The organism is Pseudomonas sp. UBA2684, assembly GCA_002354655.1.
Classification (GTDB): Bacteria; Pseudomonadota; Gammaproteobacteria; order Pseudomonadales; family Pseudomonadaceae; genus Aquipseudomonas.
Map to the genome: position 1 here is coordinate 57,672 of DELY01000050.1, position 101,146 is coordinate 158,817.

Genomic DNA, 101,146 nt, shown 5'->3' on the forward strand with positions numbered 1-101,146 from the left:
TACCCCGGCCTTGTGGGCCAGGGGTGGTCGCCGGCTCAGCGACGACCGAGCAAGAATGAGAGAACACACCCGGCCCCTTGTGAGGGCGCGGGCCAAGCCCGCCTCAGAGAGGGCGTACGCCACCTACGGCAATACCGGGCTGATGCACGCGGATGCCGTTGCGCAGCGGCTCGCCCAGGGCTTCCAGGCTGACTTCGAAGGTGTCGCCGGGTTGCGCCTTGACGCCATCGGCGAACGACAAGGTGGCCGTGCCGAAGAAGTGCACATGCACATCGCCCGGACGCAGGAACTGGCGATACTTGAAGTGGTGGTACTCGAGGTTCTCCAAGGTGTGGCACATGTTGTCCTCACCGGAGAGAAACTCCTTCTCCCACAGCACCTGGTCGCCACGGCGAATACGGCTGATACCGGACAAATCACGCGGCAGCTCGCCGATCAGCATTTCCGGGCCGAAGGAGCAGAAACGCAGCTTGGAATGCGCCAGGTACAGGTAGTTCTTGCGCTCGGTGACGTGGTCGGAAAATTCGTTGCCCAGGGCGAAACCGACGCGGTGCGGCTGACCGTCATCGGCAATCACATACAGGCCCGTGAGTTCCGGTTCCTCGCCGAAATCCTCGGCGAAATCCGGCACCGGGAAATCGTCGCCCGGACGCACCACGATGCTGCCGTCACCCTTGTAGAACCACTCGGGCTGGGCACCCTCGGTGCCCGCAGCCGGACGCCCACCGGCCATGCCCCACTGGAACATCTGCATGGTGTCGGTGAGTTTGCCTTCGGCCTGCTGCGTCTCGACTTGCTGGTGCATTTTGTCGCGGGTTGCGGCGCTACCCAGGTGGGTCAGGCCGGTGCCGCTGACCAGGCAATGGGCCGGGTCGGTGTGGTCCAGCGGCGCCAGCACGCGGCGCTGTTCGAGCAGCTCGGCGTAGAGTGGGCCGCTCTCGACGCCCAGCGCTTCGATCTCGGCGATCAGGCCACGGCCGTTACGAATGGCCTGCAGGGCCAGTTCACGGGTGCTGTTGACCGCCTTGATAACGCTGATGTGCTCGCCGCTGACCACCCCGACCCGACGTTGGCCTTGCTCACTTTCGAATTGAATCAGCCGCATTGCGGAGCTCCTTGTTATTGTTGACCGCGTTGGCGGCTCTCACTGGCTGGGCACTTTAAAAACTGCCAGGGGTGCTGCCTAATGAAAGCTTCTGATTAGGTGATAACTTTTTGTCATCCCCCATGATCCCGTCACTGACCTACATCGCCTCGCGCCTGCGCATTCGCCAGTTGCAGCTGCTGATCGCCCTCGACGAGCACGGCACGCTGCACCGCGCGGCCGAACGCGTGTCGATCAGCCAACCCGGCGCCACCAAGGCCTTGCACGAAATCGAAGCGACTTTCGGCATGCCGTTGTTCAGCCGCACTAGCCAGGGGCTACAGGCCAACGACCTGGGCCGCTGCGTGATCCGCTATGCGCGCCTGATCCACAGCGACCTGGCGCACCTGCGCGAAGAGATGCTCGGCATTCTGCAAGGCCATGGCGGACACCTGGCGGTGGGCACCATCGCCGGCGCCGTGCCGCTGGTGCTGCGCGCACTCACCGACCTGCGGCAAATCCAGGCGGATATCTCGGTACAGATCGTTGAAGACATCAGCCCGCGCCTGCTCAAGCTGCTGGACGAAGGCCGCCTCGACCTGGCCATCGCCCGCACCAGTGGCAGCCAGCATCCGGATGTCTATGCCTGCCTGAGCCTGCATCCGGAGCGCCTGGCGTTGGTGGCCAGCCCGCAGCATCCACAGCAGCAGAACCTGGCGCTAAACCTGACGGACCTCAGCCAATACAGCTGGGTGGTGTACCCCACCGGCACGCCGATGCGCGCGGTACTGGAGCGCGAGTTCAGCGAGGCGGGATTGGAGTTTCCACGCTACCCGCTGGAAACCTCCTCGACCTTCACCATGCTCAGCCTGTTGCAGGAAGACCCCAACCTGGTGGCGGTGATGCCCAACTCGATCGCCAGCTCCAGCGAAGGTTTCGGCCTGCTGCGCCGCTTGCCGCTGGAGTTGCTGTCACGCAACGAGCCCTACGCAATCGTCCATCGCCGCAATGCCAGCCTTTCACCGCTGGCGCAACTGCTGCTGGAGCACCTGCGCAGCCAGCAGGAGCAAGAGGCGCGGCTAAGCGACTAGAGCCGGCGCGCTTACGCCAAGCGGCGCGCCGCCAGGTTCTCGATAAACGCCAGCAGGCCGAACTGCCAGGGCGCCAGCGCGTCGCTGTGCTGCACGCGGTTGTGCAGGCTGCCGAGTTGGCGGCTGTGAATGCTGACGTGGTCGCCGAGCTTGTGGGTAAAGCCGTTACCCGGCTGGTCGCGGTCTTCGGTGGGGGCGAACAGCGTCCCCAGGTAGAGCAGGAAGCCATCGGGGTACTGGTGGTTGGCGTTCAGCGTCTGGCCGACCAGGTCCAGCGGATCGCGGCTGATCTGGTTCATGCTGCTGCGCCCCGTGAGCACAAAACCGTCCTCCCCCTCGACCCGCAGATCCACCTCGCAGTGGCGTACATCGTCGATGCCGAAGCTGTCGTCGAACAGCCGGATGAACGGCCCGATGGCGCACGAGCCGTTGTTGTCCTTGGCCTTGCTCAGCAGCAGCGCGCTGCGGCCCTCGAAGTCGCGCAGATTGACATCGTTACCCAGCGTGGCGCCCAGCACCCGGCCGCGGCTGTTGACCACCAGAACCACCTCCGGCTCCGGGTTGTTCCAGGCCGACTTGGGGTGAATACCGATGTCCATGCCGCTGCCCATGGCCGCCAGCACAGGCGCCTTGGTGAACACCTCGGCATCCGGGCCGATGCCCACTTCAAGGTATTGCGACCACAGCCCTTTCTCCTGCAACAGGGCTTTCAGGCGCGCCGCGTTTTCCGAACCGGGAACGATACTGCGCAGGTTGTCGCCGATCAGCTCACGCACCTGGCCACGGATGTCCTCGGCGCGCTGCGGATCACCGCCGGCACGCTCCTCGATCACCCGCTCGACCATGCTCGATGCGAAGGTCACGCCCGCCGCCTTGATCACTTGCAGGTCAGCGGGTGCCAACAGGCTCGGGCGGGTGGCATCGCGCTGACTGCCGCTGTTGGCGAGCAGCTCGGCCACGCTACAGACCCACTGCACACGGCTATCGTGCAAGCGCGTGGGAAGATCATCCAGTTCGCACAGGCCGGCCAACGTGGGCGCCACGGCGCTGAGGTCGAAAACCCCGTCCTTATGCAGCAGCACCGGCACAGGCCCTGAGACTGCGCCAGGCAGCCAGATGCGACCGATCAGGGTGCCGGTCAGGCCATCTTCCGGCAGCGTATTGTCAGGGGTCAAAATTACGGGACGGGCCATAGCAACGCTCTTTTATTGTCGTGGGGAGGCAGCCGAGCGACACAGATCAATGGAGGCTACGGCCGATGCTGTGCGACCATAGCCAAGCACTTGCGCCGCCGACCAATGACGAATCGTCAAGGCCTGATGCACGTTGGTTATCGCCACGAACTCCCTGGTAGGTCCATGACAGTTAATCTGAGCAAGCTCCCCGCCCTGCACAACTGGCTGCGCTTGCGCCATCTACAGCTGATCGAAACCCTGGCCGACACCGCCAACATGCACGCCACCGCGCAGCAGATGGGGCTCAGCCAACCAGCCGTGAGCAAGATGCTGCGCGAGATCGAACAGTTGCTCGACTTCCCGCTGTTCGAGCGCCAGCCCCGCGAATTGGTCGCCACCGAGCTCGGCCAAGTGGTGATCGCCTTCGCCCGGCGCACACTGAATGATTGCCGGCATTTCTCCCAGGAATTGCAAACGCTTCGCCAAGGCGGGTACGGCCATCTGCGTATCGGCGCCATCTTTGCCGCAACCGCGCAGGTGGTGCCCGCCACCCTGTTGCAGCTGAAACAGCAACGCCCGCTGCTGACCCTCGAACTGCTCGAACACACCAGCGACCACCTGCTGCAGATGCTCCTGCACAAGCAGCTGGATCTGGTCATCGGGCGCTTTATAGAGCCGCATCAGCCGGAGAATTTCAGCTACGAGGAGTTGGCCAGCGAGCCCTTCCTGCTATGCGCCGACGCGGGCCATCCCCTGGCCCTGGAGGCCACGCCCAGCGCCAGCGACCTGGAGCAATGGCCCTGGGTGGTCTATCCGTCCCACACGCCGTTGCGGCGGATGATCGAACAGGCCTTTACCGATGCCGGCATTCGCTTCCCTGGCAACCGGGTGGAAACCGCCTCGGTGCAATCGACACTGCACCTGCTGCATCACAACCAATCCCTGGCGCTGCTCCCCGAATCCATCGCCCTGCAACAGGTCGCCCTCGGTCAGTTGGTCGTGCTGCAACCACCGCTGCAAACCCCATCGCTCGGCTACGGCCTGATCCGCCGCCGCAACGAGCCATTGTCGGCGAATGCCGAGCAGTTCTGCGCGGCATTGCAGCAGGTCCTGGGCCGCCGCGAATAACTGTTCGTTATGGCTTGATTACAAAGCCTCATTAGACAGCCACGCTTGTCAGACAATAGCGTGCAACCCATGCCCGGCTCTCCAGTACGGGCTATCGCGACCGCGCACCACGGTGCGTCGACGCGATCACTGACAATAATTTCAACAGGTGACTGTCATGCTTTCGTACCAGGCTGTGCGCGCCTCGCGCCGTACCTTGAAATCCCTTCTGCTCTGCGCACTCTTTGTCTCGCCCATGGCCATGGCGGCCTACCCGGAAAAACCCATTCAACTGATCGTGCCCTGGGCCGCGGGTGGCGGTAGCGACGCCGCTGCACGGGGGATTGCCGCAGCACTGGAAAGCGAACTCGGCGTCACCATCAACGTGGTCAACCGTGCCGGCGGCAACGGTGTCGTCGGCCATAGCGTGATGGCCGCGGCCAAGCCGGATGGCTACACGCTGGGCTTCATCACCGGCGAGTTGAACATGATGCACTGGCAGGGTCTGACCAAGCTGACCTACAAGGATTACACGCCGATCGGCATGACCAACTATGACTACCCGGGCGTGCAGGTAGCGGCGGATTCGCCGTACAACAGCGTCAGCGAATTGCTCGACGCCATCCGCAACGAGCCCAAGGGCACCATCATGGCCTCCGGCACCGGGCTCGGCGGCATCTGGCATGTGGCCTTCTCGGGTCTGCTGCTGGAGCAGGGTATCGCACCGGAGAAGATCACCTTCGTCCCAAGCCAGGGTGCAGCACCGGCGATGGTCGAACTGGCTGCCGGCAGTATCCAACTGGTGCCGACCTCGGTGCCCGAGGCTCGCTCGATGATCGAAGCCGGCAAGGCCAAGGGCCTGGCCATTCTCTCGCCGGAGCGCAACCCGGCCTTCCCGACCATTCCGACGCTCAAGGAAAGCATCGGCAGCGACTACTCACTGGGCGAGTGGCGCGGTGTGGCCGGGCCCAAGGGCCTGCCACCGGAAATCGTCAACACGCTCGAAGCCGCGCTGGAAAAAGCCTACAACTCGGAGCAATACCAGAGTTACATGCGCAAGCTCGGCTTCGGGGTGGAGTGGCATGACGCCGCGGGTTTCGCTGCCTTCCTCGAAGCGAACAACACTTACATGGGCGATATCATCGAAAAGATCGGCATGAAGAAGTAACCCGCCGAACCGTCGCGACGCCCTCAGGGGCGTCGTCTGTCTTTGCCCCGCTGTAAGAGAACACCGCTATGAAAGACCTCGTATTCGGCATGACCTTCGTCGCGTTAGGTATCGCCGTCATCATCCTGGCGCAAGATTTCCCAGCAGTACCGGGTATGCAGTATGGCGCCGACCTGTTCCCCACCCTGATTGCCATCGGCATGATCGGCGCGGGCAGCGTCCTCAGCTTCACCGCACTGGGCCAGATACGTCAAAGCAGCGTTGCCATCCGCCTGCCGAGCGGCTTCTTGCGCAGCACTCTGGGCGTGGCGCTGCCGTGCCTGATGGTGGTCGTCTACATCCTGTTCAACGAAACCCTCGGCGCGGCCTTGACGATGCTGTTGATCATGCTGGTGCTGCTGGTCCAGCAAGGCGTTCGCATACTGCCCGCCGTGGCCATCAGCGTGGCCGCTACCGCCGTGATCAGCCTGTCCTTCGGCCACCTGCTCAAGGTTCCCCTTCCAGTCGGACCGCTGGGTTTCTGAGGAGTCACGTATGAACGAATTACTTGATGGAATGCTCCTCGTCTTCAACCTCCAGACGTTGCTGGTGATCCTCATCGCGGCAGTTTTCGGCGTCTTCGTCGGCGCCATCCCCGGCCTTTCGGCGACCATGGCGGTGGCCCTGCTGGTGCCGATCACCTTTGCCATGGAACCCACGGCCGCGATTGCCGCAATCATCACCACCGCCGCCATGGCGATCTTCGCCGGCGACATTCCCGCCACCTACCTGAACATTCCCGGCACACCCGCCTCGGCGGCCTATGTCGCCGACTCTGCCGCCCTGGGCAGGCTAGGCCGCGCCCGCGAATGCCTGGGCGTCAACGTGACCTGCTCGATGATCGGTGGCCTGGCCGGCACGCTGGTGCTGGTGATGGTCGCCCCCTCACTGGCCGAATTCGCCCTCAACTTCAGCTCGTACGAATACTTCTGGCTGGCGCTGCTCGGCCTGGGCAGCGCGGTATTCATTTCCCCGGGCTCGGCCGTCAAGGGCTTCCTCTCGCTGATGGTCGGCCTGCTGCTGGCCACCGTGGGCCTGGACCTGGTCACCGGCGCGCCGCGCTTCACCTTCGATGTGCCGGACCTGATGGGGGGCATTAACTTCATTCCGGTGATGATCGGCTTCTTCGCCATGTACGAGGTGATGAAGCTCTACGGCCAGCACAAGCTCACCGGCGGCCGCACCACACAGACCATCGCCCCGCAGCACGGCAGCGTGTTTGGCCAGGTGCCCACGCACCTCAAGCGCTACTGGAAAAACGTCATTCGCGGCAGCACCCTGGGCGCCTTTATCGGTGCCCTGCCCGGTGCCGGCGCGGACATCGCGGCCTGGATCTCGTATGCGGTCAGCAAGAAGCGTTCGAAAACCCCCGAAGCGTATGGCACCGGCCATATCGAGGGGCTGGTCGATGCCAGCTCGGCGAACAACTCCGCGGTCGCGGGCGCCTGGGTGCCGGCACTGGTGTTCGGCATCCCCGGCGACTCGATCACCGCGATCGTGATTGGCGTGCTGTACATGAAAGGCATGAACCCCGGCCCGACCATCTTCATGGACAACAGCGCCATGGCTTACGGCCTGTTCACCGCCTTCTTCGTCGCCAACCTGATCCTCCTGCCGATCGGTTACCTGGCGATTCGCAGCGCGCATGTCTTCGCCGTCACGCCGACCCGCGTGCTGATGCCGATCATCCTGTGCTTCTGCATCGTCGGTGCCTTCGCCATCAATAACAGCCTGACCGACGTGTGGATCATGCTGGCCTGTGGCGTCGCCGCCTACCTGATCGCCACCGCCGACTTCCCCATCGCCCCGGCGATTCTCGGCCTGGTGCTGGGCAATATCCTGGAAAGCAACTTCATGACTTCGATGATCAAGGCCAACGGCAACCTGCTGGCCTTTATCGAGCGCCCAATCAGCGCCTGCCTGGGCCTACTCGTCCTGCTGATCGCCCTGTTCCCGCTGATCGCCAAGCTCTGGCGCGCGCGCTATCCCGCCGCCCTGCCCCCGACCAAGGAAGCCATTGAATGAGCCGTATCGCCCCGCAGCAACTCGAAAACTTCATCGAACAGCTGTTCCTCGACACCGACGTCAGCCCGGAAGTGGCCAGCGTGGTCAGCCGGGTGCTAGTAGAAGGCGACCTGCTCGGCCATCACACCCACGGGGTAAAACTGGCCCAGGGTTACCTGAAAGACCTGCGCAATGGCCACGCCAAAGGCAACGCCGAGAGCCTGCGCATCGTCAAGCAGAGCCCGGCGGCGGTGCTCTACGACGCCGACTACCTGCTCGGCCCCTACTGCGTGGAGCGGGCGCTGGATTTCACCGCCCAGGCCGCGCGCACCTTCGGCATCGGCGTGGCCAGCATCCGCCGCTCGCACCACATCGCCTGCCTGGCCGCCTACCTGCAGCGTTACACCGACCAGGGTCTGATGCCCCTGGTGCTGACCTCGGACCCGGCCGTCGCCTCGGTGGCGCCGCATGGCGGGCTGGACCCGGTGTACACCCCCAACCCGCTGGGGATCGGCATCCCCACCGGCGCCAAGCCGATTCTCATCGACGTCAGTATGTCGACCATCACCAACGGCCTGGTCAACAAGACCCACCAGGCCGGTGGCCAGCTGGAGCACCCGGCCCTGATCGGCCAGGATGGCCAACCGACCCGTGACACCGCCGCCTATTTCACCAGCCCGCCAGGCAGCATCCTGCCCCTGGGCAGCCTGGAGTTCGGCCACAAGGGCTTCGCCCTGGGCACCATGGTGGAAGCGCTGACCGCCGGTCTGGGCGGCTTTGGCCGCAAGGATGGCGTCAAGCAATGGGGCGCGGCGGTCACGGTACTGACCTTCGACCCCGAGTTCTTCGGCGGTACCGAACCGTTCAAGGCGGAGATGGATCACTTCGTCGACGCCTGCCTGGCCAGCCGCCCGCGCCTGCCGCAAAGCCCGGTACGCATGCCCGGCCACGCCGGCATCGGCCGCCGGCAGAAGGCCTTCGAACAAGGGCTGGAACTGCCCGCAGACGTCCTCGCCGCACTGCGTGGGGCCGCGACCGAAGCAGGTTGTGCGTACCCGTTCTAAGGGGCTGCCCCGCTCCCCCGGTCATTAATAGCGGCCAAGCATGCCCACCCTACCTCGCCTCGTACGAAGGCTTGTCCACCGGATGCGGTCTAAGCGCGCTCAACTCGCGGCCAAGGCCCCTCCTACCCAGCCAGCACGCAGGCGCCGGACTACGGGTAGTCCATAAAAAAGGGGCGGTTAAACCGCCCCTTCTTTTTTAGCCTGGATTTACCGCCGTATGGCTTCAGCCAGCGCACGCCAGTGCGGCGCGTGAATCAAGTCTGGGGTCAGTTCCTCGAGGCTGGCGCAACCGAGTAGCCCAAGCGTACGGTCCAGTTCGCTGCGCAGGATCTCGATGGCATGCGCTGCGCCCGGCCCCTTGCCTGCCGCCAGGCCATAGAGCCCGGCGCGCCCAATCAGTACACCGCTGGCGCCCAGCAACAGCGCCTTGGCGATATCGCTGCCACGGCGGAAGCCGCCATCGAGAAACACCGCCATCCGCCCCTGACTGAGGCGCACCACCTCCGGCAGGGTTTCCAGCGCCGACACCGCGCCGTCGAGCTGACGCCCGCCATGGTTGGACAGCACCACGCCATCGACGCCGTACTGCAGCGCCAGCCGCGCATCGTCCGGGTGGATCATGCCCTTGACGATCAGCTTGCCCTGCCAGATATCGCGCAACCAGGCGATGTCGTCCCAACTCAGGGTCGGATCAAGCTCGGCGGCCAGGGCGCTGGCCGCGCCCTTGACCGAATCCTTGCCGGGCGGCAATAGATCGCCCAGGTTCTTGAAGCGCGGCACGCCGTCAGGCACCAGCACATCCCAGATCCAGTCGGGATGGCGGAGCACATCCAGGCGATTGCGCAGGTCGAGGTGCAGCGGTTTCGCGTAGTTGCGTTTGTCCCACTCGCGGTTCCCGAAAATGGCGCTATCGGTGGTCACCACAATGGCTTCGAGATTCAAGCGCTTGACCCGTTCGACCAGCTTGGCCACGTGGTCGCGGGTGCGATACAGGTAGATTTGCATCCAGGCGCGGACGCCCTCGACCGCGGCAATATCCTCGATCGACGTGGTCGAGGCATTGCTCAACACAAAGGGGATACCGGCCTTGGCCGCCGCTCGCGCCAGGTGCAGATCGCCATCGCGCGTCAGCAGACCGTTGAAGCCGGTCGGGCCGATCATAAACGGCAACTCGGCGGTTTGGCCAAAGAAGCGGCGTTGCAGATCGCGCCCACCGACGTCCCGCAGCGTTCGCGGTTGCAACGTCACGCTCTCGAAAATCGAACGGTTGCGCTGCAAGGTGAACTCGTCATCGGCGCCCCCCTCGACGTACTCGAAAGAGAAGTTGGGCAGACGGCGCCGAGCCATTTCGCGCAGCTCGGCAATATTCTGTGCCCGACGAAAATCTCGCCCAGGATACAAGCGTCGTTGCATGTGCTAACCCCTAATACAAATGCCGGGGGCGCCTCGATGCTGCGACGCCCCGCTCGATCAACCCGGCCAGGCGACAACGTCCTGGCACTGCTCGCCCAGACCGCTGATGCTCAGGCGCATGCGGTCGCCCGGCTTGAGGAACTGCGGCGGCTGCATGCCCGCGCCGACGCCCGGTGGCGTCCCGGTGCAGATCACATCGCCGGGGTTGAGGGTCATGAACTGGCTGATGTAGCTGACGATTTCATCGATGGCGAAGATCATGGTGTGGGTGTTGCCCCGCTGGCGTAGCTCACCGTTCACGCTCAGGCGCAGGTCGAGGTCACGCAGGTCGGCAATCTCATCGGCCGTCACCAGCCAGGGGCCGATGGGCGCGAAGGTATCGCAGCCCTTGCCCTTGTCCCACGAGCCGCCTCGCTCGTGCTGGAAGGCGCGCTCGGAGACATCGTTGACGATGCAGTAACCGGCAACATGCTCCAGGGCTTTCTCGCGCTCGACATACTGCGCCTTGCGGCCGATAACGATGCCCAGCTCCACCTCCCAGTCGGTCTTTTGCGCGCCGCGCGGGATGATCACCCGATCGTTCGGCCCGCAGATCGCGCTGGTCGCCTTCATGAACAGCACCGGTTCGCTGGGCACCGGCAGGTTCGATTCCTTGGCGTGGTCGGCATAGTTCAGGCCGACACACACCAGCTTGCCGATGCTGGCGATGGGCGCCGCAATACGCACGCCCGCCTCGACCGTCGGCAGGCTGTCGAGATCCAGCGCGCGCAACTCCGCGAGCACCTGTGGATCGAGCGTGCGCGGGCTGATGTCCAGCACATGCGCAGACAGGTCGCGCAGGCTGCCGTCGGCAGCCACGATCGCCGGTTTTTCCTGGCCGGGCGGGCCATAACGCAACAGCTTCATGCCTTGTTCTCCGCGCTGGCGCGCACGCGCACGCCATTGATTTCCCCCAATACATCAAACAGACGCGGCACGTACTTGTCGCCGTGGCCGAGGGCCTTGGCCAACATGAAGGTCTGGTACACCGCATCGGCGACCATGGCGGTGGCGGGGGTCGATTTGGTCAGCTCGGTGTAATAGCGCATGTCCTTTTCGCAGTTGGCCAAGGCGAACTGCTGACCGGAGTCATCGCCGCTCAACACGTAGGGAATGATCCGTTCGAAGGTGCGGCTGTAGCCGCCACTCATGCTGCAAATTTCCGCGAAGGCGGCCAGGTCGATGTGGTTCTTCGCCGCCGTGCAGAAGGCCTCGGCGAGGATCGTCGCGTTGCCCTGGGAAATAAAGTTGTGGATCACCTTGGCCTTGTGCCCCGAACCCAGCGGCCCCAGGTGATGGATGGTCTCGGCGAAGCACGCCAGCACCGGGCGCACCTGGTCCAGCACCTCGGCATCGCCCCCCGCCAGGACGTTGAGACGCCCCAGCACGGCATCTTTGGGGGTGCGGTTGACCGGCGCATCGAGGTAATGACCACCGCGTTCGCGCACTTGCGCGGCCAGCTCGGCGGTACGGTTGGGATCGCCTGTGCTGCAATCGACCACGATCTGCCCCGGACGCAAGCCGGCCAACACACCCTGCTCGCCGGCCAGCGCCTTGCTCACCTCGGCCGTGCCCGGCAGGCACAGCAGCACCACGTCCATGGCGCGGGTCAGCGCTGCGGCGCTGGCAAACTCCCGAGCCCCCTTGCCGACCAGGTCGTCAACCGGCTGGCGATTACGGTGCGCCATCACACCGAGGGCAAAGCCCTTCTTCTGGATATTGGCGGCCATGGCATGGCCCATCAGCCCGAGGCCGATAAACCCAACATTGATAGCTGTCATTGCGATACCCACGTTGCGTGCAGATCCAAGATGCCGGCGCGGGCGCGCCGGCCATGTGGCTCAGGGGTTATTGCGTAGAGCGGACCTTGGCGATTTCGGCGTTCATGGCTGCCATCAGGTCAGGACCGTATTCGGCAATCAGCTTCTCGCTGGCCGGACGAACCACCTCACGCATGCGCTCGATTTCGGCCGGGGCCACTTCGTTGATGTGCATGCCCTGCTTGGCCAGCACATCACGCGAACTCACCGCCATTTCGCGGGAAACCTTGCGCTCGTAGGCTTGCGCTTCGAGGGACGCGGCACGCACCAACTGACGCTCGCTCTCGTTGAACTTGTCCCAGGTGCGCTTGCTGAAGATCGCCACCAGCGGGTCGTAGAAGTGGCCGGTCAGCGACAGGTATTTCTGCACTTCGTAGAACTTTGAGGTTTCGATGGCCGCCAGCGGGTTCTCCTGGCCATCAACCGTGTGGGTTTCCAGCGCGGTATAGAGCTCGGTGAACGACAGCGGCACCACGTTGGCGCCCAGGGCCTTGAAGGTTTCGATGGCCGTCGGGATCTGCTGCAGACGCAGTTTCAGGCCCTTGATGTCTTCCAGGTTGTTCACCGGGCGCTTGCTGTTGGTGACGTGGCGGAAGCCATGGTCCCAATACCCGAGGCCGACAATGCCGTGCGGCTCCAGGGTGCTCAGCAGGTTTTGTCCGGCGGGGCCATCGAGCACCGCATCGACCTCTTCCGCGTTCTGGAACAGGAACGGCAAGCCGTACAGACCAAAGCCTTTCTCGATACCGGTCAGCAGGCCTGGGGTAACCAGGGTCATGTCCACAGTGCCGCCCTGCACCGACGAAATCACCTGGGCATCGCCACCCAGCGTGCCGCTGGCGAAGACCATGACCTTCATCTTGCCGGCGCTTTTCTCTTTGATGATTTCCGCGAACTTCTGTGCCCCCAGGCCATGCGGGTGATCCTTGGCCTGCACAAACGCGACTTTGAGGGTGTGCCGGTTGATTTCGTCCGCATGAGCGGCAGCAGACACCAACAGCGCGGAAGAGCAGAGCAGTGCAGTCAGTGCTTTAGGAATGAATTTCATGGCTACGTCCTCTTGTTTTTATTACTGCCGTTGTTGGCATGAAAGTGGGCATGCGCCCGTTCACATCCGCTACGCCCGGTAGCCGATGTGGGGTATCCGTTTAGAAAAACCATTGCGCCGGAACCAGCAGCAGCTGTGGGAAGGCCAACAGCAGGCCAATCACCAGCAACTCCGCCAGCAGGAACGGCAACACGCCGCGGGCAGTGGCCAGGAAGTCGATCTTCGACACCCCGGCGACGACGTTGAGCACCAGCCCAACGGGTGGGGTAATCAGGCCGATGGCGCAGGTCATGACAAAGATCACGCCGAAGTAGATCGGGTCGATACCCGCCTCGACCGCCACCGGCATCATCACCGGCGCCAGGATCAGAATGATCGGCGACATATCCATCGCCATGCCGATGACTACGATGATCGCCACGATCAGCAGCATCAGCAGGCGCGGGCTGTCCATCAACGGCTCCAGCACCCCGACTACCGAACTCGGCAGGTCGGCCACGGTGATCATCCAGGCCGCCACCATCGCCGAGGCCACCAGGAACATCACCATCGCCGTGGTCATGACCGAGGACAGCAGCACCTGGTACATGCTCTTCCAGGTCAGTTCCCGGTAGATCACCAGCGAGACGAACAGCGCATACACCGCAGCGACCACGCCCGCTTCGGTCGGCGTGAAGACCCCGGCGCGCAGGCCAACCAGAATGATCACCGGCAGCAGCAGCGCCCAGACCCCTTCATAGAAGGCCTTGAGTATTTCCTTGAGTGGCGCACGCGGCCGGGTGATCAGGGTTTCGCGGTTGGACACGAGGTACCAGGCGACGCACAGCGAGAGGCCCATCATCAGCCCCGGCGCGATCCCGGCCAGGAACAGCTTGGTAATCGAGACATTGGCCGCCACCCCGAACAGGATCAAACCAATCGACGGCGGCAGCACCGGCGCGATGATCCCGGATGCGGCCACCAGACCCGCCGCGGTCGCCCGGTCATGCCCGACCTTAACCATCATCGGCACCAGCAAGGCCGCCAGGGCAGCAGCGTCGGCGGCGGCCGAACCGGAGAGGCTGGCCAGCACGCAGGCCGCGAGGATGGTCACATACCCCAGACCACCCTTGATATGCCCGACCAACGCGACCGCCATAGTGACGATGCGCTTGGAAAGGCCGCCCGCGTTCATCAACTCGCCGGCCAGCATGAAGAACGGCACAGCCATCAGCGGAAAGCTGTCCGCCCCATTGACCAGACCCTGGGCGACGATCTGCGCATCGAACAGATCGAGGTGATACATCATGGCCAGCGCACAGAGAATCAGTGCGTAGGAAATCGGCACGCCGATCGCCATGGCACCCAGCAGGGAGAATACGAATATCGCGATGATGATCATCACACCACTCCGGTTTTTATTATGTGGAGAGCGCCGCCAGCTGTCGGCGGCATGCCAGCGGGCGTACTACGGATGCGCATCGGCCAAGATGTCCGGGCGATGGATATCGCCGCCACGGGCCAGCCGCACGATTTCGTAAAGATGAATGGCGCAGGCCGACACCCCGAAGAACACCCCGGAGCCATAGAACAGGCCCATCGACCAGCCGGCGACCGGTGACGGTACGGTCCAGTTGATCTGCATCTGCTGCCAGCTGCCCCAGAAGAACAGGCCCGAGCAGAGCAGCATCAGCAACTGCGACGCGATCAGGCAGCCGCGCTCGCCCCAACCCGGCAATGCGCGCAGTGCCAGGTCCACGCTCATGTGACCGCGCTCGCGCAGCAGCACCACCGCGCCAATGAAGGTCAGCCAGACAAAGGCCCAACGGGAAATTTCTTCGGAAATCAGAATGCTCTCGTTGAACGCGTAGCGCAGAACCACGTTGCCGAACACCAACACCACCATGGTGACCAGGCAGATGATCGCCAGCACCTTGAGCAGGGTGAAATAGCCTTCGATGAGCTTAAGCATGGCAACCACCCGTCAGATCAGGGCAGTTCGCCACTCGGCAGACAGGCGCCGCAAACGGGGCAGATTGCCGCTGCACGCCGACGCTGGGAGAACAGAAACGATGGGCAGCTAGAACCATCTGTAGAGCCTCACATTGTTGTTTTTGTATGCCGCTTGGCGGCTATGTGGCAGCGACCATAACACCCAAAAATATTGCATGCAATGTTCATTTTTGTCAGTATCGATGCCACTCAACAAAACAACAACGAGAAAAAGCCCATGCAACTCATCACGCAGAATCAGTCCGTGGTCATCCTCAGCGACATCGACTCAGTCGCCGTTGCACGCAAGTCGCTGGCACAGGGAGTGCGCGTTGAAAGCCTTGGTCTAGACGCTGCGGAAGAAATTCCCAGTGGCCACAAAATCGCTCGACGGGCCATCACCAAAGGCCAGCAGGTGCTCAAGTACGGCCAGGTCATCGGCATCGCCACCCAGGACATCGCGGCCGGCGCGCATGTCCACACCCACAACGTGGCCATGCCCGACAGTCACACCAGCAAAGAGCTGCCAGCGGTCATCGAGCGCACCGCTGTGCTGCCGCCTGAGCAGCGCCGCCGCTTCATGGGCTACCGGCGCCCGGACGGGCGCGTGGGCACGCGGAACTATATCGGCATCCTCTCCACGGTGAACTGCTCGGCCACCGTTTCCCGTGCGGTAGCCGCACACTTCAATGGCTCGGAATTGCTCAAGCAGTACAACATCGACGGCGTGGTCGCGCTGACCCATGGCAGCGGCTGCGCTATCAACACCGATTCGGAAGGTTTCAAGTTTCTCGAACGCAGCATCTGGGGCTATGCCTGCAACCCCAACATCGCCGGTGCGCTGATCATCGGCCTGGGTTGCGAGACCAACCAGATTTCCTCGCTGATGAAGCGCTACAACCTCAGTGAAGGGCCGAACTTCCGCGTGTTCAACATCCAGAATGCCGGCGGCACTCGGGCCAGCATCGCCAAGGCCATCGACCAGGTGACCGACATGCTGGCGGCCATCGGGCGCCTGGAGCGCACCTCGGAGAGCGTGGAACACATCATGGTCGGCATGCAGTGCGGCGGCTCCGACGGTTACTCGGGGATCACCGCCAACCCGGCGCTCGGCTACGCCGCCGACCTGCTGGTGCGCCACGGAGGCACGGCGATTCTCAGCGAAACCCCGGAAATCTACGGCGCCGAACACTTGCTGATCGCCCGCGCCACCAGCCACGACATCGCGCAAAAACTGCTTGATCGCCTGACCTGGTGGGAAAACTACACCCGCATCAACGGCGCAGAGTTGAACAACAACCCCTCCCCCGGCAACAAGGCCGGCGGCCTCACCACCATCCTGGAAAAGTCCCTCGGCGCCGCCGCCAAAGGCGGCTCCACCTCGCTCAACGGCGTGTACGAATGGGGCGAACCCATCACCGAGCACGGCTTCGTGTTCATGGACAGCCCCGGCTATGACCCGGTGTCGGTGACCGGCCAGGTGGCCTCCGGCGCCAACATGATCTGCTTTACCACCGGACGCGGCTCGGTATCCGGCTTCAAGCCGGCGCCCTGCATCAAACTGGCGACCAACACCGACATGTACCGCCGCCTGGAAGAGGACATGGACATCAACTGCGGCGGCATCGTCGACGGTGAGCTGAGTGTTGCCGAGGCCGGCGAAAAGATCTTCGACATCCTGCTCGAAATCGCCTCGGGGACGCCGTCCAAGAGCGAGCAGTACAACTACGGGGACAACGAATTTGTTCCATGGCAGGTAGGCGCGGTCACCTAACCACGCAGTAGCAGACCGTTGAAAAACTACTGCGCTCGGCTATGCAGCGTTGAAATCAGTCTCAAAATGCTCATGTACAACTCGTACACTGCGCTTTTTCGCCTGATTTCGCCTTGCCTAGCCTTCGCTCGCTACATTTTTCAACGGCCTGCTAGCAGCTGTTTACGCTCGCATACCACCGAGCGTAAACAGCGGCTCAGGCAAGCCGCTCCAGATACGGCACCGCGGCGATGCGGTTGTGCTCGCGGAAATACGCCAGGCGCTGCTGAACCTTGCGCTCGGCGATGATCAGGTGCTCTTCCATACTGCGGGCCGCCAGGTCGGCACGGCCCGCCTGCAGGTTCTCGAAGATGTACAGGTGCTCGCGGAAGAAGGGTTCTTCGTCGGGGAAGTAGCTCTTGTCGAGCAGGATGTGTTTGCCCGACAAGAGCAACGCGTGAGTGCGCCGCAATATCTGCAACATCTGCCGGTTGGGGCAGTGGCCCAGCGTCTCGATGTGCAGGTCGCTCTCCAGCTCATCGAACTGGCGGCTGTCCATGTTCGGGTAGATGCTGATCGCGTGATGGAGCCGCTCGATATAACCGTCGAGCTGCTTCGGCTTGAGAAACTCCGCCGCGCGCATCAGCACGTATGGTTCCAGGCGGCGGCGCACCTCATACAGCTCACCCAGGCGCTCTTCATCCCACTGCGTCAACTGCCAGCGCGAGCGTTCATCGCGCTCCACCAGCCCCATCAGCGACAGGCGTGTCAGCACCTGACTGGAGACCGTGCGGCTGATCGAGTAATGCCGCGACAGCTCCAGCTCGTTGATATGGTAAGTGCCGAACAGCGACTGATGCAGCAGGTCGCGCTCAATCCGGTCGTAGACCGCCTTCCAGCTTTCGGTTTTCCGGGGGGTTTGCCCCTTGCCTTCGCTCAGCTTGAAATCACTGGGTTCCAGCTTGCGCTTGAGCACCTCGCCCGGCGCGGCCCCGACCAGATAACCGCGCCCGTCAAAGGTGCAGATCAGGCCTTTCTCATGCAGGTTGACGAGCGCCTGGCGCACCGGCGAGCGGCTCACCCCAAATAGCTCAGCCAGCGGCCCTTCGAGCAGCAAGGTGCCTTGCTTCAGCCTGCCCTTGTTGATGCTCGAGGCGATGAGGTCATACAGCTGATCGTTGAGGTGCTTTTTCATTCGTTATTGTTTTCACTGTCATTGGCTTGAGCGGGTCACCTGCACAACTGTAACAAGCCTGAACCACCCACTCATAAACTCGCGCAGCCGGGCAAATCGCTGTTCAACCAGCGGGTACGGGCGGGCCGGGCCTTGTCACTTTGCGTGCAATGTACTTTATTGCTTCCCCCCAGCAACCTCCATCACTTTTTGGCACGGGCCACACGATACCCCAAGCAGCCGCGCCAGAAGCGGTTGATGCTGCTGGACCACGGCATAAAGCATATCGCCCTAAACGCAAACACCCCGCGAACGCTGAGCGCTCGCAGGGTGTGGAAGCCAGGCAGTTGGCCCTTAGAGCAGGCCCAGCGCCTGCGCCGTGCGGTCCACCGCGCGTTTGGTTTTCTCGATCAGCTCATCGAGTTCGCCACGGCTGGCGACCAGCGCCGGGGCCATGATCATGCGGCCCTGGGTCGAGCGGATGATCACCCCTTCCTCGAAACCGTAGGTGCGGCACTGCCAGGTGATCTCGCCTTCGTTGTCGAAGCGTTTGCGGCTGGTTTTGTCCTCGGCGAACTGCAACGCGGCGACCATCCCGGCGCCCTGGATGTCTCCCACCAGCGGGTGCTCGGCGAATACCTGGCGCAGGCATTGCTGCCAGTACGGACCGGTGTCGTTCTTCACCTGGGTGACCACCCCTTCGTCGCGCAGCGCCTTGATATTGGCCAGCGCCACCGCAGCGGCAACCGGGTGGCCGGAGTAGGTCAGGCCGTGGGCGAACACCCCGCCCTGCTCCACCAGCACCTCGGCGATGCGCTTGGACAGCACCAGGCCGCCCATAGGGATGTAACCGGAGGTCAGGCCCTTGGCGATCGACAGGGTATCGGGCTGGAAGCCGAAGTGCTGGTGGGCGAACCACTCGCCGGTGCGACCGAAGCCACCGATCACTTCATCGGCGCACAGCAGCACGTCGTACTGGCGGCAGATGCGCTGGATTTCCGGCCAGTAGCTTTCCGGCGGGAAGATCATCCCGCCGGCGCCCTGGAACGGCTCGGCGATAAAGCCGGCGACGTTCTCGGCGCCCAGTTCGAGGATTTTCTCCTCCAGTTGCAGGGCGCAGCGGCGACCGAATTCGGCCGGGGTCAGTTCGCCGCCGTGGGCGTACCAGTAGGGCTCATCGATGTGCGCAATGTCCGGCAGCATGCCGCCCATCTCGTGCATGAACTTCATGCCGCCCAGCGCGGTGCTGGCCAGGGTCGAGCCGTGGTAGCCGTTCCAGCGGCCGATCATGATCTTCTTCTGCGGCTGGCCGAGAATCTGCCAGTAACGGCGTACCGTGCGGATCAGCACCTCGTTGGCTTCCGAGCCGGAGTTGGTGTAGATCGCGTGGCTGTAGTGGCCGGGCAACAGGCTGAACAGCAGCTCGGACAACTCCACCACCGCCGGGTGGGTGGTGTGGAAGAACATGTTGTAGTACGGCAACTGTTCCAGCTGCCGCGTGGCGGCGGCGGTCAGGTCCTGGCGGCCATAGCCCAGGTTGGTGCACCACAGGCCGGACATGCCATCCAGGTAACGGTTGCCGTCGTTATCCCAGAGGTACAGCCCCTGGCCTTTGACCATCACCCGTGGGCCTTCGGCGTTCAGCGCCTTCTGGTCGAGGAAGGCATGGATGTGGTGGGCGGCATCCAAGGCTTGGTAGTCACGGGTTTCACGCTTGGCCTTGATTTGGGCATTCATTACGACTCTCCTCTCGCCCTTTACGGGCATCGACGCTACGACCGCGAACGGTCTTCAGACTTGATCCGGGTTCAACGCGCGCTCGATCGGCTCCGGCGTGAACAGGGGTTTGCGCATCACCAACTTGATCCACAGCACGGCGATCAGCGAGACCAGCCCCAGCACCACACCGGCGCTGGTAAAAATCTGCACGGTCAGTTCCGGCGACGGCGAGGCATGCCACACGGCATACAACATTCCGCCGATACCGAACAGCTGCGGCAGCGGGTAAAACGGCGTGCGGTAGGGCCGCGCCAGGTGCGGGTAGCGCTTGCGCAGAACGATCACATCGACGTGGGTGATGATGTAGGCCAGCAGCCAGGCCAGCGCGGCGGCGATCAGCATCAGATTGATCGAATCCTGGCCCATCAGCACGATCGGCAAGCCGGTGATCGCGGCGACGAACAGCACCGCGACCCAGGGCGAGCCGGTGCGCGCGCTCAGGCGCTTGAAGCAGGGAAACGCCTGACCGCGTTGCGCCATGCCGCGCAGCATCCGCGGGATCGCCGCCAGCGAGGTATTGAGCGTGCTGCACGTGGCCGTCACGGCGGCAGTGACCAGCAGCAACTGCCCGGTTTCGCCGAATACCGCGGTGGCGAACAAGTAATGCGGTAGGCCGTTACTGGCCAGCTCCGCTTGCGGCACCACCAGCAAGGCGCCCAGGCAATACAGGGCGATGGTGCCGAAGATCACACTCAGGCCGATGATCATCGAGCGCGGAATATCGCGTTCCGGTTTGCGCGATTCCTCCACCAGCGGGCAGACGAACTCGGCGCCGACAAAGCCCCAGATGGCCAACGCGGTCAGCGCCAGCACCCCCATGCCCAGCGGGTTCCAGCCCTCTTGCGCGAGGCTGGCCAGCGGCACGGCGCTGTCGCTGGCCACGGCGTTCAGACCGATCAACAGCAGCACCACCACCATCACCACCGCCAGCAGCGATTGCAGGCGGGCGAAGATGTCGATGTTGCACAGGTTGAGCACGGTAAACAGGCCGAGCACGCCGAAGGCCACGGTCATCGACGGCAAGGCGTGTGGGTAGACCTTCTCGATGATCATGTCGAGCAACAACAGCTCGGCCGAGAGGGCGAACATCGCCACCACGATATAGCCGGAGAAGGTTGCCAGGATCGCCGGAAACTGGCCGATGGCGACTTCCGTGTAGCTGCTCAAACTGCCGGCGCGGGGAATCATCAGCGACAGTTCGGCGAAGGAAAAGGCGTAACTGAGCGCCAACAGGTATGCCAGGCCCAACGGCACGATAAAGCCCAGCCCGGCGATGCCCGCGCCTTGCAGCATCAACACCATCACGCCTTGCGAAACCACCAGGCCGATGGCCACGGCCAGCAGGGAACCGAGGCCGAGTACTTTGCGCAACCGGCCTGACCGGGCCTCGGTCGTTGCGGTTTGCAGCGGTACGCTTGCACCTTGAGTCATTGTCTTGCCCTCTATTGTTGTTGTGGGGAACACACTCACTAGCGCAACTGAAACCAGGTGGTTTTCAGTTGGGTGTACTTGTCCAGGGAATGCAGCGACAGGTCGCGGCCAAAGCCCGACTGCTTGCCGCCGCCGAACGGCACGCTCACGTCGAGGGCGTCCACCGTATTCACCGACACGGTGCCGGCATTCAGCCGGCGGGCCACGCGATGGGCACGGTTGAGGTCGTCGCTCCACAGCGACGCAGCCAGGCCGTAGATGCTGTCGTTAGCCAGATGCACGGCTTCGTCCTCGTTGTCGAAGGCGCCGATCGCCAGCACCGGGCCGAATACTTCCTCGCGGGCCAGGCGCATGTCGGCGCGCACCCCGGTGAACAGGGTGGGCTGCACGAAGTTGCTTGAGCCGTTGAAGCTCAGCCGCTCGCCGCCGCTGACCAGCTGGGCGCCGTCGCGCTGCGCGCCGGCAATGAAATCCATCACGCTGGCGGTCTGCCGGGCGTCGACCAGGGCACCGGCACGGCTGGCCGGATCGAGCGGATCGCCCGGCTGCCACTGCTGCGCCTTGGCGATCAGACGCTCGACGAACTCGTCGTGAATCGAGCGCTGCACCAGCAGGCGCGAGTTGGCCGAGCAGACTTCGCCCTGGTTGAAGAAAATCGCGAAGGCGGATTTTTCCGCCGCCAGGTCGAGGTCCTGGCAGTCGTCGAACACCAGGCTAGGGCTCTTGCCGCCGCACTCCAGCCAGACCTGCTTGAGGTTGGATTGCGCCGAATACTGCATGAAGTATTTGCCCACCTGGGTCGAGCCGGTGAACACCAGGCAGTCGACATCCGGGTGCAGGCCGAGGGCCTTGCCGGCGCTTTCGCCGAGGCCCGGCAGCACGTTCAGCACGCCTTCCGGCAGACCAGCCTCCAGCGCAAGCTCGGCCAGGCGCAACGCCGAGAACGGCGACTGCTCGGCTGGCTTGAGCACCACGCTGTTGCCTGCGGCCAGCGCCGGGGCGAGTTTCCAGGCGGCCATGTCCAGCGGGAAATTCCACGGCACCACCGCGGCGATGACCCCGAGCGGCACCCGGGTGATGGTAGCCAGGGCGTTCTGCGCGGTGGGCGCGACCTGGTCGTAAAGCTTGTCCAGGCTCTCGGCGTACCAGCTGAACACATGGGCGGCGCCGGGCACGTCGATGTTGTAGGCATCCATCACCGGCTTGCCCATGTTCAGCGAATCGAGCAGCGCCAGCTCTTCGCGGTGTTGCAGCATCAGCTCGGCCAGGCGCAGCAATATCTTCTTGCGCTCGCCCGGCGCCATGCGCGCCCACGGCCCATGCTCGAAGGCGCGACGGGCGCTGCGCACCGCCAGCTCGACTTCGGCCGCGCCGCAGGCGGCGACCGAGGCCAACAGCTGGTTGGTCGCCGGGTTGATCGCGTCGAAGGTCATGCCGGATTCGGCGGCGATTTGCCGGCCGCCGATCAGCGCCTTGTCAATGAACCCTTGGCGGGCAGCCCGCTGCTGCCAGTAGCTGAGATCGAACACCTTGCCTACCCTCACCGACCGCCGCAGCGGTCTGCCTGTTATTGGAGTGAGGGAGATGGTGCGACATCGTTTCGCCGAGGAAAATTAGTAAATATATGCTCGTAACCCATGAAAAAACTGGGCAGCCACTGCACGCTTGCTGGGGTATGTTGAGCCTCGAAGTACGGCGTAGGGCCGCAGCCGCGTAGCGAACAGCGCGCAGGCGCCCTTACATGACCAACGGCTGTTCAGGCCCCAACGGAGGTACTCCATGGCCGCTTACACCTTGCGCCAACTCAAGTATTTCGTGACCACCGTGGAAGCCGGCAGCGTGGCCGAGGCATCGCGCAAGCTGTACATCGCGCAGCCGTCGATCTCCACCGCGATCAAGGGCCTGGAAGAAAGCTTCGGCGTGCAACTGTTCATCCGCCACCACGCCCAGGGCGTGTCGCTCACGCCCAGCGGCGCACGCTTCTACCGCAAGGCGCAGGAGTTGCTGCGCATGGCCCACGAATTCGAGCAGAACGCCCTGGCCGATAACGACATCGTCGCCGGGCAGATCGATATCGGCTGCTTCGAAACGGTGGCGCCGCTGTACCTGCCGCAACTGATCGCCGGCTTCCGCGAGCAGTATCCGGGGGTGGATATCCGCATCCGCGACGGCGACCAGCAGGAGCTGGTGCAGGGCCTCACCGCCGGCACCTTCGACCTGGCCTTTCTCTACGATCACGACCTCGACAACACCATCGCCACCGAACCGCTGATGCCGCCGCAAAAACCCTACGCGCTACTGCCCGACGGCCACCGCTTCGCCGCCCAGGCCCAGGTATCGCTGCGCGACCTGTGCCTGGAGCCGATGATCCTGCTCGACGTGCTGCCCAGCCGTACCTATTTCGTCAGCGTCTTCAGCGAACTGGGCCTGAGCCCGCATATCGTCTTCAGCTCGCCGTCCATCGAGATGGTGCGCGGCATGGTCGGCCAAGGTTTCGGCTTTTCTCTGCTGGTCACCCGCCCGCACTCGGAATGCACCTACGACGGCAAAAAGGTGGTGATGGTGGAGATTGCCGAAGCAGTGGCCACCTCGGGCCTGGTCTCGGCGCGGCTGAAGCGCGCGCAACTGACCAAGCCGGCGCAGCTGTTCGTCGACTACTGCAAGGTGCAACTGGCGGCCAAGGCAACGGCCACCACGCCTTGAGCGCACTCAGTGGGTTTGCAGCACCCGGGCGAACAGCTCGGCGTGACCGCTGACATCGAGCTTGTGATAGAGATTGCGCCGGTGCACCTTCACCGTTTCCGGCGAAATGCCCATGCGCTGGGCAATCGCCTTGCTGGAGAAGCCCTGCAGGATCAACCGCGCGGTTTCACTTTCGCGCTCGGACAGGCGTGCACCCAAGCCCGCCAGCATCGCCGTAAAGTCGCCGGCCGCCGGCTGGCTGGTGGGCACGTCGAGCGCACTCAGTTGCAGATGGCGACGCATCGCCGCCAGCACCCAGTCGCGCACGCAGAGCAAGCGGCCGAACTCTGCGTGGCTGAAGGACGCCTGTCGGCCTAGGGACAGGCCCAATACCGCGCCCTCATGGTTGATCAGGAACTGCAACTCGCCACTGCCGACCGCCGAGCGGAAATAACTCAGGTAGTACTCGCTCTGCTGAAACTGATCGGGCGCCACCGCTTCCAGGCTGTGCAGGCCATCGGCGATGCCGGCGCAAGCGGCCTGGTAGAACGGATCGAGCAGGTACATGCCGGCGCAGTAGTCGGCCAGGTCCTCGCTCTCGCCAACGGCGGCGCGGAACTCGAAATCGGCCAGCAGGCGGGGCACCCGCCCCGGCTGCATCAGCGCCACCAGGGCATTGTCCAGCGGCACCAGCAGGCGCAGGGTGTCCACCAGGCCGCGCCAGAAACCGTCCTGGCCCAGGCTGCCGAATACCCGCGCCAGGCCTTGGTGCATCGGCAACTCTTTGAGCAAGGCGTCCACTCTCTACCCCTTTCGTGTAACCCATGGTGGGAATTGGTCTGCCCCGAGCACGGCACTAGCCTGAGGCCTCCTGAATCAACGGGCCTGTAGCAGGCCAGGAGTGCCGCATCATGCGTCGTCACCGCTCGTATCTCAACATCGGCCTGGGCGCCTGCCTTGCGGTCTGCTTGTCTGCCGCAGTCGCCGCAGTCGCCGCCAGCGATGGCCCCAGCGTGCATGTGTACAACTGGTACGACTATATCGGCCCCACCACCCTGGCCGACTTCAAGCGCGCCACCGGGGTCAAGCTGGTGTATGACACCTTCGATAGCGCCGAGGTGCTGGAGGGCAAACTGCTGACCGGCGGTAGCGGCTACGACGTGGTGGTGGCCAGCAATTACAGCCTGCCGACGCTGATCAAGGCCGGCGTACTGCAACCGCTGGACCTCGCGCAGTTGTCCGGCAGCAAGCACCTCGACCCGACCTTGCTGGAGAAGCTGGCCAGCAACGATCCGGGCAACCGCTACGCCGTGCCCTACCTGTGGGGCACCAACGGCATCGGCTACAACCCGGACAAAGTGCGCGCCGCGCTGGGCGCAGAGGCGCCGCTGGACTCCTGGGATCTGCTGCTGGACAAAGCCAACCTGGCCAAGCTCAGCCAGTGCGGTGTCGCGGTACTCGACTCGCCGGCGGAAGTGCTGCCGATTGTCCTGCACTACCTCGGTCTGCCGCCCAACAGCAGCAACCCCGAGGACTACGCCAAGGCCCAGGCGCTGCTGCTCGAACTGCGTCCGTACATCACCTACTTCAACTCCTCGAAGTTCATCACCGACCTGGCCAACGGTGATATCTGCATCGCCCTCGGCTGGTCGGGCGCCATGCTGGAGGCCCAGCTCAACGCCAAACAGGCCGGCAACGGGGTAACCGTCGAGTACAGCCTGCCGCGCGAGGGCGCCCCGGTCTGGTTCGACACCCTGGTACTGCTCAAGGATGCCCCGCACCCGGTCGAGGGCCTGAGCTTTATCGACTACCTGTTGCAGCCCCAGGTCATCGCCCCGATCACCGAACACCTCAACTACCCCAACGGCAACCGCGATGCCACGCCGCTGATCGCCGCCGAGACGCGCAACAACCCCAGCGTCTACCCACCAGCCGAGGCCATGGACACGTTGTATGCCTTGCAGCCGCTGCCGAAAAACATCGAGCGAATCCGCACCCGCGTCTGGAGCAAAGTGAAGAGCGGTCAGTAAGCCAGCCGAACTTTGCCTGAACACTCCCTAACCATGAGAACGACCATGAAACTGCGTGCCCGCGACCTGCATATCCAATTCGGCCAACTGCAACCCGGCCCCCTCAACGCCATCACCGACGTACCCGGTGTGCGCGTCGGCCACAGCGATGTCCGGGGGCGCACACCGGGCGGCCGCGACATCCATACCGGCGTCACCCTGATCGAACCGCGCGCCGGTTCCACCACCGAGCAGCCGTGCTTCGCCGGCGTGCACATCCTCAACGGCAACGGCGACGCCAGCGGCCTGGAATGGATTCGCGAGGCCGGCCTGCTGACCAGCCCGATCGCCTTCACCAATACCCACAGCGTGGGCACCGTGCGCGATGCGCTGATTGCCCTGGACCGCCAGGATCAGCCCGCCGACGGCCGCCTGTACTGGAACATGCCGGTGGTGCTGGAAACCTTCGACGGCCTGCTCAACGACATCAACGGCTTTCACGTGCGCGCCGAGCATGTCGCCGAAGCCCTGGACCGCGCCGTCGGCGGGCCGGTGGCCGAGGGCGCGGTCGGTGGCGGCAGCGGCATGATCTGCCACGAGTACAAGGGCGGCATCGGCACCGCTTCGCGGCGCCTGAGCGCGGCGCAGGGCGGCTGGACCGTGGGCGCCATCGTCCAGGCCAACCACGGCACGCGCCGCGAATTGCGCGTGGATGGCTACCCGGTGGGCCGCTATATGGAGAAGGCCACGTCGCCGTTCCTGCGCGCCGACCTGCCGCATCCGGGGATGGGCTCGATCGTGGTCTGCCTGGCCACCGACGCGCCGTTGCTGCCGCACCAGTGCACCCGCCTGGCCCAGCGCGCCAGCATCGGTATCGCCCGCACCGGCGGCGGCAACGAGGATTGCAGCGGCGACATCTTCGTCGCCTTCTCCACCGGCAATCCGCAGCTGCAAGCCACCACCTACGAACGCAAGGGCGCCTTCACCTGCGACGGCCTGCGCATGGTCAACAACGACCATATCGGCGACCTGTTCCTCGCCGCCTCGGAGGCCGTGGAAGAAGCCATCATCAATGCGCTGCTGGCGGCCAACACCGTCGAGGGCAATGGCCATCGGGTGCAGGCACTGGACCGCGACACCCTGCTGGACGCGCTGCGCCAAGCGGGCTGGCCAGGGGCTCAATAAAGGCCGGGGTTGAGTGGGTTAGGTGACGCACACACTCCGCAGCGCCTTTGCCCGCGTGCCTCTGCGCCACTAACCCACCCTACAAAAGCTGCGTATAACCCGCAAAAAAGCCCGCCCTGCGCATCTGCCGCGCAGGGCGGGCAAAGGGTGACTCAGTTATCCAGTTGCAGCCAGTCGGCCAGACGCGCCAGCAGGGCGTCGCAGCCGGCCAGTTGCTCGCAACTGACAAATTCGTCCGGCTTGTGGCCCTGCTCCATGCTGCCGGGGCCGCAGACCACCGTGGCAATGCCGGCCTGGTCGAACAGGCCGCCTTCGGTGCCGAACGCCACCGTGCCGAAATCCGTTGAACCACTGAGCAAGGCCAGCAGTTGCGCGGCCTCGCTGTCCACCGCGGTGGCCAGGCCGGGGTAGGCGCTGAGCGGCTGCCAGCGAATCACCGTGTCGGCCTGCACCACCTGCATCCGTGGCAGCAGCTCATGCTCGGCATAACGCGCCAGCTCGTCGGCCACCTGCTGAGCATCGAACCCCGGCAAGGCGCGCACCTCGAAATCGAACTCGCACTCGGCCGGCACGATATTCAGCGCCCGGCCGCCCTTGATGGTGCCGGTCTGCACCGTCGAATACGGCGGATCGAAACGCGCGTCGCGATGCACGGGCGCGGCCAGGCGCTGACCGATCTCGCCGAGTTTGCCGATCAGCTGCGCGGCGTATTCGATGGCATTCACCCCAGACGGCGCGTAGGCCGAATGGCAGGCCGCGCCCTGCACCTGGCAGCGCATGGCCAGCTTGCCCTTGTGCCCGAGCACCGGTTTGAGCTCGGTGGGCTCGCCGATCAGGCACAGCCGCGGCCGGTGCGGGCGCCGCGCCAACTCGGCGAGCATCGGCCGCACACCGAGGCAGCCGACTTCTTCGTCATAGGAAAACGCCAGGTGCAGCGGCAAGCGCAGCGGGCTTTCAAGAAAACGCGGCACGGCGGCCAAGACGCAGGCGATAAAGCCCTTCATGTCGGCGGTGCCACGGCCATAGAGCTTGCCGTCGCGCTCGGTCAGGGCGAACGGTTCGACCGTCCAGGCCTGGCCATCCACCGGCACCACATCGCTATGCCCGGACAGCAGAATGCCACCGCGATCTCGCGGGCCGATACTGGCGAACAGGTTGGCCTTGGTCCGTTCGGCGTTGTAGAACAGCTCGCACTCCACCCCCAGCCCCGCCAGGTAGGCGCGGATAAAGGCGATCAGCGCCAGATTGGAATCACGGCTGACGGTGGGAAAGGCCACCAGTTCGGCCAGCAGATCGCGGCTGGTGAGCATGCTTGGGGCTCCTTGGGGATGGGCAATAGCAGGCCGTTGAAAAATGTAGGCGAGGCCGCCGAGACAAGGCAAAAACAGGCGAGGAAGCGGACTGGGCTCGCACTCGAGTTTACGAGCTGTAAATGAGCATTCCGACTGGGCTCGCATCCGAGCCTGTTTTTAACGCCGTATCGGCAACGCAGGTAGTTTTTCAACGGCCTGATAGGGGTCAGCGAAGCAATGGGCGGCGTGGCCTGCGGCCTCACTCGTCGCCGGGCACGCCGTAACTGGGCGCGGCGGTCGGGTCGAGGGCGCGGGTCAGGTAATCCTGCATCTGCGGGCGGTAGGCCTGCCACAGACCCTCGAGCTGGCCGATGGGGTTGTCCTCGGCCCAATCCACGCGCAGGTCGATGATCGGCCAGACCAGCTCGCCGACCACCTTGAGCGCCGCCGAATGCACCGGCCCGGCCTCGCCACCGGCGGCCATGGCCGCGTGCATGGCCGCCAGCAAACGCTCGGCCAGGCAGCCTTCGGCACTTTCGAACGCCGTGACCATGGCCTCGATCACCGCCCGAGCGGTCAGCAGGTTGCCGGCGGCGACGCACTGCTCGCCGGCCAGCGCGTGGTTCACGCCCAGCGCTTCGCTGCCGCTGAACAGCGCAGTCCGGCCGTGGCTATCGAGCACCGTGACCTGGCGATACTGGCTCCAGCCATTACTGCTCAGCGCGCGGTCCAGGGCCGCCGCCGGCAGCTCGCCGGCATCGAGCAGGTCGAGGATCTGCGGGCCGAGCGCCGGCAGGGTGATGTTCTGCGTGGCCACCGCACCGACCCCGGCGCGCAGCCACGGGCAACGCGCGCCAACAGCGATACTCGACGAGCTGATGGCGATGCCCAACTGCCCGGTTTCGGCGCAGCGGCCAACGATGGAAAAGGTCATGCGTACTCCTTGGGATCGGTAGGGTGGATCGGGGCGCGTAGCTGACGTTTCACCCATCCACCATGGGCCATTCGGTGGACGGAAAAAGCGCCGTCCACCCTACGGGTCTGGCTGCAGACGCGCGCTCTTAGGCGTTACGTGGTTGCCAGTCGTCCGGTATCACCGCGATCACGTCGATCTCCATCAACCACTGCGGCTGACCGAGGGCGCTGACCACCAGGCCGGTGGAAATCGGGAACACACCTTTGAGCCACTTGCCGACTTCCTGGTAGACCGGCTCGCGGTAGCGCGGGTCGATCAGGTAGGTGGTGGTCTTGACGATGTGCGACAGGTCGCTGCCGGCTTCTTCGAGCAGTTGCTTGACGTTCTTCATGGCCTGCTCGGCCTGCGCGCGCGGGTCGCCGAGGCCGACCAGACGGCCCTCGAAATCGCTGCCGACCTGGCCACGCACGTACACCGTATTGCCGGCGCGTACCGCCTGGCAGAGGTCGTTGTCGAGCGACTGGTTGGGGTAGGTTTCCTTGGTGTTGAACATGCGGATACGGGTATGAGTAGGCATCGACGGGCTTCCTGTAAACGGAGTGGTTGAGGAGGCCCCGCAGGGCCTCGGTCAGCGAGCTGGGTATGGGGCTCAGTCAGCGGTCTGCCGCGCGGCGCTATCGCGATAGGCCAGGTAGGTGCGCTGCGTGGCGATATGCCCGGCGACGTGTTTGGCGTCGTGCCACACACCCCAGATGAAACTTGAACCTCGACGCGACAGCCACGGCAGGCCGAGGAAGTAGATGCCCGGCTCGCTGGACACGCCGCGCTGATGCTGCGGCTTGCCCTTGGCGTCGAAGGCGTCCACCTGCAACCAGCTGAAATCCACGGCATAGCCGGTGGCCCAGATAATCGTGCCGATACCCGCCTTGGCCAGATCCAGTTCGAGCAGAGGCTTGCTCACGCACTCCGGCTCCGGGTAAGTGGCGCGGGCTTCCGGCTCCTCCGGCAGGTCGAGGGCATTGCGGGCGATATAGGCATCCGCCGCATCCAGCAGCGCCAGGTAGTTCTCATCGCCGCGCGCCAGGTTCTCGGCCAGGTCCTGCTGGAAGGTCACCACGCCGTTGTCGAAGGCTTTGGTCAAACCCACCAGGGTCATGCCCTGATGGGCCAGGCCACGAAAATCCACGGTATGGCCACCACGGGCACCGCTGACGGCGATGGTCACGTGCTCCTTGCCTGGCTGGGCGGCTTCCGCATCCCACTCGCCAAGCACGCCCAACCACCAGCAGAAATCACGGGTGCGGTAAGCGCGTGGCGGACGATCATGCGGCCCGACCGAGAGGTAGACCTGGCGCCCGGCACGTTGCAACTCATCGGCGATCTGCACCCCCGACGAGCCAGCGCCCACCACCAGCACCGCACCCTCGGGCAGCTGCTGCGGGTTGTAGTACTGCGCGGAATGGAGCTGCGTGAGCCGGTCATCCTGGGGCGCGATCGGCGGGATCACCGGACGCTGGAACGGCCCGGTGGCGCAGACCACGCGGTTGGCCTCGATCACGCCCGCGGAGGTTTCAATGGTGAAGCCCGGTCGGCCGCTATTGCGCACCACCTTCTTCACCTCCACGCCAGTGCGGATCGGCGCCTCGAACTTCTGCGCATAGGCTTCGAAATAGGCCGCCACCCGCTCTTTGGGGGCAAAGGCGTCGGCGTCGAGATCGTCGAATTCCAGGCCCGGGAAGCGGTCGTGCCAGGCCGGGCCATTGGCCACCAGCGAGTCCCAGCGCCCAGTGCGCCAGGCTTCGGCGATGCGGTTGCGCTCCAGCACCAGATGCGGCACGCCGAGCTTGCTCAGGTGCTCGCTGATGGCCACACCGGCTTGGCCGGCACCGACCACCAGCGTATCGATTTCGATCTTTTCAACTGTCACGCCTGTGGGTTGCTGAAAGGCGGTTTGATTCAGGTCGGTCATGGCTTGCCTCCTCTGACTCCGAACATGGTTGTGCTACTGCTGCGGCTATCTGTGGGTGTTGGCCGCATTCTGTTCGGAGCCAGGGATTCGCGAAATTATGATTTTTGTAGTCGCTGGCAAGGTAAAAGCGTGCCCCCACGCGCGCCACGTCGCAGGGCCCGGTGGACAAGGCTGCGCCATGTTCACCCTACGGACCTATCGCGTGCAGGCAGCAGCATTTAGGCGCCGGGCGCTGGCGGGCTAGGCCTTGGCCGCGCGCTCGGTGGGCGCTCTGGGCACGTTGCCGGAACAACTCGCGGTCAAGGCCGTTTGCACAAGCGTGTGCCGCTAATTGGCAGAGCGCCTTTTTGCGGATCGCCGCCCGGTGGATCGCCGCCCGGTGGATCGCCACCCGGCGGATCGCCGCCCGACGGATCGCCGCCCGATGAATTCACCGCTAACGCCCTAAGTTGAGGCGAAGTTGTCTTTTTGGTCAGAAAAAGTGCATGACGCGGCGTCGGGACATGACCCGATTAGGCGGCAATAAATCGGTTAAAAGTCCCTATTTCCCGGTATAAAGCCAGCCCGCTACGTCACCAATCACGACTTGGCTTCGTTTTTGCTCTAGCCCCAGCAGCCTGACCAACTAGACAGGTTTAAAACGATAATTCTGCACACCAGGAGCACCATCCCGATGAACCGTACCCTTTCTTCCTTGATCCTGGCCGGCGGGCTTCTGGCGGGCGGCCAGGCCGTTGCCGGCGAGCTGATGCACTGGCAGAACAACAGCCTGACCTACCTGTATGGCCAGGACTTCAAGATCGACCCGGAAATCCAGCAAACCGTGACCTTCGAGCACGCCAGCGGCTGGAACATCGGCGACCTGTTCTTCTTCGTCGACACCATCAAGTACAACACCGACGCCACCAATGGCGCCGGTGACGGCCACACCTTCTACGGCGAATTCTCTCCGCGCCTGAGCTTCGGCAAGCTGTTCGGCAGCAAACTGGAAATCGGCCCGATCAAAGACGTGCTGCTGGCCATGACCTACGAGTTTGGCGAAGACGACGTCGAGTCGTACCTGATCGGCCCAGGCTTCGACCTGGCGATCCCCGGCTTCGACTATTTCTCGCTGAACTTCTACAACCGCCAGACCGACGGCAAGCGCGACGGCGACAACGTCTGGCAGATCACCCCGGTGTGGAGCTACACCATCCCGGTGGGCAAATCCGACATCGTTATCGACGGGTTCATGGACTGGGTGGTCGACAACGACGACAGCTACCACGCCAACCTGCACTTCAACCCGCAGATCAAATACGACCTCGGCAAAGCCCTGAGCTGGGGCGACAAGCAGCTCTACGTCGGCATCGAATACGACTACTGGAGCGACAAGTACGGCATCGACGACGACAGCTTCCTGGGTGACGAAATCCTCGGCGGCACCGATCAGAACACCGCCAGCCTGCTGGTGAAAGCGCACTTCTGATACCCCCAGCGCCTCGGTCCAGTTGCATCCTCGGCCGAGGCGCTTGCTACCCAAGACCCGCCTTTGTGCAACTTTCCGCCAATCCCCGCCACACCCGCGCTGTGTTTAGATAGCCCGACCTGACTGCCCAGCCAGACCTCGCACAAGGATGGCCGATGACCACCCGCACCCTGCTGCTGACCGCCCTGGCCATGCTCGCCTTCGCCGGTAACTCGCTGCTCTGCCGCCTGGCCCTGAAACACACCGAAATCGACGCCGCCAGCTTTACCAGCCTGCGCATCCTCTCCGGCGCGCTGACCTTGTGGCTGCTGTTGCGCCTGCGTCCCGGCCACGCTGCGCTTGCCGGCAGTTGGGCCGGCGCACTGGCGCTGTTCGCCTACGCGGCGGCCTTCTCCTTCGCCTATATCAGCCTGGATGCCGGCGCCGGAGCCCTGCTGCTGTTCGGCGCGGTGCAGATCAGCATGCTGCTGTGGGGCTTCTATAAGGGCGAGCGCCTTAGCCCGCTGACCGGCGCCGGCCTGCTGTTGGCCTTCGGCGGCTTGCTGCTGTTGCTGCTGCCCGGGGCCAACGCGCCGGCCTTGGGTGGGGCGCTGTTAATGCTGCTGGCCGGTGCGGCCTGGGGCGCCTACTCGCTACTCGGCCGCGGGGTGGCCGACCCGCTGGCGGCCACCGCCGGCAACTTCCTGCGCGCGATTCCGCTGGCGCTGATCGTCAGCGCACTGTTGCTCAGTCGCGTCAGTTGGGATCTGCCGGGGTTGCTCTACGCCCTGCTCTCCGGCGCGCTCACCTCGGGCATCGGCTACGCCATCTGGTACACCGCCCTGCGCGGCTTGAAAGCCTTCCAGGCCGCCACCGTGCAACTCAGCGTGCCGATCATCACCGCCCTGGCCGGCAGCCTGCTGCTCGGCGAAGCCCTGAGCCTGCGCCTGCTGATCAGCAGCGCGGCGGTGCTCGGCGGCATCGCCCTGGTACTCGGCGCCAAGCAACGCGGCTAGCCGCGCGGGCGAACGGGCGAACGGGCGAACGGGCGAACGGAGCAATACCCGCAGCAATGCTGTCTGCTAGTGTGCCCTCTCGACAATCGGAAGCCCCGCTCATGTCCAGCCATCCACGCCGTCCCGCTGCCCCCATGCTGCGCGCCCTGTTCGCCGGCCTGCTGCTTGCCAGTCTGGCCGCGTGCAGCACCTTGGGCGCGCGCGATCCGTTGCATATCGACCTGGTCGGCCTCGACCCGCTGCCCGGCGAAGGCCTGGAAGTGCGCTTCGCGGTGAAACTGCGGGTGCAGAACCCCAACGAAAACGCCATCACCTACAACGGCATTGCCCTGCAACTGGAGATCAACGATCAGCCGCTGGCCAGCGGCGTCAGCGACCAGAGCGGCCAGGTGCCGCGTTTCGGCGAGGCGGTGATCAGCGTGCCGATGAGCATTTCCGCCTACTCCGCACTGCGCCAGGCCTGGGGCGCATCCGGCTATAAAGCCGGGCAAGACCTGCCTTACACCCTGCGCGGCAAACTCGCCGGCGGCCTGTTCGGCACCACGCGCTTTACCGACGCGGGCACGCTGAACTGGCCCGAACCGACCACCGCGTATTGAGTCCCCACCGCCGCTCGCCATAGGCCCTCACGGCCGCCACCTTGCGTCCGAAAAACCTGCCGGATGTACGCGCGCATGCGACTTCCCGCCTGCGTGGCGGTCGATATGTTTACCCGGCATCTGCCGGTGATCTGAAGGAGGCCCAATCATGCATGGCCGGATTCCTTTACTCGCCGTGCTCGTGGCCAGCTTGACGCTGGCAGGACAGGCCGCGGCGCATGGCTCGCACCGCGAAGCCGCCATCGCGGGGGTTGTAGTCGGGGCCTTGATCGGCGGCGTCATCGCCAGCAACAGTCGCTACCCGGTGTATGTCGAGATTGGCTTACCGCCGCCTGTCGTGTACTACGAACCCTACCCGATCTACTACCATCCCTACCCGGTGTACCAACGACACCCGTACTACCAGTACCAACCTCGCCACCACAAGCATCACCGCCACCACCGCGGCTATTACGCAGCCCCACGCTGGTAGCCCTGAAACACAAAAGCCCCGATAGCAGACCGGGGCTTTGCGTGGGCAAGATTGCCGCGCTTACTGGCTCAGCGATACCTGGCTGGCCTCGATGTTCACTGCACTCAAGCGCTTGAGCAGGGCTGCGATATTTTCCTTGGCCGACCCCTCGTTGGCCAAACGCAGGCGTTTGAGAATCACCCACGCAACAGCGACCAGCCCGCGCACACGCCAAAAGCCGGTAAAACCCTATACAATTTGCGGCCTTTAACCTGCCTGAACCAGAGAGCCCGCCGTGAGCACCCTGCCGCCCTGCCCTAACTGCCACTCCGAATACACCTACGAAGACGGCGCCCAGCTGGTCTGCCCGGAGTGCGCCCACGAATGGTCCGCCACCGACAATGCCGAAGCCACTGGCGAAGGCGACAAGGTCATCAAGGATTCAGTCGGTAACGTCCTGCAGGACGGCGACACCATCACCGTGATCAAAGACCTCAAGGTCAAAGGTTCGTCGCTGGTGGTCAAGGTCGGCACCAAGGTCAAAGGCATCCGCCTGGTCGACGGCGACCATGACATCGACTGCAAGATCGACGGCATCGGCGCGATGAAGCTGAAATCCGAGTTCGTGCGCAAGGTCTGATCGCCCGCTGCGCTTGCGCACAGCGATACCCCACACGGCTCACGGGCTGGCGACCAACCGCGCGATGATCCCATGCAAGTCAGGGTGCTCCGGCACCCGCAGGCCGAACTCCTCCCGCAGCACCCTGAGCAGCTCCTCGACACTCTGCAACTGCACGCGCTCGCTGCCTTGATCCAGACGGTGGATGGCGAAACTGGCGTTGTTCAAGGTCTTGCGCATCCGTGGTCCGCTACGCGCCACCATCAGTTGGCCGAGGAAAGGCGAGTCCGGGTGAGTCGACACGTACCAGTTGCCGACCGTGTAATCGATATCCGCCGTCGGTTGCAGATCGAACACATACATCGCCCGCCAACTCTCGGCCACCTGCGCGCGCAAGGTATAGCGGCCCTCGACCTGAGTAAGCCGGTAAGCCTCGTGCGGAGTGGCCTGCGGCGCTTCGCTGTCGAGCAGCAACGGCGCGGTCGGCACCATGCCGCCAAAACCGACATCGGCGATATAGCGCGTGCCGTCGATGGTCACCAGCAGCAACAGGTGAGTGCGCGCGGTCAACGCATCCTCCGGCCCACCCATCACCACCCGCCCGATCAGCCCGCGCGCCTCGAAACCGAGGGTGTGCAGCAGCAACAGAAACAACCGATTGAGCTCAAAGCAATACCCCCCGCGCCCCTGCCTAAACAGCTTGTCCTGCACGGCAGACGGGTCGATGGGCACCGGCGCGCGCAGCAGGGTCGACAAGGTCTCGAAGGGAAACTCGGCGGTGTGCCGCCACTGCAACTCGCGCAGGGTTTCCAGAGTCGGCGGCGGCGCCGAGCGGTAGCCCAGCCGCGTGAGGTAAGTCTCCAGTTCCAGCTGGTACAGCTCGTCCATCGGGGGTGCTCCTTGCCACAGATAGATTGCCTTTCGCTCATCCGGTGCTAACCGCTAACCGCCGCACAAGACGCCCTCTTAGCCAAGCAGCTAATGCCGCAAACACAAGCGCCGCCACCGGGTTGCAACACGGACCACATTGCCTACAGTTGCTAGGCTTGAACGTTAGCCCAGCGGCACACCAGAGGCGCGCGGCAACGGGCATCACGGAGTGTGAATATCAGGGGAAGGAGCGCGCATGCCGACCGTCAAGATACTGATGTGGAATACCCAGCACCTCAACAACCAGAACGTACGCAAGCCGATGAGCGAAGCGTATGAGGAAAAACTGGATGCCTTGACCGGCACCCTGATGATGCTGAAGCCGGAGATTCTTGCACTGTTCGAGGTCGGCACCACCGGCAACCCGAACTTGAAACTGGTGGACGACCTGAAGGGCACCTACGAACTGAAAGCCTCGCTCAGCCAGGAAGGCGGCTTGCGCAAGAGCACGACCCTGGGCTCCATGGTGTTTGTCAGGAACGACGTGGCGGATCAATATTCCGAAAAATTCGAACTTCCGCTCGGCGACCAGGCGATCCGCGCCACCCTGCTGTTGAGCGACAACCAGGACAACCTCTTCGCCTTCTGCCACGCCAACGCCTCCTACAAAGCCGCCGCGCAGGTACGCGACGACATTCAACTGCTCGGCACTCTGCAAGAGCAAGACGGCAAAATTAAACGCCTGGTGTTCTTCGGCGGCGATTTGAATACCGAGGCCAGCAACGCCGCAAAGTCAATCACCCTCAACCCCAGCAAGGAACAAATGCTGCGCTGCACACCGGGCAAAGCCGGGTTCACCCACATCTCCGTGCGCACCTCACTCTCCCTGGCGAAAAAGCTCTACGCCGAGGAGAAAAAGAACGCCTACGGCGGCGTGCAACTGAGCGAAAGCGACTACGTGAATTACTGCATGGGCAGCGATGTTGCGTTTGGCGATATCGCCGTGCCCTCCTTGCTGGACTACGCCTACATCAACGAAAACTGCGAATGGGACTCCGTGTGCCACGCCGCGGTCTCGGTCAAAACACTGTCCGACGAAGTGGACACATTCAAGTCCGTCCACCACTTCAAACCGAACGAGGTGTACAACACCGTCGAAAGGATTTACCTGGGCAAAGTCCTGCGCAGCGACCACTTCCCGGTCGCCTATCGCGTGACCTACCCCTGACGCACAAAACAACCACAAACGCCTTATTGGCATAGCGGCCAGCACACCACGCAGCCGTAGGATGGGTTGAGCGCAGCGATGCCCATCACAGCTCGACAAGCAACTTGTCATATCCGGGGTTCGCCCTTACGGCGATTCACTTGGCTAGCTCGCAGGGCGCAACCACCAGCACGAACAACGCCTAAGCGGCGCGCGCACCCAAGACCAAAAGCCAATGCGCAAACTATGGCGCATAGCCACCTATTCGCAGTAATGTCGAGCCAACCTCATTCAAGGAAGAAGCATGGCCGCCAAATCCAGCCCACCTCGGCAGCAGAAGCACCTTGCCGTGCTAATCGACGCCGACAACGCCTCAGCCGCAATCGTTGAAGGCCTGTTCGAGGAAATCGCCAAATACGGCGTCGCCAGCGTCAAACGCATCTACGGTGACTGGACCGGCCCGCAACTGGGCGGCTGGAAGAAGGTGCTGCTGGAACACTCGATTCAACCCATGCAGCAGTTCGCCTACACCACCGGCAAAAACGCCACCGACAGCTCACTGATCATCGACGCCATGGACCTGCTCTATACCCGGCGCTTTGATGGCTTCTGCCTGGTCTCCAGCGACAGCGACTTCACCCGCCTGGCCGCCCGCCTACGTGAAGAAGGGCTGGAAGTCATCGGCTTTGGCGAACAGAAAACACCCAAGCCGTTCGTCTCCGCCTGCGACAAATTTATCTACACCGAACTGCTGCGCAACGACGCCGAACCTGCCGAACCAGAAAGTCCTGGCAACGGTGCGTCAGCCGCAACGCCGGCACCCGCCATCACAACAGAAAGCAAACCCGCCACGCCGCCCGCACCGGCCAAGGTCAAACCGCAGAAAGTGCCGGTGGACTTTATTGCCAAGGTGATCGATGACAATTCGGACGAGGATGGCTGGTGCCACTTAGGTGCTCTCGGCATGAACATCAGCAAATTGCGCTCGGACTTCGACTCGCGCCTTTATGGCCATAAGAAGCTTAGCGATTTGATCAAAGCCCTTGGTAGCCGCTTTGAAATGCAGGAACGCGGGGTAACCGCTACTGGCGGAAAATCGTTATATGCAAGAAATCGTAAACTAGCCAAGTAGCGAATAAAGAACTGAATTCAGGGCGCGTTTAGGACAAATCAAATTACGGATCTATAAATTCCCTCCAGAAGAAATAATACTGCATCCATTACCAATTGAGGTTAACTGCAGACATGGAAAAAATTAAAATTGCAGAATTCTCCTACGACATCCATAACGCCCTTGGCGACTATGAATCACCAGAATTTGATCATCTAAAATTACTAGGCATGGCAGCAACTCTTTCAATACACATAAGAGGCCTAGGCGAAATAGAATATGAGGTCCTAAAAATGGCCTCGTACTACTATTTCAAAATACCATCACTTGCATTAAAACAAGTCATACAAATACTAAGCGAACTTGAATTTATCGACGTAATAGGATCAAAAATAAATATAAAATCCATAATCCCAAAAATACCGCATTTCAAAAGCATCTACCAACTGATAGGTGACTACACCGAACCAGGCGATCTAAACGAAACAGAACTCGCCATGCTTGCAATACTAAATGAAATCTCCAGCAAACCAGAAAACAAGCAACGACTAATAAATTCCGTATCAACCGACAAACAAATTTTTGATACTTGCTTTAGATATGGAGAGTCAAGCGGGCTTCTTCGTACCCACAGCGCCCGAGGTAAAGAAATAATACTTAGCCCCTATTATTTTGCCGACAACCTCGACGGCCTTGCTGACCTTACAGCAAAATCAGGCTCAACTAAAATAAAAAACGTGCTGGACAAAGTAAAGTCCAATCAAGGCTGGCCACTTTCTTTAGTCATGCAACAATCAGAAATTGGAGGTCAAAAGCTTGACAGCATTGAGCTTTCTCTAATTCACACAATGGCATCAGAAGGGATATTAAAGCCCCCATCCATAAGCTTTGGAACCACAAAGACAGAACAGTTTATTTTCACTCCTAACCCTGGCTCAACTCGACTAAACGCATCAAACCGAGAAGTTTACGAAAGAGCAATGGCACTAATCTCTTGCGTTCGGAAGGGTCAACTCATGCCTGATGAATACAAAATAAACTGGCCACTGGCACTTTTACGCAGCCTAAGAGACAAAGGATATTTAAAAAGCAATTCAGAAGCACCGGAACAGTATAAAAATCTTGTTTTCATGAAAGTAGCAAACCTGATACCGACAGGTGGAAAGCGCTATCAGCTGAAACTAATAAATTCAGAGGAAAACATTCAAGCCATTAACATTGCGATAAAGCTTTTAGAAGGAGGTAGCCTTGCAAACCTCGAGGTTAACAAAGAGGCAAGGTTATCGTTCTCAAAAGATGAGACATATATACAATCAATAATTTCCTCATCCGAAATGAGAAAACGAAAACAAATACAAATTGCAGAAGAAGCAAAGCATGAAATGGATCAACTACTTCTAAATCTGGACATTTAAGGTAAGCCATGGCCATCTCAGATAAAGACACATTTCAAAAACAAAAAGCCATACGATATTGCTTATCTAACAACATACTTCCATTTCTTGAAGTAATAATAAGTAACCTACGCGAAGTAACCGAAATCAACACCGTAATTACCGACATCGACGTAATGGGGGTTGAAATATCCCGGAGAGGGAAACCCAGAAGAATATTATTTGACTGCAAAACAGTTAACAAAATGAGTGCCGTTAACCGGGCATTTTGGGCATCCGGAGTAATGAGCTACACCGGATGCGATGAATCATATGTAATACTTACAAAGAAGGCATCTGAAGCACACAGATTAAGCGCAAAATCCCTTAATGTTCACCTATTCACTGAGAGCGATTTCGATGCATATGCCGAGTCCGCAAATATCGGGTATTTAGACCAGCTTTCCTATTCCTCTAAGATATGTAACTGGCACAAATATTTAGAAATTTTCGAAAAAAACCCAAAACTCAAAACAGCGGGCGACTTTTTAAATAGCAGAATACCTATAGAGCAAGACCACTGTAAATCCCTAAGAGAGTTACTTGGGATAGCCCGCACTATTAAAGGAGAGCTTGATCCAGACAAAGATATACACATGTCTGTATACCTGACCCTTGTCATGTCGTTAATGCTAGTTTTTGCCCCTATCTCCTCCGAGCTTTCTGACATTTATGACCCTGACATGAGTATCGAAAACTATGAAAAGCTACTCAGGTTCTACATATGGGGAGGCAGAGAGAGCTACATACAACGCCGCGACCTTAAGAATGCAGCGCTTGAGTTTACGGGGCAAAAAAAAGCAGAGCTTGAACTTCCCGGCTGGGCGAAATTTATTGAATTATCTAGAAATCTGCTAAACGCTCCTGCAGAGATAAGCTCGACCTTGATACCTTGTCGAGAACTCGCAATGAGGTTCCTCTCCGATAATGATGTTGAAATCGACAAACATTTACGAGCTCGACTAAAAACCTCAAATAGAACAAAGCAATTTATGACAGCAGCCTCGGACTATCTCGTATCTGCAACAGGGCTTCCAAAGGACCTCCACACTCGTCTAACAACGGCTATTTCTGAACTCACGTAACATCCAGAGTGCCTACGAGAGAATTCAATAAGGCCCGTCATTCGACGGGCCTTTTTTTTCAATCACCAACGCAGTGTTTAGACCAACGCCGCCTCACTGCGGCACTCAAGCTTCTTCACCTGATATTCCCGCGCCGCCTGATGAAACGCCCCCAGCAGTGCGTCGTACTGCGGATTCTCCCAATAGCGATACTCAGGATGCCACTGCACCCCAACGGCAAATGCCTTGGCGCCCATCACACTGACCGCCTCGATCTGCCCGTCCTCGGCCACGGCTTCAACCTGTAAGCCCTCGCCCAATCGATCAATCCCCTGACCGTGCAACGAGTTGACCTTGATCTGCCGCTCGCCGAACAACGAATGCAGCACGCCGCCATCGGTCAGGGCTACATTGTGCATCGGGCCGTAGGCCACGTCGTCCGGTACGTCCTTCACCTCGCGGTGGTAGAGGCGGCCGGCCACTGCATGCACTTCACGGTGCAGGGTGCCGCCGAACAGCACATTGAGTTTCTGCACACCCAAGGAAGGGAATGCCACGTTCCAGGCAGGCACGCACCAAGCGCAGCACGCTCACGTCGCGGGGTTTTGTGGAGGATAGCTATCGCTGCGCTCAAGCCACCTTGCGATGCTGCTTTTGTAGGAGCGAGGGGGACGCCTAGTCCTTGCCCGCGAACATCGGCTGGCGCCTTGATCACGGATCGCGGCCAAAGCCGCTTACAGAACCAATATTCCTGCGGGTGATGGATTTATCCTGTGGCTGCGCTGATGCCATGCGTCAGGCTCGGCTACGCAATTGGAGCCATATTCAGGCCAATGTGAAAGCTCGCGGCTAAAGCCCCTCCCACGGTGCGGGAGCATGCATCAAAAAAAGGGGGCTGATCCTGCGATCAGCCCCTTTGGGTGTTACGACAGATTGTTGAAAAACGTAGCCGAGGCAGCCGAGCCTGTTTCTAACACCCTTTTCTTTTATTAGAAGGGGGCAACGTAGGTAGTTTTACAACGGCCTGTTAGCCATTACTCGGGAAAGCGAACTGCGCCGCCTCGTGGCTGGCGCGCTGCGGCCAGCGTTGGGTGATGGCCTTCTTGCGGGTGTAGAAGCGCACACCGTCGGGGCCGTAGGCGTGCAGGTCGCCGAACAGCGAACGCTTCCAGCCGCCGAAGCTGTGGTAGGCCACTGGCACCGGCAGCGGTACGTTGACGCCGACCATGCCGACTTCGATCTCGTCGCAGAACAGCCGCGCCGCTTCACCGTCGCGGGTGAAGATGCAGGTGCCGTTGCCGTATTCGTGGTCGTTGATCAGCTGCATGGCTTGTTCCAGGCTGCCGACGCGGACGATGCACAGCACGGGGCCGAAGATTTCGTCGGTGTAGATGGTCATCTCCGGGGTCACCTTGTCGAACAGGGTGCCGCCGACGAAGAAGCCGTTTTCGTTGCCCGCCACCACCAGGTCGCGACCGTCGACCACCAGGCGTGCGCCCTGGGCCACACCGGCGTCGATATAACCTTTGACCTTGTCACGCGCAGCAGCAGTAACCAGCGGGCCCATGTCCAGGCCGCAGGAGGTGCCGGCACCGATTTTCAGGGCTTTGATCTGCGGCACGATCTTCTCGACCAGGGCATCGGCGATCTGGTCGCCTACACACACGGCCACGGAGATGGCCATGCAGCGCTCGCCGCAGGAGCCGTAGGCCGCGCCCATCAGTGCGCTGACGGCGTTGTCTAGGTCAGCATCAGGCATCAGCACGGCGTGGTTTTTCGCGCCGCCCAGGGCCTGGACGCGCTTACCGCGCTTGGTGCCTTCGCTGTAGATGTATTCGGCGATTGGCGTGGAGCCGACAAAGCTCAGGGCTTTGACTTCCGGCGCTTCGATCAGCGCATCCACCGCTTCCTTGTCGCCGTGCACCACGTTGAGTACGCCTTTCGGCAGACCGGCCTCGATCAGCAGTTGGGCGATATACAGGGTGGAGCTTGGGTCGCGCTCGGACGGCTTCAAGATAAAGCAGTTACCGCAGACGATGGCCAGCGGGTACATCCATAGCGGCACCATGGCCGGGAAGTTGAACGGGGTGATGCCGGCCACGACGCCGATTGGCTGCATGTCGCTCCAGGCGTCGATATTCGGGCCGACGTTGCGGCTGTACTCGCCCTTGAGGATTTCCGGGGCGGCGCAGGCGAACTCGACGTTCTCGATGCCGCGCTTGAGTTCACCGGCGGCGTCTTCCAGGGTCTTGCCATGCTCTTCGCTGATCAGCTTGGAGATGGTCGCTTCGTGCTGCTCAAGCAGCTGCTTGAAGCGGAACATCACCTGGGCGCGCTTGGCCGGCGGGGTGTTGCGCCAAGCCGGGAAGGCGGCCTTGGCCGAGTCGATGGCCAGTTGCATGGTGGCGCGGTCGGCCAGGGCAACTTTCTTGGTCGCTGCGCCGGTGGACGGGTTGAACACGTCAGCGCTGCGGCCGGTGCCGGCGGTCAGTTCGCCGTGGATCAGGTGGTTAACGAGGGTCATGGCAATTCCTTAATAACGGATCTGGTTTTGTAGGAGCCAGCTTGCTGGCGATCAGGCTTTAAAAGCATCGCCAGCAAGCTGGCTCCTACAGGGAATAGTGTTTGGCTTAATCCAGGCGGTTGAGTACGTCGCCCACGGCGTTGAACACGCGGTCGAGGTCTTCCATCTTGGCGTTGAAGGTTGGGCCGAATTGCAGGGTATCGCCGCCGAAGCGCACATAGAAGCCAGCTTTCCATAGGGCGATGCCGGCTTCGAACGGACGGATCACCGGGTCGCCGTCGCGCGGGGCCAGTTGGATCGCGCCGGCCAGGCCGCAGTTGCGGATGTCGACGATGTGCTTGCTGCCTTTCAGGCCATGCAGCGCCGCGCCAAACGTTGGCGCCAGGTCGGCGGCTTGCTGCACCAGGTTGTCGCGCTTGAGCAGCTCCAGGGTCGCCAGGCCAGCGGCGCAGGCCACCGGGTGCCCGGAGTAGGTGTAACCATGGGTGAACTCGACCATGTGCTCGGGCGACGGCTGGTTCATAAAGGTCTGGTAGATCTCTTTGCTGGCGATCACCGCGCCCAGCGGCACGGCGCCGTTGGTGATCTGTTTGGCGGTGTTGACGATGTCCGGAGTGACGCCAAAGTACTCGGCGCCGCTCCATTTGCCCATGCGACCAAATGCGGTGATCACTTCGTCGAAGATCAGCAGGATGTTGTGCTGCGTGCAGATTTCGCGCAGCCGTTGCAGGTAGCCGACTGGCGGCACGATCACGCCGGCCGAGCCGGACATCGGCTCGACGATCACCGCAGCGATGTTCGAGGCGTCGTGCAGTTCGATGAGTTTCAGCAGCTCGTTGGCCAGTTCGACGCCGCCGGTCGCGGCCATGCCCTGGGTGTAGGCCATGCCCGCTTGCAGGGTGTGCGGCAGGTGATCGACATCCATCAGGCTGCCGTACATTTTGCGGTTGCCGCCGATGCCGCCGAGGCTGGTGCCGGCGATGTTGACGCCGTGGTAACCGCGGGCGCGGCCGATCAGTTTGCTTTTGCTCGCCTGGCCTTTCAGGCGCCAGTAGGCGCGGGCCATTTTCACCGCGGTGTCGGCGCACTCGGAGCCGGAACCGGTGAAGAACACGTGGTTGAGTTCGCCCGGCATCAGGTCGGCGATCTGCTCGGCCAGCTTGAACGACAGCGGGTGGCCGTACTGGAAGCCGGGGGCGTAGTCGAGGGTGCCGAGCTGCTTGGCCACCGCGTCCTGGATTTCCTTGCGCGAGTGGCCGGCGCCGCAGGTCCACAAGCCGGACAGGCTGTCATAGACCTTGCGGCCCTGATCGTCGGTCAGCCAGCTGCCGGAGGCCTCGACGATAAAGCGCGGGTCACGCTGAAAATTGCGGTTGGCGGAAAACGGCATCCAGTGCGCATCCAGCTTGAGCTGGCTGGCCAGGGACGGGGTGGTGGTTTGCGGCATGTTCATCGGCGGCCTCGCGTATGGGCAACTTCATCGGTGTAGGTACCGTGGGAGGGGCTTCAGCCGCGACAGCTGTCGATCATCGCGGCTAAAGCGGATCGCCGCCCGCCCCTCCCACAGAGAAAGCGCATCTGTTGCCAGTAAAGGTGCCACGGGCTTAGAGTCAGGAAAACACGACTCTTCTTATCTTTAGTTATCCGGTGACTAAACAAATGAGCACCCGCCGCCCCGATCCGCTGGCCCAGGTCAGCGACTTCGATATCCGTTTACTCAAGCTGTTTCGCAGCGTGGTCGAGTGTGGCGGCTTTTCCGCCGCCGAAAGCGTGCTGGGCATCGGTCGCTCGGCGATCAGCCAGCAGATGAGCGACCTCGAACAGCGCCTCGGTCTGCGCCTGTGCCAGCGCGGCCGCGCCGGCTTCGCCCTGACCGAAGAAGGCCGCGAGGTGTACCAGAGCACCCAGCAACTGCTGGCGGCGCTGGAGAGTTTTCGCACCGAGGTCAACGGCCTGCACCAGCACCTGCGCGGCGAGCTGAATATCGGCCTGACCGACAATCTGGTAACGGTGCCGCATATGCGCATCACCAACGCCCTGGCGCGGCTCAAGGAGCGCGGCCCGGACGTGCGCATCCACATCCGCATGACCCCGCCGAGCGAAGTGGAGCAAGGCGTGCTCGACGGCCGTTTGCATATTGGCGTGGTGCCGCAGACCAATGCGCTGTCCGGGCTGGAATACCAGACGCTGTATGACGAGCGTTCGCTGCTTTACTGCGCGGTCGGCCACCCACTGTTTTATGTCGACGATCAGCAGCTTGAGGAGGCGCGGCTGAATGATCAGGACGCCATCGCCCCAACCTTCCGCCTGCCGCCGGAGGTGCAAAGCCACTACCAGACGCTCAACTGCACCGCCAGCGCCTCGGACCGCGAAGGCATGGCGTTCTTGATTCTCACCGGGCGCTACATCGGCTACCTGCCCGACCATTACGCCAGCGCCTGGGTGCAACAGGGCCGCCTGCGCGCGCTGAAGCCAAGCACGCGCTTCTACGACCTCAGCCTGGCTTCCGTCACCCGCAAAGGCCGCCGCCCGCACCTGGTGCTGGAGAGTTTTCTCGACGCCCTGGCGGCCAGCGCTTGAAACAGCGCACGCTCGGGCGGAAGGGGTTTTAGCCGCGAGCGGTTACGCCGCCGGCGATAGCACGGCGGGGCTCTTGCCGTGCGCCTGCGCATGGGGTCTGCCCCACGCAAATCGACACAGCAGGTAACAACTGGCCGGAAGCCGGCGGCGGAGCGCTGCGGTCACAGGTCTATGCTCGGTCGGTGCCCTCGTTGCGAGGGCGCCTCTCTGCCACTTCCTGTGCAGTGCCACCACGGAGGACACCATGCCCAACCGTCGTCACTTCATCCAGCGCAGCGCCACCCTGCTCGCCCTCGCGGCTGCCGCGCCCTGGTTGCCACGCTTCGCCTTCGCGGCTGATCCCACTCAACTGCTGCAACGCGCGATCCCGTCCAGCGGCGAAAAGCTGCCTGTGATTGGTCTGGGCACCTCACGCACCTTCGATGTACGCCTCGATGACGCCAGCCTCAAACCACTCGACGAGGTGCTGCGCACCTTTATCAACGGCGGCGCGCGGCTGATCGATACGGCGCCCAGTTATGGCGCCTCCGAGGCGGTCACCGGCGAATTGCTCAAACGCACCAACACCCAGGGCAAGGCGTTTCTTGCCACGAAGATTTCCGCCACTGGCCGCGAGCGCGGCATGGCGCAGTTCGAGGCCAGCCTCAAGGCCCTGCAAACCGACAAACTCGACCTGGTGCAGGTGCACAACCTGCAAGACACACGCACTCAGCTGGCGCTGCTGCGTGAGCTGAAAGCCCAGGGCAAGGTGCGCTATATCGGCATTACCCACTACATCGAATCGGCCCACGACGACCTGCTCGCGGTGCTCGCCCAGGAGCCGGTGGATTTCGTCCAGCTCAACTACTCGGTGGGCGAACGCAACGCCGAGAAACGCCTGCTGCCGTACTGCGCCGACCATGGCATCGCCACGCTGATCAACCGGCCGTTCCAGCGCGCGCAGTTGCTCAGCCGGGTCAAGGGCCGGGCACTGCCGGACTGGGCGATGGAAACCGACGCCACCTCCTGGGCGCAGTTATTGCTCAAGTTCATCCTCGCCAATCAGGCGGTGACGGCGGTGATTCCCGCCACCTCCAACCCACGCTACATGGCCGACAACCTGCAAGCTGGCCAGGGACGCCTGCCGGATGCGGCCCTGCGCGCGAAGATCGTCCAGGCGTTTACCTAACGCTTTTGTAGGGTGGACATGGCGAAGCCTTGTCCACCACCTGCCGATTACTCGGCGGACCAGCCTAGCGGCGACTGCGCAGCACCGACCAAGCCCCGTAGGCGCCAACTTGCTGGCGCCTACGCAGTCATCCCACAGCAGTGCGAAAAGGCAGTTTCATGACCCCAGCCCAGCGCCTAGCGACAGCGATCAACGCCAGGCCCACAGAACTGTTCGCCGCGCTGTGCGGCTTCGGCCTGTTCTTCTGTCTGTTCAGCGGCTACTTCATGCTGCGGCCGATTCGCGAGGCCATGGGCATTCGTGGCGGCGTGGAAAACCTGCAATGGCTGTTCACCGCGACCTTCCTGGTGATGCTCGCCGCCGTGCCGCTGTTCGCCTGGCTCAACTCGACGGTGGCGCGGGCGCGCTACATCGACTGGGTGTACGGCTTTTTCATCGTCAACCTGCTGGCCTTCGCCGCGCTGTTCCAGCAGGCCGGCGACGACATCTGGGTGGCGCGGGTGTTTTACGTGTGGATCTCGGTCTACAACCTGTTCGTCGTCTCGGTGGCCTGGAGCCTGATGGCCGATGTATTCGATGCCACCCAGGCCCGGCGCCTGTTCGCCTTTATCGCCGCCGGCGCCAGTTGCGGCGGCCTGGCCGGCCCGGCGTTGGGCGCGTTACTGATCGATGGCCTTGGGCAGAGCGGTTTGATCCTGTTAGCGGCGCTGCTGCTCGGCGTGGCGATCCTGGCCAAGCAGCAGCTGATGACCTGGCGCGCCCTGGGCGGCGCCGGCCGCCCCGACGCGCCGCCCAGCGAAAACCCGCGCCAGCCGGTGCTTGGCAACCCGTTCAGCGGCCTCACCCGCGTGCTCGCCTCGCCCTACCTGCTGGGCATTAGCGCCTTCGTCATCCTCCTGGCCACCGCCAGCACCTTTCTCTATTTCGAGCAGGCGCGGCTGGTGGCGCAAACCTTCCCCGAGCGCAACGAGCAAATCCGCGTGTTCGGCCTGATCGACTTCTGCGTGCAGGCGCTCTCCTTGCTCGCGCAGCTGTTCATCACCGGACGAATCGCCCAGCGCTTTGGCATTCGCGCCCTGCTCGCCGGGGTGCCGCTGCTGGTCTGCCTGGGCTTTATCGGCCTGGCCCTGGCGCCGACCTTCGCCATGCTCGCGGCATTGATGATCGTACGCCGGGTCGGCGAATACGCCTTCGTCCGCCCCGGCCGGGAAATGCTCTTCGCCCCGCTGGATGCCGAGAGCAAATACAAGGCGAAGAACTTTATCGACACCGTGGTCTACCGCGCCGGCGACGCCGTCAGCGCCTGGGCCAAAGCGCTGCTCGACATGCTCGCCAACGGCGTGCTGATCGCCGCCCTGGCCGGAGCCGCCTGCGCCGCATTGTGGGGGGCACTGGGCTGGTACCTGGGTGGGCGCAAGGAACAGAGCACGCAACCGGCAAACGCGGAGTTGCGCGACTGAGGCTGCTGCCATGCCCGTCGTGGATGGCATCCGGGCTTGGGCTGCGATGCCAGTAGGTGGGTGCTGACGAGGGGCACGCAGCCAGGGCATATGACGCGTCGAGCGCAGCCACAAGCGGCTCCCTGTTGGGCCGGGCTACGTAGGCTTCGTGCCTCAACCCAACCGACCGTCCGGCCAGAAACCGTGCACTCGCAGCGCTCCACCGCACAACTGCGGTGCATCGCCTAGGCTAAAGGCCATCGACAGCGGTTTTTCTGCGCCTTGCGCTTGTCACCTCGCCAACAGTGGGGTATCTGTGCTCTCGCTCCGCTCCCTGATCAGTTCGGAATCGCCCATGACCTTTGAAGTCCCCGCGCACAGCGCCCATTCCGCCGGCAAGCCTGCCGGGCGCATCCGCCAGAAAAATGAAGAAGCCATCCTCGCTGCCGCCGAGGAAGAGTTCGCCCGCCATGGCTTCAAGGGCACCAGCATGAACACCATCGCGCAGAATGTCGGCCTGCCCAAGGCCAACCTGCATTACTACTTCAACAACAAGCTGGGCCTGTACCTGGCGGTGCTGAGCAACATCCTCGAACTGTGGGACAGCACCTTCAACACCCTCACCGTCGACGACGACCCGGCCGAAGCGCTGACCCGCTACATCCGCGCCAAGATGGAGTTTTCGCGGCGCTACCCCAAGGCCTCGCGGATCTTCGCCATGGAAGTGATCAGCGGCGGCGAATGCCTGTCGGACTACTTCAACCAGGATTACCTGACCTGGTTCCGCGGCCGCGCCGCGGTGTTCGAGGGCTGGATCGCCGCTGGTAAGATCGACCCGGTCGACCCGGTGCACTTGATCTTCCTGCTATGGGGCAGCACCCAGCATTACGCCGACTTCGCCTCGCAGATCTGCCGCGTCACCGGCCGTTCGCGCCTGACCAAAGTGGACTACGAAGAAGCCAGCGATAACCTGGTGCGCATCATCCTCAAGGGCTGCGGCCTGACGCCTCCCGTCAAAGACGCCTGATGCCTTTCACCCTGCTCGGCCCTTGCGACTACCGCGAGGAGATTCGCAAAAGCCGCTTCATCGCCCTCGCCGCGCCGGCTGCCAGCGCGGCCGAGGCGCAGGCGTTTATCGCCGCGCACAGCGATGCCAGCGCCAGCCATAACTGCTGGGCCTGGAAGGTCGGCCAGCAGTACCGCTTCAGCGACGACGGCGAGCCCGGCGGTACCGCGGGCAGGCCGATCCTTGCCGCCATCGAGAGCCAGGAAATGGATCAGGTGGCGGTGCTGGTGATCCGCTTCTATGGCGGCATCCAGCTCGGCACCGGCGGCCTCGCTCGTGCCTACGGCGGCAGCGCCAACAAATGCCTGCAAGCCGCTCCGCGCCGCGAGCTGATCGCCCGCGCGCAGTACCGCTGCCATTGCCTGTTCGCCGAACTGCCGCTGCTCAAGGCGCGCCTGGCGGAACTCGATTGCCTGCTGGAAAGCGAGAGCTACGACGCCAGCGGTGCCGAACTGCACCTGGCCATCCCCCCGCCACGGGTTGCCGAGTTGCAGCGGCTGCTGGCGGATATCAGCCGTGGGCGGATTGAGTTGCGGCCGTTGTAGATCCACTGCACTACACTTCCTCATTGACGCTTTGAGCCTGCACCCAACTTCACGAATTATCGCGGGCAAGCCCGCTCCTACAAAAACGTGCAACGACGGCCATCCCGGTCACGCCTGCCCCCTGTAGGAGCGGGCTTGCCCGCGATCAATCTCGAATACACCACAAGAGGCAATGGAATGCCTGCAAAACCCCATGGCTGCAACCTGCGGCGTGGCCGCCATTCAGAGCCGGATCGCCTTTACCTACTGACCGCAGCCCTGTTGCAGCGCCGCCCGCTGTTTAATGACTTCGCATTGGCCCGCTTACTGATCACTGAACTGCGCGCAGCCCATGAGCAGCAAAAGGTTGCGTCTCTGGCCTGGGTGGTAATGCCCGATCACTTGCACTGGCTTGTGCAACTGCAGTCAGGCTCGCTGGATGAACTGATGCGCCGCATCAAAAGCAACAGTGCACGGCAGATCAATCAGCGTCTTGGCACACAGGGCCCAATCTGGCAGCCGGGTTACCACGACCGCGCGCTACGCCAGGATGAAGACATGCAATCGGCAGCTCGTTATATCGTCGCCAATCCATTGCGCGCGGGGCTGGTAAAACATATTGGTGATTACCCGTTATGGGATGCGGTGTGGCTGTAAGCCTGCATCGACCTCAGGATTTATCGCGGGCAAGCCCGCTCCTACAGGGGCGGTAGCGTTCTTAAAATCTCTGATCAACACACGCTCACTTGTAGGAGCGGGGGGAACGCCCAGTTATTGCCCGTGATGCGCCAAAACGCACCAAACCGTAAGACTGCGCACCACGCTGGAGCCTGCGCCTGACATGGCATTGCGGCGAGGCGTGCACGGGCGCTGGCCGCCAGCGTTTCTGACCCACTGGCCAGCTTTTTGCTTTAGCCAGGCCAGTTGTCATTCCTGAGCCACTGCCCATGTCCAGTTCCCCCTCTGTTCCACGCTTGCAGCTGAGCGGTATCAGCAAGCGCTATCCCGGCTGCCTGGCCAACGACCGTATCGACCTGAGCATCGCCCCTGGGGAAATCCATGCGCTGCTCGGCGAGAACGGGGCCGGCAAGAGCACCCTGATGAAGATCATCTACGGCGTCACCCAGCCCGACAGCGGCGAAGTCCGCTGGCAGGGTGAGGCCCTGAAGATGCGTGACCCGGCCATGGCCCGCAGTCTCGGTGTGGGCATGGTGTTCCAGCACTTCTCGCTATTCGAGACCCTGAGCGTGGCGGAGAACATCGCCCTGGCCATGGGCGCGGCGGCCGGCACACCGAAGCAGCTGGAGCCGAAAATCCGCGAAGTCTCCCAGCGTTATGGCATGGCCCTGGAACCGGGCCGCCTGGTGCACAGCCTGTCCATAGGCGAACGGCAACGGGTAGAGATCGTCCGTTGTCTGATGCAGGACATCAAACTCTTGATCCTCGATGAGCCGACCTCGGTGCTCACCCCGCAGGAGGCCGACGAGCTGTTTGTCACCCTGCGCCGGCTGGCCGCCGAGGGTTGCAGCATTCTGTTTATCAGCCACAAGCTCGGCGAGGTGCGCGCCTTGTGCCAGAGCGCCACGGTGCTGCGCGGCGGCAAGGTGTCGGGGCATTGCGTACCGGCCGAATGCAGCGACCTGCAGCTGGCGCGGCTGATGGTTGGCGATGCCGAGGGCCTGGAAAGCAGTTACCCGAAAGCCAGCGGCGGCCTGCCGCGCTTGCGCGTGGATGATTTGAGTTGGCACAACGCCGACCCGTTCGGCTGCACCCTCAGCCAGATCCGCCTGGAGGTGCGCAGCGGCGAGATCGTCGGCATCGCCGGGGTCGCCGGCAATGGTCAGGACGAACTGCTGGCCCTGCTTAGCGGGGAAACCCGCCTGCCGCGCAGCGAGCGCGAACGCATCAGCCTGGACACCCTGCCGATTGCCGACCTGTACCCGGATGCGCGGCGCAAGCTGGGCCTGGCCTTTGTTCCGGCCGAGCGCCTGGGCCACGGCGCGGTGCCGGATATGAGCCTGAGTGATAACGCCCTGCTCACTGCCTTCCAACAGGGTTTGCTGAGCAAGGGCCTGATCCAGCGCGGCAAGGTGCGCGCCCTGGCTGACGAAATCATCCAACGCTTTGCGGTAAAAACGCCGGATGCCGATGCGCCCGCGCGCAGCCTGTCCGGTGGCAACCTGCAGAAATTTATCCTCGGCCGCGAAATCCTGCAGAACCCGAAACTGCTGGTGGCCGCGCACCCGACCTGGGGCGTGGACGTGGGCGCGGCGGCGGCGATTCATCGTGCGCTGATTGCCCTGCGTGATGCCGGCGCGGCGATTTTGGTGATTTCCGAAGACCTCGACGAGCTGTTCCAGATCAGCGACCGCATCGGTGCCCTGTGCAGCGGCAAGCTCTCGCCCCTGGCCGCCACGGCAGAAACCGAAGCCGTTGATGTCGGCCGCTGGATGGCCGGCGAGTTCGCCCCGTTGCCCCCTATCACAATCACGCCCGCAGCCACTGCAGCCGGCCTGAGCTGACGGAGTTTTCCATGCTGTTATCCCTCGAACCGCGCGGCCAGCAATCGCGCGCCATGCTCTGGTTGTCGCCACTGCTCGCCGCCGTGCTGACCCTGCTCAGCGGCGCGCTGCTGTTTAGCCTACTCGGCCACGACCCGCTGCAAACCCTGCACACGCTGCTGATTGCGCCACTGGCCGACTGGTATGGCGTCTCCGAACTGCTGGTCAAGGCGCTGCCGATTCTGCTCTGCGCCCTCGGCCTGGCCGTGGCCTATCAGGCGCGCATCTGGAATATCGGTGCCGAAGGACAGCTGCTGCTCGGCGCACTGGCCGGCAGCGCCATGGCGATCCAGATTATCGACTGGGACAGCCGCTGGGCGCTGGTCTGGGTGGTGCTCGCAGGCGTGGCGGCGGGCGCGGCCTGGGGCGGCCTGACCGCCTGGCTGCGCACGCAGTTCAATGCCAACGAAATCCTCACCAGCATCATGCTCAACTACATCGCGCTGAACCTGCTGCTGTTCTTTGTGCATGGCCCGCTCAAGGACCCGGCCGGCTTCAACTTCCCCGAGTCGGCGATGTTCGGCGATGCCAGCCGTCTGCCGCTGGTGAGTGAAGACGGTCGCCTGCATGGCGGCCTGTACTTCGCCCTGCTGGCCCTGGTGGCGGTGTGGGTGCTGCTGCACAAGAGCTTTCTCGGCTTTCAGATCAAGGTGCTCGGCCTCGACCGCCGCGCCGCCGGTTTTGTCGGTTTTCGCGAGAAGCGCCTGGTGTGGTTTGCCCTGCTGGTCAGCGGCGGCCTAGCCGGGCTGGCCGGTGTCGGTGAAGTAGCCGGGCCGATTGGCCAACTGGTGCCGCAAGTGTCGCCGGGCTACGGCTACGCGGCGATCACCGTGGCCTTTCTCGGCCGCCTGAATCCGCTCGGCATCCTGTTCGCCAGCCTGCTGATGGCCCTGCTGTACCTGGGCGGCGAGAACGCGCAGATGACCATGAACCTGCCCCAGGCGATCACCCAACTGTTCCAGGGAATGATGCTGTTCTTCCTGCTCGCCTGCGACGTGCTGATCCTCTATCGGCCACGGCTGAAGTGGAATTGGGCGCAGCGCGAGAAGCTCACCGAGGCGACCACCTGACAGCTCTGCGATTCAACATGTCGCGGCTAAAGCCCCTCCCACGAAGCAGATAACCCCATCATTTTTACCTACCGCGCGCAGCGTGCAGTCTGAGATTTCAAATATGGATATCGACCTGTTAAGCAATATCTTCTACGCCATGGTGCGTACCGGTACGCCGCTGCTGCTGGTGGCCTTGGGTGAACTGATCTGCGAGAAGAGCGGCGTACTCAACCTCGGCCAGGAAGGCATGATGCTGTTCGGCGCGGTGATCGGCTTTATCGTCGCCCTCTCCACCGGTAACCTGTGGTTGGGCGTGCTGCTGGCGATGGCTGCCGGCATGCTGCTGTCGATGCTGTTCGCCGCCGTGGCCCTGGGCTTTAACGCCAACCAGGTGGCCACCGGCCTGGCGTTGACCATCTTCGGCGTGGGCCTGTCGACCTTTGTTGGCGCGGCCTGGGTCGGCAAACCGCTGGCCGGTTTCGAGCCCATCGCCATTCCACTGCTTAGCGAAATCCCTTTGATCGGACGCATGCTGTTTGCCCAGGACATTCTGGTCTACCTGTCCTTCGCCCTGTTTGCCCTAGTGGCCTGGGCGCTGCTGAAAAGCCGCATCGGCCTGATCATCCAGGCGGTCGGCGAGAACCCCGACGCTGCCAGCGCCATGGGTCTGCCGGTGCTGCGCGTACGCACCCTGGCAGTACTGTTCGGCGGCGCCATGGCCGGGTTGGCGGGCGGCTATCTGTCGCTGGCCTATACACCGATGTGGGCAGAGAACATGACCGCCGGGCGCGGCTGGATCGCCCTGGCGCTGGTGGTGTTTGCCAGTTGGCGGGTATTCCGCGTGCTGCTCGGTGCCTACCTGTTCGGCCTGGCCAGCATCATTCATCTGGTGGCCCAGGGCATCGGCCTGTCGATCCCCTCCAATCTGCTGGCGATGCTGCCCTATGTGGCGACCATTCTGGTGCTGGTATTGCTGTCGCGCGATGCGCTCAAGACCCGCCTGCTCGCCCCCGTGTCCCTGGGCAAGCCCTGGCAGCCGGGGCACTGACGTTTTTTACCTTGTTCGCGGCTAAAGCCCCTCCCACAAAAGCCCCTCCCACAGGATGTGGTGAGCTGTGGGTACTGCCGGGCGGCACTCCGCTTTAGCCGCAGCTGGCGTTGCCCCTGACCAATGAGTCAGGTATCTTCGCTGGCACGTCGTTCGACGCACCTGGATCAGCAGACAGGGTCAACACTGAGCTGGCTAACCTGAACTCACCCTCAGAGGAGCCTGCTCATGGCAGCTACCCGTATCTGGATCAAGAACCCCCTGGCCATCTTCACGGCCAACAGCCTCGACGCCGCTGGCGGCCTAGTGATTGAAGATGGCGTGATCGTTGAACTGCTGACGGCCGGGCAACAACCGAGCAAACCCTGCGCGCAGACCTTCGATGCCCGCGAGCATGTGGTGCTGCCGGGGCTGATCAACACCCACCACCACTTCTATCAGACCCTCACCCGCGCCTGGGGCCCGGTGGTCAACCAGCCGCTGTTCCCCTGGCTGAAGACCCTGTACCCGGTATGGGCACGCCTGACCCCGGAGAAGCTCGCCCTGGCCAGCAAGGTGGCCCTGGCCGAACTGCTGCTGTCTGGTTGCAGCACTGCGGCGGACCACCACTACCTGTTCCCCGGCGGCCTGGAAAACGCCATCGACGTGCAGGTCGAAGCGGTGCGTGAGCTGGGCATGCGCGCCATGCTCACCCGCGGCTCCATGAGCCTGGGCGAAGCCGACGGCGGCCTGCCGCCGCAGCAGACCGTGCAACAGGGTGAAGTGATCCTGGCCGACAGCCAACGGCTGATCCATGACTACCACCAGCGTGGCGACGGCGCGCAGATTCAGATCGCCCTGGCGCCCTGCTCGCCGTTCTCGGTGACCCAGGAAATCATGCGCCAGAGCGCCGAGCTGGCCGAGGAGCTGGACGTGCGCCTGCACACCCACCTGGCGGAAACTCTCGACGAAGAGGACTTCTGCCTGCAACGCTTCGGCCTGCGCACCGTGGATTACCTGGACAGCGTCGGCTGGCTCAGCTCGCGCACCTGGCTGGCCCACGGCATCCACTTCAACCCGGACGAAATCGCCCGCCTGGGCCAGGCCGGCACCGGCATCTGCCATTGCCCGAGCTCGAATATGCGCCTGGCCTCAGGCATCTGCCCGACCCTCGATCTGCAAGCGGCCGGCGCGCCGATCGGCATCGGCGTCGACGGCTCGGCCTCCAACGATGCCTCGAACATGATCCTCGAAGCGCGCCAGGCCCTGTATATCCAGCGCCTGCGCTACGGTGCCGAGAAGATCACCCCGGAATTGGTGCTGGGCTGGGCCAGCAAGGGCTCGGCCAAACTGCTCGGCCGCACGGATATCGGCGAACTGGCGGTGGGCAAGCAGGCCGACCTGGCCTTCTTCAAGCTCGACGAGCTGCGCTTCTCCGGCAGCCACGACCCGCTTTCCGCGCTGCTGCTGTGCGGTGCCGACAAGGCCGACCGAATGATGATCGCAGGCACCTGGCGGGTGATCGACGGGCAGATCGAAGGCCTGGATGTCGCCCAACTGATCGCCGATCACCGCCAGGCGGCGCGTGAGTTGATCGCCGGCTAAGGCCACTCGCCGTCACCCCCGTAGGATGGGTTGAGCGCAGCGATACCCATCGAACCCAGGTTACCCCCGCGCAGCGGTGGACAAGGCTTCGCCATGTCCACCCTACCCAGCGACTACCGCACCATCACGCAGCACGGCTCAATATCCTCGCACCAACCCGGCTCCAGACGAACTCAGCCTTCAGCAACGCCATGGCTACAGGCAGCGTATTCACGCGTATCTGTCTTATTGGTCAGTTTTTTGCAGTCAGGGGATCAGCCAACCAACGGCCACCCCAACACAGACTGGAGCTGCACCCACCATGCACAAGAAGAGCAAAAAACCCCTGCTGCGCGCCCTCGTTGCCGCCCTTGGCTTTAGCGCCACCTTAGGTGCTTCCGCCGCCGACCCGTTGAAGGTCGGCTTCGTCTATATCGGCCCGATTGGCGACCACGGCTGGACCTACCAGCATGAGCAGGGCCGTCAGGCGGTGATCAAGCAGCTCGGCGACAAGGTCGAAACCAGCTACGTGGAAAACGTGCCGGAAGGCGCGGATGCCGAGCGGGTAATCCGCAACATGGCCAAGGGCGGCTATGACCTGATCTTCACCACCTCCTTCGGTTATATGAACCCGACGCTGAAAGTGGCCAAGCAATTCCCCAAGCTGACCTTCGAGCACGCCACCGGCTACAAGCAGGACAAGAACCTCGGCACCTACCTGTCGCGCTCTTATGAAGGCCGTTATGTCGGCGGTTTCCTCGCGGCGAAGATGACCAAGACCAAGAAGATCGGCTACGTCGCCTCCTTCCCGATCCCGGAAGTGATCCGCGATATCAACGCCATCCAGCTGGCCCTGGACAAGTACAACCCCGGCACCGAAATCAAGGTGGTGTGGGTCAACTCCTGGTTCGATCCGGGCAAGGAATCCGATGCGGCCAACGCGCTGATCGACCAGGGCGTCGATGTGGTGTTCCAGCACACTGACAGCCCGGCACCGATCCAGACCGCCGAGCGTCGCGGCGTCTACTCCGTGGGCTACGCCTCGGACATGGCGCACTTCGGGCCGAAGGCCGTGCTCACCTCGATCGTCAACGACTGGGGCCCGCACTACGTCAAATCCACCCAGGCGGTGATCGACGGCAACTGGGCCGCGCAGGATTTCTGGGGCGGCCTGGCGGAAGACACCATCAAGCTGCCGATCAGCGACCTGGTGCCGAGCGAGGTGAAAGCCGAAGCCGAGCAGATCATCGCCGACATCAAGAGCGGCGCGTTCCACCCGTTCACCGGACCGATCCTGGACCAGAGCGGCGTAGAGAAAATCCCGGCCGGCGTCGCCGCGACCAACGCCGAACTGGCCTCGATGAACTACTACGTGGAAAACGTAAAGGCTGAATTGCCGAAGTAAGCGGCTACAACAACCTGTGGGAGGGGCTTTAGCCGCGAGCTGTCCAATCGTCGCGGCTAAAGCCCCTCCCACGGCACATCACCTAGATGCCGTCCCTGCTGGTCGCCAGCAGAACCGCATCAGAAGGACGATGCCCTAACCAGGCATCGTCCTTTTTCGCTGCCCTGGGTACGAGAAGACTCGCAGCACGCCCCCACCCGGAGCCCTTATGAATACCCTACCGATTATCGATATCGCCCCGTTCTACAGCGACAACCAAGCAGCCTGGTCCACCGTAGCTGAGCAGATTGACCGCGCCTGCCGCGACTGGGGTTTCTTCTATATCACCGGCCACCCGATCAGCCCGGCGCGTATCGCCGAGCTGCTGACGGCCGCCAAGACCTTCTTCGCGTTACCTACGGAAGAAAAGCTCAATATCGATATCACCCAGACCGCCCATCACCGCGGCTACGGCGCAATTGCCACCGAGCAGCTCGACCCGAGCAAGCCGAGCGATCTCAAGGAAACCTTTGACATGGGTTTCCATATGCACCTGAACCATCCAGAGGTCTTGGCCGGCAAGCCGCTGCGCGGGGCCAATCGGCACCCCGACCTGCCCGGTTGGGACACACTGATGGAACAGCACTACGCCGATGTGCAGGCGCTGGCGCAAACCCTGCTGCGCGCCATGACCCTGGCCCTGGATATCGAGCGCGACTTCTTCGATACCCGCTTCCATGAGCCGATCAGCGTGCTGCGGATGATCCACTACCCGCCGCGCCACACCGCCAGCAGTGCCGAACAGCAAGGTGCCGGCGCACACACCGACTACGGCTGCATCACCCTGCTCTACCAGGACGATGCCGGCGGCCTGCAAGTGCGCCACCGCGACGGTGAATGGATCGACGCACCGCCGATTGCCGGCAGCTTTGTGGTGAATATCGGCGACATGCTCGCGCGCTGGAGCAACGACCGTTACACCTCGACCCCGCACCGGGTGATCAGCCCGCTGGGGGTTGATCGCTACTCCATGCCGTTCTTCGCCGAGCCGCACCCGGATACCGAGATCAGCTGCCTGCCCAACTGCTCGGACGCCGCCAATCCGCCCAAGTATCCGTCAGTAACCAGCGCCGACTACCTGCTATCACGCTTTGCCGACACCTATGCCTATCGGCGGGAGGAAGCGAAGGATGCATGAAGCGTAGGGTGGACATGCCGCCAGGCTTGTCCACCACGAAACCGGCAATGGTGGACAAGGCTTCGCCATGTCCACCCTACACAGGCCGATTCGGCGAAATCCTGTCTCAGCGGTTAAACTTTGCGGCACCTCAGCCTGATAACGAGACCTGACCATGTACGACTGGCTCAATGCCCTGCCCAAGGCCGAACTGCACCTGCACCTGGAAGGCTCGCTGGAGCCCGAGCTGCTGTTTGCCCTGGCCGAGCGCAACAAGATCAAACTGCCCTGGAACGACGTCGAGGCGCTGCGCAGCGCCTACGCGTTCAACAACCTGCAGGAGTTTCTCGACCTGTATTACGCCGGTGCCGACGTGCTGCGCACCGAGCAGGATTTCTACGACCTGACCTGGGCCTACCTGCAAAAGTGCAAGGCGCAGAACGTGATCCACACCGAGCCGTTCTTCGACCCGCAGACCCACACCGACCGTGGCATTCCCTTTGAAGTGGTGCTGCGCGGCATCAAACAGGCGCTGGTCGATGGCGAGAAACAGTTGGGCATTAGCCACGGCCTGATCCTGAGTTTTCTGCGCCACTTGTCCGAAGAAGAAGCCTTCAAAACCTTTGAGCAAGCCATGCCGTTCCGCGATGCGTTTATCGCCGTCGGCCTGGACAGCTCGGAGATGGGCCACCCGCCGCGCAAGTTCCAGCGAGTGTTCGACAAGGCACGCAGCGAAGGCCTGCTGACCGTCGCCCACGCCGGTGAGGAAGGCCCGCCCGAATACATCTGGGAAGCCCTCGACCTGTTGAAGATTCAGCGGATCGACCACGGCGTGCGCGCCATCGAAGACGAGCGGCTGATGCAGCGCATCATCGACGAGCAGATCCCGCTGACCGTCTGCCCGCTGTCGAATACCAAGCTCTGCGTATTCGACGACATGCGCCAGCACAACATCCTGCAGATGCTCGAACGTGGAGTGAAGGTGACAGTGAACTCGGACGACCCTGCCTACTTCGGCGGCTACGTCACCGAAAACTTCGCCGCGCTGTACGACAGCCTGGGCATGACCCAGGAGCAGGCCAAGCGCCTGGCGCAGAACAGCCTGGATGCACGGCTGGTGCAATAAGAGTCCGCAGTGGGAGGGGCTTCAGCCGCGATATTTTCAGCGCTATCGCTGACGGATCGCCGCTAAAGCGCCTCCCACGAGGCAATGCGAGCCGGTCAATGGCCTTGATGTGCCTGCCCGTGATCGGCAGCAGCCTCTGGCGCATCCTTCTGCACCGCGATCTCCACCTCGACCGCGCCGGCCTTCTCGAAGGTCAGGGTCAGCGGGAAGCGCTCGCCGTCCTTGGCCTGCTGTTTCAGGTTGAACAGCATCACGTGGTAGCCCATCGGCGCGAACTTGACCTCGCCACCGGCGGGAATCGCCACGCTCTGCACCTGCTGCATCTTCATCAGGCCATCGGCGTGGAGATGTTCATGCAACTCGGCCTTGCCGGCCACTGGAGTGCTGACGCCAAGCAGGCGATCAGCCTCGGTGCCCTTGTTATGCACCACAAAATAGGCCGCCGCCGTCGGCGCTACTGGCGGCATTTCCCGCGACCAGGGGTGCTCGATATGCAGCTCGCCAGCGCTGTATTCATGGGCGCTGGCAAACAGGCTCGGGCTCAGCAATGCGGCGATCAGCAGGGTCTTTTTCAACAACATGGTATTCCTCCACTAACGGACTGACTGTCCATGACACGTGTTGTAACGCGAAGCCTTGACGCGGGCCAAGCCCGCGTCGGGAAAACGACTCAACCGTTGGCCAGACGCTGACCTGACAGGCGCGACAGCAGCAACCAGTCCAGCGCCCAGATCAGCAGCAGGGATGCCCCCACCAGCGGGAACGCCGCACCGAGCAGCAGCATGATGACGATGGCGCTTTTCCAGCGCGGCAGGTCATGGCGCAGCGGCGGAACCCCCAGGCTGCCTTGCGGCCGCCGCGTCCACCACATGATCAGGCCGCTGACGGCGCTGAGCAGCACCAGCAGGCACACCGCGAGCATCAGCAGTTGGTTGGCCAAACCGAACAGCTTGCCTTCATGCAACATCACCCCGGTTTCCACGGTTTTCGCCACCGGGCCGTAATCCTGCCAGCGCACATCGGCGAGTACCGCGCCGCTGTATTGATCAAGGTGCAGGGTCGCATCATTACGCGGGTCGTCGGCAAATAGCGCCACGCTGTACACCCCGGTTTCGCCTTTCGGCATTGTGATGCTGTAACCCGGCTGCACGCCGCGCGCGGCGGCGCTGTCGACCACCTGTTGCAAGCTGACCTGCGCTACGGTGCTGGGCGCACTGCTGGCGGCATGGCCGTTATGCGCGGCATGCGGATCGGAAGCCGGCAGCGGTGTGGTTTCCACCGCCCAGGCAACAGTCTGCTGGCTGCTGTTATTCAGGCTGCCGGTGAGCTTGCCGGACTGCGGCACGGCATCCCACATCGCCGCCGGGAAGTGGTTCCAGGCCCCGGCGAACTGCGCGCCCCAGAACCCGGTCCAGGTCATCCCGGTCAGCAGCATGAATAGCAGTAACAGCGAGCCCCAGAACCCGGTCACCGCATGCAGGTCACGCCACAGCAGGCGGCCACGGGCGCTCAGGCGCGGCCACAGCACACCGGCGCCGGAGCTGCCGCGCGGCCACCACAGGTACAGGCCGGACACCACCAGCACGATGCCCCAGCCGGCGGCCAGTTCGATCAGGCGGTCGCCGACGGTGCCGATCATCAGCTCGCCGTGCAGCTGGCGGGCGATGGCTTGCAGGTTGTTCTGCGCATCCTGGCTGCCGAGCAGCGTGCCGCGATAAGGGTCGACAAACACGTTGAGGCCCTGGCCTTCGGCCTCGATCACAAACTGCGCACTGCGCTCGGCATTTATCGGCGGCAGGTACTGTTTGATCAGCGCCTGCGGGTACGCCTGCCGCACCACCGCCAGCTGCTGATCGGCGCTGATCGGCTGCGCCGCCACCGGCACCTGCAACAGTTCGGGGTACATCAGCTGATCAAGCTGCGGCTTGAACAGGTAGATGATCCCAGTGAGCGACAGCAGGATCAGAAACGGGATAACGAACAGCCCAGCGTAGAAATGCCAGCGCCAGGCCAGGTTGTAAAAGGAAGGGGCGCGCTTGTTCATGCTGCAACTCCAATAGATCGCGAACACCACGCCTGCACGCAGTGCAGGGCAAGGGAACGGCAGAGAATGTCCGGGAAGGCGTCGCGCAATGCGCACGCCAGTGGCTATTCGCTAGATCGATGGAGAGGCGCGGGGGTTGGCCGAGGGCCAGAGGTAGCGGACGGGACGCGGAACGAAGGTGGGTGCGGCCAGCGGCGGGAGACTGGCGCTGAGTAGCCCGAGCAGGCCGAAAAACGCGGCGAGGATGATGGCGCTGAAGGTCGAACTGAGCGAGCAACCGGAACCGCTGGCAGGGTTCAGTGGGGCGATACCGGAGCCGCGCAGATCTGCCCCGGCGCCGAAATTGCCGTCGAAGGAGCAGTACTGGCCATCCAGGCCGCTGAGTTGCATGCCGGCCATCTGACCGTGGCCGATGCTGCAGGCGAACGCACTGAACAGAACGCTGAAATACAGCATCCAGGCAATCAGTGAACGGTCGGTGCGGGCCAGTTTCATGGCGGGCGACTCTAGCAGTTGCTGTCGGTGGAACAAGCGGAGCGCGCTGTGGTGGATTGCCGCAGCCGATCCCCCGACAAGCCTAGTGCTGCCACGGCGCGTGCGCCAGCAACTCGCTGCAACGCGCCTGGACGAATTCGCGCAGCAGGTGCACCGGTTTGCTCAGTTGCGCACGGTGGGCGCAGATCAGGTTGAGCGGCGTCGCCTCGCCCAGCCACTGCGGCATCAGCACCTTGAGCCGCCCGGCCTGCACGTCGCCGGCCACGTCCAGCCAGGATTTGTACACCAACCCAGCACCCGCCACGGCCCAGCGGCGCACCACATCGGCATCGTCGCTGACCCGGTCGCCGCTGACTGTCAGGCTCTGCTCGCGCTTGCCGGCCTGAAAACGCCAGCGCTCATGCACCCGTCCGCCGAGCATGTACAGCAGGCAGTTGTGCTCGGCCAGCGCTTCGACCGTTTGCGGTTCGCCGTGGCGCGCCAGGTAATCCGGCGCGGCGCAGAGCACCCTGCGGTTGCTCGCCGCCACCGGCAAGGCGACCAGGCTGGAGTCCTCCGGCGCGCCATAGCGCAGGGCAATATCCACCGGCTCGCGAAACAGGTCGGTGACGCGGTCGCCGAGCAGCAGGCGCACGTGCAGTTGCGGGTGAGACCGTTGGAACTCATCGAGCCAGGGCAGCAAGGTGTTACGGCCGAAATCCGAGGGCGCCGAGAGTTGCAACAGCCCGCTGATACCGACCTTGCTGCCAGCCAGTTGCTGGCGCCCGGCGTCCAGGCTCTGCAAGGCCTGGCGCGCATGGGCGAGGAACAGCTCGCCCTCGGGGGTCAGGCGCAGGCTGCGGGTGGAGCGGGCGAACAGGCGCGCTTCCAATTGCCGCTCCAGGCGCTTCAACGCGGCGCTGGCGACGGCCGGCGAGATATCCAGCAAGCGCGCGGCGGCGGACAGGCTACCGAGTTCGGCAGTACGCACGAACAGCTGCAAATCATCGAAACGCAGCATGATGCGCCACCATTTTCAAAAAAATATTGAAAGAGACTCTACTTCGCCGCGGTTTTTCTTGCCACGCAAATCCACGAGCATGGGCGCCTTATTGCACTGGAGCCACGCCATGTCCACGCCGCTCACTCTGATCGCCACCCTCACCGCGCTCGATGGTCAGGCCGAGGTCGTCGAAGCCGGCTTGCGCCTGCTGGTCGCTGCCAGTCGCCAGGAAGCCGGTTGCCTGCAATATGACCTGCATCGCCACCAGGACAACCCGCAGCGATTCATCATGATCGAACAGTGGCAGAACAGCGCCGCGTTGAACGAGCACCAGAACACCGCGCATTACCAGCACTTCGGCAGTACCTGCGGCGAGCGCTTGCAGGGTGTCGACCTGCAACTCATGCACCGTATCGCCTGATTTCCCTCTCTCAAGGAGCACGCATGAAAGCCATCGCCTACTACCAGTCCCTGCCCGCAGAACACCCCGAGTCGTTGCAAGATGTGCAACTGGCAGAACCCACACCCGGCCCGCGCGACCTGTTGGTGGCAGTCCATGCCATTTCGGTCAACCCGGTGGACACCAAGATCCGCCGCAACGTCGCCCCGGAAAACGACGACGCCAAGGTGCTCGGCTGGGATGCCAGCGGCATCGTCACCGCCGTGGGCAGCGACGTCAGCCTGTTCCAACCCGGCGACCGGGTGTATTACGCCGGGGCGATCCACCGGGCGGGGGCCAACAGCGAACTGCATGTGGTGGACGAACGCATCGTCGGGCATATGCCCAAGAGCCTGTCGTTCGCCGCCGCCGCCGCCCTGCCGCTGACCGCGATCACCGCCTGGGAGCTGCTGTTCGAGCGGTTGCAGATCCGCCAGGGCAGCGCCGATGAGGGCCAGAGCCTGCTGATCGTCGGCGCCGCCGGTGGGGTCGGGTCGATCCTCACCCAACTGGCGCGCCAGCTTACCGGCCTGACCGTGATCGGCAGCGCCTCGCGCCCGCAAACCCAGGCCTGGGTGCGTGAGCTCGGCGCGCACCATGTGATCGACCACAGCCAGCCGCTGAGCGCAGAGCTCAAGCGTATCGGCATCGACCAGGTGACCCACGTCGCCAGCCTGACCCAGACCGACCAGCACTTCGAGCAACTGATCGAAGCCCTGGCGCCACAGGGCCGCCTGGCGTTGATCGACGACCCGCAGCAGCCGCTGGATGTACTGAAGCTCAAGCGCAAGAGCCTGTCGTTGCACTGGGAGCTGATGTACACCCGCTCGCTGTACGAAACCGCCGACATGATCGAACAGCACCGCCTGCTCGAACGAGTCGCCGAACTGGTCGATGCCGGGGTGCTGAAAACCACCCTCGGCGAGCACTTCGGCACCATCAACGCGGCCAACCTGCGCCGCGCCCATGCGCTGCTGGAAAGCGGCACGGCCAAGGGCAAGATCGTCCTCGAAGGTTTTTAAGCCGGCCGCCCAGGGTTCAGTCGCCGACTGGCCCTGGGCACACCGACCAACGGTAATAGCACCGCGTAACGCCACTGCGACTCATGCGTCCATTGAGTCGTAGAACATCCTTACGAGGTCACCATCATGAAACGCCTTATGCCCCTCGCCCTCGCTGCAGTCTTCGGCTTCGCCGGCTCGGCCTTCGCGCAAACCCCACTCACCACCAATGCCAAGGATGTGCAGGCGGTGGATTACCACTACGGCATGCACCTGGACATCCAGCGGGTCATCCACATTACCGATAACTCGGACAAGATGGGGGTCGTGCCGGCAACCATCACCTTCATCGACAGCAGCGGCATGCTGCGCAAGGTCAACTACCTGGAGCTGGGTGGCTACGACCGCAGCAACTGATCGACAGGCACCACCTCAGGCGCCGGCCACCTTAGCCGGCGCCTGATTTTTTTACGCGCCACACTGCCTTTCGCCACGCAATCGATTAGTGGCCGACTAGACTCTCAATAGCGCCGAGCGAATTGGCGCGATGCCCAGCCGTCTCCCGCTAACCTGCGACTCTTCGGCGGTAAGGATGCGACCCGATCTAGTAGCGCCCATGCGCCTGGCAAGCGTGTATATCCTCTTCAGTACCGCCTGGATTCTCTCCAGCGACTACCTGCTGACGGCCCTGATGTCGAACAGCGAACTGACCGCGCGCCTGCAAACCATCAAGGGCTTGACCTTCGTCCTGCTCAGCAGCGTGCTGATCTTTTACGTCAGCTACCGCGACCGCCTGGCGCAACGCGCCTTGCTCGATGCCCTGACCCATAACACGCGCTTGCTGCAACAAGCGCAGCGCAATGCCGCGCTGGGCAACTGGGAATACGACGGGCGCTTTCACTGGAGCCAGGAAGCCCTGCAACTGCTCGGCCGCGACGCGGGCAGCGCCTCCAGTAGCATCGAACAACTGCTCAACTGGCTGCACCCGGCCGAACGTGCCAGCGTGCAGCGCGCCATTCACACCCTGCTTGAGCAGCGCACGCCGCTGGCCATCAGTGCCCGCCTGCACCAACCGCACCGGCAATACGCCACCTGGCTGATGCTGCGTGGCGAAATCGACGACAGCGGGCAGATTCTCGGCACCGTGCAGGACGTCAGCAACCAGAAGCGCGACGAGGCCGCACTGCGCGAGAGCGAACAACGCTTTCGCCAACTGTTCGAGCAAACGCCACGGATTGCCGTGCAAGGCTACGACCGCGAACGCCGGGTGATTTACTGGAACCAGGCCAGCACCCAGCTGTATGGCTACAGCCTGCAAGAGGCGATGGGCAAGCGCCTGGAGGAGCTGATCGTGCCGCCGGCGCTGCGCAACCAGGTGGCCAGCGCGATCAACACCTGGCTCCTCGGCGGCCCGGCGATTCCCGCGGCGGAGCTGCAATTGCAGCGCAAAAACGGCAGCCGAGTGTGGGTCTATTCCAGCCACTCGATGCTGCGCAACAACCGCGATCAACCGGAGCTGTACTGCGTCGACATCGACCTCAGCGAACAGAAGCAGATCTACGGCGAACTGCATGCCAGCGAGGCGCGCTACCGCGAGCTGGTCGAACAACTCAACGACGTGATCATCCTGACCGATGCCAACGCCCACCTGACCTTTCTCAACCCGGCCTGGGAGCGGCTCAGCGGTTACGCCAGCTATGAAAGCATCGGCCGCTCATTGACCCAGTTCTTCGATGCCCACGATGGCATCCGCCTGAGCGAACAACTGGCCGCCATCGCCCGTGGCGAGTACGCCACGCTGCGCAACGAATACCGCCTGCTGACACGCCAAGGGCAATTGCGCTGGGTCGAACTGCACCTGACGCGCAACCTGCCTGGGCAACACCTGCGCGGCAGCCTGCGTGACATTCACGAGCGCTACCAGAACCAGGAGCTGCAACAGGCGCGCAATGCCGTGCTCGACGAACTGCTGGGTCGACGCCCCCTGACCAGCATCCTCGAGGGCATCAGCCGGCGCCTGCAAGACCTGCACCCACACATGCTGGTGTCGATCATGCTGCTCGACGCCCACCAGCGCCTGCACGTGGCAGCCGCCCCCAACCTGCCCATGGCCTACCGCCAAGCCATCGACGGCATCGAAGCGGCCCTTGAAGTCGGCTCCTGCGGACATGCCGCACGCAGCGGCGAACTGGTGATCGTCGAAGACCTCGGCAGCCATCCCTACTGGCGCAATTTCCAGAACGATGCGCAAGCCGCCGGCCTACGCGCCTGCTGGTCGCTGCCCTTCAAGGATGACAACGGCCAGGTACTCGGCACCTTCGGGATTTACTACAACAAACCGGCCAGGCCGAGTGCCGCCGATATTGCCCTGGTCACCGAGTTCACCCGCCTGGCCGGTCTGGCCGTGCAGCAGGCAGCCAGTGAGCGGTTTACCTCGATTGGCGCCATCCGTGATGACCGTCAGTCGTTCACTTGACCACGGTCAGGGAAAATTCACATGGGCTGGCTAGACTAGATTTTCCGTGTCTAGGAGGTGCCGACCATGAACATCCGCATTCAGCCGCTGAACAAGCCCGACGGTATCTGCTGGCAGGTCTGCTTCGCCAACAACAGCGTGACCTTTCGCAGCGAAGCCGAAGCCCGGCAGTTCGTGGCCACCCTCGAATCACGCTTGCAGGCACCGCACCGCTTGCCGTTACCCGAGCAGCGCGTCGCCAGCTGAGCGCTGCTCAGCCCGGGTGTCCGGCACGCCGCTCGGCCCAGCGGGTAACGCGCGAGAACAGCACGGCCAGCACGCCGCAGCCGCAAATCACCAGCGCCATTGGCCAGGCACTGCCATCGTGCAGTGCGCCGACCAACGCGGCGGCGCTGGCAGCAATCGCGAACTGCACGCTGCCAAGCAAGGCCGAGGCACTCCCGGCATGTCGTCCCTGCCCGGCCATGGCGCAGGCCGAGGCGTTTGGCAGGAGGATGCCGAGGCTGGCTATGCAGCCGAATAACGGCAGCAGCAATGGCCACAACGCCATCGGCCGCACCAGCGCAACCGCCAACAACGCGACCCCACACGCCAGGTAGAACCACACCGTGCGCCGCAGCCAATAACCTGGGCCGTGGCGCACCACCAGCCAGGCATTCAATTGCGCGGCCAGAATGAAACCCAACGCATTGCTGCCGAACAGCCAACCGTAGTGCTCGGCGGGTACGCCATACAGTTCGATGAAGACGAAGGGCGAGCCGGCGATATAGGCGAACATCCCGGCAATCGCCAACCCACCCGTCAGCGCATGACCGAGAAACGGCAGGTCGCCGAACAACCGCCGGTATTCGCCCAGCGCACCGCGCAAGGGTGCTTTGGGCGCATCCGCCGCCAGGGTTTCCGGTAGCCACCAGGCCACAGCCACCAAGCACACCGCGCTGAAGAGCGTCAGGCAGACGAAGATCGACGGCCAGCCCAGGCTGCTCAGCAGCAACCCGCCGGCCAGCGGCGCGAGAATCGGCGCCAGGCCCATCACCAGCATCAACTGGGAAAACACCTTGGCCGAGGTAATCGGGTCACACAAGTCGCGCACCACCGCCCGCGACACCACCATGCCCGCGCAACCGCCCAAGGCCTGGACGAAACGTGCAGCGATCAACCACTCAAGACTCGGCGCCACGGCGCAGGCCAGCGACGCCAGGGTAAACAGCAGCACCCCGGCCAATACTGGGCCACGCCGCCCAAAGCGGTCGGCCAATGGCCCATACAGCAGCTGGCCGATGGCCAGACCGGCGAAATAGGCCGCCAACGTCAGCTGCACATGCTCGACATCGGTGGCGAACGCCCGTGCCAGGGCGGGAAAGCTCGGCAGGTAGAAATCGATGGCCAACGGGCCAAAAGCGCTCAAGGCGCCAAGAATCAGCAGAATACGTAACGGCATGGGCATCCAAAGCGGGTAAGGCTATTTATCGACCGACGCCGCATCCGGCGCGCGGCGTATAACAGTGCGGACAGTCGCGCTTGCGCAGGGTGGCCATGGCTCAGCCTTGTCCACCGCCGATGCTTGCCCCTCGGCAATTCAGCCGCGGCAGCGTGGCTATCGCCAAGTGCAACCCAGCCTACCGCGCGGGTATATAACCTATTCATCGGTCATCGACGCACAAAACGCCCGGCTTGCCGCCGGGCTACGAATTGCGTTTCCACCTCTTGCGCCCGGATGGCGGACAAGCCTTGCGGCATCTCCGCCCTACGACTCTGGTAACGACGGAGGGTACACGGCGCGCCTAACCCAGCTTACGGCTCGGCCACCTCTTCGCGCGGGTTGCGCCGGCTGCTCAGCTTGGCCGCCAGCGACTCCACCAACAGGTAGAACATCGGGATCAAGAAGATCGCCAGCACGGTGGCGGCGAGCATGCCGCCGATCACCCCAGTACCGATCGAGTGACGGCTGGCCGAGCCGGCGCCGCTGCTGATGGCCAGCGGTACAACGCCGAGGATAAAGGCCAGCGAGGTCATGATGATCGGCCGGAAACGCAGGCGCGAGGCCTCCAGCGCCGACTCGAAGATGCCCATGCCCTGCTTTCGGCACAGCACGGCGAACTCGACGATGAGGATGGCGTTCTTCGCCGCCAGACCGATCAGCGTCACCAGGCCGACCTGGAAGTACACGTCGTTCTCGATGCCGCGCAGCCACACCGCGAGGATCGCCCCGAACACCGCGAACGGCACCGCGGTGACCACCGCCAGCGGTAGGGTCCAACGCTCGTACTGCGCGGCGAGGATCAAAAACACCATGATCAGACCGAAGACGAACGCCGTGCTGCCAGAGCCCTGGGTCGCCAGTTCCTGGTAGGCCGAACCGGTCCAGCCGATGCTGTAGTCGCTGCCGAGTACCTCGTCCGCCACTTCCTGCACCGCCGCCAAGGCCTGCCCGGAGCTGAAGCCCGGCGCCGGGCCACCGAGGATTTTCGCCGCCGGGTAGACGTTGAACCGCGCATAGGTGTCCGGGCCGAGAATCCGCTCGACCTTGACCAGGGTCGCCAGCGACACCAGTTCGCCACCGGCCGACCGCACATACACCTGGGACAGGTCTTCAGGCTTGCGGCGGAATTCCGATTCGGACTGCAAGCTGACCTGGAAGGTGCGGCCGAACAGGCTGAAGTCGTTGACGTAGTAACTGCCGAATGTCGCCTGCATGGCGGTGAACACATCGGTGATCGACACCCCCAGCGCGCGCGCCTTGGTGCGGTCGAGGTCGATGTAGTACTGCGGCACATCGGCGCTGAAGGTGCTTTGCACGCCCGCCAGTTCCGGGCGCTTGCGCGCTGCGGCGAGGAAGCTGTTGACCCGCTCTGCCAACTGCGCGGTGCCCGCGCCGCTGCGATCCTGGATATAGCCTTCAAAACCGCCGGTGGTGCTCATGCCAGTGATCGGTGGCGGGTTGAAGGTCATCACCACGCCATCCTTCTGCGCGGCGCCCATGCCCATAAATTCACGCGTCAGATTGCGCGCGTCCAATTCCGGCGTGGTGCGCTCGCTCCAGTCCTTCAGCGGCACGAACGACACCCCGGCGTTGCTGCGGGTGCCGAAGGTCAGCACGTCGAAACCGGCGAAGGTCACCACATCCTGCACCGCAGGGTGCGCCATCAATTGCTGGGTCACGTCACTGGTGAGCTTCTCGGTGCGGGTCAGCGAGGCGGCCGGCGGCAGGAAATAGGCGTTGATCACATAGCCCTGGTCTTCATCCGGCACCAAAGAGCTGGGCACCCGGCTGAACAGCACGACCATCAAGGCGATCATCCCGCCAAACAGCAGCAAGCCGACCAGCGAACGCTTGAGGAAGAAGCGCACCCCGGCGGTGTAACCGTTGGTGAAGCGGTCGAAGACCCGGTTGAAGGCGCGGAACGGCGCCGCCGGCTCGTGATGCCCCGGCTTGAGCAGCAGGGCGCACAGCGCCGGGCTCAAGGTCAGTGCGACGATGCCGGAAATCACCACCGACACGGCAATGGTGATGGCGAACTGTTTATACATCTCCCCGGCCAGGCCGCCGAGAAAACCCACCGGCACGAACACCGCGCAGAGCACCAGCACGATGGCGATGATCGGTCCGGTCACCTCCTCCATGGCCTTGATGGTCGCCTCGCGCGGGCCGATCTTGTCGGTGGCCATCACCCGCTCGACGTTCTCGATCACCACAATGGCGTCGTCGACCACAATGCCGATGGCCAGCACCATGCCGAACAACGTCAGCAGGTTGATCGAGAAACCGAGCATGTACATGCCGGCGAAGGTGCCGACCAGCGATACCGGAATCGCCAGCACCGGGATCAGCGTGGCGCGCCAGTTCTGCAGGAAGATAAACACCACCAGCACCACCAGCACCAGTGCCTCGAAGAAGGTGTGGATCACCTCGGTGATCGACACCCGGACGAATTTGGTGGTGTCGTAGGGGATTTTGTAGGTCATGCCGCTGGGGAAGCTCTGCGACAGTCGCTCCAGGGTGACCGCCACCGCGTCGGCGGTATCCAGGGCGTTGGCGCCCGGTTGCAGGTAAACGCCGAAGGCAGCGTTCTGTTGACCGTTGAGGGAGGTCATCAGGGAATAGTCCTGAGCGCCCAACTCGATCCGCGCGACATCTTTGAGCAACAAGCTGGCGCCGGTGGCATCGCTGCGCAGGATCACGCTCTCGAACTCGGCCGGATCGGTGAAACGGCCCTGGGTGGTTACCGTATAGGTGAAGTCCTGATCCTGCTCCAGCGGCTGCTGACCGAAGCTGCCGGCGGCGAATTGCGAGTTCTGTTCGCGGATCGCGTTGACCACATCGGTGGGCGTCAGGTTGTACTGCGCCAGCTTGTCCGGGCGCAGCCAGATGCGCATGGAATAGTCTTTCGAGCCGAACTGGCTGACATCGCCGACGCCGGGCAGGCGCTTGAGTTCGTCGATCACGTTGATCAGCGCGTAGTTGCTGATATACACCGGATCGCGCGAGCCGTCCGGGGAAAACAGGGTAACCACCTGGAGAATGTCCGAGGACTTTTTCACCACCTTGACGCCCTGGCGGCGCACTTCTTCCGGCAACTTGGCCAGGGCGGCCTGCACCCGGTTGTTAACGTCGATAGTGGCCTGATCGGGGTCGCGGCCGACTTCGAAATACACCGACAGGCTCATGGCGTTGCCGCCGGAGTTGGACTGTTGGTAGATCATGCCCTCGACGCCATTGATCGACTGTTCCAGCGGCGCGGCGACGGTTTCCGCGATCACCTGGGCGCTGGCGCCGGCATAGGTTGCATTGACCGAGACCTGCGGCGGCAGAATCTGTGGGTATTGGGCAATCGGTAGCGCACGCATGGCCATCAGGCCGGCGAGCACGATGACGATGGAGATGACTGCAGCAAATACCGGGCGGTCGATAAAGAAGCGTGAGATCACCGGAGAAGCTCCCTAAGATTGCTTGGCGGGCGGCTCAGCGGCATCGCTGACGCTGACCGGGGTATCCGGGCGCACCTTGGGCAAGCCTTCCACAATCACCCGATCGCCTTCGCTGACGCCAGACTCGATCACCCAGCGGCCATTGCCGGTGCGGCCGGTACTGACCTCGCGCATGCGCGCGATGCCCTCGCCGTCCACCACATACACGAAAGTGCCACGCGGCCCCTGCGCCACCGCGCGCTCGGGTACGGTCATGGCGCTGGGCAGGCTGATGCCCTTGACCAGCACCCGCACGAACTGGCCGGGCAGCAACTTCTGCTCCGGGTTAGGCACCACCGCGCGGGCGCCGACGGTGCCGGTGCCGCGGTCGACCAGGCTGTCGGTAAAGTCGACCTTGCCTTCCAGCGGGTAGCTGGAGCCGTCGCCGAACATGATCTGCACGCTCATTTGCCCGCCTTCGAGCAGCAACGCGCCACTCTGCAAACCGCTGCGTACGGTTTCCACATCATTGTCCGGGGCGGCGAAGTTGACGTAGATCGGGTCGAGCTGGGTGATATTGGTCAACAGGCTGGCACTCGGATCGCCGGCCACCATCAGGCTGCCCTCGGAGACCGTTTCCTTGCTGGTGATACCGGAGATCGGCGCCTTCACCGTGGTGTAGTCGAGGTCGATCTGCTTGGATTGCACCTCGGCTTCGGCCGCCTGGATATTCGCCTTGCTCTGCTCGAAGTTGGAAATCGCGTTGTCCAGCTCGCTTTCGCTGGCGAAGCCCTTCTTCTGCAACTCGCGGATGCGCTTGAGGTCACGCTCGGTCTGCCGGTAGCGCGCCTGCTCCTGCGCCAACGCACCTTTGGCGCGCGCCAGGGCAGCCTGGTAAGTGCGCGCATCGATGCGAAACATCACCTGGCCCTGCTTGACCTGACTGCCCTCCAGGTAGGTGCGCTCCTGCAAAATGCCACTGACTTGGGCGCGCACCTGCACCTCGCGAAACCCCGCAGTACGCGCCGAATACTCCAGCTCCAGGGGAAAGGCCGCCGTCTTGACGATTTCCACCACCACTTCCGGTGCGGGCGGTGCATTCCCTGCCAGGGCCACAGGCAGCAGAGCGCTGGCGGTTAACATCCCAAGGGCGAAGGGCAGCTGACGAACAAAGAACATAGGTCTCTCCGAGACGACGCGAGGCACGGCGCACAAAGGCGACGATGCTAATTACATACACTTATGTTTGTAAACAGAACATCGAGCGCTAAATTCATTACACTCTGTTCCCCAAAGCAGAGCCTAGCCAGAAATCGCCCAGCCGCCATGCGCCGAACCAAAGAAGAAGCCGAAAAAACCCGCAGCGCCATCCTCGAGGCGGCCGAGGCGTTGTTCCTGGAAAAAGGCGTGGCGCATACCAGCCTCGAACAGATCGCCCGTCACGCCGGCGTGACGCGTGGCGCGGTGTACTGGCACTTCGAGAATAAAGCGCATCTGTTTCACGACATGCTCAGCCACGTGCGCCTGCCACCCGAGCAGTTGGCCGAACGCTTGAGCGGTTGCGCCGAGCGCGATCCGTTACTGGCCCTGCGCGACCTGTGTGTAGAGGCCATCGAAAGCCTGGCCGTGGACCCACAGAAGCGGCGAATTTTCACCATCCTGCTACGCCGTTGCGAGTTCACCGAGGAACTGCGCGAAGCCGAAGAGCGCCACGAAGCCTTCATCAACCAATTTATCGGGCTCTGCGAGCAACAGTTCAGCAGCTCTTGCGTGCTTGATCGCCTGCAACCGGGCATGACCCCGCGCCTGGCCGCGCGCACGTTGCACGCGCTGATCATCGGCCTGTTCAGCGATTGGCTACGCGACCCGACGCTGTTCGACCCGCTCAACGACACCGCGCCGATGATCGACGCCTGCTTTCGCGGCTTGATCCGCGACTGGCAGGTCTGAGCGCCGCCGTTTTTGGCTATGCCTGCCTAAAAAGGTTCTTCACGGCTAGCAGGCAAGCGCAGCAACCTCGTTGGCTGGGTTAGCGGCGCAGGCCTCCAAGGTACAGGCGACACATTTGCCGAACGCCGCGTAACCCAGCCTACGGAACCGATGGCTATTTCTGAGACAGCGCACTAACCGAGTTCAGCGCATAAGCTAGGCCAGGCTTACCTCGTAGCCCTCCTGGCGAATTGCCTCGGTTAGCTCTTCTACAGACAATCGGCTGGCCACGCGCACCTCTCCGCCGGCCAGATCGACCTGCACCTCGGCGGCCTGATCGCGCGCCTGCACGGCCTGGGTAATCGCCCGCACACAATGCCCGCATGACATGCCTTGCACCTTGAATACCTGCATCGCTTACCTCCACATAAGCACCCGGACAATCCGCGGCTGGCTCGCAGTATTCGGCTTGCCAGCGTGGCAAGGTCAAGCCCGCCACTTGTCCAATCCGCCGACCTCGACCACGCTCAATGCAGTTCATCACGTGCGTGGGAGGTGTGCCATGCCCCGTTTAGCCACCCTGGCCCTGCTCGGCCTGCTGTTCTCCAGCCTGACATCTGCCCAAGTGGTGCCGGCACTGACGCCGCAGGCCGACGGTTACGCGGTGCTGATTATTTCGCGCGAGCGCCTGGAAGTGGCCACGCCCTGCGAAATCGGCCTGTACCTGCAAGACCAACTCGCCGCCCGCCTGTACCAGGGCCAATCGGTGGCGTTCAACCTGCCGCCCGGCCCAGTTTCTCTGCGCCTCGGGGTGATCGGCACGCAGACCTGTCAGCCGGGCATCACTCAGCTCAAGTCTGAACCGCTGGTGTTGCAGGCCGGCGAAGTACGCCGCCTGCGCATCGCCCTGAGCACCTCGGGGCTGTACGTGCTGCCGGCACCGGCCAGCCAATAACGGCAAAGCACTTGACCTTACCCCAAGGTCAAGGTTGATCCTAAGGGCGAACTCACGGGAGAACGCCCATGTCCAGCCTGACCACCTTCGACCTGCCGATCGGCGGCATGACCTGCGCCAGTTGCGCCGGCAGGGTCGAACGCGCCCTGCGCAACGTGCCCCTGGTCGCCAGCGCCAGCGTCAACCTGGCCACCGAACAGGCACGCATCCAGGCGCCGCGCGAGAGCCTCGGCGCATTGATCGGCGCCGTGGAAAAAGCCGGTTATCAGGTACCCAGCGAGCGTCTGGAGCTGAACATCGGCGGGATGACCTGCGCCAGTTGCGTCGGCCGCGTCGAGCGCGCCCTCGGCCAGCAACCCGGGGTGCTGGCGGTCAGCGTCAACCTGGCCACCGAGCAGGCGCAGCTGCGCGTCGCCCCAGGCAGCAACCTCGACAACCTGCTGCAAGCCGTCGCGGCAGCCGGTTACCGCGCGACCGTGCTGGACGAGGCGCAACCAAACGCTGTCGGCGAGGCGGATCGCCTGCTGCGCCGCGAGCGCTGGGCGCTGCTGCTCGCCCTGCTGCTGGCCGCGCCGCTGGTGCTGCCGATGCTGCTGGCGCCCTTCGGCCTGCACTGGATGCTGCCGGCCTGGTTGCAGTTCGCCCTGGCCACGCCGGTGCAGTTCGTCCTCGGCGCACGCTTTTACCGTGCCGCCTGGCGCGCCCTGCGTGCGGGCGCCGGCAACATGGACCAACTGGTCGCCATCGGCACCAGCGCCGGTTACGGCCTGAGCCTGTACCAGTGGGCGATTACCCCGACCGGCGAGATGCCACACCTGTACTTCGAGGCGTCGGCGGTGATCATTGCCCTGATTCTGCTCGGCAAGTACCTGGAAAGCCGCGCCAAACGCCAGACCAGCAGCGCCATCCGCGCCTTGCAGGCGTTGCGCCCGGAGCGCGCCCTGCGCCTGCGCGACGGCCAGGAGGAATGGGTCGCCCTCGGCGCGCTGGCGCTTGGCGAGCAGATTCTGGTCAAGCCCGGCGAGCGCTTCCCGGTCGACGGCCGCGTGCTGGAGGGGCGCAGCCATGCCGATGAAGCGCTGATCAGCGGCGAGAGCCTGCCCCAGGCCAAGGAGCCAGGCGACCGGGTCACCGCCGGGGCGATCAACGGCGAAGGTCAACTGCGGGTGGAAATCGGCGCACTGGGCGCGGAAACCGTGCTGGCGCAGATCATTCGCCTGGTGGAAGACGCCCAGGCCGCCAAAGCACCGATCCAGAAGCTGGTGGATAAAGTCAGCCAGGTGTTCGTCCCGGCGGTATTGCTGATCGCCCTGGCCACCCTGGTCGCCTGGCTGATGCTCGGTGCGCCGCTGCAAGTGGCGCTGCTCAACGCCGTCGCGGTGTTGGTCATCGCCTGCCCCTGCGCCCTCGGCCTGGCCACGCCGACCGCGATCATGGCCGGCACCGGCGTGGCCGCGCGCCATGGCATCCTGATCAAGGACGCCGAAGCACTGGAAGTCGCCCATGGCGTCACCGCGGTGGCCTTCGACAAGACCGGCACGCTGACCTCCGGCACCCCGAAAATCGCCCACCTGCAGGCCATCGATGGCGACAGCAACAGCCTGCTGCAACTGGCCGGCGCCCTGCAACGCGGCAGCGAACACCCGCTGGCCAAGGCGGTGCTCGACGCCTGCAGCGCGCAGCAATTGCCGCTGGCGGCAGTCAGCGCCAGCCAGGCCCTGGCCGGGCGCGGTATCGCCGGGCAACTCGGCGAGCGCCGCCTGGCCCTGGGCAACGCCCGCCTGCTGCACGACAGCGGATTACCGGCCGGCGAACTGGCGACATTGGCGCAGGCCTGGGAAGCCGAGGGCCGCACGTTGTCCTGGCTGATCGAGCAGGCGCCGCAAACGCGCCTGCTGGGGCTGTTCGCCTTTGGTGATACGCTCAAGGACGGCGCTCGCGACGCCATCGAGCAACTCAGCGCGCGCGGCATTCGCAGCCACCTGATCAGCGGCGACAACCTCGGCAGCGCCTCGGCCGTGGCCAACGCCCTGGGCATCGACGCGCTGCACGCCAACGTGCTGCCCGCCGACAAAGCCAGGATCATCGACGAGCTGAAGCAGCAGGGCGTGGTGGCGATGGTCGGCGACGGCATCAACGATGCGCCGGCGCTCGCCGCCGCGGATGTCGGCATCGCGATGGGCAGCGGCACCGACGTGGCCATGCACGCCGCCAGCATTACCCTGATGCGCGGCGACCCGCGCCTGGTGCCCGCGGCGCTGGACATCAGCCGGCGCACCTACAACAAGATCCGCCAGAACCTGTTCTGGGCCTTCGTCTACAACCTGATCGGCATCCCGCTGGCCGCCTTCGGCCTGCTCAACCCGATGCTGGCCGGCGCCGCCATGGCCCTCTCCAGCGTCAGCGTGGTGAGCAATGCCCTGCTGCTGAAAACCTGGAAGCCGAAACCATGACCCGTAGAGCGGCGGGTCCGCGGTTGCCACCGATTGGCGGACAAGGCTGCGCCATGTCCGCCCTACATACTGGAAGCCGAAGGGTCACCACTGACCGCGATCACGATTTCACGGACAGACCGTAGGATGGGTTAGCCGCCCCGGCGATGCCCGGCAAGACCGCGTTTTCTGTGCGGCGTACCCCATCATTGCGGCGTACCTGCTGACGCTCTGTTGGGTTACACGGCGTCTCGCATCTGTGGCTTGCTCGGGAGTGCAGCCGCCGCTAACCCAACCTACGAACAATGTTTGGAGACCGCCTATGAATATCGGCCAAGCCGCACACAAAACCGGCCTCAGCGCGAAGATGATCCGCTACTACGAAAGCATCGCGCTGCTGCCGGACGCCGGGCGTAGCGAGAGTGGCTACCGCCAGTACAGCGCACAGGATCTGCATCGCCTGGCGTTTATCAAGCGCGCCCGCGACCTGGGTTTTTCCCTCGCCGAAGTGGGCAAGCTGCTGGCGCTGTGGCAGGACCGCCAACGCGCCAGCGCCGACGTCAAAGCCCTGGCCGCCGAACATATCGTCGAGCTGAACCGCAAGATCGCCGAACTCAGCGGCCTGCGCGACACCCTGCAGGAGTTGATCGAGGATTGCCACGGCGACCACCGCCCGGACTGCCCGATCCTCAAGGACCTGGAATCCGGCGGCGGTCACACGAACAGTTGACGCTGGACCAGGCTGCGACGTTCAGGGTCTGCCGCAGTGTAGGGCGGCCATGCCGAAGGCTGGTCCACCAAGCACAACGCCGGCTGGATCAGAACCCTACAGCGCCTGGCGTAACGCCGCGCAATCCACGGCGAAGTGATCGACCAGCTCCGGCCAGGGGTTTTCCGCGAGATTGACCAGCACACTGAACGCGCCGGCGGCGCGGGCGCACTCCAGGTCGTAGCGGTAATCGCCAACCATCACCAGCTCATTCGGCGCCACCTGCCAGCGTTCGGCAAAATGCAGCAAACCGCCGGGGTGGGGTTTTGGCGGTGCTTCGTCACGGCCAAGGATGTCCGCTGTGGCAAAGCAGTCGCCCAGGCCAATCGCCTGCAAGGTCAGCAGCGCCAGCTCATGCGCGTTGCGCGTGAGGATGCCCAGCCGGCAGTCGCGCGCTTGCAGGGCGTGCACCAGTTCGATCGCCCCCGGCGCCGGCTGCGCGGTCAACGCCAGCTCGCGCTCGTGCGCCAGCAACCAGGCGTGCTTGGCTGCGGCTTCCGACTCTGGCAGGGCCGCCAGGTGGTGAAGGATGTCCTGCTGCGGCGGAATCGCCAGCGCCCGCTTGATCGCCTCGAAGTCGTGCACCGCCAGGGTCAGGGTGCCGTCCATGTCGAATATCCAATGCTTGAAACGTGCCAGCATCATTGCCCCCAAGGCGCTCAGTCATGCACGCAGAATAACGCGTCGCGCTCAGTAACTGATGATAAGGGAGACATTGTCGAGGTAAGTCGCGGCCGGCACGTTGGCCTGAGTCGGGTCGATGATCACCTGGTAGGCAAAACTCTGCGGGTCGCCGCTGCCGGTGGCGGCCTGGGTCTGGCTGGCATTGTCCCAAACGATAGTGGAGTTCGGGTGGTAGAGGTTGTAGCGCAGGTAATTGCTCCCGGCGAGCATTCGCCGCCAGGGCGCCTGGTAGTGCTGGCCATTGTCGTAGCCGATGCGGTAGCCCTCGGTATTGGTGCAGGTCACGCTGACCGACTGGGTGACCGGGGTGAACTGGCTGACCAGCGCCTGGCTGCCGAAGTCCACCGTCGGCGTACTGTTGATCAGGCAGGCCTTGCTCACTGTCAGCGTCAGGTTGAGGGTAGCGGTCTGCCCAGTGCCCCAGTTGCTCGGCGTACCACAGACACCAAGCGGGCAGTTCTGCGTCAAGCCGGGGCTACGATCCCATGAGGTGCAGGCGCCCAGCGCGCCGAGCACGCAGATCGCCCACTGCCAGTTGAGGGAAACACTGGCCGTGTAGGTGCCGGCGGGTACGTTGACGCCCAGGGCGGTACGGAAATACAGCGGAATCGCACTGGCGCTGCCACCGATGCCGATCAGCACAACATTATTCAGGCTCACCGGCTGGGCGACCTGCAAAGCCTGGCTGTAGCCACTGTCGGCATAGACCTGGAAGGGGATCTGCGCGCTACCACTCTGCAGGTGCAGGCTACCGCTGCTCAGGGTGACCCGTACGTAGTTCTGTGACAGCACGTTCAACACGCTGTCGCAGCTCAAACCACCATTGGCCGCCGCCTGCTGGGGCACTGTGCGCAGGCTCAACGAGTTGCTGCTGCCCAGGCTGATCGCCGCGGCGCTCGCCATGCAAACCGCCTGCACCTGCGTTCCCCACAGCAGGAATAACAACGCCAGCCAGCATGCGTTGGGGTGCATCGCCATCTCCTTGTTCAACGGCATGTCAGTGGCCCGACCAGAGCAACGGCCTCGGCCGTGCCGTCGAGATCGAAACCTGCGGCACACTGGCGGCCATCGACCAGGCGCGCGCGCAGGCTGTTGCGCGCCTGCAAGCCTTCGAAATAAACCAGGCCGTCCCAACCGACATAACTGCGCTGGGCACTCTCCACCTGCTCGACCAGTGTGCCGCGCGGCAGCACTTCGCCACGGCTGTCGACCAGCACGATACTCGCCGCCACCACCCGCTGCAGGCTGAACGCCAATTGCACACCGCTGCCCTGGTGCACGGCAATGCTCTGCACCACCTCGGACGCCTGCACGTTGGCCGGCAGGCCAAGGGGGTCGATTTCGTACTGGCCGCGGTAATAGGACGGTACCCAGGGCACCAGCAGGTGACCATTGCGGTCAGTACTGCCCAGCAATTGATGTTCGAAACGCACGGGAACATCGGCGAAGCCGTCGGTATCGACCAGCACGAAAGCGTCGTCGATGCGGTTGCTGGCGAACAGCGCCGCGTCCATCGCCACCAGCGAGCCGCTGATGCCGCCCCAGCGGGTATCGCGGCCAGCGCTGCGGTACATGCCGCCTTGCAGTTGCGCATAGGGCGTACGCCAGGTCGCATCGGCCTGCTGGAAATCACTGGCGCCCCGGGCATAGCCGAGGTTGTAGCCGATGCCGCCCTGGCTGGGCAGCGCACGGCTGTAGTTGATCCGCTCTCTGTAACTTCCACGGCTGTTGCGTTCGATGCCAGCGGTGACGGTCGAATACAGGTCGAAGGGCAGCACCAGCTGTAGCTGCGCCGAATACCCGGAATCCTCCAGCAAGCGGTTGAACGAGGCGTACAGGTTGGCATTGCCAAAGAAGGTGCGCGACCACGACAGGTTAAGCAAACGGGTGCGCTGGCCCGCGCGATCACGCAGATCGAAATAGCCCAGGCCCAGAGTACCGAGCCTCTCAGGGGAGAAAGAGAACGTCAGTTGATCGCTGCGCTCGGCGAGGAAGCTGCCGCTGAAGCGGTTCTCCAGGGCGCTGACCACGCTGAGGTCGGCAAACCCCGAGGTGCGTTGGATATGCTGCAACGCCACGCCGAAATGCGGCGAGTAGTAGCTGTACCCCAGACTGACCTGCTGGCCGCCCTCGCCCGCGAAACGGCTGTGCGACAGCGAAGTGCCGAGGGTACCGAAGCGGTCGACGGCGAAGGTAGCGCCTACGCCCGCCAGGTCGAGGTCATCGCCTATCTCGGCATGCCCTTCGAGGGTGAAGGCATCGTTGATGCCGTAGCGCAGACTGCCACTGCTGGCGAAACTGCCATAAGAAAAGCTCTCCAGGCCATAGTCCTTGCGCAACTTGCCCGCCGCCAGCGAATAGTCAAACAGGCCTTTCCGCAGCAGTTGGTTGGTCACGTAGAACGGCACGCTGGTGGAGACGCGCCGCCCCTGCGCATCGGTGGTGACCACCGTGGCCTCGCCCGCACCGCTGATGAACGGCACGCTGTTGACGGTGAAGGGACCAGGGGCGAGGGACGCGCTGCTGACCTTGGCATTGTTGATAAACAGGTCGACGCTGCTGGGCACCGTCGCATCGCCGCTGAAGCGTGGCAGCGGATAGGTGATCAGGTCCGGACGCAGGCCGAAGTTACGGCCGATTTGCGCACCGCCGAGGCGCACCGCGCTGTTCCAGGTCAAGGCGGAGCTGACCAAGTCGCCGGCCGCGTAGCTGGTCATGCGGTCCTGGCGGTTGTAGCGCCAGAGGGTGTCGTAGCGGGTATAGCCATCGTTATCGCCGTCAACGCCATCGAAGGCCTGGCGCCAGATGCCGGTGTTGGCGATCACGCCAAAGCCGTCAAAGACCCGCTGTTCAGACCAGGCACTGGCCGCCTGCACGCCATCCTCGGTGTCGCTGTAGTAGAGGTCGTAGTTGAACAGCGCGCCAAACGAACTTTGCGCCGGGGTCAGATCGAACAGCTGCGCAGAGCCGACCTCCTGGCGCGGCAACCAGGCGCTGGGCAATACCAGCAACAGGCGCTGGTTCGCTTCGTCATAGCGACTTTGCAGGCCCGCAATCGACTCTAGCGCCAGCGGGTCGCCGACCGGCACGTCGTCCAAACGCACACCGACCGCCAGCAAGGCCTCACGGCTCAACCAGAACTGGCTATCACGGGCGATCACTCCCACGATCCGCCCGGTCGGCAGCTCATTGACCACCAGCTCCAGGTACAGCTGCTGCTCGCCGGCCCAGGCCACGGCGGCCAAGAGCCAGGCACCCAGCAGCCACCCGACCTGGCCGGGGACGTGCGGCCGCACGCCGCGGCATCCATCAGAGCGCAGGGATGCCGAGCGGCTCACGCTGCTCGTTGATCAAGGCTTCCAGGGTAAAGCCGCTGGCCAGCACGGCCGGCGGCAGCGGCCAGCGCATCCAGGCTCCCGGCAGGACATAACCGAGCAGGCCGTCAGCCAGCGCCACCCGGCGGTCGCTCTGGCGTACATACACCTGCGCCAGGCGCGCATGGGCGCCCCCTCGATTGTGCACGCTCAGGTAGCGCCGACCGCCGACCTCCTCGACCCGGTAGGCCAGGTCCGGACTCAGCGGGCGCACGTCCTTACCTGGCGCCCACGCGCCAGTGTCCAGGGCCGCGCCGGCACCGAAGACGAACAAGGGCACCGAATAGCGCATCTGAAACATCACCCCCAGTTGCGGGTTGGCCTCGCTGCCGGGTTGCAGCATTTCATCCACCAATACCCGATAGGCCTGCTCGCTGTGCGCAGCCGCGGGTTGCATGCTGATCAGGCGCACCATCTGGCGCTTGCCGGGGGCCACGGTAACCACCGGCGGGCTGCCGACCACCTGCTGTTGCGGCTGCAATTGGTCGGTGAAGCCAGCCTGCTGCCAGGCCATCACCCGCACCTGCAGGCTGATCGGCTGCTGCCCACGGTTCTCCAACCACAGCGCCGCGGCTTTCTCCCCGGCCTCGATACGCGGGTTGATCGGCCAAATCAGCAGCGAGCTGGCGGCGTGCAACTCGCCCGCCAGCAGCCAGAACGCGGCAAGAGCCGCCAACCCGATGCGTTGTAGAACCCCCGTCATAGCCCCGCTCCCTGTTCAGTAACTGATGGTCACCGTCACCGTATCGCTGTAGAGGCCCGCCGACGGCATCGGGCTGACACTGAACAAACGCGCATACACCGGATAACTCTGCACCCCACCGCTAAGAGGAAAACTGACGCTCAGCGCCGTGCCGCCGTTACCGCCATCGCCCCACACCTGGCTGTTGGCCACATCCTGAAAAAGCTGATAACGCAGACGCTCGCTGCCTTTGCCGAGAAAGCGCCCCCCGCCGACATCGCTGGCATAGCCACCGGTATTGAGGGCGATGCTCACCGCCGCCCCCGGCGTGCACTGCAGCACGATGGACCCGGCGCCCTGGCTACTGCTCACCTGGATATCACTGGCCAGCGTAGCGAACTGACCAAAGGCGATGCTGCCGAAGCTGCTCGCATCGCTGCTGCCACTGCCGAGCAGGCAGCCCTGCACCACCGTGGCACGCACCTGGAAACTCTGGTCGATGCTCAGCTCGTTCAGGCCGGTGTCGGCCAGGGCGCCAGTGCCGAGCAGCATTCCCACCAGCAACCCGGCACGCTTCACCAGCTCACCGTGACGGTGACCGTATCGCTATACAGCCCCGACGCCGGCACTGCCTGCGCGGGCACCCGGCCATACACCGGTAGCCATTGATCGGCGCCACTGCCAAGACCACTGACCCCGGTACTGTCATCCCACACGGTGGTGTAATCGGCCGCAGTGTAGAGGTTGTAGGACAGGGACGCGGCGGCAGGACCGAGCAGCGTGCGCGACGTGCTATCACCACTGTTGCCGGCACTGATCAGCACGCGATAGGGGGTATTGGCGATGCAGTTGACACGCAGACCACCATTGCTGCCCTGGGCCAGCGCCGTGACCGCTGCCGCGAGAGCGAAATGGCTGCCGAAATCGAGGGTACCGAACTGGCCTAGCGTGGCGGGGACGCTGCTACCGGCCGTGCAGGCGGGCAGCACTTCGGCGGTCACGCCGAGGGTCGCGGTCTTGCTGGCGGCTAGCGCAACAACCGGGCTGCATAAGCCAAGCACCAGCGCTATCCATTTGCTGTCGCCAAGACCGTGCATAACGCTTCCTGTCGCTGTGAGCGTGCATCCATGCGGAGTAAACGACTATCACCAACTGACGGTGACTTGCACCGTATCCAGGTAGGTGCCCGGCGAGGGGGTCAGCTGTGACGGCACCCGGCCATACACCACGACCTCCTCGTCGGCGCCGCTGCCGGTACCGGTGAGTGCCGTCGCGCCATTACTGCCATTGCCCCAGGGCAGCGTGCGCGCGGCATCTTTGTACAGGTTGTAATTGATGTAGGCGCCGGCGCTCTGCATGCGCCGCTGGTTGCCTGTGACGTTCTGCCCGGAGTCGAGAGCTACGTTGTAGCTGGTGCCGGCATTGCACTCCAAGCCGAACGAACCGCCCCCGCCGGCGCCGACCGAGCGGCCTTCGGCGATGCTGTCGAGTGAGGGGTATTCGCCGAAGGTCAGACTGCCGAAGGTGTTGCTGCTGCCATTGTCGTCACCGTTGGTCACGGTACAACCGCTGCCAATGATCAACTGCACATTGAGCTGCCCCTGCACCTGACCGGCGGCATGGGCCGCGCCGGCAGACAGCAGAAACAGGACCGGGAGGACAGGCTTCAGGTAGGGCTTCACGGCTCAACTCCTGTAAGGGCTCTTTAACATCCTTGAACGCACGTAAAAGAAACCCTAGCTGAGAATCTTCTTACATCAATCAGGTGATCAGTACCCACTGCAGCCACTCATTTGACGAACGACGCAAGCAGCTGATTTACCTGGCATAAAACTCGATGTAGGTGAAAACCATAGGAGCTTCGAGCCAATTTCCTACAGAGAAACCAGCATTCGACCTGCAGCCAACCGTCCGTTCATTGATTCAGCGCTAGATGGCAGCGCTCACTTCCAGTCCTCACGGACTCGGGTCAGGCCTTCCTGGGCTACCGAGGCGACCAGTTGGCCCTGGCGGTTGAAGATGCTGCCGCGCGAGAAACCACGGGCGTTGCCGGCCCAGGGGCTGTCCATGGCGTACAGCAGCCAGTCGTCCATGCGCAAGTTGCCGTGGAACCACAGCGAATGGTCGAGGCTGGCCACCTGCATGAACTTCTGCCACACCGACACGCCATGCGGCAGCATCGACGTGGTCAGCAGATTGAAGTCGCTGGCGTAGCCGAGCAGGTACTTGTGCAACTGCGGGTCGTCCGGCAGTTCGCCGGCGGCGCGGAACCACACGTACTTCACCGGCTCGCTCGGCTCCGGGGCAAAGGGGTTGCCGACGGTCACCGGGCGAATCTCGATCGGTTTGTCGCTCACCGCGCGCTCACGGATGCGCTCCGGCAACGAGTCGGCGACCAGGCGCGCCAGTTCGGTTTCCGACTTCAGCCCTTCCGGCCCTGGCACATCGGGCATGCCGAGCTGGTGGTGGAAGCCCTCCTCGTCGTACTGGAAGGAGGCGCTGCAAGTGAAAATCGGCTTGCCCTTCTGGATCGCCATCACCCGCCGCGTGCTGAAGCTGCCGCCGTCACGCACCCGGTCGACCTGGTAAACCACCGGCAAGGTGGCGTCGCCAGGACGCAGGAAATAACCGTGCAGCGAATGCACATGACGGTCCGCCTCGACCGTCTGGCTGGCCGCCGACACACACTGGCCGAGCACCTGGCCGCCAAACAGCTGGCGAAAGCCCAGGTCCTGGCTGACGCCACGAAACAGGTTTTCCTCGATGGCCTCCAGGCTCAATAACGCGACCAGCTCATTCAATACGTGACTCATCCAGGCTCTCTCCATCCACCGCTCACGGCTGCGGCGGTCTTCTCGGTTGTTCATAGGCCGGCAGGGACGTCAGGCGCTCATCCCACACGGCGCGGCCAAGGGTGAAATGGTAAAGACTTTGCCAGCGGCTGTCGGCAAGTCCGAGCAATTCATGCAGCGCATCGTCGAAATAACAGCCGATTCCGGTGGCGGACAGCCCCGCCGCCTCGGCTTCCAGGTACAGCAACTGGCCGATCTGCCCGCACTCCCAGTAAAGCCGCGGATAGCGCCAGGCGCCGTCCGCCAGCGCGGCGTCGAACCGCGCCAGCATGGCCAGGGCTACGCAGCCGTCGCTGGCGATGTCCTGGCCGCAGGAAAGAAACGCGGCCAGGCCGCGGGCATCGCCCTCCAGCAACCGGTACAAGGGCAGCTCGTCGTGCACCCGCTGCCAGCTGAAGTCCTCGCGCAAGCCCGGCTGCGCCTGACCATCGACCCGCGCCAGCCAGTACAGCCCCGGCATCAGCCCTTGCACGCGATGGACGAACAGCAACAGGTCGACCTGCGCCGGCTCACCGCTCAGGGCGAACGGCACCGGCGAGTTGGCCGGCAGCACGCGCTGCAACCAGGCATAGAGCAGCTCGGCGCTGATCCCGGCCTGGCCATCCATAGCCTGCGCACTGCGCCGCCGGTGCAGCAGCGGGCGCAGCGGCAAACCCGGATTGTCCGACTGCGCTCGCCCAGGGGCAGCCAGCCAAGGTGCGGCGGGCAACGCCGGGGCGCGGCACAGCGCCTGCACGCGCGCCAGCTCCGGCCATTCGCGGTACTGACGCGACAGGCGATTGGGCGTCCCGGCCAGCTCAAGCGCCGCCAGGCTGTCCAGCACCGGCGCCGGCAGGCCGAACGCGCGTGCCTGGGGCGGGCCGATCCAGAGCAGGCAGTCGCTGTGCTCGGCTTCATGAAAGCCATCGCGGTCGAGGCCAAACACAGCGTCCAGCTGCACCTCGGCCACCCCGCGCAGCAGACGCACCTGCCAGCCCAGGGCGCTGGCAGCAATCGCCACGGCGGCCAGGGCGTGGCCGAGGTCGTGCTGGCAATAACGGTAGGCGCGCTCGCCGTACTTCCAGGCTTCACGCCAGGGAATGCTGGCCAGGGCCAACAGGCAACCACCGGCCGGCAACGCCGCGCTCAATTGTGTGGCCAGGGCCGCCGGCAGCTCGGCGCGCACCTCCAGGGCATGGGCGTCGGCGCAGTAATGGGCGAGCAACGCACCGTCCTCCAGGCTGCCCGCCGGCAGCAGCAGGTAGGCTTCGGTCGGGTGCAGGTTGCCCGACGAGGGATTGACCCGCAGCGCCCAGCGACTGCCACCCGCTTCTTTCCAGGCAGACAGCCCCAGGCTGTCATAGAGCAGTTGGGAAATACTGGCGCGGTTGCACGGGGCCGGCGGCCCCAGCGGCGCGGCGAACAGCGCATCGTAGGCCGGCGACTCTTCCTGCGGGCGCTGCCACAGCTCGATCAGGCGGGTGCCGGCATAGCGGCGAAACGGCGCCGGCTGGGTTGCCCAGTCCAACTGCCCCGGCCCGGCAGCGAACTGCCCGGGGCGGTGCTTGCTGAGCTGGTGATAGGCACGCACGGCGTCACTCATCGGCTGACCTCCCACTCACGGCGGCGCAAGCGATACAGCACATGGCGGCGCAACGGGTGACCGGCGGCCAGGGCTGGATGGTCGAAGTCGTCCGCCGCATCGCGGCGCATGCCGAGACGCTGCATCAGGCCTTGCGACGGCAGGTTGTCCCGCGTGGTAAACGCGACGATCTGCGTTAACCCCAGTCGTTCGAAGCCGCAGGCCAGAGCCGCGCTCGCCGCCTCGCGGGCGAAGCCTTGACGCCAGTGCGCGCGATCCAGGCGCCAAGCGATCTCCACCGCTGGGGTGAAGGGCGCGCTGAAGCCCACTCGCAGCAGCCCGGTAACGCCGATAAAGGCGCCACTGTCACGCCGTTGCAGCACCCACGGGCCAAAGCCATGTTCGGCGAAATGCCCACGGATGCGCGCCGCCAACGCATGGCTTTGCGCCTGTTCGAGGCAAGCCGGAAAAAAGCGCATCACCTCGGGGTCGGCATTCAGCGCGGCAAAGCCTGTCAGGTCGTCATCGCTCCACTGGCGCAAGAGCAGACGCGGGGTTTGCAGTTCGATCGGTGCAGCCATGGGCACTCCGCTTGAATGAAGTCGCGCAGCGCCGCCATACTCAGGCGCTGTCCATAAGAGCACCAGTGTATGCGTCTGCCTCTCGTCTATCACGAGGACTACAGCCCGCCCTTCCCGGTCGCGCACCGTTTCCCCATGGAGAAGTTTCGCCTGCTGCGCGACCATTTGGTGGACAGCGGCCTGACCCGCGACGCCGACCTGCTGCGTCCGCAGCTGTGCCCGCCCGAGGTGCTCGGCCTGGCCCACTGCCCGGCCTATATCGAGCGTTTTGCCAGCGGCGAACTGGCCCATGAAGAACAGCGCCGCCTCGGCCTGCCCTGGAGCGCAGCCCTGGCCCGGCGTACGGTGCGCGCGGTCGGCGGCTCGCTGCTGGCTGCCGAGCAGGCCCTGCAACACGGCCTGGCCTGCCATCTGGCCGGCGGCACCCACCATGCGCATTACGATCACCCCGCCGGCTTCTGCATCTTCAACGACCTGGCGGTGATCAGCCAATACCTACTGCACAGCGGCAAGGCGCAGCGCGTGCTGATCTTCGACTGCGACGTGCACCAGGGCGACGGCACCGCGCGCCTGCTGGCCGAAACCCCGGAGGCGATCACTGTCTCGCTGCACTGCGCAAACAACTACCCGGCGCGCAAGGCCGCCAGCGACTGGGACATCCCCCTGCCCAACGGCATGGGCGATGCCGACTACTTGAAGGTAGTGGATGACACGCTGAACTACCTGCTGCCGCTGTACCAACCGGATATCGTGCTCTACGACGCCGGCGTCGACGTGCACCAGGACGACGCCCTCGGCTACCTCAACCTCAGCGACGCCGGCATCGCCGCCCGTGACGAAGCCGTGCTCAACCACTGCCTGGGCCGCGATATTCCGGTGGTCGGGCTGATCGGTGGCGGCTACGACAAGGACCGCATGGCCCTGGCCAAGCGCCACGGGATTCTGCATCACAGCGCAGCGCGGGTCTGGCAGGCCTGCGGGCTGGGATAAAACCTCGGCGCGCGCTGTCACACGCCGACTCACCACCATCAAGGAACAACGCACAGCATGCACGCCAAGATCATCGCCTTGCCGGCTCTGTTGGCCGCCCTCACAGTCGGCGCGGGCACCTGCACGGCCGCAGAAACAGCCCCAAACGCCTTGCAGACGCTGGTGGACGCCAACATCCGCCCGCTGATGGCGGAATACGACATCGCCGGGATGGCCGTGGCGATCACCCACCACGGCCAGGCCCAGCATTTCAACTACGGCCTCGCGCGCCTGGACGACCAGCAGCCCGTGACCGCCGACACCCTGTTCGAAATCGGCTCGCTCAGCAAAACCTTCACCGCCACCCTCGCCGCCCTGGCCCAGGCAACCGGCAAACTGACCCTCACCGACAGCGCCGGCAAGCATTGGCCTGAGCTACGCGGCAGCCAGCTGGAACACGCCAGCCTGCTCGACCTCGGCACCTACACCGCCGGTGGGCTGCCCTTGCAGTTCCCCGACCACGTGACCGACCAAGCCAGCATGCTCGCCTATTACCGCCAGTGGCAGCCCGCATACGGCGCCGGCAGCCACAGGCGCTATTCCAACCCCAGCATCGGCTTGCTCGGCCTGCTCGCAGCAAAGAGCATGGGCCAACCGTTCCCCACGCTGATGCAGGGCACGCTGTTCCCCGCGCTCGGCATGCCGCACAGTTATATCCAGGTGCCAGCGGCGCAGATGCCGCGCTATGCCTACGGCTACAGCAAAGACAACCAGCCGCTACGAGTCACACCGGGGATGCTCGACGCAGAAGCCTACGGGGTGAAAACCAGCGCCCGGGACATGCTGCGTTTTATCCAAGCCAACCTCCACCCAGCCGGCCTGAGCCCCGACCTGCAACGCGCCATCGCCACCACGCAGACCGGCTATTACCGCATCGGTGAAATGACCCAGGGCCTCGGCTGGGAGCGTTACCCCTACCCAACCAGCCTTGCACGCCTGCAAGCCGGCAACTCCCCAGCCATGGCCCTGGAAGCACACAACGCCACCCGCCTCGCCCCAGCCGAGTTCGAGCCGGGCGACAGCCTGTTCAACAAAACCGGCTCGACCGGCGGTTTTGGCGCCTATGCGGTGTTTATCCCCAGCCAAGACCTTGGCCTGGTGTTGCTGGCCAACAAAAACTACCCCAACGCCGCCAGGATCAAGGCCGCCTACGCCATATTGACCGCGCTGGCTAAGTCCACGGGCGAGTCTGAGTAATAACCGTGGGATGGCGTTGAGCGCAGCGATACCCATCGGCAGTTAGTGCCGATGGGGGATGGGCGCGGGTGAGTAGGGAGATGGATCAACAGGGGCATTCATTTATCGATGGTTTGATGGGTATCGCGTTGCTCAACCCATCCTACCCGTAGCTATCAGCCCGCCAACACCTTATCCAGCGCCTGCTCCAGGGTCGCCACGGTGCGCTCGATATTGCCCAGCTTATCCAGGCCGAACAGGCCTAAGCGGAAGGTCTGGAAGTCCGCCGGCTCGTCGCACTGCAACGGTACGCCAGCGGCGATTTGCAGGCCCTGGGCGGCGAATTTGCTGCCGTTCTTGATTTGCCCATCGTCGGTGTAGCAGACCACCACGCCAGGCGCTTCGAAGCCTTCGGCGGCGACGCTTTTAAAGCCTTTGCTGGCCAACAGTGCGCGCACCCGCTCGCCCAGTTCCTGCTGTTGCTGACGCACGCGGGCAAAGCCGATGGACTGGGCCTCGCCCATGGCATCGCGGAAACGCGCCAGGGCATCGCTGGGCATGGTGGCGTGGTAGGCGTGGCCGCCCTGTTCGTAGGCCTGCATGATTTGCAGCCACTTCTTCAGGTCGCAGGCAAAGCTGGTGCTTTGAGTGGCTTCGACGCGGGCCTGGGCGGCCTCGCTGAGCATGACCAGGGCGCAGCACGGCGAGGCGCTCCAGCCTTTCTGCGGGGCACTGATCAGCACGTCGATGCCGCAGGCCTGCATATCCACCCAGAGGGTGCCGGAGGCGATGCAATCCAGCACGAACAGGCCGCCGACGGCATGCACCGCGTCACTCACGGCGCGCAGGTAGGCGTCGGGCAGGATCATCCCCGAGGAGGTTTCCACATGCGGGGCGAACACCACCTGCGGCTTTTGCGCGGCGATGGTCGCCAGCACCTCGCTCAGCGGCGGCGGGGTAAACGCCGCCTGACTGCCCTCGGCTATCGGGCGGGCCTTAAGCACAATCGATTCAGAGGGGATCTGGCCCATCTCGAAAATCTGCGTCCAGCGGTAGCTGAACCAGCCATTGCGGATTACCAGGCACGTCTGCCCAGTCGCCAGCTGGCGCGCCACCGCTTCCATGCCGAAGGTGCCGCTGCCGGGCACCACGGCCACGGCATGGGCGTTGTAGACCTGCTTCAGGGTGCTGGAAATCTCCGTCATCACGCCCTGAAACGCCTGCGACATATGGTTGAGGGAGCGGTCGGTGTAGACCACCGAATATTCGATCAGACCGTCGGGGTCGATGCTGGGATAGAGGTCTGACATCGCGGGCTCCAGTGACAAAACATGAAGCCCGACCCTGCCCGAAGCCTGGCCAAATGACAAGGCCGGCACGGCCTGACCCGCCCGCCGCGGCCTCGGTTAGAATGCGCGCCTAGCCCACTCGAGCAACGATATGCCCATGCCTGAATCAGCCCCGCTCTCCACGTCGCGCGTCGCCATCATCGGCGCTGGCCCCGCCGGGCTGATGGCGGCCGAAGTGCTGGCGCAGGCCGGGGTGCGCGTCGAGCTGTTCGACGCCATGCCCTCGGTGGGGCGCAAGTTCCTCCTGGCCGGGGTGGGCGGGATGAACATCACCCACTCAGAAGCCAGGGACGCCTTCCTCTCACGCTACGCCGAGCGCCGCACCGAGATCGCCCGGTTGCTCGCCGAGTTCGATGCGGAGGCCCTACGGGCGTGGATTCATGGCCTGGGCATCGACACCTTCGTCGGCACCTCGGGGCGGGTGTTCCCCAGCGACATGAAAGCCGCGCCGCTGCTGCGCGCCTGGCTCAAACGCCTGCGCGAACTGGGCGTGGCGATTCACACCCGTCACCGCTGGCTCGGCTGGGACGCACAGGGCGCCCTGCGCCTGGCCACACCGACCGGGGAGATCGCGGTGCAGGCCGACGCGACCCTGCTCGCGCTGGGCGGCGGCAGCTGGGCGCGACTCGGCTCGGATGGCGCCTGGGTGGCATTGTTGCAGGCGCGCGGCATCGCCATCGCGCCGTTGCAGGCCAGCAACTGCGGCTTCGAGGTCAGCGCCTGGAGCCCCTTCCTGCGCGACAAATTCGCCGGCGCGCCGCTGAAGAATGTCAGCCTGCGCCTGGACGACGAGGCACCGCGCCTGGGCGAATTCATCCTCACCGCCCAGGGCGTCGAGGGCAGCCTGGTGTATGCCCTGTCGGCGCGGATTCGCCAGCGCATCGAGCAGCACGGCGCGGCCACGCTATACCTCGACCTGCTGCCGCAACACAGCCTGGCCAAGGTCGAGGCGGCGTTGCGCAAGCCGCGTGGCTCGCACTCGCTGGCCAAGCATCTGCATCGCCAGCTCGGCATCGATGGCGTCAAGGCCGCGCTGCTGCGCGAGCTGACACCCGCCGCGCAGTTCAACGACGCCGCGCAACTGGCCACCGCGCTCAAGCACCTGCCGCTGACGCTGCGGCGCCCACGGCTGCTGGATGAAGCGATCAGCAGCGCCGGCGGGGTGCCGTTCGAGGAGCTGGACCGGCAGTTGATGGTGCGCCAGGTGCCAGGGCTGTTTTGCGCTGGGGAGATGCTCGACTGGGAAGCGCCGACCGGCGGCTACCTGCTCACCGCCTGCTTCGCCAGCGGACGGGCTGCCGGGTTTGGCATGCTGAGCTGGTTAGCTCGCTAGCCGTAGGCTGGGTTAGGCGCGCCAATAGGCTCTTCATCGCGCGTCGTAACCCACCAGTCGCGGCCACTCACAACACGGAATGGCTGCGGCCGCAATGGTGGGTTACGCGGTACGAATACCGGGGTCGACTCGCGTGCAACTTGCCGCTAACCCACCCTACGGTGCTGCTTCGCCAGCGGCTGGGCTGAGCATGCTGGAGTAGTCGTAGGATGCGGTTGAGCGTAGCGATACCCATCGCTGCCAGATCCGCCAACTAATCAGCGCGCGCGGCCACCCACAACACGACATGGCGGCGGACGTTGGTTGCAGAATCGTAGAGTGGGTTAGGTGCGCAAACAGCGCTCACGCCCATGCTCGGATACTTGCCACCAACCTTCCCTTCAAGCAGAAAAGCCTAGCGCGCCGGTTTTTTCGCCGTTGGCTTGCCGCCAAAACTCGGCACCTTGCGCACCGCCTTGACCGTTGGTGCGGCCGGCTCGTCGCTTTCCATCCAGCGCCCCAGGCTGCCGCCTTTGCCGCCGCCGACCACTTTCGGCTTCTTGGCCTTCTTCGGCTTTTTCACCACCTGGCCGCCGGGCAAGGTCTGCGGCACACGGTGATCGGGAATGAAGTCTGCCTCGTCGATGCGTTGCAGCACCTGCTGGGTCAGGGTCTCGATGGCCGACAGCAGCTGCACTTCATCGGCGCACACCAGCGACACCGCCAGGCCCGTGGCGCCGGCACGGCCGGTGCGGCCGATGCGGTGCACGTAGTCTTCGGCGACGATCGGCAGGTCGAAGTTAACCACCAGCGGCAGGTCGTCGATATCCAGGCCACGGGCCGCCACATCGGTGGCCACCAGCACCTTGGCTTCGCCGTCCTTGAAGCGTTGCAGTGCGCGCAGGCGAGTGGCCTGCGGCTTGTCGCCGTGAATCGCGTCGGCGCTGATGCCGTGGCGTTGCAGCTCGGCTTCCAGCTCATCGACGCCCTTGCGGGTTTTCACGAACACCAGCGCCTGGCTCCAGCGCTTGCTCTGGTAGAGGTGCAGGAACAGCTCGCTCTTGCGCTTCTTGTCCACCGGAATCAGCCACTGTTTGACCGACTTGGCCGCCGCGTTGCGCGGGCTGACCTCGATGCTCAGCGGATCGTTGAGCATCTCGCCGGCCATGGCGCGAATCGCTTCGGAGAAGGTCGCGGAGAACAGCAGGGTCTGGCGCTTTTTCGGCAGCGCGGCGAACACGTCTTCCAGCTCGCGGGCAAACCCCAGGTCGAGCATGCGATCGGCCTCGTCGAGCACCAGGGTTTGTACTTGGTTGAACTTGACCGCGTTCTGCCGGTACAGGTCGAGCAAACGGCCGGGCGTGGCCACCAACACGTCGAGGCCTTTGCGCAGTTTCATCATCTGCGGGTTGATGCTGACCCCGCCATACACCGCATAACTGCGCAGCGGCAGGTGCTGACCGTAGGTCTGGAAGCTCTGCTGCACCTGCTCGGCCAGCTCGCGGGTCGGCACCAGCACCAGCGCGCGCACCGAGTTGCTGGCAACCACAGGGCCTTCCATCATCAGCCGTTGCAACAGCGGCAGGGCGAAGCCGGCGGTCTTGCCGGTGCCAGTCTGCGCGGCGGCCATCAGGTCGCGGCCTTTGAGGATCGGCGGGATGGCCTGGGCCTGCACCGGCGATGGGGTTTTATAGTCGAGGTCGTCGAGGCAGCGCAGCAGGGGCTCGATCAGGCCGAGAGAGGCAAAAGTCATAGGGTTCTAACCGCAGGGGCAATAAGGCAATGGCGCGCAGTTTATCCTGCCCGCCGCCGGCAAGCGCGTCTTCTTCGTCAGCCCACGGGACCAAGCGCCGCCCTATGCGGCGCGAATACGTTGCAGCGCTTGCGCCATCTTCGCCGCAGGGATTTTCTGCAAGCTGCACAGCAGCTCATGGGACAGCTCGGCAATGCCGTGCCGCTCACGCAGCAGGGCCGCCATAAAGCAGGTCAGGTTGGCGGCCATTTCCGCATCGGCCAGGGCCCGGTGGGCCTGGCCGGTATCCGGCAGGTGCGCCCAACGGTTGAGGTTGCCGAGCTTGTGGCTGGGGGCTTGCGGCAACAGCCGGCGCGAGAGCAACAGCGAACAGGCGAACGGCTGCACGCGCTGGCGACGGATCAGCGCCAATTCGGCATCCCAGAATTTCTGGTCGAAGGCGGCGTTATGCGCCAGCAGCGGAATGTCGCCGACAAAATCCGCCACCTCGTTCATCACCTGCGCCGCTGGCGGTGCGTTGCGCAGCATGCTGTTGCTGATGCCGGTGAGCTGCTCGATAAACGGCGGCACCCAGGCGCCGCTGTTCATCAGGCTCTGGTAGCGCGCGACGATCTGCCCGCGCTCGACGATCACCACCGCGATTTCGGTGGCGCGCTTGCTGCGCCGGCGACATGCCGGTGGTCTCGAAGTCGATGACTGCAATGGGCTCCACATCGGCTCCTTAGTGTTTCAACAACAACGCGCCGTCGATCGGCACATAGCGGCTGGCGGCGCGCACCAGCGATTGCGCGGTCAAGCCAGGCACGCCGTAGGCCACGGCCTCGACGCCATGACTGCCGCGAATTTTCTCCAGCAACAGGTCGAAGTCGCCGTCGCCGGATGCCAGCACCACTTGGTCGACGCGGGGCGCCGCGTCCATGATGTCGATGGTGATGCCGACATCCCAGTCGCCCTTGGCCGAACCGTCGCTGCGCTGGATAAAGGGCTTGAGCTTCACGGTGAAACCGAGGTTGCGCAGGATCTGCTGGAACTGCTGCTGCTTGGCGTCGCCACGGTCGATGGCATAGGCGTAGGCCTCGACGATCTGCCCATGCTGGCTGATGTCGGCCCACAGCGCGGCGTAGTCGAAATGGCAACCATACGCTTGGCGCACGGTGTAGTAGAGGTTCTGTACATCGGCGAATACGGCGATTTTCTTCACCGGGAATCCTCATTGGGAGCAAAAAAACGCCGCCCAGTATGCCTAATGCCAGTCGCTAAAGGACACTCGCGCCGATCACTGACCACCCGTAACACCATAGTCGTGGCGAGCAGCCGATCGTTGCGCGCCGTAACCCACCGCCACTGACGGATCGGCCAACATGACTATGTTGGAGCCATGCAAGCCATCGGCTAGAGTGGCGACTCTGCCCATCCGACCGCGACCACTGCCAATGAATGCCCTTCACGTCCTGCGCGACGCCTGGTTTTTCTTCAGTCACAACCTGGCGACCATCGCCCGGCTGTGCTTGCCCCTGGTGTTGCTCGAAGCGCTGGTGCAGCAGCAGGTCACTGCCCTGGTCGGCGTCGAGTCGGCGGCGGTTTATGGGATTTTAGTGGGGCTGCTGTTCTACCCGCTGTACACCGGCGCGCTGATCCTGTTTCTCGCGGCCCGCAGCAACAGCGAGACACCGACGATTCGCGACTTGCTCGCCGCCAGCCTGCGCCTGTGGCCGAGCTTCGTGCTGATGGCGGGCCTGAGTACCCTGGCGATCATGCTCGGCGCCTCGCTGTTTGTGCTGCCGGGGCTGTGGATCATGATCAAGCTGTGCTTCGCCGAATGCCTGCTGGTACTGCGCGGCCTGCCGCCGCTGAAAGCGCTGCACGAGAGTTTCGAGCTGACCAGCGGTTATTTCTGGCCGATTCTGCTCTGCGTGCTGTGCGTGATGGTGCCCCTGTGGGCGCTCGACTGGTGGAGCCAACCGGCCGCCGACAGCGAGCCGGACCTGCTGCTCCACCTGCTGTTGGACGGCGCCAATCGCTTCCTGCAACTGTTCGCCACCGTGGTGCTGTTTCGCCTGTTTATGCTGCGCGCCAGCCTGCCAGCGGCGGAATAACAGCGGGCTGCTGGCCTGCACGGGGGCCAAGCTCGGATGGTCGAAGTGCTGAGGCGCGACGCGTGATGGCGGGCTATGGCGAGGAGCGCCACAGACGCCGAACTCGACGAATTGAACTAACCACACAGACCACTACGCTATAGGGGCTGAATCTCCAAGGAGGATTCCCCATGGCCGACGCCAACCCCAGCATCCTGTCGCACCTATCGCTCGGCACCAACCAATTCGACCAGGCCGTGGCCTTCTACGACCGGGTTCTGCCGACCCTCGGCTGCAAACGCATCCTCGCCCACCCCGGCGCCGTGGCCTATGGCCGCGACTACCCGGAGTTCTGGGTGCAAACGCCGATCAACGGTCACCCGGCGAGCGTGGGCAACGGCACCCACGTTGGTTTTGTCGCACCGGATAAAGCCGCCGTGCATGCCTTTTATGATGCCGCGCTGGAAGCCGGCGCCGTCGGCGAGGGCGCACCGGGGCCGCGCGCCGAATACGGCGAGCCCTATTACGGCTGTTTCGTGCGCGACCTCGACGGCCACAAGATCGAGGCGACGTTCTGGGACCTGAGCCAGGTCTACGAGCTGTATATCGAGGCGCACGAACACTGAGTAACGTCGGCGTTTAGCTACGCCCGGCACGCTGCGGTTTCAGGCCGGACAAGCGCGGCAACAACACCCGCTCGAACACCCGCGGGAAGAACCGCGCGAGGATCCGCGCGCGCCAATCGACGTTGGACAGCACCAGCAGGCGCCGGCGCTTGAGCGCACCCTGGTAGATGGCTTCGGCAACATCCTGGGGTGAGGCGACCTTGCCCATCGCCAGCGGCGGCTGCGCGGCCACCGAGCCGTCGCCGACCAGGGCGTTCTTGCGCAGGTCGGTGGCGGTGAAGCCGGGGCACACCAGCATCACATTGACCCCAGCGCCTTTCAGCTCGTAGCGCAGGGTTTCGAACAGGCCATGCAAGGCATGCTTGCTGGCGTTGTAGGCGCTGCGGTAGAGCAACGGGGCGAATCCCGACAACGAACTGAGCACGATGATCTGTCCGCCACGGGCAATCAGGCTGGGCAGCGCCGCCTTGGTGCAATGCAGCGCGCCGAAGTAGTTGACCGCCATGACCCGCTGAAACACCGCCAGTTCGGTATCGGCAAAGCTGCTGCGGTGGGTGATGCCGGCGTTGTTGACCAGCACGTCGATGCCGCCGAAACGCTCGATGGCCAAAGCCACCGCGCGCTGCACCGCCTCGGCATCGGCAACGTCGCAGAGCAGGCCCAGGGCCTCGGCGTTGTGGTGATCGGCCAGGTGTTGCACCAGGCTATCCAACGCCTGCTGCTGCAAATCGAGAATCACCAGACGCGCGCCGGCCTGGGCCAAGCGCATGGCCAGGGCACGGCCGATGCCGGCGCAGCCACCGCTGATCAGCACCACCTTGCGGTCGAATACCTTGTTGGCGAACACCTTGCGATACATAGCGGGAACCTCGACTGATCAGGTTGGCGAAAGGCTGGCGCCAGGCCAGGCATAACCGGGCGCCACGCCGCCGCACGGCACACGACTGCGGCGAGCCGTCGCTACTACAACCGGTTATGGCTGCCGTCGCAACAAGGTGGCGTCTGGGTGTGCTTGCAGCCACAGAAAAACAGCGTGTCGCTCTGCTCGGCATGGTATTTCAGCGGCGTAATGCCCGTACCCTTATGGCTGCCATCGCAAAATGGCTGGGCCGCGCTGCGCCCGCAACGACACCAGAAATAATCCTCGCCGGCCAATACCTCGACCGGGTATGGGCCACGCTGGGCAATCAACGGTTCAGTCATGACAACCTCCGGTTCCCCCGCGCACCGCTATCGGCATAGGTCGCGGGCACAGTGCTGTGGGAAACGCCGAGCCACGGCTAGCAGGCCGTGTTTAACGCCGAATCGGCAACCCAGGTGGTTGTGCAACGGCCGGTTAGGCAACCAGGCCGGCGCATTTCTCGGGTATGCTCGACCTTTTCAGCATAGTCCAAGCCCCCTGCGGCTAAGCCTGCCCATGACCTTGCCACGCCCGCTGCGCATCTCCCTGCTCGCCTTGTTGCTCATCCTCAGCGCCTTGTTCGCCCTGGTCTATAGCCTGACCTGGCGACCCGCCGCGCGCGCGGCGGCGCCCGTCAGCTGCACGGCTCAGGCCCCAGTACTGCAACCCGGACAAGCCCTCAAGGTGATGACCTGGAACGTGCAATACCTGGCCGGCAAGCGCTACGTGTTCTGGTACGACCTGGCCGACGGCAGCGGCCCGCACAGCCGCCCCAGCAGCGCAGACCTGGCCTTGACCCTGGACCAAGTGGTGCGCGTGCTGCGCGCAGAGCAGCCGGACATCATCCTGTTGCAAGAGCTGCACGACGGCGCCAAAGCCAGCGATTACCAGGACCAACTGGCGCTGTTGCAGCAAGGCTTGCGCGACGTTTACCCGTGCAGCGCCCAGGCCTTCTACTGGAAGGCCGCGTTCGTGCCGCACCCACGGATTCTCGGCAGTGTCGGCATGAAGCTCGGCACCCTTAGCCGCTACCAGATCGGCCATGCCGAACGCCTGCAACTGCCGCAGATGTCGGCCAACCCGCTCAGCCATGCGTTCAACCTCAAGCGCGCCTTGCTGATCAGCTACCTCCCCTTGCGCGGCGGTGGTCAGTTGGCGGCGATCAACACCCACCTGGATGCCTTTGCCCAGGGCGACGACACCATGCGCCAACACGTGGCGATGACCGCCCGCCTGCTCGACCAATTGCAGGCCGAGGGCACACCCTGGCTGCTCGGTGGCGACTTCAACCTGCTGCCGCCCGCGCAATATCAACGCCTGGCACCGACCCAGCGCAGCGGGTATGCGCCGCACAGCGAATTGCAGCAACTCGCCGAACGCTACCCGATGATCCCCAGCCTGGAGCAGGCCAACGGTGCGCAGCAAGCCGAGTGGTACACCCACTTCCCCAATGACCCCAGCGTGCCGGGCCCCGACCGCACCCTCGACTACCTGTTCCACAGCCCGCAACTGACCCTCCTCGACGCCCGCGTACGGCAACACGACACCCTGACGATTGCCGATCACTTACCGCTGCTCGCCCGCCTGCTGCTGCCACTCGACTAGGCTAACCACAGGTCGGCGCACGCAGAATGCTGGACAACACCGGCCGTGCTTCGCCATGCTCGGCCTGGCGACACTTTTATAACGACAAGACGGCCAAGAGCCGCTGCGTAAATCGATGCCAAAAATCTGCTGCCTTGTACTGATCGCCGCCCTCTGGGGCAGCCTGAGCCACGCCGAAACGCTTGCCGACGGCCCACAACCGGTGGTCCAAGTCGGTTTCTATGAGTTCCCGCCTTATTCCTACAGCGACAGCCAAGGCCGCCCGCGAGGCGCGATCCTCACGCTGACCGAGCGCCTGCTGGCGCACGCCGGCTACCGCGCCGAGCTCCGTTCTTACCCTGGCGCCCGTCTGTACAGCGGCTTGCAGGACGGCAGCGTGCAGGTCTGGCCCGGCGCCCCAGGCAAACCGGAGCTGGCGGCACACACCCTGGAAACCCACACGCAAGTCGGAGAAATCGTCCTCAACCTGTATTTTCGCCGCGACACGCAACTGCCACGGATTCCCGACGACCTGAAAGGCCGCGGCATCATCCTGATCAGCGGTTACACCTATTGGCAGCCGACCAACGACCTGATCAACGACCCGGCCCTGGCCATTCAGCAGCACCGCACCGGCACCCACACCGCCGCCCTGGAAATGCTCCAGCGCCGCCGTGGCGACTTTCTGTTGGACTACCAGACCCCGGTGGAGCAGGCACGGCGGCGCCTGGGCATGGGCGAATTACCCTTCGTGCAACTGCAACGCCTGCCGCTGAAATTGATCGTCTCGCGGTACGCCCCCGGCGCCGAAGCCCTGCGCGACGCCCTGGACCGCGCCTATCAGGAACTGCAGGCCAGCGGCGAAGACCTTCGCCTGCCTTAACAGGCCGTTGAAAAACTACCTACGTTGCCGATACTGCGTTAAAAACGGCCTC

93 protein-coding genes and 1 pseudogene are annotated in these 101,146 nt (G+C 63.7%); 48 read left to right on the forward strand and 46 right to left on the reverse strand.

Translation table 11 applies throughout. From position 1 onward, the window contains the following. Positions 1-103: 103 nt before the first annotated feature. Positions 104-1,105, reverse strand: a complete 1,002-nt coding sequence (araD1, locus tag B3M58_RS17940) for an AraD1 family protein (protein WP_296221158.1) — start codon at positions 1,103-1,105, stop codon at positions 104-106. A gap of 122 nt (positions 1,106-1,227) precedes the next feature. Between araD1 and B3M58_RS17945 the strand changes: the two genes are divergently transcribed. After that, positions 1,228-2,175 carry a LysR family transcriptional regulator gene (locus B3M58_RS17945; RefSeq protein ID WP_296221161.1) on the forward strand — a complete coding sequence of 316 codons (948 nt, stop codon included), beginning with the start codon at positions 1,228-1,230 and terminating at the stop codon, positions 2,173-2,175. Positions 2,176-2,186: 11 nt separating this feature from the next. Here B3M58_RS17945 and B3M58_RS17950 read toward each other — a convergent pair whose 3' ends face one another. Continuing rightward, positions 2,187-3,368, reverse strand: coding sequence for a fumarylacetoacetate hydrolase family protein (locus tag B3M58_RS17950; RefSeq protein WP_296221163.1), 1,182 nt, complete (start codon positions 3,366-3,368; stop codon positions 2,187-2,189). Positions 3,369-3,533: 165 nt separating this feature from the next. Here B3M58_RS17950 and B3M58_RS17955 point away from each other — a divergent pair, with 165 nt between their 5' ends. The 5 genes from B3M58_RS17955 to B3M58_RS17975 all read left to right on the forward strand — a co-directional run bounded on the left by B3M58_RS17955 (position 3,534) and on the right by B3M58_RS17975 (position 8,732). Continuing rightward, positions 3,534-4,478 carry a LysR substrate-binding domain-containing protein gene (locus B3M58_RS17955; RefSeq protein WP_296221164.1) on the forward strand — a complete coding sequence of 315 codons (945 nt, stop codon included), beginning with the start codon at positions 3,534-3,536 and terminating at the stop codon, positions 4,476-4,478. A gap of 157 nt (positions 4,479-4,635) precedes the next feature. Then, positions 4,636-5,625, forward strand: a complete 990-nt coding sequence (locus tag B3M58_RS17960) for a tripartite tricarboxylate transporter substrate binding protein (RefSeq protein WP_296221166.1) — start codon at positions 4,636-4,638, stop codon at positions 5,623-5,625. Between the two features lie 68 nt (positions 5,626-5,693). Continuing rightward, positions 5,694-6,149: a tripartite tricarboxylate transporter TctB family protein gene (locus B3M58_RS17965; protein WP_296221168.1), complete on the forward strand. Its 456-nt coding sequence runs from the start codon at positions 5,694-5,696 to the stop codon at positions 6,147-6,149. Between the two features lie 10 nt (positions 6,150-6,159). Then, positions 6,160-7,689 carry a tripartite tricarboxylate transporter permease gene (locus B3M58_RS17970; protein ID WP_296221170.1) on the forward strand — a complete coding sequence of 510 codons (1,530 nt, stop codon included), beginning with the start codon at positions 6,160-6,162 and terminating at the stop codon, positions 7,687-7,689. Then, complete coding sequence (locus B3M58_RS17975; RefSeq protein WP_296221172.1) at positions 7,686-8,732, forward strand: Ldh family oxidoreductase; 1,047 nt, start codon at positions 7,686-7,688, stop codon at positions 8,730-8,732. Before B3M58_RS17970 ends, B3M58_RS17975 begins: the two co-directional genes overlap by 4 nt. Before the next feature lie 207 nt (positions 8,733-8,939). Here B3M58_RS17975 and B3M58_RS17980 read toward each other — a convergent pair whose 3' ends face one another. From B3M58_RS17980 to B3M58_RS18005, 6 genes are all read right to left on the reverse strand, one after another. After that, positions 8,940-10,145: an alpha-hydroxy acid oxidase gene (locus B3M58_RS17980; RefSeq protein WP_296221173.1), complete on the reverse strand. Its 1,206-nt coding sequence runs from the start codon at positions 10,143-10,145 to the stop codon at positions 8,940-8,942. Between the two features lie 57 nt (positions 10,146-10,202). Then, entirely contained in the window at positions 10,203-11,051 is an 849-nt protein-coding gene (locus B3M58_RS17985) for a fumarylacetoacetate hydrolase family protein (protein WP_296221174.1), read from the reverse strand. Next, positions 11,048-11,965 (reverse strand): NAD(P)-dependent oxidoreductase, encoded by a 918-nt coding sequence (locus B3M58_RS17990; RefSeq protein WP_296221176.1) that lies wholly within the window; start codon positions 11,963-11,965, stop codon positions 11,048-11,050. The genes B3M58_RS17985 and B3M58_RS17990 overlap by 4 nt, the downstream gene beginning before the upstream one ends. A 67-nt stretch (positions 11,966-12,032) precedes the next feature. Further along, positions 12,033-13,052, reverse strand: a complete 1,020-nt coding sequence (locus B3M58_RS17995) for a TRAP transporter substrate-binding protein (protein ID WP_296221177.1) — start codon at positions 13,050-13,052, stop codon at positions 12,033-12,035. 100 nt (positions 13,053-13,152) lie between these two features. Continuing rightward, positions 13,153-14,430: a TRAP transporter large permease subunit gene (locus tag B3M58_RS18000; protein WP_296221690.1), complete on the reverse strand. Its 1,278-nt coding sequence runs from the start codon at positions 14,428-14,430 to the stop codon at positions 13,153-13,155. Positions 14,431-14,499: 69 nt separating this feature from the next. Next, on the reverse strand, positions 14,500-15,003 hold the full coding sequence (locus tag B3M58_RS18005; RefSeq protein WP_296221178.1) for a TRAP transporter small permease: 504 nt from the start codon (positions 15,001-15,003) through the stop codon (positions 14,500-14,502). 258 nt (positions 15,004-15,261) lie between these two features. Between B3M58_RS18005 and B3M58_RS18010 the strand changes: the two genes are divergently transcribed. After that, positions 15,262-16,797 (forward strand): UxaA family hydrolase, encoded by a 1,536-nt coding sequence (locus B3M58_RS18010; RefSeq protein ID WP_296221180.1) that lies wholly within the window; start codon positions 15,262-15,264, stop codon positions 16,795-16,797. Positions 16,798-16,993: 196 nt separating this feature from the next. On the opposite strand, the gene B3M58_RS18015 is transcribed toward B3M58_RS18010, so the two are convergent. The 4 genes from B3M58_RS18015 to B3M58_RS18030 all read right to left on the reverse strand — a co-directional run bounded on the left by B3M58_RS18015 (position 16,994) and on the right by B3M58_RS18030 (position 22,689). After that, positions 16,994-17,971, reverse strand: a complete 978-nt coding sequence (locus B3M58_RS18015; protein WP_296221182.1) for a GntR family transcriptional regulator — start codon at positions 17,969-17,971, stop codon at positions 16,994-16,996. Between the two features lie 333 nt (positions 17,972-18,304). Further along, complete coding sequence (locus tag B3M58_RS18020; protein ID WP_296221184.1) at positions 18,305-19,687, reverse strand: aspartate aminotransferase family protein; 1,383 nt, start codon at positions 19,685-19,687, stop codon at positions 18,305-18,307. A gap of 54 nt (positions 19,688-19,741) precedes the next feature. Next, positions 19,742-21,160: an APC family permease gene (locus B3M58_RS18025; RefSeq protein WP_296221186.1), complete on the reverse strand. Its 1,419-nt coding sequence runs from the start codon at positions 21,158-21,160 to the stop codon at positions 19,742-19,744. 38 nt (positions 21,161-21,198) lie between these two features. Further along, positions 21,199-22,689: an aldehyde dehydrogenase gene (locus tag B3M58_RS18030; RefSeq protein WP_296221188.1), complete on the reverse strand. Its 1,491-nt coding sequence runs from the start codon at positions 22,687-22,689 to the stop codon at positions 21,199-21,201. Positions 22,690-22,939: 250 nt separating this feature from the next. Between B3M58_RS18030 and B3M58_RS18035 the strand changes: the two genes are divergently transcribed. Beyond that, positions 22,940-23,863, forward strand: a complete 924-nt coding sequence (locus B3M58_RS18035; RefSeq protein WP_296221189.1) for a LysR family transcriptional regulator — start codon at positions 22,940-22,942, stop codon at positions 23,861-23,863. Positions 23,864-23,869: 6 nt separating this feature from the next. On the opposite strand, the gene B3M58_RS18040 is transcribed toward B3M58_RS18035, so the two are convergent. Then, entirely contained in the window at positions 23,870-24,643 is a 774-nt protein-coding gene (locus tag B3M58_RS18040) for a LuxR C-terminal-related transcriptional regulator (protein WP_296221190.1), read from the reverse strand. Positions 24,644-24,753: 110 nt separating this feature from the next. On the opposite strand from B3M58_RS18040, the gene B3M58_RS18045 reads away from it, so the two are divergent. Together B3M58_RS18045 and B3M58_RS18050 are read left to right on the forward strand one after the other, a co-directional pair. Beyond that, positions 24,754-25,872, forward strand: coding sequence for a polyamine ABC transporter substrate-binding protein (locus B3M58_RS18045; RefSeq protein ID WP_296221191.1), 1,119 nt, complete (start codon positions 24,754-24,756; stop codon positions 25,870-25,872). Positions 25,873-25,917: 45 nt separating this feature from the next. After that, on the forward strand, positions 25,918-27,036 hold the full coding sequence (locus B3M58_RS18050) for a P1 family peptidase (RefSeq protein WP_296221193.1): 1,119 nt from the start codon (positions 25,918-25,920) through the stop codon (positions 27,034-27,036). 152 nt (positions 27,037-27,188) lie between these two features. On the opposite strand, the gene argE is transcribed toward B3M58_RS18050, so the two are convergent. The 4 genes from argE to B3M58_RS18070 form a co-directional block, all read right to left on the reverse strand. Next, positions 27,189-28,346 carry an acetylornithine deacetylase gene (gene argE, locus B3M58_RS18055; protein ID WP_296221195.1) on the reverse strand — a complete coding sequence of 386 codons (1,158 nt, stop codon included), beginning with the start codon at positions 28,344-28,346 and terminating at the stop codon, positions 27,189-27,191. Between the two features lie 241 nt (positions 28,347-28,587). Beyond that, positions 28,588-29,262, reverse strand: a complete 675-nt coding sequence (locus B3M58_RS18060; protein WP_296221196.1) for a DUF1028 domain-containing protein — start codon at positions 29,260-29,262, stop codon at positions 28,588-28,590. A 127-nt stretch (positions 29,263-29,389) separates the two neighbouring features. Next, on the reverse strand, positions 29,390-29,821 hold the full coding sequence (locus B3M58_RS18065) for a RidA family protein (RefSeq protein WP_296221197.1): 432 nt from the start codon (positions 29,819-29,821) through the stop codon (positions 29,390-29,392). A 72-nt stretch (positions 29,822-29,893) separates the two neighbouring features. Further along, entirely contained in the window at positions 29,894-31,213 is a 1,320-nt protein-coding gene (locus B3M58_RS18070) for a flavin-containing monooxygenase (RefSeq protein ID WP_296221198.1), read from the reverse strand. 673 nt (positions 31,214-31,886) lie between these two features. Between B3M58_RS18070 and B3M58_RS18075 the strand changes: the two genes are divergently transcribed. From B3M58_RS18075 to B3M58_RS18090, 4 genes are all read left to right on the forward strand, one after another. Then, positions 31,887-32,681, forward strand: coding sequence for an outer membrane protein OmpK (locus B3M58_RS18075; protein WP_296221200.1), 795 nt, complete (start codon positions 31,887-31,889; stop codon positions 32,679-32,681). A gap of 155 nt (positions 32,682-32,836) precedes the next feature. Then, positions 32,837-33,676: a DMT family transporter gene (locus tag B3M58_RS18080; RefSeq protein WP_296221203.1), complete on the forward strand. Its 840-nt coding sequence runs from the start codon at positions 32,837-32,839 to the stop codon at positions 33,674-33,676. A gap of 101 nt (positions 33,677-33,777) precedes the next feature. Next, positions 33,778-34,275 (forward strand): LEA type 2 family protein, encoded by a 498-nt coding sequence (locus tag B3M58_RS18085; RefSeq protein WP_296221204.1) that lies wholly within the window; start codon positions 33,778-33,780, stop codon positions 34,273-34,275. Positions 34,276-34,423: 148 nt separating this feature from the next. Then, positions 34,424-34,747, forward strand: coding sequence for a hypothetical protein (locus B3M58_RS18090; protein ID WP_296221207.1), 324 nt, complete (start codon positions 34,424-34,426; stop codon positions 34,745-34,747). A 60-nt stretch (positions 34,748-34,807) separates the two neighbouring features. On the opposite strand, the gene B3M58_RS18095 is transcribed toward B3M58_RS18090, so the two are convergent. Continuing rightward, a complete protein-coding gene (locus B3M58_RS18095) occupies positions 34,808-34,954 on the reverse strand; it encodes a hypothetical protein (RefSeq protein ID WP_296221208.1) in 147 nt (48 codons plus the stop codon). Positions 34,955-35,021: 67 nt separating this feature from the next. Between B3M58_RS18095 and B3M58_RS18100 the strand changes: the two genes are divergently transcribed. Next, on the forward strand, positions 35,022-35,366 hold the full coding sequence (locus B3M58_RS18100; protein WP_296221209.1) for a zinc ribbon domain-containing protein YjdM: 345 nt from the start codon (positions 35,022-35,024) through the stop codon (positions 35,364-35,366). Between the two features lie 39 nt (positions 35,367-35,405). On the opposite strand, the gene B3M58_RS18105 is transcribed toward B3M58_RS18100, so the two are convergent. Further along, on the reverse strand, positions 35,406-36,233 hold the full coding sequence (locus B3M58_RS18105; protein WP_296221211.1) for an arylamine N-acetyltransferase family protein: 828 nt from the start codon (positions 36,231-36,233) through the stop codon (positions 35,406-35,408). Positions 36,234-36,471: 238 nt separating this feature from the next. Between B3M58_RS18105 and B3M58_RS18110 the strand changes: the two genes are divergently transcribed. The 4 genes from B3M58_RS18110 (at position 36,472) to B3M58_RS18125 (ending at position 41,051) form a co-directional block, all read left to right on the forward strand. Beyond that, positions 36,472-37,443: a hypothetical protein gene (locus B3M58_RS18110; protein WP_296221212.1), complete on the forward strand. Its 972-nt coding sequence runs from the start codon at positions 36,472-36,474 to the stop codon at positions 37,441-37,443. Between the two features lie 283 nt (positions 37,444-37,726). Next, complete coding sequence (locus B3M58_RS18115) at positions 37,727-38,554, forward strand: NYN domain-containing protein (RefSeq protein WP_296221213.1); 828 nt, start codon at positions 37,727-37,729, stop codon at positions 38,552-38,554. Positions 38,555-38,667: 113 nt separating this feature from the next. Beyond that, a complete protein-coding gene (locus B3M58_RS18120; protein WP_296221214.1) occupies positions 38,668-39,948 on the forward strand; it encodes a hypothetical protein in 1,281 nt (426 codons plus the stop codon). A gap of 8 nt (positions 39,949-39,956) precedes the next feature. Beyond that, the gene (locus B3M58_RS18125; protein WP_296221216.1) at positions 39,957-41,051 is read left to right on the forward strand and encodes a hypothetical protein; all 1,095 of its coding nucleotides are present in this window, start codon (positions 39,957-39,959) and stop codon (positions 41,049-41,051) included. A gap of 77 nt (positions 41,052-41,128) precedes the next feature. On the opposite strand, the gene B3M58_RS18130 is transcribed toward B3M58_RS18125, so the two are convergent. From B3M58_RS18130 to B3M58_RS18140, 3 genes are all read right to left on the reverse strand, one after another. Beyond that, the gene (locus B3M58_RS18130; RefSeq protein WP_296221217.1) at positions 41,129-41,602 is read right to left on the reverse strand and encodes a gamma-glutamyl-gamma-aminobutyrate hydrolase family protein; all 474 of its coding nucleotides are present in this window, start codon (positions 41,600-41,602) and stop codon (positions 41,129-41,131) included. Between the two features lie 455 nt (positions 41,603-42,057). Then, positions 42,058-43,554, reverse strand: a complete 1,497-nt coding sequence (locus tag B3M58_RS18135) for a CoA-acylating methylmalonate-semialdehyde dehydrogenase (protein ID WP_296221219.1) — start codon at positions 43,552-43,554, stop codon at positions 42,058-42,060. A 106-nt stretch (positions 43,555-43,660) separates the two neighbouring features. Further along, the gene (locus tag B3M58_RS18140) at positions 43,661-45,007 is read right to left on the reverse strand and encodes an aspartate aminotransferase family protein (protein ID WP_296221220.1); all 1,347 of its coding nucleotides are present in this window, start codon (positions 45,005-45,007) and stop codon (positions 43,661-43,663) included. A 206-nt stretch (positions 45,008-45,213) separates the two neighbouring features. On the opposite strand from B3M58_RS18140, the gene B3M58_RS18145 reads away from it, so the two are divergent. From B3M58_RS18145 to B3M58_RS18205, 13 genes are all read left to right on the forward strand, one after another. Further along, entirely contained in the window at positions 45,214-46,134 is a 921-nt protein-coding gene (locus tag B3M58_RS18145) for a LysR family transcriptional regulator (RefSeq protein WP_296221222.1), read from the forward strand. Between the two features lie 244 nt (positions 46,135-46,378). Beyond that, a complete protein-coding gene (locus tag B3M58_RS18150; RefSeq protein WP_296221223.1) occupies positions 46,379-47,302 on the forward strand; it encodes an aldo/keto reductase in 924 nt (307 codons plus the stop codon). A 158-nt stretch (positions 47,303-47,460) separates the two neighbouring features. Further along, positions 47,461-48,762, forward strand: a complete 1,302-nt coding sequence (locus B3M58_RS18155; protein ID WP_296221227.1) for an NTP/NDP exchange transporter — start codon at positions 47,461-47,463, stop codon at positions 48,760-48,762. A 334-nt stretch (positions 48,763-49,096) separates the two neighbouring features. Continuing rightward, a complete protein-coding gene (locus B3M58_RS18160) occupies positions 49,097-49,768 on the forward strand; it encodes a TetR/AcrR family transcriptional regulator (protein WP_296221229.1) in 672 nt (223 codons plus the stop codon). Then, positions 49,768-50,352, forward strand: a complete 585-nt coding sequence (locus tag B3M58_RS18165) for an IMPACT family protein (RefSeq protein WP_296221230.1) — start codon at positions 49,768-49,770, stop codon at positions 50,350-50,352. Before B3M58_RS18160 ends, B3M58_RS18165 begins: the two co-directional genes overlap by 1 nt. Positions 50,353-50,529: 177 nt before the next feature. Then, positions 50,530-50,988: an REP-associated tyrosine transposase gene (locus B3M58_RS18170; RefSeq protein WP_296221691.1), complete on the forward strand. Its 459-nt coding sequence runs from the start codon at positions 50,530-50,532 to the stop codon at positions 50,986-50,988. A 290-nt stretch (positions 50,989-51,278) separates the two neighbouring features. Beyond that, on the forward strand, positions 51,279-52,853 hold the full coding sequence (locus tag B3M58_RS18175; RefSeq protein ID WP_414704107.1) for an ABC transporter ATP-binding protein: 1,575 nt from the start codon (positions 51,279-51,281) through the stop codon (positions 52,851-52,853). An 11-nt stretch (positions 52,854-52,864) separates the two neighbouring features. Then, entirely contained in the window at positions 52,865-53,962 is a 1,098-nt protein-coding gene (locus B3M58_RS18180) for an ABC transporter permease (protein ID WP_296221232.1), read from the forward strand. 103 nt (positions 53,963-54,065) lie between these two features. Beyond that, the gene (locus tag B3M58_RS18185) at positions 54,066-54,992 is read left to right on the forward strand and encodes an ABC transporter permease (protein ID WP_296221234.1); all 927 of its coding nucleotides are present in this window, start codon (positions 54,066-54,068) and stop codon (positions 54,990-54,992) included. A 228-nt stretch (positions 54,993-55,220) separates the two neighbouring features. Next, on the forward strand, positions 55,221-56,576 hold the full coding sequence (locus B3M58_RS18190) for an 8-oxoguanine deaminase (protein WP_296221235.1): 1,356 nt from the start codon (positions 55,221-55,223) through the stop codon (positions 56,574-56,576). Positions 56,577-56,877: 301 nt separating this feature from the next. After that, positions 56,878-57,960, forward strand: coding sequence for a BMP family ABC transporter substrate-binding protein (locus B3M58_RS18195; RefSeq protein WP_296221237.1), 1,083 nt, complete (start codon positions 56,878-56,880; stop codon positions 57,958-57,960). A 208-nt stretch (positions 57,961-58,168) separates the two neighbouring features. Further along, positions 58,169-59,137, forward strand: coding sequence for a 2-oxoglutarate and iron-dependent oxygenase domain-containing protein (locus B3M58_RS18200; protein ID WP_296221239.1), 969 nt, complete (start codon positions 58,169-58,171; stop codon positions 59,135-59,137). Positions 59,138-59,291: 154 nt separating this feature from the next. Further along, complete coding sequence (locus B3M58_RS18205; protein ID WP_296221240.1) at positions 59,292-60,242, forward strand: adenosine deaminase; 951 nt, start codon at positions 59,292-59,294, stop codon at positions 60,240-60,242. A gap of 95 nt (positions 60,243-60,337) precedes the next feature. Here the strand turns inward: B3M58_RS18205 and B3M58_RS18210 are convergent, their stop codons facing one another. The 4 genes from B3M58_RS18210 to B3M58_RS18225 form a co-directional block, all read right to left on the reverse strand. Further along, positions 60,338-60,823: a copper chaperone PCu(A)C gene (locus B3M58_RS18210; protein ID WP_296221242.1), complete on the reverse strand. Its 486-nt coding sequence runs from the start codon at positions 60,821-60,823 to the stop codon at positions 60,338-60,340. Between the two features lie 89 nt (positions 60,824-60,912). Continuing rightward, a complete protein-coding gene (locus tag B3M58_RS18215; RefSeq protein ID WP_296221244.1) occupies positions 60,913-62,286 on the reverse strand; it encodes a PepSY-associated TM helix domain-containing protein in 1,374 nt (457 codons plus the stop codon). A 111-nt stretch (positions 62,287-62,397) separates the two neighbouring features. Beyond that, positions 62,398-62,781 carry a DUF2946 domain-containing protein gene (locus B3M58_RS18220; protein ID WP_296221246.1) on the reverse strand — a complete coding sequence of 128 codons (384 nt, stop codon included), beginning with the start codon at positions 62,779-62,781 and terminating at the stop codon, positions 62,398-62,400. Positions 62,782-62,863: 82 nt separating this feature from the next. Then, positions 62,864-63,781 carry a LysR family transcriptional regulator gene (locus B3M58_RS18225; RefSeq protein ID WP_296221248.1) on the reverse strand — a complete coding sequence of 306 codons (918 nt, stop codon included), beginning with the start codon at positions 63,779-63,781 and terminating at the stop codon, positions 62,864-62,866. 109 nt (positions 63,782-63,890) lie between these two features. Here B3M58_RS18225 and B3M58_RS18230 point away from each other — a divergent pair, with 109 nt between their 5' ends. The 5 genes from B3M58_RS18230 (at position 63,891) to B3M58_RS18250 (ending at position 67,925) form a co-directional block, all read left to right on the forward strand. Beyond that, on the forward strand, positions 63,891-64,184 hold the full coding sequence (locus tag B3M58_RS18230) for a putative quinol monooxygenase (protein WP_296221250.1): 294 nt from the start codon (positions 63,891-63,893) through the stop codon (positions 64,182-64,184). 23 nt (positions 64,185-64,207) lie between these two features. Then, positions 64,208-65,224, forward strand: a complete 1,017-nt coding sequence (locus B3M58_RS18235; RefSeq protein WP_296221252.1) for a zinc-binding alcohol dehydrogenase family protein — start codon at positions 64,208-64,210, stop codon at positions 65,222-65,224. Between the two features lie 126 nt (positions 65,225-65,350). Beyond that, positions 65,351-65,620 carry a DUF2790 domain-containing protein gene (locus B3M58_RS18240; RefSeq protein WP_296221254.1) on the forward strand — a complete coding sequence of 90 codons (270 nt, stop codon included), beginning with the start codon at positions 65,351-65,353 and terminating at the stop codon, positions 65,618-65,620. Between the two features lie 199 nt (positions 65,621-65,819). Beyond that, positions 65,820-67,679, forward strand: a complete 1,860-nt coding sequence (locus B3M58_RS18245; RefSeq protein ID WP_296221256.1) for a PAS domain S-box protein — start codon at positions 65,820-65,822, stop codon at positions 67,677-67,679. Between the two features lie 66 nt (positions 67,680-67,745). Continuing rightward, positions 67,746-67,925, forward strand: coding sequence for a hypothetical protein (locus tag B3M58_RS18250; RefSeq protein ID WP_296221258.1), 180 nt, complete (start codon positions 67,746-67,748; stop codon positions 67,923-67,925). 7 nt (positions 67,926-67,932) lie between these two features. Here B3M58_RS18250 and B3M58_RS18255 read toward each other — a convergent pair whose 3' ends face one another. From B3M58_RS18255 to B3M58_RS18265, 3 genes are all read right to left on the reverse strand, one after another. Then, a complete protein-coding gene (locus B3M58_RS18255) occupies positions 67,933-69,120 on the reverse strand; it encodes a Bcr/CflA family multidrug efflux MFS transporter (RefSeq protein WP_296221259.1) in 1,188 nt (395 codons plus the stop codon). Between the two features lie 353 nt (positions 69,121-69,473). Further along, positions 69,474-72,608, reverse strand: a complete 3,135-nt coding sequence (locus tag B3M58_RS18260) for an efflux RND transporter permease subunit (protein ID WP_296221260.1) — start codon at positions 72,606-72,608, stop codon at positions 69,474-69,476. Between the two features lie 12 nt (positions 72,609-72,620). Next, positions 72,621-73,766: an efflux RND transporter periplasmic adaptor subunit gene (locus B3M58_RS18265; RefSeq protein ID WP_296221262.1), complete on the reverse strand. Its 1,146-nt coding sequence runs from the start codon at positions 73,764-73,766 to the stop codon at positions 72,621-72,623. 147 nt (positions 73,767-73,913) lie between these two features. On the opposite strand from B3M58_RS18265, the gene B3M58_RS18270 reads away from it, so the two are divergent. Then, positions 73,914-74,537 (forward strand): TetR family transcriptional regulator, encoded by a 624-nt coding sequence (locus tag B3M58_RS18270; protein ID WP_296221263.1) that lies wholly within the window; start codon positions 73,914-73,916, stop codon positions 74,535-74,537. Between the two features lie 195 nt (positions 74,538-74,732). Here B3M58_RS18270 and B3M58_RS18275 read toward each other — a convergent pair whose 3' ends face one another. After that, positions 74,733-74,930, reverse strand: a complete 198-nt coding sequence (locus B3M58_RS18275) for a heavy-metal-associated domain-containing protein (protein WP_296221265.1) — start codon at positions 74,928-74,930, stop codon at positions 74,733-74,735. 148 nt (positions 74,931-75,078) lie between these two features. On the opposite strand from B3M58_RS18275, the gene B3M58_RS18280 reads away from it, so the two are divergent. From B3M58_RS18280 to cueR, 3 genes are all read left to right on the forward strand, one after another. Beyond that, on the forward strand, positions 75,079-75,471 hold the full coding sequence (locus tag B3M58_RS18280) for a hypothetical protein (RefSeq protein WP_296221267.1): 393 nt from the start codon (positions 75,079-75,081) through the stop codon (positions 75,469-75,471). Positions 75,472-75,539: 68 nt separating this feature from the next. Next, on the forward strand, positions 75,540-77,924 hold the full coding sequence (locus B3M58_RS18285; RefSeq protein WP_296221268.1) for a heavy metal translocating P-type ATPase: 2,385 nt from the start codon (positions 75,540-75,542) through the stop codon (positions 77,922-77,924). Between the two features lie 301 nt (positions 77,925-78,225). Continuing rightward, entirely contained in the window at positions 78,226-78,633 is a 408-nt protein-coding gene (gene cueR, locus B3M58_RS18290) for a Cu(I)-responsive transcriptional regulator (protein ID WP_296221269.1), read from the forward strand. A 96-nt stretch (positions 78,634-78,729) separates the two neighbouring features. Here the strand turns inward: cueR and B3M58_RS18295 are convergent, their stop codons facing one another. The 10 genes from B3M58_RS18295 to B3M58_RS18340 all read right to left on the reverse strand — a co-directional run bounded on the left by B3M58_RS18295 (position 78,730) and on the right by B3M58_RS18340 (position 88,406). After that, positions 78,730-79,317 carry an HAD family hydrolase gene (locus B3M58_RS18295; protein WP_296221271.1) on the reverse strand — a complete coding sequence of 196 codons (588 nt, stop codon included), beginning with the start codon at positions 79,315-79,317 and terminating at the stop codon, positions 78,730-78,732. Positions 79,318-79,362: 45 nt separating this feature from the next. After that, a complete protein-coding gene (locus B3M58_RS18300; RefSeq protein ID WP_296221274.1) occupies positions 79,363-80,328 on the reverse strand; it encodes a Csu type fimbrial protein in 966 nt (321 codons plus the stop codon). A 14-nt stretch (positions 80,329-80,342) separates the two neighbouring features. Beyond that, positions 80,343-82,652, reverse strand: a complete 2,310-nt coding sequence (locus B3M58_RS18305; protein ID WP_296221275.1) for a fimbria/pilus outer membrane usher protein — start codon at positions 82,650-82,652, stop codon at positions 80,343-80,345. A gap of 13 nt (positions 82,653-82,665) precedes the next feature. Then, positions 82,666-83,433 (reverse strand): fimbrial biogenesis chaperone, encoded by a 768-nt coding sequence (locus B3M58_RS18310; protein WP_296221276.1) that lies wholly within the window; start codon positions 83,431-83,433, stop codon positions 82,666-82,668. A 15-nt stretch (positions 83,434-83,448) separates the two neighbouring features. Further along, on the reverse strand, positions 83,449-83,991 hold the full coding sequence (locus tag B3M58_RS18315) for a Csu type fimbrial protein (protein ID WP_296221277.1): 543 nt from the start codon (positions 83,989-83,991) through the stop codon (positions 83,449-83,451). After that, positions 83,988-84,509, reverse strand: a complete 522-nt coding sequence (locus B3M58_RS18320; RefSeq protein WP_296221279.1) for a Csu type fimbrial protein — start codon at positions 84,507-84,509, stop codon at positions 83,988-83,990. The genes B3M58_RS18315 and B3M58_RS18320 overlap by 4 nt, the downstream gene beginning before the upstream one ends. Before the next feature lie 48 nt (positions 84,510-84,557). After that, complete coding sequence (locus B3M58_RS18325) at positions 84,558-85,094, reverse strand: Csu type fimbrial protein (RefSeq protein WP_296221280.1); 537 nt, start codon at positions 85,092-85,094, stop codon at positions 84,558-84,560. Between the two features lie 261 nt (positions 85,095-85,355). Further along, the gene (gene tesB, locus B3M58_RS18330; RefSeq protein WP_296221282.1) at positions 85,356-86,225 is read right to left on the reverse strand and encodes an acyl-CoA thioesterase II; all 870 of its coding nucleotides are present in this window, start codon (positions 86,223-86,225) and stop codon (positions 85,356-85,358) included. 22 nt (positions 86,226-86,247) lie between these two features. Continuing rightward, the gene (locus tag B3M58_RS18335) at positions 86,248-87,846 is read right to left on the reverse strand and encodes a SagB/ThcOx family dehydrogenase (RefSeq protein ID WP_296221283.1); all 1,599 of its coding nucleotides are present in this window, start codon (positions 87,844-87,846) and stop codon (positions 86,248-86,250) included. Further along, the gene (locus B3M58_RS18340; protein WP_296221285.1) at positions 87,843-88,406 is read right to left on the reverse strand and encodes a GNAT family N-acetyltransferase; all 564 of its coding nucleotides are present in this window, start codon (positions 88,404-88,406) and stop codon (positions 87,843-87,845) included. Before B3M58_RS18340 ends, B3M58_RS18335 begins: the two co-directional genes overlap by 4 nt. Positions 88,407-88,475: 69 nt before the next feature. Here B3M58_RS18340 and B3M58_RS18345 point away from each other — a divergent pair, with 69 nt between their 5' ends. Both B3M58_RS18345 and ampC read left to right on the forward strand, forming a co-directional pair. After that, on the forward strand, positions 88,476-89,396 hold the full coding sequence (locus B3M58_RS18345) for a histone deacetylase family protein (RefSeq protein ID WP_296221287.1): 921 nt from the start codon (positions 88,476-88,478) through the stop codon (positions 89,394-89,396). 57 nt (positions 89,397-89,453) lie between these two features. Beyond that, positions 89,454-90,632 (forward strand): class C beta-lactamase, encoded by a 1,179-nt coding sequence (ampC, locus tag B3M58_RS18350; RefSeq protein WP_296221288.1) that lies wholly within the window; start codon positions 89,454-89,456, stop codon positions 90,630-90,632. 155 nt (positions 90,633-90,787) lie between these two features. On the opposite strand, the gene B3M58_RS18355 is transcribed toward ampC, so the two are convergent. Further along, positions 90,788-91,921, reverse strand: a complete 1,134-nt coding sequence (locus tag B3M58_RS18355; protein WP_296221290.1) for an aminotransferase class V-fold PLP-dependent enzyme — start codon at positions 91,919-91,921, stop codon at positions 90,788-90,790. A gap of 136 nt (positions 91,922-92,057) precedes the next feature. On the opposite strand from B3M58_RS18355, the gene B3M58_RS18360 reads away from it, so the two are divergent. Continuing rightward, positions 92,058-93,293, forward strand: coding sequence for a TIGR03862 family flavoprotein (locus B3M58_RS18360; RefSeq protein WP_296221292.1), 1,236 nt, complete (start codon positions 92,058-92,060; stop codon positions 93,291-93,293). A 394-nt stretch (positions 93,294-93,687) separates the two neighbouring features. On the opposite strand, the gene B3M58_RS18365 is transcribed toward B3M58_RS18360, so the two are convergent. The 3 genes and pseudogenes from B3M58_RS18365 to B3M58_RS18375 all read right to left on the reverse strand — a co-directional run bounded on the left by B3M58_RS18365 (position 93,688) and on the right by B3M58_RS18375 (position 96,226). After that, the gene (locus B3M58_RS18365) at positions 93,688-95,025 is read right to left on the reverse strand and encodes a DEAD/DEAH box helicase (protein ID WP_296221294.1); all 1,338 of its coding nucleotides are present in this window, start codon (positions 95,023-95,025) and stop codon (positions 93,688-93,690) included. A gap of 102 nt (positions 95,026-95,127) precedes the next feature. Continuing rightward, a pseudogene (locus tag B3M58_RS18370) lies at positions 95,128-95,737 on the reverse strand (PolC-type DNA polymerase III). Positions 95,738-95,746: 9 nt separating this feature from the next. Beyond that, entirely contained in the window at positions 95,747-96,226 is a 480-nt protein-coding gene (locus B3M58_RS18375) for an NYN domain-containing protein (protein ID WP_296221296.1), read from the reverse strand. A gap of 232 nt (positions 96,227-96,458) precedes the next feature. Between B3M58_RS18375 and B3M58_RS18380 the strand changes: the two genes are divergently transcribed. Beyond that, the gene (locus B3M58_RS18380) at positions 96,459-97,121 is read left to right on the forward strand and encodes a YciC family protein (RefSeq protein ID WP_296221298.1); all 663 of its coding nucleotides are present in this window, start codon (positions 96,459-96,461) and stop codon (positions 97,119-97,121) included. A 170-nt stretch (positions 97,122-97,291) separates the two neighbouring features. Then, a complete protein-coding gene (locus B3M58_RS18385; protein WP_296221299.1) occupies positions 97,292-97,726 on the forward strand; it encodes a VOC family protein in 435 nt (144 codons plus the stop codon). A gap of 13 nt (positions 97,727-97,739) precedes the next feature. Here the strand turns inward: B3M58_RS18385 and B3M58_RS18390 are convergent, their stop codons facing one another. Then, a complete protein-coding gene (locus tag B3M58_RS18390; RefSeq protein ID WP_296221301.1) occupies positions 97,740-98,585 on the reverse strand; it encodes an SDR family oxidoreductase in 846 nt (281 codons plus the stop codon). Between the two features lie 104 nt (positions 98,586-98,689). Next, on the reverse strand, positions 98,690-98,929 hold the full coding sequence (locus B3M58_RS18395) for a CDGSH iron-sulfur domain-containing protein (protein ID WP_296221303.1): 240 nt from the start codon (positions 98,927-98,929) through the stop codon (positions 98,690-98,692). Positions 98,930-99,143: 214 nt separating this feature from the next. On the opposite strand from B3M58_RS18395, the gene B3M58_RS18400 reads away from it, so the two are divergent. Together B3M58_RS18400 and B3M58_RS18405 are read left to right on the forward strand one after the other, a co-directional pair. Continuing rightward, positions 99,144-100,232, forward strand: coding sequence for an endonuclease/exonuclease/phosphatase family protein (locus tag B3M58_RS18400; protein ID WP_296221305.1), 1,089 nt, complete (start codon positions 99,144-99,146; stop codon positions 100,230-100,232). A 115-nt stretch (positions 100,233-100,347) separates the two neighbouring features. Continuing rightward, positions 100,348-101,094, forward strand: coding sequence for a substrate-binding periplasmic protein (locus tag B3M58_RS18405; RefSeq protein WP_296221308.1), 747 nt, complete (start codon positions 100,348-100,350; stop codon positions 101,092-101,094). The last annotated feature ends 52 nt before the right edge of the window (positions 101,095-101,146 follow it).

What these genes read in the sequence shown, in the direction of transcription:
- B3M58_RS18225 (WP_296221248.1), bottom strand. Translation starts at nt 63,781, where the DNA reads ATGCTGCGTTTCGATGATTTGCAGCTGTTCGTGCGTACTGCCGAACTC.
- B3M58_RS18295 (WP_296221271.1), bottom strand. Translation starts at nt 79,317, where the DNA reads ATGATGCTGGCACGTTTCAAGCATTGGATATTCGACATGGACGGCACC.
- B3M58_RS18400 (WP_296221305.1), top strand. Translation starts at nt 99,144, where the DNA reads ATGACCTTGCCACGCCCGCTGCGCATCTCCCTGCTCGCCTTGTTGCTC.
- B3M58_RS18015 (WP_296221182.1), bottom strand. Translation starts at nt 17,971, where the DNA reads ATGAAAAAGCACCTCAACGATCAGCTGTATGACCTCATCGCCTCGAGC.
- B3M58_RS18230 (WP_296221250.1), top strand. Translation starts at nt 63,891, where the DNA reads ATGTCCACGCCGCTCACTCTGATCGCCACCCTCACCGCGCTCGATGGT.
- B3M58_RS17955 (WP_296221164.1), top strand. Translation starts at nt 3,534, where the DNA reads ATGACAGTTAATCTGAGCAAGCTCCCCGCCCTGCACAACTGGCTGCGC.
- B3M58_RS18390 (WP_296221301.1), bottom strand. Translation starts at nt 98,585, where the DNA reads ATGTATCGCAAGGTGTTCGCCAACAAGGTATTCGACCGCAAGGTGGTG.
- B3M58_RS18240 (WP_296221254.1), top strand. Translation starts at nt 65,351, where the DNA reads ATGAAACGCCTTATGCCCCTCGCCCTCGCTGCAGTCTTCGGCTTCGCC.
- B3M58_RS18405 (WP_296221308.1), top strand. Translation starts at nt 100,348, where the DNA reads ATGCCAAAAATCTGCTGCCTTGTACTGATCGCCGCCCTCTGGGGCAGC.
- B3M58_RS18175 (WP_414704107.1), top strand. Translation starts at nt 51,279, where the DNA reads ATGTCCAGTTCCCCCTCTGTTCCACGCTTGCAGCTGAGCGGTATCAGC.
- B3M58_RS18105 (WP_296221211.1), bottom strand. Translation starts at nt 36,233, where the DNA reads ATGGACGAGCTGTACCAGCTGGAACTGGAGACTTACCTCACGCGGCTG.
- argE (WP_296221195.1), bottom strand. Translation starts at nt 28,346, where the DNA reads ATGCTCACCAGCCGCGATCTGCTGGCCGAACTGGTGGCCTTTCCCACC.
- B3M58_RS18020 (WP_296221184.1), bottom strand. Translation starts at nt 19,687, where the DNA reads ATGAATGCCCAAATCAAGGCCAAGCGTGAAACCCGTGACTACCAAGCC.
- B3M58_RS18180 (WP_296221232.1), top strand. Translation starts at nt 52,865, where the DNA reads ATGCTGTTATCCCTCGAACCGCGCGGCCAGCAATCGCGCGCCATGCTC.
- B3M58_RS18250 (WP_296221258.1), top strand. Translation starts at nt 67,746, where the DNA reads ATGAACATCCGCATTCAGCCGCTGAACAAGCCCGACGGTATCTGCTGG.
- B3M58_RS18275 (WP_296221265.1), bottom strand. Translation starts at nt 74,930, where the DNA reads ATGCAGGTATTCAAGGTGCAAGGCATGTCATGCGGGCATTGTGTGCGG.
- B3M58_RS18205 (WP_296221240.1), top strand. Translation starts at nt 59,292, where the DNA reads ATGTACGACTGGCTCAATGCCCTGCCCAAGGCCGAACTGCACCTGCAC.
- cueR (WP_296221269.1), top strand. Translation starts at nt 78,226, where the DNA reads ATGAATATCGGCCAAGCCGCACACAAAACCGGCCTCAGCGCGAAGATG.
- B3M58_RS18070 (WP_296221198.1), bottom strand. Translation starts at nt 31,213, where the DNA reads ATGACCGACCTGAATCAAACCGCCTTTCAGCAACCCACAGGCGTGACA.
- B3M58_RS17945 (WP_296221161.1), top strand. Translation starts at nt 1,228, where the DNA reads ATGATCCCGTCACTGACCTACATCGCCTCGCGCCTGCGCATTCGCCAG.
- B3M58_RS18135 (WP_296221219.1), bottom strand. Translation starts at nt 43,554, where the DNA reads ATGACCCTCGTTAACCACCTGATCCACGGCGAACTGACCGCCGGCACC.
- B3M58_RS18075 (WP_296221200.1), top strand. Translation starts at nt 31,887, where the DNA reads ATGAACCGTACCCTTTCTTCCTTGATCCTGGCCGGCGGGCTTCTGGCG.
- B3M58_RS18200 (WP_296221239.1), top strand. Translation starts at nt 58,169, where the DNA reads ATGAATACCCTACCGATTATCGATATCGCCCCGTTCTACAGCGACAAC.
- B3M58_RS18365 (WP_296221294.1), bottom strand. Translation starts at nt 95,025, where the DNA reads ATGACTTTTGCCTCTCTCGGCCTGATCGAGCCCCTGCTGCGCTGCCTC.
- B3M58_RS18140 (WP_296221220.1), bottom strand. Translation starts at nt 45,007, where the DNA reads ATGAACATGCCGCAAACCACCACCCCGTCCCTGGCCAGCCAGCTCAAG.
- B3M58_RS18265 (WP_296221262.1), bottom strand. Translation starts at nt 73,766, where the DNA reads ATGTTCTTTGTTCGTCAGCTGCCCTTCGCCCTTGGGATGTTAACCGCC.
- B3M58_RS18115 (WP_296221213.1), top strand. Translation starts at nt 37,727, where the DNA reads ATGGCCGCCAAATCCAGCCCACCTCGGCAGCAGAAGCACCTTGCCGTG.
- B3M58_RS18360 (WP_296221292.1), top strand. Translation starts at nt 92,058, where the DNA reads ATGCCTGAATCAGCCCCGCTCTCCACGTCGCGCGTCGCCATCATCGGC.
- B3M58_RS17985 (WP_296221174.1), bottom strand. Translation starts at nt 11,051, where the DNA reads ATGAAGCTGTTGCGTTATGGCCCGCCCGGCCAGGAAAAACCGGCGATC.
- B3M58_RS17975 (WP_296221172.1), top strand. Translation starts at nt 7,686, where the DNA reads ATGAGCCGTATCGCCCCGCAGCAACTCGAAAACTTCATCGAACAGCTG.
- B3M58_RS18385 (WP_296221299.1), top strand. Translation starts at nt 97,292, where the DNA reads ATGGCCGACGCCAACCCCAGCATCCTGTCGCACCTATCGCTCGGCACC.
- B3M58_RS18050 (WP_296221193.1), top strand. Translation starts at nt 25,918, where the DNA reads ATGAAACTGCGTGCCCGCGACCTGCATATCCAATTCGGCCAACTGCAA.
- B3M58_RS18170 (WP_296221691.1), top strand. Translation starts at nt 50,530, where the DNA reads ATGCCTGCAAAACCCCATGGCTGCAACCTGCGGCGTGGCCGCCATTCA.
- B3M58_RS18220 (WP_296221246.1), bottom strand. Translation starts at nt 62,781, where the DNA reads ATGAAACTGGCCCGCACCGACCGTTCACTGATTGCCTGGATGCTGTAT.
- B3M58_RS18125 (WP_296221216.1), top strand. Translation starts at nt 39,957, where the DNA reads ATGGCCATCTCAGATAAAGACACATTTCAAAAACAAAAAGCCATACGA.
- B3M58_RS18120 (WP_296221214.1), top strand. Translation starts at nt 38,668, where the DNA reads ATGGAAAAAATTAAAATTGCAGAATTCTCCTACGACATCCATAACGCC.
- B3M58_RS18310 (WP_296221276.1), bottom strand. Translation starts at nt 83,433, where the DNA reads ATGACGGGGGTTCTACAACGCATCGGGTTGGCGGCTCTTGCCGCGTTC.
- B3M58_RS18280 (WP_296221267.1), top strand. Translation starts at nt 75,079, where the DNA reads ATGCCCCGTTTAGCCACCCTGGCCCTGCTCGGCCTGCTGTTCTCCAGC.
- B3M58_RS17965 (WP_296221168.1), top strand. Translation starts at nt 5,694, where the DNA reads ATGAAAGACCTCGTATTCGGCATGACCTTCGTCGCGTTAGGTATCGCC.
- araD1 (WP_296221158.1), bottom strand. Translation starts at nt 1,105, where the DNA reads ATGCGGCTGATTCAATTCGAAAGTGAGCAAGGCCAACGTCGGGTCGGG.
- B3M58_RS18010 (WP_296221180.1), top strand. Translation starts at nt 15,262, where the DNA reads ATGCAACTCATCACGCAGAATCAGTCCGTGGTCATCCTCAGCGACATC.
- B3M58_RS18045 (WP_296221191.1), top strand. Translation starts at nt 24,754, where the DNA reads ATGCGTCGTCACCGCTCGTATCTCAACATCGGCCTGGGCGCCTGCCTT.
- B3M58_RS18145 (WP_296221222.1), top strand. Translation starts at nt 45,214, where the DNA reads ATGAGCACCCGCCGCCCCGATCCGCTGGCCCAGGTCAGCGACTTCGAT.
- B3M58_RS18165 (WP_296221230.1), top strand. Translation starts at nt 49,768, where the DNA reads ATGCCTTTCACCCTGCTCGGCCCTTGCGACTACCGCGAGGAGATTCGC.
- B3M58_RS18065 (WP_296221197.1), bottom strand. Translation starts at nt 29,821, where the DNA reads ATGCCTACTCATACCCGTATCCGCATGTTCAACACCAAGGAAACCTAC.
- B3M58_RS18190 (WP_296221235.1), top strand. Translation starts at nt 55,221, where the DNA reads ATGGCAGCTACCCGTATCTGGATCAAGAACCCCCTGGCCATCTTCACG.
- B3M58_RS18150 (WP_296221223.1), top strand. Translation starts at nt 46,379, where the DNA reads ATGCCCAACCGTCGTCACTTCATCCAGCGCAGCGCCACCCTGCTCGCC.
- B3M58_RS18085 (WP_296221204.1), top strand. Translation starts at nt 33,778, where the DNA reads ATGTCCAGCCATCCACGCCGTCCCGCTGCCCCCATGCTGCGCGCCCTG.
- B3M58_RS18110 (WP_296221212.1), top strand. Translation starts at nt 36,472, where the DNA reads ATGCCGACCGTCAAGATACTGATGTGGAATACCCAGCACCTCAACAAC.
- B3M58_RS18210 (WP_296221242.1), bottom strand. Translation starts at nt 60,823, where the DNA reads ATGTTGTTGAAAAAGACCCTGCTGATCGCCGCATTGCTGAGCCCGAGC.
- B3M58_RS17990 (WP_296221176.1), bottom strand. Translation starts at nt 11,965, where the DNA reads ATGACAGCTATCAATGTTGGGTTTATCGGCCTCGGGCTGATGGGCCAT.
- B3M58_RS18155 (WP_296221227.1), top strand. Translation starts at nt 47,461, where the DNA reads ATGACCCCAGCCCAGCGCCTAGCGACAGCGATCAACGCCAGGCCCACA.
- B3M58_RS17950 (WP_296221163.1), bottom strand. Translation starts at nt 3,368, where the DNA reads ATGGCCCGTCCCGTAATTTTGACCCCTGACAATACGCTGCCGGAAGAT.
- B3M58_RS17960 (WP_296221166.1), top strand. Translation starts at nt 4,636, where the DNA reads ATGCTTTCGTACCAGGCTGTGCGCGCCTCGCGCCGTACCTTGAAATCC.
- B3M58_RS18090 (WP_296221207.1), top strand. Translation starts at nt 34,424, where the DNA reads ATGCATGGCCGGATTCCTTTACTCGCCGTGCTCGTGGCCAGCTTGACG.
- B3M58_RS18005 (WP_296221178.1), bottom strand. Translation starts at nt 15,003, where the DNA reads ATGCTTAAGCTCATCGAAGGCTATTTCACCCTGCTCAAGGTGCTGGCG.
- B3M58_RS18285 (WP_296221268.1), top strand. Translation starts at nt 75,540, where the DNA reads ATGTCCAGCCTGACCACCTTCGACCTGCCGATCGGCGGCATGACCTGC.
- B3M58_RS18185 (WP_296221234.1), top strand. Translation starts at nt 54,066, where the DNA reads ATGGATATCGACCTGTTAAGCAATATCTTCTACGCCATGGTGCGTACC.
- B3M58_RS18255 (WP_296221259.1), bottom strand. Translation starts at nt 69,120, where the DNA reads ATGCCGTTACGTATTCTGCTGATTCTTGGCGCCTTGAGCGCTTTTGGC.
- B3M58_RS18395 (WP_296221303.1), bottom strand. Translation starts at nt 98,929, where the DNA reads ATGACTGAACCGTTGATTGCCCAGCGTGGCCCATACCCGGTCGAGGTA.
- B3M58_RS18335 (WP_296221283.1), bottom strand. Translation starts at nt 87,846, where the DNA reads ATGAGTGACGCCGTGCGTGCCTATCACCAGCTCAGCAAGCACCGCCCC.
- B3M58_RS18340 (WP_296221285.1), bottom strand. Translation starts at nt 88,406, where the DNA reads ATGGCTGCACCGATCGAACTGCAAACCCCGCGTCTGCTCTTGCGCCAG.
- B3M58_RS18345 (WP_296221287.1), top strand. Translation starts at nt 88,476, where the DNA reads ATGCGTCTGCCTCTCGTCTATCACGAGGACTACAGCCCGCCCTTCCCG.
- B3M58_RS18215 (WP_296221244.1), bottom strand. Translation starts at nt 62,286, where the DNA reads ATGAACAAGCGCGCCCCTTCCTTTTACAACCTGGCCTGGCGCTGGCAT.
- B3M58_RS18195 (WP_296221237.1), top strand. Translation starts at nt 56,878, where the DNA reads ATGCACAAGAAGAGCAAAAAACCCCTGCTGCGCGCCCTCGTTGCCGCC.
- B3M58_RS18300 (WP_296221274.1), bottom strand. Translation starts at nt 80,328, where the DNA reads ATGCACCCCAACGCATGCTGGCTGGCGTTGTTATTCCTGCTGTGGGGA.
- B3M58_RS18080 (WP_296221203.1), top strand. Translation starts at nt 32,837, where the DNA reads ATGACCACCCGCACCCTGCTGCTGACCGCCCTGGCCATGCTCGCCTTC.
- B3M58_RS17980 (WP_296221173.1), bottom strand. Translation starts at nt 10,145, where the DNA reads ATGCAACGACGCTTGTATCCTGGGCGAGATTTTCGTCGGGCACAGAAT.
- ampC (WP_296221288.1), top strand. Translation starts at nt 89,454, where the DNA reads ATGCACGCCAAGATCATCGCCTTGCCGGCTCTGTTGGCCGCCCTCACA.
- B3M58_RS17995 (WP_296221177.1), bottom strand. Translation starts at nt 13,052, where the DNA reads ATGAAATTCATTCCTAAAGCACTGACTGCACTGCTCTGCTCTTCCGCG.
- B3M58_RS18355 (WP_296221290.1), bottom strand. Translation starts at nt 91,921, where the DNA reads ATGTCAGACCTCTATCCCAGCATCGACCCCGACGGTCTGATCGAATAT.
- B3M58_RS18060 (WP_296221196.1), bottom strand. Translation starts at nt 29,262, where the DNA reads ATGACCTTTTCCATCGTTGGCCGCTGCGCCGAAACCGGGCAGTTGGGC.
- tesB (WP_296221282.1), bottom strand. Translation starts at nt 86,225, where the DNA reads ATGAGTCACGTATTGAATGAGCTGGTCGCGTTATTGAGCCTGGAGGCC.
- B3M58_RS18160 (WP_296221229.1), top strand. Translation starts at nt 49,097, where the DNA reads ATGACCTTTGAAGTCCCCGCGCACAGCGCCCATTCCGCCGGCAAGCCT.
- B3M58_RS18320 (WP_296221279.1), bottom strand. Translation starts at nt 84,509, where the DNA reads ATGCACGGTCTTGGCGACAGCAAATGGATAGCGCTGGTGCTTGGCTTA.
- B3M58_RS18270 (WP_296221263.1), top strand. Translation starts at nt 73,914, where the DNA reads ATGCGCCGAACCAAAGAAGAAGCCGAAAAAACCCGCAGCGCCATCCTC.
- B3M58_RS18380 (WP_296221298.1), top strand. Translation starts at nt 96,459, where the DNA reads ATGAATGCCCTTCACGTCCTGCGCGACGCCTGGTTTTTCTTCAGTCAC.
- B3M58_RS18245 (WP_296221256.1), top strand. Translation starts at nt 65,820, where the DNA reads ATGCGCCTGGCAAGCGTGTATATCCTCTTCAGTACCGCCTGGATTCTC.
- B3M58_RS17970 (WP_296221170.1), top strand. Translation starts at nt 6,160, where the DNA reads ATGAACGAATTACTTGATGGAATGCTCCTCGTCTTCAACCTCCAGACG.
- B3M58_RS18235 (WP_296221252.1), top strand. Translation starts at nt 64,208, where the DNA reads ATGAAAGCCATCGCCTACTACCAGTCCCTGCCCGCAGAACACCCCGAG.
- B3M58_RS18035 (WP_296221189.1), top strand. Translation starts at nt 22,940, where the DNA reads ATGGCCGCTTACACCTTGCGCCAACTCAAGTATTTCGTGACCACCGTG.
- B3M58_RS18025 (WP_296221186.1), bottom strand. Translation starts at nt 21,160, where the DNA reads ATGACTCAAGGTGCAAGCGTACCGCTGCAAACCGCAACGACCGAGGCC.